This is a genomic window from Candidatus Methylobacter oryzae (genome assembly GCF_003994235.2).
Classification (GTDB): Bacteria; Pseudomonadota; Gammaproteobacteria; order Methylococcales; family Methylomonadaceae; genus Methylobacter_A; species Methylobacter_A oryzae.
Genome location: NZ_RYFG02000107.1, coordinates 1 through 80,777, shown reverse-complemented (window position 1 = coordinate 80,777; position 80,777 = coordinate 1). Strand labels below are relative to the sequence as shown.

Below are 80,777 nucleotides of genomic sequence, written 5' to 3'. Positions count from 1 at the left end.
GGTAGCGCTTGCGGTGTTTTCTTTTAGCCATTGCAAATTTTAAATTTTGCAGGTTTTGCAACTCAATGGCTACTTTTAAAACACGCACTAACAACGCCCCCAGCTTTTCTCTAGAAAACAGACAAAATACATGCATCGACTGCTATCATGAATAACCACATACCCGTCAATCTAAACGCTAAAGCTCGTCTTCTAAAATCCCGGCCATGGAATAGCTTCGCGACTTCATGGCTTTTCATGTAGAATACCTAAAGCTTAACCTTAGTAAAAAATCAATCGTGCCTATGCATAGTTCAATAAAGAAGCTTTTGATCGTCGATGACAGCAAAGTCTCCAGAATGCTAATTCGCACACATATCCTTGCTCGACGTCCTGAATGGATGATTTTTGAAACCGCCTGCGGTGAAGATGCGATTAAATTTGTTGATAACGAGCTTCCCGACTACTGCACTATGGACATTAACATGCCGGGCATTTCAGGAACCGATGCCGCAGAACGGATACTATCCAAATATCCATCGATAAAAATAGTTGTTTTTTCGGCAAATATTCAAGAAGTCCACCAAAATCGCGCCCGTTCGCTTGGTTCTATATTAGTCGCGAAACCGGTCACCGAAAAATCCATCGCTCTCGCGCTAAACTATTTTACAGACTCCGAATGAGCGATCTCAGCGAACTTCATATTGATGCTTTAACGGAAATATTTAGTATTGGCGCCGGCCGTGCGGCATTGAGTTTGAGCGAAATTGTCGGCGACGAAGTGCATATTTCCGTTCCTTCTGTGCTGGTTATTAACTCGGAAGAAATCGATTCAACAACATTAGCGCTTAATGGCGGGCGGTTTGGAGCCGTAACTCAACACTTTTGCGGTCCGTTTAATGCCGAAGCCGTACTTTTATTTACCGAAGATCAAGCATTAAAAATCGTCGGCGATATGATGGGTTCGCAAATGAGCATTGAAGAAATTGCAGAATTCGAGCACGAAGCCATGTGTGAACTGGGCAATATTATTTTAAATGCTTGTCTATCCGCTATGGCCGATATACTCCACTTCACATTGGAAAGCTCTCTACCCAACTATAGAATCGCGTCAGCCGATGAAGTACTTTGCAGACTCAAAGAAAACGCCGATCAGCCTTACGTGATGATATTGCATATTGATCTTTCGATCGAAAATCGACATACGGCAGGCAGCCTCGTCTTTCTATTGAGTTCGTCGTCTCTGGCTAATCTTGTTGTTCATATCGATCAATTCCTTGGCAGTATTTCATGAATGCAATGGATACGCGGCGTTTTGACATAGAAGATATATTCAATGCGATTAACATCGGACTAATCGTCGTTGATACCGATAGTAAAGTCCTACTCTGGAATGACTGGATTGCGAAACACAGCAACATCAAAGAAACTGACGCCCTTGATCGTCAACTTGAAGACGTATTTTCGGAACCGGTGTCGCCCCCCTTCTTGACGGCTCTCAACAATACTCTGGTGCACAGGTTACCCGTGGTTTTGTCGACAGCGCTGCACCGCTCGCCATTGCCTCTTTACAACGCGTATGAAGCGAACCAGCCAAAAACAAGGATGTATCAATCGATCACGATTACGCCCATTCAGTCGCAACTGAACGAATCGTGCTGCCTGATTCAAGTAGCGGATTCCAGTACGTCAATGAAGCGTGAAAAAATATTGCGTTCGCACTCGGAAATCCTGAAAAAAGAAGCAGTAACCGACAGCTTGACTGGTATTTGCAACCGCAGATTCTTCGACGCGCATTATGAAATAGCCGTAGCCGAAGCAAAACGGCAAAAGCATCCTTTATCGATCTTCATGATCGACATCGATTTCTTTAAACTTTACAACGATCATTACGGTCACATAGCCGGCGACAACATAATCAAGCAGATAGCGAACACGTTAAAATCACAACTGTCGCGCGCCACGGACGTCATCGCGCGTTATGGCGGAGAGGAATTCGTCCTTATAATGCCGCATTTACCGAGAGAAGCTGCCGAACAATTTGCTGAAAAGCTTAGAAGCGCTGTTTTTAACCTGGCAATACCTCATGTAAAATCCCACTCGTTCAATCAGGTGACAGTCAGCATCGGTCTTTGCTCCGGTATTCCTGAAAACGATAACAACCCATTAAACAAAGCCGACACTGCGCTCTATCAAGCCAAACAAAATGGACGCAACCAGTACATTTGTCTCCCGCTTGGCGAAAATTTTGAACAATAAGCCACAGTCGCCAGATCGACACTCAAAATCATAAACCGGACAAAATTATGATGAATAGTGAGTCACCCATAGCCCAATTAAAGCTGAGTTGAGCAGCTACGAAACTCATGCCCTTTGGCTATAAAGCTGAGTTGGGCGGCTTGCCTGCTCAAACAAAACTTATGCCCTTTGGGCATAAAACCCAGTTAAATTTTATTCCGCCTCATCGTATGAAATTAAAACCCTCTGCCGCCACATTGGCATTAAGCCTTATCCTCTTCCCTGCCCCGCAGCAGGCTGTCGAAATTAATAAAATTGAATTACCCGACATGGGCGACTCTTCCGGCGCCTTGATTACGCCAGCCGAAGAGAAAGAGTTTGGCGAAGCATTTTTCCGCAGCTTGCATTCGCAAATTTCCATCAATCAAGATGCCGAAATTCAACAATATATTCAGACCATTGGCGAAAAGCTGGTTATCAATAGCGACGCGCCGGGCAATCCGTTCCATTTTTTTGTGGTCATGGAAAAAGACATTAACGCATTCGCGGGACCTGGCGGCTACATTGGCGTGAATTCGGGATTGATCTTAATGACCGAAGCCGAAAGCGAGTTGGCTTCGGTTATGGCGCACGAAATTGCCCACGTTACCCAGCGCCACTTATACCGGGCTTACGAAGCGTCCAGCCGTTTATCGATCCCTACCGCAGCCGCGACCTTGGCGGCGATTTTATTGGGCACGCAATCGCCCGCCCTCGGACAGGCCGCGATAGTCGCTATCCAGGCCGGTAACGTGCAGTTTCAAATCGATTTTACTCGCGAAAACGAAGCCGAAGCCGATCGCGTCGGCATGCAAACTTTGGCCGGTTCTCAATTCGACCCACGCAGCATGCCTACCTTCTTCGAACGCCTGCAACAATCCAGCCGATATTACGGCCAAAATGTCCCCGAGTTCCTGAGAACGCACCCGGTTACCGCTTCACGTATCTCCGATACACGCGGACGCGCTGAAACCTATCCTTACAAGCAATATCCCGACTCGCTCGGTTATCAGCTAACCAAAGCAAAACTTCGAGTCCTAAGCACCCCTGATCAAGCCGAAGCGCTTAAATATTTTCAATCCCGGCTAACTCAAGGTACAACCGAACAACGCGTCGTTGCCCGCTACGGGCTTGGACTGTGCGCGCTTAATTCGCAAAAATTCAATGACGCGGAGTCCATTTTTCAGCAATTGACCAAAGAATATCCAAACCAGGAGCAGTATATCGCCGCACTGGCCCGCACTGCGCTGGAATCCAAAAATTACAGTACCGCACTGGCCCGATATAAGAAATTGACCGAGCAATTCCCGGATAACGAAGCTATTAAGCTTGAATATATTACGTCCTTGTTAAAAGCCGGCAACGCGGAACAGGCCCGGAAAAATCTATTCCAGCTAAAGCCTAAAACCCAACAACAGCCGATTTACTCGCAGTTGTTGGCGCAAGTTTATGGGGACTTGAATCAGCCTGCCGAATCGCATCGCTATCTTGCGGAATACTATTTTGCGACGGGACAAACCAGGGATGCAATTTTGCAGATAAAACTGGCTCAAAAGTCAAAAGGCCTTAATTTCCAACTGTCCTCTATTCTTAATGAACGGCTCAACTTCTTTGTCAACGAGGAAGAAGAAGCCAGACGCAACCGGTAGAAACCTGAATATTACCTGAATAAAATGGCAATGACTGCCCGTAATTTTGTTTATTAGCAACACCTAAAATTCCATAACAAACTGTATTTATTATATATTTTTACTGAAATTATATTTTCCCCGATAAACCCCAATTTTAAATAGACAAAGACAAGGCATTTGAATAGAATTTGCCCCGGTTTGAAGGAGTAAGCCCGGTTTAATTACCGACTAAGAGGGGGATTTAGTCTTTCTAGGCTAGCTGATAATAATAATAAAATAAGTGATACTGCTTGGGTCAAGTTGCAAACGACAACTCAATAATAACAATAATAACAGCACTCAACACGCCCGCTTTATGCGGGCTTTTTATTGCCCGAAAGAAAATCACAACACAACCTGCAGCTCCCGCTATTTTCGTCCACTGTTTCACGACAGAAAACTCCGGTGCCTTCGTATTGCCGGCGCAGAGGCAACTGCCGCTAAAACGGGCTGCAATCGAATGTAGCTTAGGCTAAAAATCCATGCCATCCGTGCTCTATTGACAATACGCTGAATAGTCTACTTATATAGTCGGCCTCCAAAATTATCTCCATCGATCCGCAAATACTAGATAGAATCGTCTATTATTGCGAAGACCAGTGACTTACAAGCTACCGGTCAATCCCAGTGCCCCTTGTTTTCATTAATCCAATAAGGAACTCGACTATGACATTCCCTACCGCCGTCAACGATCAAATTACCGATACAGTAACCCAAACTAACGTCAAGGTACTGGGCGACGCTCCCGCCGTGGCGTTGGGCTCGATATACCAATCACTGGCCAATTCCACCGGCAGCGCCCAGCAGCAGCTGGCTAATTCCGCGCAGACGGCGACCAATCAGGGTGTGAACCAGCTGCACAGCGTCGATGCCATGGCTGGCGCAGTTGCCACCGCCAAGGTAGCGCAAAGCGACGTGCCCGATACCATGCAGGCCTTGCTGACTGCACTCAAGGGCGCTAAAGACTAAGATTGGAGGTGATCGTCAGGATCACCCTATCTTTCCCGATAAGTTTTCTTAACTGAAATTAACAGAAACCGGCGGCCAGCTCCGCGGATACACCAAGATCATCCAATTTCCTGCCACTACAGAAAACGTCCTACCGGATTGCCCTGCGCCGACAGTTGTCCATTAACAAAAATTCAATCACACCGTTCCCCTGTCCTTTAGCCAAGCGAAAGTGTGATTGAATAAGTGCTAGAGGGTTTTAAAAACTATAACGCATGCCCAGCCACCAAACACGCGGAGCGCCCGGCGCATAGAACGTCGTGCCGCCCGGGGAATCCTGGTAACGGCCGTTGGCAATGCCCGCCGCGCCGAATTGCCCGCCGGTATAGTAATGATTGTCCAGAATGTTATTGACTTGACCGAACACCTGCAAACCTTTAACAAACGTCGGCGCGTAACGTACGCCATAATTGACGACTACGTAGCCGGGAATTTTGCCGTTTACTTGGTTGATGTTGTTCTCGTTACCGCGTACGAAAGATTCTGAGAACCCTATGATATTCAGGTTAGTGCCCCAGTCTTTGGTAATTTGGTAATCCACATAGGTTTTAAACGTATGCTTAGGCACTAACGGAATATGGTTGCCCGGATTGACGGTAATGGTATTGTCTTCCTCACCTGGGTTGGTTCCTGCCGAATTGTATTGGCTGTTAAGCGTTTCGGTCGACTGATACGTCGCATCCAGATAGGTATAGTTGGCGCCGATGCTCCAGTCGCTAACCCGGCGGTCCAAACTTGCCTCAATGCCTTGCCGTTGCGTTTTGCCGAAATTCTTAAAATAACCGTAACCGTTGGCTATCGTATTCGGCGCCGCGACGAATTGAATGTCGTCGTTACTGAGAATATTGAAGTAACCCAGGCTCCAATTGACCTTGCCCGGCAATAATCCTCTGAACCCCGTCTCCCAGTTTTCGGTAACGACTTGTTTCAGGCTAGGGTCGCCCGCCATCGCGTTAGGCAGTTTGCAAGGCTGTTCAGGATTGGCGCAACCCAATTCGATCGAAGTCGGCGCGCGCGTGCCTTCGCTATAGTTCGCATAGAAACCGATGGTTTCATAAGGGTTGTAAGTCAAGCCGACAGAGGGATTAAAGCGATCAAACACATGCTTGCCGCTGAGCGACGCATTAGGATTAACGCCAGCTCCAGGCGCATAGTTAGCAGTTCCCTCTTCATGATTCAGATAATGCTGGCTGTTTAATGCGTCTTCATTGCTAACCGAGGTGTAGTTATACCGTCCGGCCGCGGTAATATGGAGATCTTTAGTCGGGCTAAACGTATCCTGGGTGAAAAAGCTCCATGTCACCGTGTTGCCGCTTAGAGCTACCCTATGATCGACCTGGGCGCCGCCGTCGCCGGCATCGTTGAAATAAAGGCCGTTATTGGTGGCGGTTGCCGCGGCGCCGCTGACGGCGGTTACACTGCCGTTAGGGTTCAAGTAGCCGTATTCCGCGGATTGGTTAAAACCGATCACACTCTGATCGTAAGCGCCGCCGAACAGGAACTGGTTGTCCCTGCCGAACAATTTATCGTCGATAATAACTTGGCCTTGCGTGCCCCAGTTCTGTTGTTGAGTCGTGCCCTGGGTAATAAGACCGTTACATTTTTCCGACGGCTCGTCGCCGCCGGCGCCGGGCGTCGCGCCGGCTTGCGCGATACACCTCAAGTTGGGGAATGCGGTATTGGCGGCATTCTCGCCACCGTTGCTAAGCGAATAGTTGGGAGCAGCGGTTGAGAACAAACCGGCGTAACCGTTATTGTACAAGTAGGCCCGGTTCGCCCTGTTAGACGCGCTGGTGCTGTTGCTCAGGTAAGCCGCGCCGAAAGCGTCCTCGTTAATATCCCCGTTCATGCTGCCGGTTTTGATATTCCGGTAATAGCTATTGCCCGCCAACTTAACTTTGCTGTTGACCTGGTATTTTCCTTCCAGGTTCAAGAACAGCGACCGATTTTCGGTAACATCCGGGGACGTATAAATGCTGGTGTAATCCCGATTGAGATTGTCGACGGTTTGCAGACCGTTGCCGATCAGGCTGTTATCGTTATAGGCCGTGGTAAATTTGAGATCGGTTTTTTCGTTTTCCCAACCGACCTTGCCGAAAATCTGCCGCACAGTGGATGGCGAAGCCTGCCGCCAGCCCTGGTCGTGGTAGTAATTGCCGGTCACGAACCAGTTAAGGCCTCGTTTTTGATCGTATCCGCCGTGTTCGAATTCGTAAGCGTTACGTCCAAATTCACCGCCCAAACCTTGTACAGATGTACCGGGATTGCTTTTACCGTCTTTGGTTTCCAGCGATAAAGCGCCGCCCAATGTATTTCTGCCGAACAGCGGATTCGAACCCGGCATCATCGCCATCGATTTAATGGCGGACTTAGGAATTAAATCCCAGCTTACAACATCGCCGAAAGGTTGGTTAAGCCTGACGCCGTCCATGTACACGGAAAGTCCTTGCGGCGTACCCGACAGCGGCGACGCGGTAAAACCGCGATAATTAACGTCGGGTTGAAAACCGTTGCCTTGGGTATCGTTGACGTAAACACTGCCCAGCGAGCGGTTCATAAAATCGGTGATATTGATTGCATTGGTTTGGCTGATGTCTTCATCGGTCGCGGTTTGCACCGGGGTGGGAATTTTATCCTTACTTTGATTGAGACCATCCAGCGGAGTGACTTCTACTACATCCATGGTATCCAGCTCGAGAACTTTGGATTGCTCTTCGGCAGCCAAACACTGTTGTGTCAATATTAATGCCATCGGCACATAACGAATTATTTTCATATTTTTGTTCTTCTTAATGTTGAAACTGGGAAGCTTATCCGTCTAACAAGAGGCTCTCGGTGTCTTCGAGCCAAAAATAATTTTTCCCAAAAAATGAGCCGGCATGATAGCCAAACTACGGCTACAGCACTAGGCAACGGCCGTTAAAAGGAAATATTCCCAATCTCTCTAAAGGAAGTATCGGAGCTTATCCACAAATACAGAATGCAGCTCCAGGCGATACTCGACAAACAAACCCAAGCCATGGGGATTTGGTTATAATGTCCGGCGCATATTCCAAAACAAGCTGATGCAGGTAAATCTTATGACCATAACAATAAAGACTGTAACAAAGTTACAACGCTATTTTGAAGATCAAGTAGACGCCATAAAATCCAGCGAGAATTATCAAAAACTTCTGGCAATGCCACCGTTAAAACGTTGGGCAACAGTGGCGGGATTATTCCTGTTATCTCAGCTGTTCGTATTCGGCGCTTTATATTTAATTTTCGGCAGCATCGTTGTTATCGGTTTTTTTGCCAGCATCTTGGCCGGATTAGCCACAGGACTTGGCGCCTTACCGGCACTATTTTTCAAAGACATCTCCAAAAACCTGTTCAACAGTATGCTCGGCGCCGCCGCAGGCGTTATGCTGGCGGCAACCGCATTCTCGCTGCTGGTTCCCGGCATGGCATACGGCAACCAGATCTGGCCCGGCAAGGGCATTTATGTCGTTTCACTGGGCATGTTGATCGGCGCTTTCTTCCTGCATTACGCCGACCGCCAGCTCCCGCATGTGCATTTTGATTCAATTTCCGATACTCAACTGAACTCGCTAAAAAAAATCTGGCTGTTCATCATTGCAATCACCATTCATAACTTTCCTGAAGGCATGTCCGTCGGCGTTAGCTTTGGCTCCGGGGAAATGAAAGACGGTGTGGTCCTGGCTATTGCGATAGCGCTGCAAAATATTCCCGAAGGCTTGGCCGTCGCCCTGCCCTTGGTCGGCCTTGGCTACAACAAGTGGCGGGCGGTAGGCATTGCCACGCTAACAGGCTTGGTGGAGCCTGTAGGCGGCCTGCTCGGCATTACCATGGTCACCATTTTCGAGCCTATCCTGCCGATAGCCATGGGCTTTGCCGCCGGCGCGATGCTGTTTGTAATCAGTGAAGAAATCATTCCCGAAACCCACTCCGATGGCCGTTCCCGCTATGCCACCTTTGCATTGATGGTCGGTTTCATCATTATGATGACCTTGGACAATATGCTGGGTTAAAAACCGACACCTATCACCGCCGTTGTATGTTACAGCGGCGTATGCGGGAAAAAATCGTTTTCTGGAAATTCAATGGATCATCTTCAAAGCTATTTACAACATTTTCTAACGTCACTCAGCGCCGCACCTATTTACGAAAATCTTCTGAGCTCTTTAAAAGATTTCACATCATTTCTGAACACCGGCAACTTTGCCGAAATATCAGCTACAGCCGCGACCGGTTTTGCGTTGATTGCAGCGGCAGAGATTGGCGATAAAAGCCAGTTGGTGTGCATGACGCTGGCATCCCGGCACAGAGCGGTGCCGGTATTATTGGGCGCTATCGCCGCCTTTGCGTTTTTGAATACGTTAGCGGTTATTTTCGGCATTGCGATTGCCAGTTGGCTACCGGAATATATCGTCGCAACCATCGTTGCTTTCCTGTTTGCCGCTTTCGGCATTCATTCGTTGCGCATAGAAATGGAAGATGAAAATGAGGACGTTAAAGAAAAAAGCGGTCACGGCATTTTCTTTAGCACATTTTTATTGATAACAGTGGCTGAATTCGGCGATAAAACCCAGCTCGCCGTTGTCGCTTTAAGCAGCACAGCCGCGCCTGTTGCGGTATGGTTTGGTTCGACGGCGGCATTGACCTTTACCTCCGCGTTGGGAGTTCTGGCCGGCCGTACGATATTGCAGAAAATGCCGTTAGTGCTGCTGCACAAAATCAGCGGCACCATTTTCCTGATGTTGTCGGTTTTCGCCGCTTACCGGGCTTACATCAGTTACACCGGATTATAGACAAATAAATAAGCCGGTTCGGGCAATGGCCTGAACCGGCTTATCCGACCGCCCATACCATGCTAAGCATGGGCATTATTCCAGCTTAGCCGGATACCTTCGGCATATTTCTCAACTTCTCGACAACCTTATCGCCAAACTCTTCGGTGCTGATCATCTTAACGCCTGTGCCCGGTTTGGACAGATCGGCGGTTGAGTAACCGTCGCCAAACACGCCTTGCATCGCATCCCAGACGTTTCTGGCTTCGGCAGCCATATCGAAACTGTTTTCCAGCATCATCGCCACTGATCCGATCATTGAGTAAGGATTGGCAATATTCTTGCCGGCGATGTCCGGCGCCGAACCGTGCGACGGTTCGTAATAGGCTTTTTCCGGACCGATACAGGCCGACGGCATCAAGCCCAACGATCCCAAAATGCCGCCGCCTTGGTCGCTCAAAATGTCGCCGAACATGTTTTCCATGACCATCACGTCGAACTGGGTCGGCTTCAGGCACAGGTTGGTCGCGGCCGAATCGACCAATTGGTGATGGACTTCAACGTCGGGATATTCCTTCGCCACTTCTTCCAGGATTTCGTTCCACAACACGCTGGATTTCAACACGTTGCTCTTATGGATATTGTGCAGCAGCTTGCGGCGTTTGCTGGCCAACTTGAACGCCTGGTGCATGATACGGCGGATTTGCTCTTCGTCGTATTCCAGGGTTTCTTTGACGTACCGCAAGCCTTGTTCGTTGACACCGGCCTCCTTGCTACCGAAATACAGGCCGCCGACCAGCTCCCGAACCATAATAATATCGATTCCTTCGCCGATGATCTCGGGTTTTAGCGGCGAAAAGTGGGCCAGCGCTTTAGGCAGGAAAACCGGGCGGAAATTTGCGTATGTGTTGTAACGGCGACGCATCGGCAGCAGTGCGCCGCGTTCGGGTTGTTTATCGACCGGAATGGTTTTGGATTGTTCATGGCTCAAACCAATCGGACCTTTAAGAATTGCATCGGCTTGATCGCAAATGTCGATAGTCGACTGCGGAAAAGCATCGCCGAATTCAAAATAAGCGCAAGCACCAAAAGCGGCAGGCATTAGCTCAAAAGTAACATCATTGCGTTCTTCGATAAGCTTCAGAACTTTGATGGCTTCCCTGGTAATTTCAGGACCGATACCGTCACCGGCTAACACTGCGATTTTATAATTCTTCATTATGTACCTTTGCTGTCTGCTTGAGGAGTAAGTGGTTAAAAAACGGCTATTTTACTTCATTTTTTTCAATAACGCCGGACCTCGCTGATTTTAGTTGGCTAACAGACCCTTCCAGAACTTCGTTGGCTGGTGATAGCGTGGAACTGCCCTCAAAATAATCCATTACCCGCCTTTATTTGAAGCATTAACGGTGCAATTTTTGCCGCGTTGTTAAAAAGCCCTTCTCGACGGAACAAAAAAGCTAGATAAACATGCAAAAAGCCGGGCGTTGAACCACGAAAACAATTAAAATTTCGCCATATTAAACAAGGATATTTCCCATCTTGATTATCCTGGCGACATCAGATAATTCGCCTTAGCCCCCCTAAGCAACAAAATGACAAGAGACAGTTCATGAAGACCAATATGACGGTAACCAATGAGGAGCATATCCTCACAGAGAATGACACCCTCGTTTCCAAGACCGATCTTAAGGGAATGATCACCTATATCAACGACGATTTTCTGAGGGTAAGCGGATTCTCCAGGCACGAGCTGGTCGGCTTTCCGCACAACATCGTGCGCCATCCTGATATGCCGCCGGAAGCGTTCGCCGATATGTGGCAATGCCTGCAACAGCAGCGGCCCTGGACCGGACTGGTCAAGAACCGTTGCAAAAACGGAAACTTCTACTGGGTGCTAGCCAATGCGACCCCCTACTATGAAGGCGACCGATTGGTCGGTTACATGTCGGTCCGCAGCAAGCCCAGCCGCGAACAAGTCATCGCAGCCGATAACGCCTACCGGCTGTTTAAAGAAAACAAAGCCGGCAATCTGAAAATCCGGGACGGCAAGATCGTTTCCTCATCCCTCGTGGAAAAACTGAACCCGTTCAAGAACGCAACCATCAAAAGCCGTCTAATCAACATGATTGCCCTGTTGAGCGCATTGATGGTTATCATCGGAGGCCTGGGCTTGCTCGGCATGGACAAGGCCAATGACGGCTTACGTACCGTGTATGAAGATCGCACCGTACCTATGAACCATATCTCCACAATCAAGGAGCTCATCTTGACCAACCAGCTGAGAGTTAACGCTGCCTTGATTGCGCCTGAACTGATCCCAAACAACACCGCTGAAGTGGAACGTAACATCGCGGAAATCAGTAAAATTTGGTTAGCTTATATGGCGACTTATTTAACGCCAGAGGAAAAAATGCTGGCCGACAAGTTTGCCGCTGACAGAAAACAGTTTGTGGAAGAAGGCATAAAGCCTGCATTGGCAGCGCTGAAAGCCCATGAACTCGAAATCGCCAATAAGCTTGTCGCAAACAAGATTAACCCGCTGTTTAAACCGGTCAGCGAAGACGTTAAGCAACTGATGCAATTACAGGTCGATGTCGCCAAACAGGAATTTGACCTGGCGCAATCCCGCTACATGAACATCCGCAATATTGCCGCCGGCTTGATCGCACTGGGTTTTCTGTTGGCCTTATGGCTAGGTTTGAGCCTGATTCGAGCTATCGTACAACCGCTTAACACCGCTATCGGCCAATTTGGCCATATCGCTCAAGGCCATTACAACAACACGATCGAAGTTGAACGCCAGGATGAAATCGGCAAGGTCCTGGAAGCGCTGAAATCGATGCAGATTAAACTCGGTTTCGATATAACCGAAAACAAACGCAGTGCCGACGAAAGTTTGCGTATCAAAGTCGGCCTGGATAGTTCGACATCCGCGATCACCATATCCGACACCGATAAGCGGCTGATCCATATGACCCCGGCGGCAAGAAATCTTCTTGCTTCCATCGGCGGCCCTGAATTTGATGTCGACAGTCTTTACGGCAACAGCCTCTCCGGTTTATTCAACGATCGGGACGCAGCCGCTAAATTCGATCGTGCCGCTCAAACCGGCGAAGACGTGGACCTGTTTTTCAAAAATCATCATCTACGCTTGGCGGCCCGCCCGATCGTCGACGAAAGCGGCACATCGCTGGGCCGCGTAACGCAGTGGCTGGACCGTACCGCAGAAGTCGAGGTCGAGCAGGAAGTAGCCACGCTTGTGCATGGCGCCGTCATGGGCGATTTTACCCGGCGCGTTGAAATGCAAGGCAAAACGGGCTTTTTCAAACAACTCGGCGAAGGACTTAACGGACTGCTGGAAGTGACCGAAAGCGGTATCAACGATGTGGTACGGGTACTGGGTGCGCTGTCCCACAACGACCTGACCCAAAATATCACTAACGACTATGCCGGCAGTTTCGCTCAGCTTAAGGATGACGCCAACACAACGGTGGAAAAACTCAAGGAAATCATCAGCCAGATCCAGGAAGCCACCCACGGCATTAACACCGGCGCAAAAGAAATCGCGTCAGGCAACAACGACTTATCGCATCGCACCGAGGAGCAGGCCGCCAGTTTGGAAGAAACCGCCGCCAGCATGGAAGAATTGACGTCCACGGTGGAACATAACGCCACCAATGCCAAACAGGCCAGCCAGCTGGCCGTTGCCGCCACCGACATAGCCGGCCAAGGCGTTGAAGTGGTCAACCAAGTGGTGCAAACGATGGATGATATTAACGACTCTTCGCGAAGGATTGGCGATATTATTTCAGTCATCGACGACATCGCTTTCCAAACCAACATTCTTGCCCTCAATGCCGCTGTCGAAGCCGCGCGCGCCGGTGAAGAAGGCCGCGGCTTCGCCGTCGTGGCTGTCGAAGTGCGCAACCTTGCACAGCGTGCGGCAACAGCCGCCGGCGAGATCAAACACCTGATCGACGACTCGGTCATGAAAGTCTCCAGCGGCAGCAGACTGGTTACCCAAGCCGGCCAAACCATGGAAGAAATCGTCAAGTCCATCCGCGGCGTAACGGTCATGATGTCTGAAATCAGCGCCGCCTCAACGGAGCAGACGGCCGGTATTCAGCAAGTCAACCAGGCCATCAACCAGATGGACGACGTGACCCAGCAAAACGCGGCCTTGGTCGAACAAGCCGCCGCCGCATCGGAATCGCTGGAAGAACAGGCGCAAAGCCTATCCAATACCGTAGCGCAATTTAAAGTAGAGGCTTACTCCCGTCATACCCATCAAGCCAAGTCTTTTCATACCGCACCGCCGCAAAAAACGGCAAGAGTAGAGACAATCAGGAAACCGGCTATAACTCATAGTCAACCAATCCCTCAGCTTGCCAGTGATGAGTGGGAAGAGTTTTAGCTCCACCTCTTCCGCCTAAATTCTCTTTGCCTTTATACGATGTGCTTCATGCCGTGAAGCACATCGATATTGCCAATCGCATACAGCCCGCATAACCCTCCGCTCCAATAAAAAATACCGGCAACGGCATCGATCCGATAGGTATCCGCACTTATTGATTGAAAAAGTTGAATTCTCTATTCTAAAACCATCAATACAAATCAACCCTTTTCTAAGTTAACGTATGTGAGAAACAGATGACCTGCCATGTTCAACTTCACTAAAAAAAATATCGACGCCCTGATCGAGACGGATAATGAAAATACCGGAATCAGCGAGAAATACGAGGCTGCAATAAAAACGATCGAGCGGCTTGAAAATGAGCTATCTCAAAAAACCTATGAACTGGATCAAAGCTGTAAAGCGCAGCAGATAATGAACGAAGGCGTAAAAAAATGCGTCGAATCGCTTTACACGGTACAAAGCCAGTTACAAGCCGTCGCCGCGCATTTAGACCGTTCAAACAAGCGGATTTTCGACTTAATGCGAAAAAACAAAGCGCTTAAATTGTCGGGCGATGAATGGTTCAAACGCTCGATCAAACTTGAATTTGAAGTTTTAATCGCTAAGGACGGGCTAAAAAAAATCGAAGCGGAACGCGATTTAGCAGTACAAAGGTGCGAGCGTCTGCAAGCCGAGTTAATGCTGAACAGCCGCGATGACAAACAGGACTGAAAGCTCAGCGCGCAAAAGCCCCTTGCTGAATAAAATATAAGGCCTGCATTATGACTGCTTCGCTCCGCATAATAAACGGATGCGAAACCTGCATTACGATAAAATCCTGCATACCCGCCACTTGCGTCCTGCTGACCGCTACCTTGCCGTCGTTAACGCCGGGGATTAACCGCGATAACAAAAGATTAACGGTTTTACTGCCGGCAATGACCCCAAGCTCAAAATCCACCGCGCCCAACCGATTCGGCACGCTATTGTCGCCGGTGTCCAACTGCAAGCCTGCCGGACCGTTTAACGCGTAAAACAGCTTCCAACTGCCGAGTTTATCGACCACTTCGCTGCCTTGATTCGGCGGCGCCAGCATCACCACTCGCCCCAATTTATCGATGCTGTGATTCGACAAATAATGACGCAGCAAAATGCCGCCCATCGAATGCGTCAAAAAATGGATTTTGTTAACGCCGTACACCTCGCATTGCTTCAATGCCTGAGCGATGTATTTTTGCGCCAGCATACCGATTTCAGCGCTTCGCGAAGGATAATCGACATTGACGATTCGATAGCCGTAAACGGCCAGCAGTTTGGCGGCTTTATTCATGCTGCGGCTGGTCCTTGCCAGACCGTGCAGCAGAATAATCGCTTCCGAATCTTTAGCTATCGGTTTCAGCATGGCCGTTAAATTTTCCATAACGCAGCAAAATAGCCGGCAGCAATAACAGGTTCAGCAACGTTGAAGACGCCAAGCCGCCGATGATGATCGCGGCCATCGGCCCCATGATTTCACGCCCCGGATTATCGCTATTGAACGCAATCGGGAACATCGCCAACGCGGTGACCAACGCGGTCATCAATATCGACGGCAAGCGTTCCTGCGCGCCGAGCACGGCGGTGTCCAGGTTCCAACTTTTACGTTCGACCTCGACCAAATAGCGGTAATGCGACAGCAGCATGATACTGTTGCGCACGGTAATGCCGAACAGCGTCACAAAGCCCACGACCGAACCGACCGACAGCGTCGCGCCGGTCAGCACCACCGCAGCAACCCCGCCGATCAGCGCAAACGGCAGGTTCGCCAGCGTCAGCAACATATGCCGTATGCTGCCGATTGCGATATAAACAAAAATCAGCACCCCGGCTCCGGCCAGCAAAGAATGCAGGATCAGCTCTTTCCGCGCCTGCGCCTGCTCAATCGCCGCGCCGGTGAACTCGGGATAAATATCCGCGGAGAACGAAATCTCTTTGAATACCCGCGCTTTCAGCTCCGCGATAAAATCGTCCAAATCGCGGTCCAGCACATTGCCGGTAACGGTTTGCCGCCGTTGCGAACCTTGATGCAGGATGTTGTAGCGGCTGGCCGAATGCCGGATTTCGGCGATTTGGTCCAGCGTAATCATCGTGCCGTCCTGCGTCCTGACCGGCAGCTTGGCTATCGATTCGGGCTGCTGTCTGAGCTCCGGCGTTACGGTTACCGCGACATTGTAGATTCTATTGCCCTGGATATTTTTGCCGACCACCCTGGTCTCGTAAGCGGCCTGCAAGGTATCGACAATCTGCGCGGGCAGCACGCCCCAAAAGCTGAGCTGATCCAAATCCAGCACAATTTGCAGCAACGGCGTACCGGGCGGCGAACGTAACTGAACATCGGCAGCGCCGTCTATGTCGCGCATAATCCGGGCGACTTCCTGGGCGAGGGCATCCAGACGGTTCAGGTCGTTGCCGTAAATATTAACCACGACCGGCGAGGTGTAGCCGGAAATGGTTTCATCGACTCTTTCGGTTAAAAACGTATTGGCTTCAAACAGAATGCCGGGAAAGCCGACCAGAATCGCCCTTAGCCTGTCCTTTATCTGCTGCTGCTCCGAGCCCGACATCGGCTCCAACCTGACTTCATACTCGCTGTAATGACTGCCGTAAGTATCCGCGCCCCGCTCTGCCCTGCCCGCCCATTGCGACACCGATTGTATGCCCGGAATCGCGACGAACTGCTCGGTCAGCTTGCTGCCTATCCGGATCGATTCCTGCAACGACGTGCCGGGAATACTGGTCGTGTGGACGATATAATGGCCTTCGCGCAGTTCGGGCAGGAATTTGCTGTCCAAACTGAAAAAAGCCAGCAGACCGGACACGCAAATAACAGCGCTGGCCGTCACGACCGGCCGGAAATGCCTGGAAACCCAGCTCAACAAAGCGTTATACAGCGGCTTGATGCGGCGAATCAGCGGCGGATCTTCGTCGGTCGCGACCGCATTACCGAGCAACATAAAGCACAGTGCCGGCGTCAACGTCAGCGCGACCAGCAACGAGGTTAGAATCGCCAGGATGTACGAATAACCGAGCGGCGAAAACAAGCGCCCGGCCACGCCGTTCAACGTCAGCAACGGCACGAACACCAGCGCGACGATAAAGCTCGCGTAAACCACCGAGCTGCGCACTTCCAGCGACGCACTATAAACCACCTCGGCGACCGGCAGCGGCTTGGCCAGCAAACGATTCTCGCGCAAACGGCGAAAAATGTTTTCGGTATCGATAATCGCATCGTCGACGACCTCGCCCAACGCGATAGCCAAACCGCCCAGCACCATGATGTTCAGGTTCACGCCGCTTTCCAACAGCACGATCACCGCGCCGATCAGCGACACCGGAATCGCCAGCGCCGAAATAAACGCGGTGCGGAAATTGAACAAAAACAGGTACAGGATGATCACGACGAACAAGCCGCCGATCAGCAAATGCCCGGACAAATTGCTCAGCGAGCGTTCGATATAATCGGCCGGCCGGAACAAGTGCGAGTAAAAATTAATCGCCTGCTTTTTAAAAATCGGCTCGAACTCTTGCAGCGTCTGCTCGACCTGCCGCGACACCGACAAGGTATTGGCCCCGTACTGGCCGATCACCATCATCACGATGCCGGGCTTGCCCATGATCTGCGCCGCGCCAATCGGCGGTTCCGGCGCATATTGAATGGTAGTCACTTCGCCCAGCGTCACATTGCGGCCCTGCTCGCGCTTGACCAGGATTTTGCCGAATTGCTCCGGCGTGACCGGCTGCCCTTTCATCTGCAACGTAAAGCGCTGGTTGCTGTTTTCGATAAAACCGCCGCCCTGGATATTGCCGGCCTTTGACGCGGCCTGGATAACATCTTCCAGCGTCAGGTTAAAACGATGCAATTGCAGCGGATCGGCCTGGATTTGCAACTGCTGGATGTCGCCGCCGAACACGTTCACGTCGGCAACGCCCGGCACCGCCTTCAAGCGCGGCACAATCGTCCAATCGACCAGGCTGCGCAACGCCATTAAATCGGTCTGGTCGTCCTTGTTTAAGCCTATCGTTAGAACTGTCGCCGAAGACGAGGATAGCGGGATTGCCACCGGCGTAATGCCGAGCGGCAGCACGCCGGCCAACGTCGTCAAACGCTCGCTGATCAACTGGCGGTTGCGGTAGACGTCGGTGTTTTCGTTAAAAATGGCGGTAACGATAGACAGTCCCTGAATCGATTCCGAGCGCACCGACTTCATGCCGATCAGGCCGCTGATCGAGGTTTCGATTTGCTGGGTTACCAACACCTCAACCTGTTCGGAAGAAAGGCCCGGCGATTCGGTCTGGATGATGACCTGCTTCGGAGAGAATTCGGGAAAAATGTCGAGGCCGGCCGTGGCGAAGCGGTAGCTGCCGTAAAGCAGGATCAAAACGGCAAGCGCGATGACGATGCCGTAGAAACGGATGGAGAAGCGGACTAGAGTGGGGAGCATGGGGTAGTGGGGTTGATTGCGAATAGCCGTAACTGCACAATTCGGCGGTGAACTTTAATGTGTTTGTCGCAACAATTTATTATGCGGCGTCATGTTCGGCTTGTGTTTCAAATAGCGAATATTGAATTGGCTTTTCTTTTTTCCGCTCTATAGAAACCGCACTGAAATTTGTAACCAAAGCTTCAATCACAGGATTCCTGTTCGTTTCCTTGCCGCCGACATGATAGAAATGTTCACGGGTAAGAACGGAATGCTTTGACCATAGGGTTTTAATGTATTCGTTTTCCCGGTAATCATTATGATGCCATGTCGATAAAATAAACTTTCCGCCAAAACCGGAAAGCCTATCGAATAGCTCTCGTTCGTGAGAATCATCCCAGCCATTGTAGTAGTCAACATGCCGACCAATATAAGGCGGATCGCAATAGATAATATCCGATGGCGATGCCTCGGAAATGGTTTGATTAAAATCCTGACACTTGAATATGAATTCCTTGGTCTTGATTATTTTACAAACCCAATCCACTTGATTAGTGATTTTAGTTATATAGGCTTGCGCGAAACGTTGCGGCTTTCTGCAGAAAGGAATGTTGAATCCGCCTTTTCGATTGAAGCGGATCATGCCGTTGAATCCTGCACGATTAACAAACAAAAAATCCAGCGGCGAATGCTCGGAGTTAAATCGCTCTCTTACAAAGTAATAGTGGTCTTCACCTTTCGATAAGAGCAATTCGCCTTCGCGTGTTAGATATTCCTTAACCACTTCCGGCGTTATTTCCCCTGACGCTATTCCTACATAAAAGTTAATCAAGTGCGGGTTCGCATCGCATAAAACGGCACGCTGAGGCGCAACATTAAAAGCTACCGCGCCAGTGCCCATAAAAGGCTCAATCCATGCGCCGGTAAAATCGCTAGGAATAATGCTTTTTATCCACGGCACGAGTTTGGTTTTTATGCCTTGCGACTTGATCGGCGGCACACCGGTTTTTACGATCATTCTTCGCCATTCCTCTTATTTATAACCAACGATAAATCTCCATTTTTATACGCCACGAAGTCTCGTAACGTAGAGATTATTTTTGCTTCACCGTTTTCGTTTAGGATGGTTATTTTTTTATAGTTTATCCAATACTCATCGAACCAATGTTCGCCAAGCTTTGAAAACATGCCCTGACCACTGATTATATCGGCAATATTGTTGATGCTTCCGATATTAGCCGTATTGCCGCTACCGCCTTTATCGCTTGCGATTTTCCATTTTTCCGCCACAAAAAACTGAAAATTTCTTGCTACTGAAGTAATTGAATGCAGCTCATCAATACTACACGCTTTTGTCTCATCAATGCTTGCGCCATCGGCCCTATCGTAGATGATGCCAAGACAAAAATGCCCCGAATAGGTACTGTAAGGAAACTGAATATTTTTGCTGCTGGAGCGATGTTCAAAATATTTGCCATGCGAACCCAGCGTAAATCCATTGCATAGATGCGGCTTTTTTGGATTCCGATAGGTTGTCTTAAAATCAACGGCGAATCTGACGGATTCATCGTCGGCTTTGACAAATGATATGTCGGGATAGTAATTCTGGTGATCGGCAAGAACCACCTTGTAGCCATTAGTTTGGGCAAACTGCAGAATTTTAGGGAATAGATGGATTTCAAGGATTTTCGATACAATTTTCGTATCGGAAGAAATTGTGTATACGTTCTTGAAAACGTCAATAAAGCCCTTGACTGTCCATTGGCCGTCCTCAGTACTAATGTGCTCTTTAAACTCGGCGACGAATTCCTCAAGTTTTTCTGCAAAGATTTCTTTTTCTGTCATGTAAATATGTTATTGCTAGTTCCCAAGCTCCAGCTTGGGAATTCAGTTACGGAAGCTCTAGCTTCCCATTTCACGAAGCAGGAGTTTCGCCTTCTTGGCTCCCAATCCGGAGATTGGGAGCCAACTCAGTGTGCGAGGAAAACAACGATATTTTAACGCGACTTGTACGCTGTTCTTATCCGATATTTCCAGTCTATCAAAGCGCGATTGATTCCATTGGAACTATTTCGGCAAGCAATGTCTCAGGCGCAATATTCTGCTCATGCGGCCAAGTTACCGCTCCAAACAAAATGCCGACCTGATTGAAATAATGCACGTTCCGAAGCTCGCGAAAAACGCCGTGGTCGAGATAAGGCTTCAAATCAAAGACCCCTTTGCGTCCATCTTCTATTTCGACATAGATGCAAAAGTCCGGCAACGGCTTTACAGTTTTTACATCCCAATACATAGCGACCTCACAGTGGAGCAATTTTGTGCGGATTGCATTTGCTAAGCATCGCCCAGTTTTTTGATTATTGACTTCGCCAAATTTTCATTGATTTCATTACGGCGAGGCACAGGCTGCGATTGCTTGGACTGGGGATTGGTGTACCAATCATGCCGCCCTCCATTACGGACAAGAACACAGCCCATCTGCTCAAGTAACTTAATCAAATCACGCCTTTTCACTCAAGCAACCAGTAACTCTTCGACTTTACGAATGTAAGGCACTTGATCGGATTCAATATCAATTAATAGGTCTTTCAAGTTTTCGATAAGCTCCTCTTTGCTTGTGCCTTGAGTCTGGTAGTCTGGGTATTCATTAAGGAAACCAATAAAAAATGTGTCATCTTGCCACGATGTGAATTTGACTGTTCTCATAATAAACTCTCTATAAAAGCAATAAGTCAAGTAAGAAACGCTGTGTCTGCCTTCGGTCATTTAATGGTAGCACGGCATATCTTATGCTCACTCCAAAACTTATCTACGCTACCTTATCGATCAGGTCTTGCTCCCAGCCGCGTAATGCCGCCACCGGGGAGTAATTAAATCAGCAAAGATTTAATCAGCCATGCTCGGCCTTCAGAATATCAAGAAATTCATGCATCGCATTTGTGAAGACCTTGGCTTGAACGACTTCTTTTCGCTGATGATGCAATTCCATGATTTGATCGAATCCCAAAACATCGTCGCGCTCGATGGCGCCCATGGACCAGCCTTCGAAGATTCGCTTGTCTATTGGCGTGATGTAGATAATTTTGCAATTGATGTGTCTTTTATCCTCCAGTATCTTCAGATACATACGGAGCACTGCTTGTTCAGGCCCTTCCAAAACCTGCATGAATACGCCGCCACCGTGGATAAGAACGCCGGTCAGGCCAAGAGCCGGATTATTCCGCCGCGATGACTCCAGGATTTTCTGTACCTGGTCTTTAGTTAATGCACTTGAAGCCTGACTGAGATAGAGGAGTCGAATCATGGGGGTTGCTCTGCTTTGGACCGGGGTGAAGGCATTGTAGCACTGATCCGATTTTGTCCGGCTATGAGCAAGAATCCTTCGACAGCGTTAAATCATTGGGGCAAATAATAGATAAGCTTTGGAGTGCAGGCTTCGCCTGCTTTGCAAGCACCAAAAGTAGGCGCTTTAGGCGGAGCTTGCACTCCGATCATGGTCTTTGGCCTGACGCCTTGCTTTTCTCTACCGCATTCGCGATATTTTTAATCTTTGATTGAATTTCCGGCGACAGTGAATTCAAGAAACTCTCGGGATCGGTTTGGGCTTTCATCAGGATGGCCTGCATCGCTGCCGAATCTCCGCCCGCTTGCTGCACCAACATAGGCATGATGTCGGCGGAGATATCATATAGCTCTTGCAAGTTAGCGGCGTTGCCCCCCACTATCTCCAGGGTTTTTTGCTCGGCCGCTCTTCCCGCATCGGTTTTGGCGGCATCGCAGTTTTGGTTTCTAAGGCAGTCTTGGGTTTTCTGCAATGCTGAATTTATTTCGTCGTCCGCATAAACAGCTTGAAAAGAGATTGCTACTGCCAGTAACAGTGTAGATAAATTGACCTTGAACATGGTTGCCTCTTGTTAAAATTCTAAAAACAATCGCTCGCAAGGCAGGCTGAGCCTGCACTCCAAAATCTACATGGTGTTTCATACGCCTTTGCTGCGATTTTCCATGCGCCTTAGCAACTCGGTCATCACCAATCGATACAGCTCGTCGCCCAGGTATTTATCTTCGACGCCGCTGTCGATATTCGGGTTGTCGTTGACCTCTATCACATAACCTTTGCCGTCTTTTTCCTTAACGTCGACGCCGTACAAACCGTTGCCTATCGGCTGGGTCGCTTTTAACGCGGCATCCAGCACGGCCTTGGGCACCTCGAACGTCGGCAGCGTCGCGAAACTGCCGGTATCGATCCGGCGGCTGCCGTGGCGGTAAATCTGCCAGTGGTTTTTAACCATGTAGTAGCGGCAAGCATACAAGGCTTTGTTATTAAATATTCCGATGCGCCAATCAAAATCGGTATAAAGAAATTCCTGCGCCAACAACAATGCGGATTTTTGAAACAGTTCTTCCACTTTAAGTTCCAGCTCTTTGCGATTATGAACCTTCACGATGCCGCGAGAAAAAGAACCGTCGGGGATTTTTACCACCACCGGGAAACCGGCTTCCGCTTCGACCCTGTCCAAATGCGCGGCATTGCCCTTGTGTAGCAGCCAGGTTTTGGGCGTCGGCACTTTGTGGGTGCGGAACAGGTCGGCAAGATAAACTTTATTCGTGCAACGCAGCATCGAGGTCGGATCGTCGATGACGACCAAGCCCTCGGCTTCGGCCTTTTTGGCGAAGCGGTAAGTATGGTGATCGATGTTGGTGGTTTCGCGTATGAACAAGCCGTCGAACTCCGGCAAACGCACATAATGATGCTGGGTTATCAGTTCGATTTCTATGCCCAGTTGCCTGCCGACCTTGATGAATTTCCTCAACGCGCCGCGGTTGCTTGGCGGCAGCTGTTCTTCCGGGTTGATCAATATCGCCAGATCGAAGCGGGCCGCTTTGCGGGTGCGGCCTTTGCGCCAAACTTTGGTGCTGAATTTATCCAGCGCGTCGGCAAACACGGTTTGCTGCGCATCATCCAGATGACGGTGCGATATGGGTTTTAAGCCGACAATTTCCCACTGCTTTGAGTAGCAGCGCAATGTCACTTCCAGGATCGGACAGGAAAAGCGTTCGAACAACAATCGGGTAAGTTCCTGGAAAGATTGATCGGGCGTGGTGCCGAAATAACTCATCACGTTTATTTCACTGTTCTTGTCGGCGCTTTTAACCGCGCGTTCCAGCGTTTGCGACAAGTCGTCAAGCTGCAGGCGGTATAGCGCTTTTTTGCCCAAATCGTTCAGCACTTTAACCGAGGGAATGACATGATGGCCCCTGGCTTCGGCCAGCAGCGAACAGTAATAGCCGTCGGAAAGATAACGGTAGCTGCTGCAAAGATTGATGATGCGGACGCGCTGCTGAGCGGGATCATGCTCGGTCGCCAGGTAAGTTTCAAAAGTAATAACTTGATCGCTCGGATAATAAGGGTTCCAGTCGGAGAGATCGTCAACAACCAGAAGAGTGCGCGCCATAAAAACCTCTGTCAGTTAGAGAAGCCTTAATTCTGTAACCAGGCAGTTGATTGCACAAGGGCTTTTTACCGAGATTGAAAAATATTTCATAATTGAATGACTGGCGCTATGCTAGTAACTGATGTTACACATTCAGTCGAATTTAGCCTTAAGGCGCCGCTAACGCGACAGTTTATTTGAATCGGGGTCTCGCCCCCGAAGGCGAGTTACTTTCTTTTGCTCCGCCAAAAGAAAGTAACCAAAGAAAAAGCGGCCCGACTGCCGCTTGCTTCCTGCGCTCCTCGCTTTTGCCGAGGGTCAGCAGAAGGGGCTCCTGCCCCTCTGCCGACGTGCGGCATCCCTGCCGCACCCCTTCGGGCCATTCTCGGCAAAAGCTCCGGTGCTCGGCGCGGCAAACGGGAAAAGTACACCCTGTGTGCATAACATCAGCTAGTAAAAGAAACTCTTAGGTAACCTTTATGTCTTATTGTCTTCCCGTTGCAGCTATCGATACCGCCGTTTTCTCCGCCAGTTACGCTATTGGTCGACAGCGCTGGCTTGCACAATTAGATAGGTTGTCTTGTCCCAAGCAACATTTGTCTTATCCCTGTAACGGCAATGGCGCCGAAGGCGAACAGCTGGCTACCGACACGGTCTGGATCGGCTCGCCCGATACGCCTAACGTGCTGGTCCTGATCGGCGGAACGCACGGCATTGAAGGCTTTGCCGGCAGCGCGATACAGCTCGACCAGTTGGATTTAATCGCCAAGGGCTCCGTCAGCGTTCCAACCGATACCGCAATACTGATGATCCACGCACTGACGCCGTGGGGTTATGCCTGGCGGCGGCGTTGCGATGCGGACGGAGTTGATCTTAACCGCAATAGCGTCGATTTTTCGAAGCCCTTGCCCGACAATGAAGACTATGACCGGCTTAAAGATGCGTTTTACTTGCCGGACGCCGCACAGCGAAAAATCGCTCTCGCCGAATTTGAGCGGCAACACGGCCGCGTGTTGCTGGAAAAAGCCGTCAGCGGCGGACAATACAGCGACCCGGCCGGGCCGTTTTACGGCGGAAAGACGCCCGCGCACGGCAGGCTGGTCTGCGAAGAGCTGATGCGCCAATACAACTTGCAGGAAAAGGATTTGGCCGTCATTGACCTGCACACAGGCTTGGGCTCTTACGGTTACGGCGAAATCATTTGCGACCACAAGCCGGACAGTGCCGGAGCGCGGACTGCCGGCCGCTGGTATGGCGACTCGGTAGCGCTGCCTTTATTAGGCACCTCCAGCTCGGTACCGAAAACAGGATTGTTGGATTATGCCTGGCACGCAATCATGAATGATCATAGTTGTTACGTCACGCTGGAATTCGGCACATTCAGCACCGATCAATTATTCGAAATACTGCTGCGCGACCACCAGCTTTGGGCCCAGCCCAATAACCAAGCGGATCGATTGGCGCACAGCAAAGTCATGCTGCATCATTTTTGTCCTAACGACCGGGCATGGCAGGAAATGGTATTGTTCCGAGCCCGCCAAGTCATCGCGCAAGGCCTGCAAGGGGTGTCGTCATGAGCATCGTCATCCGCCCTGCCCTGCTCACCGATCTTAACCAGTTGGTAAAACTTGAAGAAAGCTGTTTCGACACCGACCAGTTAAGCCGGCGCAGCTTCAAACACTGGATAAGCACCGAACACCGCGCCTTGCTGGTTGCCGACATCGAAGGCGCTATTGCTGGCTATATCCTGATTATTTATCATCCCGGCACCCGGCTGGCCAGGGTCTATTCTTTGGGCGTTGTGCCTCGGCACAGAGGCAAAGGCATCGCCAAACTGTTGATGACAGCAGGCGAACAAGCCGCCAGCGATGCCGGCAGGCTATACCTACGCCTTGAAGTCAGCGTCGATAATACCGCCGCGATCAAGCTTTACGAATGGCTGGGCTACCAAAAATTCGGCATCTACCGCGATTACTACGAAGATCATAAAGACGCGCTGCGTTACCAAAAACGTATCCGCCGCTATCATGGCGACTTCCAGCACCGTCCAATGCCCTGGCTAAGACAAACGACGCCGTTTACCTGCGGCCCGGCCTCGCTAATGATGGCGATGCACGGCTTAAACAAGGCTTACCAGCCCTCGGAGGAGGAAGAAATCAGCTTGTGGCGCGAAGCGACGACTATTTTTATGACCTCGGGGCACGGCGGCTGCCACCCTATCGGTTTAGCGCTGGCCGCAAAGCGGCGTCAATTTACGGTTGAGGTCTGGGTGAACCAAAGCGGTCCGCTATTTATCGACAGCGTCCGCAGCGAAGAAAAGAAACGCGTCATCGAATTGGTCGATACCAGTTTCAAACGCGAAGCGGAGCAGCAAGACATCAAAATACATTACACCAATATCAGCCTGGGCGACCTGATCAATGCGTTCAAAGTCGGCGCGATACCGTTGATTTTAATCAGCACCTTCCAGATGGATAGAAAGAAAGCCCCGCACTGGGTCGTCATGAGCGGCTTCGACGACGACTGCCTGTACATGCACGATCCGGACCCGGAAGAAATACGCCAAAGCGTGCTCGACTGCCAATTTATACCTATCGCGTTCGAGGATTTCGAGCGGATGTCCAGTTTCGGCAAAAGCCGGCTCAAAACGGCGGTGATTATTTGGCCAAAGTAAGACGATAATAGACGGCCTTTAATTTTTTTCAAAAATTATGCCATTGCATCTTGCGTTATTAAATCAATTCAACGATAATGGCCGTCCTTTAGCCAGTACGGCTAATGTTTAATGGTGATCGTGTCGGTCCTCCCGCAACGAAACGCTGTAAACCCCGCCAGGTCCGGAAGGGAGCAACGGTAGCAGCAGATTCGTGTGCCGGGATGTGGCTGGCATGGTCGCCACCCAAAACATACTTACCTTTTTGAGCCTGCCATGAGTTACCAGGTTCTCGCCAGAAAATGGCGTCCCCATAATTTCACAGAAGTTGTCGGACAAGAGCATGTCGTCAAATCGTTAATGAACGCTTTGCAGCATGACCGGCTTCATCACGCTTATCTATTTACCGGAACGCGCGGCGTCGGCAAAACCACGATAGCCCGGATTCTAGCCAAAGCGATTAATTGCGAAAATCTACAGGATTTTAATCCGTGCGGCGAATGCAACGTATGCCGGGACCTGGACGAAGGCCGTTTTCTGGACCTGATAGAAGTCGATGCGGCATCGCGGACCAAAGTCGAAGATACCCGCGACCTGCTCGACAACGCGCAATACGCGCCCAATCAAGGCCGTTATAAAGTTTACCTGATCGACGAAGTCCACATGCTGTCGGGGCACAGTTTCAATGCCCTGCTGAAAACGCTGGAAGAACCGCCTCCGCATGTAAAATTCCTGCTGGCGACGACCGATCCGCATAAAATCCCGATTACCGTGCTGTCGCGCTGCCTGCAATTCAACCTGAAGCGTTTGCTGCCCGGCCAGATTTTTGCGCAAATGGAATTCATTCTCCAACAGGAAAACATCGAAGCCGAAGCGGCCGCATTAAAATTATTGTCGCGCGCGGCCGACGGCAGCATGCGCGACGGCTTAAGCCTGCTCGATCAAGCCATTGTTTACGGCAACGGCAAAATCGGCGCCGAAAGCGTTCAAGCGATGCTCGGCACCGTCGCACAACAACCGGTTGAGGATTTGTTAACGGCCCTGGCCGAAGGCAATGCGCCGGCGATACTCGGCAAAATCGACGAATTAGCCAATTTAACCCCGGACTTTAGCGATGTATTGAAGCAAATCCTGCAAGTCCTGCATCGCATCGCATTGCTGCAACAAATACCGGGCGCTATCGATCACGACTTTGATGCCGAAATGCTCGCGGCTTTGGCCGCCAAGCTCACGCCTGAAGACGTCCAGCTTTACTACCAAATCGGCTTGGTTGGACAACGCGATCTCGATCTGGCGCCCGATCCGCGCAGCGGTTTTGAAATGGTCATGCTGCGAATGCTGACTTTCAGGCCGACCGGCATCGAAGCAGCGCTTATCAAACCGGCTCCGGCAGCCCAACTGCCTGCCGGCAAAGCCCAACCGCCGCTTACTGTCAATCAAGCGCCGCCTGCAAGCACGCCCGCGCCAACCATCGAGCATAACAGCCCTGCCGCTGAAAAAAGCAGTCCATCGGCCTCCGCCCAGCAGCACGGCAATACTTGGTCGGAAATGATCGAAGCAATGAACCTGCCCCCGGCAACCAGGGAGCTAGCTCACAATTGCGTACTGGAAAGCATCGACGATAATGTCTGCACCTTAATTTTGGATCCGGGTCATTTACGCATCCAGCGCCGGGAAGAAAACCTGCAAAAAGCGTTGCAGGCTTATCGCAAATCATCATCTTTAAAACTGGTCATTACTACCGGAAAAGCCACGACTGCGACCCCCGCCGAGCAACTGACTAAAGCGCGCGAAGACCGGCAACAAGCGGCGGTTGACGCAATTAATGCAGACGAAAACGTCCAGGCCTTAAAAGAACACTTGGGGGCCAGAGTCATGCCCGGCACCATAGAACCCATCTAACATAAATGGAGAGAAGCAAATGAAAAACGCACTCGGCAACATCATGCAACAAGCGCAAAAAATGCAGGAAGACCTGAAAAAAGCGCAGGAAGAACTGAACTCGATGCAGGTCATGGGCGAAGCCGGCGGCGGCTTGGTGACCATCCTGATGACCGGCAAACGCGAAGCCAGAAAAGTAACCATCGATCCGTCGCTGCTCGGCGACGACAAGGATATGCTGGAAGACTTGGTCGCGGCAGCCATTAACGATGCGGTCAATAAAGTCGCGAAGATGAAAAAAGAGAAAATGGCGGACGTGACCGCGGGACTGCCGTTGCCTCCCGGATTCCAAATGCCTTTCTAACATGCACAGAAAAGGCCTACTGGGGCAGTTGATCCAGAATCTATGCTGTTTACCCGGCGTCGGCCCGAAAACGGCGCAACGGATGGCGTTCCACCTGCTCCAGCGCGACCGCCAAGGCGCAAAAACGCTCGCGCAAACGCTGCTGCAAGCGATTGATGAAATCGGCTATTGCAAACAATGCCGCACATTGACCGAAGGCGAACTTTGTGAAGTCTGCGCGGACAAGTCAAGAGACGAATCCGTTATCTGCATCGTGGAAAGCCCCGCCGACGCTTGGATTATCGATCAGGCGACCGGATTCAGAGGCCGCTATTTCGTGCTGCACGGCCGGCTGTCGCCGCTGGACGGCATAGGCCCCGACGAACTTGGCCTAGACCGGCTTGAACAACAGTTGGCGTCGGGCCATGTCAAGGAACTGATCCTTGCGACCAACTCCACGGTCGAAGGCGAAGCAACCGCCTACTTCATCGGCGAACTGGCCAGAAAACACCAAGTATCGGCCAGCCGAATCGCCCACGGCGTGCCGATGGGCGGAGAACTGGAGTTTACCGACAGCAATACATTGTCGCATGCGTTTAATGGGCGCGTGGGAATGTAAAACGTTTTTTGCGATTTTGCACGGCAAGTAGTTTGTGCTGAGGAACGAAGCCCAACACTTTGCGACACCAATACGTTGGGCTATTTTCGTTAGAATTATTTCACCCCACCCAACCTGACATTCAAGCTTTCCGTCACGAATGTTAGCCACCTTACAGAAGGCATTTTGTACATCAATGGATTTAAAATAAAAAATAGAAGAAAAATGTATGTTTTTAACTCATTATTATCAATAACTTACAAAGTTAAAAAAATAATTTCTCACTATAGAAAATCACCAATGAACTTGTTTTATAAGGCATTGATTTTTAATGGCATATAAGGAGCAAAAAATTTTTATTAGGGAGCTTTAAGATCTATAATAGGACTTCTATTCTTAGTTCACCGGAGCCATTTACGATGCAAAGCCCCTCACCATCCCTACAAGGTAGTTCAGTACGCCATAACATGCCTTCTGATGTGCAAGTTGTTAGCGTTACCAGCCCCACCTTGGCAAGACTCATTGAGGAAGTGAAAAATGACAATCAATCAACCCTCTATGCATACGACCGAGTGCATAATCGTCACAACCGCTAATCAATGAACCTTGATGGTAGAAATTGATACGATCCTGATCAAGGTAGCCAGTCAATGTAACATTAATTGCAGCTATTGCTATGTCTACAACATGGGAGATGACAGTTGGGCGGACATGCCTAACTTCATTTCTCAAGAAACAATCGAATCCATAACAAAAGAGTTAGCCGATCTTAAATCTGCGCAACAACATCCCTTTGCGATTGTTCTTCATGGCGGAGAACCATTACTGCTTGGCTCCCGTCGATTAGAGTTTCTACTTCATTCGATTAGAACAGCAATACCTGATAGCTATTGCATCAGTATACAAACCAACGGAATGCTCATATCGGGCAAGATCCTTAATCTTTGCTCAAAATATAAAACTTCAATATCAGTAAGCCTGGATGGGCCTGAATCTATCCATAATGCTAACCGCGTAGGACGTAAAGGCGAAAGAACATATAGTCGTGTAATTGAAGGCATTAATAAGCTCAAGTCCCACCCTGATGCTTCATTTTTATTTGCTGGATTGTTGGCTGTCATTGACCCTACTTCAAGTCCACATACAATCTACAATTTCTTCAAGGACCTTGGCGCTCCCAACGTAGACTTCCTTTATAGAGACGGTAATCATGATAAATTGCCTTTTGGAAAAGCTTCGTTTCAATCTACCGAATATGGAACTTGGTTAGCAGAGCTGTTGGATGTTTATCTAGCCGATCAGAACCCGATAAAAATTAGGATTCTCGATGACATCGTTCGTCTTGCCCTTGGTGGAATTGGTATAAAAGAAGGAGTTGGCGTCACGGATTTCGGGATCGCGGTCATTGATACCGATGGTAGCGTAACCAAAAACGACACCTTAAAAAGTTCGTACAAAGGTGCCGACCGCTTTCTAGCGCCTTGGAATATTCATACTCATCGCTTGATCGATATATTTTCTTCCCGCGAATTCGCAGATTCTCACAAATTGCAAAGGCCAACTTCTTTAATTTGTCAGACATGTCCTGAACTGCAAATCTGCGGTGGAGGCATGCCATTGCACAGATGGAAGTCAGGCTCTCAATATGATAATCCTTCAGTATATTGTAACGATCAGTTGCTCATTATTAATAAAGTAAAGTCGATACTCTGCGGGATACAGCAATGCACATAGCCGATAAGCAACTTTTGACACTAACGAACATCGAAGTATTTACGCAGCCTTTTCCTTATTTCGTAAGCCCGCAAGCGTTATCCCCCGAATTAAGCTTTGATCTATTAACATGGCTTGAAAGCGAAGCGCCTTGGAAACTCGTTGAAACCGACTTTTATGAACAGTACGAATTCAGTTTTTTCGATGTTCAGCTACCGGCTTGTTTGAAGTTTTTAAATACCCCTGAGTATCTTGCCAAAATCAAAAGCCGCGTCGAAAATTTATTCTCCGTCAAGCTCAATGATCGCATTGATTTTACTGCGCATAAATTAATACCCGGCCAACGTATACGCATACATAATGATTACATTCCGGGCTGTGAGACTCACAGATTATTAATTCAATTAAATAAAGGGTGGGATGATGAAAATGGCGGCATGCTCATGTTTTTTAACAGTCAAAATCCCAGTGATATACACAAGATATTTCGCCCTTCACATAACAGCTCAGTCGGCTTCGCTATTTCCGCTAATTCACACCATGCGGTTTCTACAATACATAAAGGCGAACGCTATACAATCATCTTTTCTTTTTATCAATTAGATGAATAAGCTCCATAATTTAATACTTTCGACTATACAAAACCCAGCCTCACCAACATGGTTTCCGGAATTAACCGAAGATTTGACGAATTATGGCTGGCAGCAGCTTTATAGAGAATATGGATTGCAGACAGATAACTATTCAGCGGATGCCATATTGAACAATGGCGTAGATAATAAGCCAAATAAAACTATCATTGCTTTAGAACCTTCAACAAAGGCACTTTACCCAATTAGTGTTTATCCAGTGCCGGAGAAAATAGCGTCAATGTACGCCGATTCAGGCGCAAAGCCATATTCAATAGAAATCTTGCATAATTCAACGGTTTTACAGTGTCTGCAGGAGGCTTTAGACGTTCTAGCCGAAATACCAAGTGTCTATGAAACAGTATCCAGACTCGTAAACAGTTTGCATATCCTACAACCAGAAGATGACGAATTCGATATTAGTTTTAGTTTGCCGGATATACCCTTTTCAATATTTATTTCAGTACCCAGCAAACGGATGGAAAACGATACATTGCGTGTTGCCGAAGCCATTCTGCATGAAGCAATGCACCTGCAATTAACATTGATTGAGCAGTGCGTACCTTTGATTATTGAAACTGAAGAAAGATACTTTTCGCCTTGGAAAAATGAATATAGGCATCCAAGAGGGGTTTTACATGCAATTTATGTGTTTTGTGTAATTAAGCAGTTTTTTGGTTCTCTGTTAGCGAAGAATCAATCAAGAGCATCCATTCATTATTTGGAGAATAGATGCAATATAATTGCAAAGCAACTTGATGAAATTAATAGCTTTATCGAATGCCCTTATTTTACTAATTCCGGCAAAAGTTTTGTGAGGACAATTATTGCCCTATAAACCATGCAGTTCTATGATCTCGAAATTTCCTCTATTGCTTTAAGAGCCTCCTCCTTTAATTCATCCCATGTGTCTTCATTATTTTTCAATTTTTCAAGTGCTTGTATAGCGCTTTTATCTCCAATTCGTCCTAGTGCGATGACTGCATTTATGCGAGTCTCTGGTTTTTGATCTTCCAACAACTTAATTAAATCTCTCACCGAACTTACTGCTTTTTTGCGGTAATAAGATAATGCGAGCGCTATAGCTCCTTTTACATCTGATGCGTTAATATTGGCTTCTTTTGAAAACTCTTTGTTATCTAAGTCATCATTTAAAACTAATATTAATTTTTCGATAATTAATTCTTTCTCTTCTTCAGGTATTTTAGTGATATTTATTTCACCAATTTCACTGGTCTCCCCAATCTCTCCGAGTGCGCCAATGACAGCAAGTATATCGCGATCATTCATGTTGTCTAATAATGTGAGAAGATAAGTCGATGTTTTGCCGTCGTCCCTTAATTTCCCTAATCCACTAAGCAAAATTGGTCTAAATGTTTTATCTGGATTTTTGTTTTTCAAAATATCTAAGAATGCCTTATTTATTTCACTTGATTCGGGTTTAAACCAAGGGAGAATCTCCGCAACTTTATCCCTTACATCTGAGTCATCGCTTTCTAAAAGCTCAATAAATTTGGACACTACTTGGTCTTTGGCATTTCCATCTTTATCAATTATATTAATTACACGCTTAAGAGCATCAGCTTTTAGTTCCAGCAACGGAATCTCATTATCTGTTTTTGATTTTAATTCCTCATTAAATGACTTCTGCTCATTTTTTATATCTAAAGTTTTCTGATTAAGTTCTGCAATTTCTTTTTCTTTATTTTCAATCTCTTCTTTAATCTTTGATTGAAACTGTTTTTGTTTATTTTCTAGTTCTTCACCTGTATTCTTTAATTTCTCAAATGTTTCTCTGGTATTTTTTATTTCAGTGCTAGCCTTAACTGTTTCTCCAATTAATTCTTTTCTCTGATCATCTAAACTCTTTGAACTATCCTTTAAACGATCAACATGCGGTTCTATCTTTTCATTTACCTTTTCTTTTACTGTATTCTCAATCGTTCTGCTAATAAATGCCCAAAAAGCGCCTACTAAAATTATGAATATTGGGATAATGCCTAAAAATAGTTTCCATGTTATCCAGCTTGAAATCTCTTTTTCCACATCAAACGAAAGCTTAGTAATCAGCATTTGATAATCGCTATCTGATATTCCATGACTTCCTGGTTGAGAAGATGGAGAATTCTTTATAACTATTTCATCGACATGAATATTATTTGAGCTTGTTTTTTCTACACGAGTTACGGACTCCTTTTTCTCTTGCAATGGAGTATCACTTTCCTGAGCGAAATTAGTTGCGCTGAACAGAATTCCTCCAAATAACAAGTAGAATTTAAACAATATTATCAATCGATAGTTCATATACATTTACATTTCCTTGAAAACTTTTACGAAAATTTATTAAAGCAATTAATCTTACATTTCTTCCGCAAGCATCACTAAAGCGATGCTGCCAGCCACTGGCAACTCAGCATAGATGGAGAATAATATCAGAAAAAAATTTCTTTAATTTTATTGAATGCCTGCTTCCGGCCGAACTTTGCCCTCCATGAAATAGCGATTTCGCCCATTCGCTGCCAGCCATACCCTAGCTGCATATCTCTCCGCAAGATAACCATCTCCAACACAACCCCTTCCCCTAACTAACCAACAAGGGTATATTCTAAAACCAAGCGTTCCGGCCATTCCGGCCGCCCATATAAAAAGGAGAAACGATGACTGACTGTTTATTTTGCAAAATGGTTGCCGGCGACATTAAGCCGGATACAGTGTTTGAAGACGACGACGTGCTGGCGTTCAGGGACATTAGCCCCCAAGCGCCGGTGCATATTCTGGTTATCCCGAAACGCCATATCGCTACGCTGAACGACCTGGACGACGCCGCGCTGGGCGGCAAGCTGCTGCAAACCGCGGCCGAACTGGCTAAACAGGAAGGCATCGCCGAAGCCGGTTACAGGACCCTGTTCAACTGCAATCACAACGGCGGCCAAGCGGTCTACCATTTGCACCTGCACCTGCTGGGCGGCCGGCAAATGACTTGGCCGCCGGGCTAAGTCCGATGAATTTCAAAAGCCAACTGCTAGGCTTGATTGCGCTTTGCTGCCCGCTCGCGGCATTCGCGCTGGATGAAAATCCGAACATCCAAATCACCCCGTTACTAAAGACGACCGCCAGTTGGGACGGCAAACCGATCATCTATCCCAAAGGCCCAGGCGAAGTTACGGCGCTGATCGTCGAGATTGCGCCGGAAGCCGAAACCGGCTGGCACGAACACCCGGTGCCTGTATTCGGCTACATCATGGAAGGCGAGCTGGAACTAAAACGCGCCACCGGCGAAGTTAAAATCCTTCACCCAGGCGACGTTCTACCCGAGTCGGTCAATGTTCTCCACAACGGCCGCAACATTGGCGAAGACCCGGTCAAGATTTTGGTGTTTTATATGGGCGAAGTCGGCAACAAGCTCAGCATTGCGCATCCTGAATTTACGCCTCCGCCGTTGCCTGAAGCGGAAAATTAATCCCATAAAAAAGCCCGGCCAGTTTCCACTGCCGGGCTTTTTCGCTGTCAACAACGATACGTTATTTCTTCATTTCCTTTTTGAACATCTGATCCAAGTTATGGTTGGTTTCGATGCGGAATTGCTTAGAAGCGTCAATCGGTTGCGGCTTGGGCTGTACTACCGGGAGCGCAACAACCGGCTTCGGCGCGGGAGCCTGCACAACAGGCGCATCTTCTTCGTAATCGCTATCCAAACGGAAAACCGGCCCATACGAGGTGTCCACGTCAAAATCCTCCCAAATATAAGGAGGATAAGCGATAGGCTGAGTCGGCAACGGTATCGTCACCAAATCGGCCACCCCTACGCCGATGCGTCCGCCCATATGGATCAAGCCCTTGAACAGCCCGCCCACTGCGCCGTATATGATATTGCTTTTGTTGGTCGTGTTGATGATGTTTTTAGGAATTTCCAGCGGGGCCGTGGTCAGGTTCGCAAACGCATTCAGCGCCTTAAAACCAACCTTGCTGCCGTAAGTATGATGCCGCGCAGCATACGGCGGCCGCATGATAGGCGCAATAGTCGTATTGCCGTAACCCTGTTGCTGCATGTCGGCCTGGGTTACAGGCGCATATGCCGCACACAGGCCGCTGAATAAAAGGAAAACGAAAAAACGACTGTGCTTGCGCATATCAAATCCTGTTAATAAGTTCAAAAGATTGAAACCAGTATAGCAGAGCTGCAATTATTTACCGATCCGCGCCTTGGCAAACGCGCTAGCCATTGAGCCTTGCACCGGAGCCTGCTGCTGCAGCTTGGGCTTATGCGCGGCCGGCTTTTGGCTGTTGCGTTCGGGCCGGGCATCGCCCAACTCAGGATTGCTTTTCATCGACAGCGAAATGCGTTTGCGCTCGACATCGACCTCCAGTACCGTCACTTTGACCATCTCGCCGGTTTTAACCGCATCCCGCGGGTCTTTGACAAAATTATCCGACAAATGGGAAATATGCACCAAGCCGTCCTGGTGCACGCCGATGTCGACAAACGCGCCGAAATTGGCGACGTTGGTCACGACGCCGTCCAGCTTCATGCCGACTTCAAGGTCGGTGATTTTCTCGATGCCTGCTTTGAATTCGACGCTCTTGAACTCCGGCCGAGGGTCGCGGCCCGGCTTTTCCAGCTCCTGCAAAATGTCGGTCACGGTCGGCAAACCGAAATGCTCGTCGGTGTAATTGGCCGGATTCAGGCTACGCAGGAACTGACTTTGGCCGATCAGGTCGCGGATCGACTTGCCGGTGCTGCCGATAATCGCCTCGACGACCGGATACGCTTCCGGATGCACCGCCGACGCATCCAACGGATTGTCGCCGTTCATAATGCGCAGGAATCCTGCCGCCTGCTCGTAAGCCTTGTCGCCCAGGCGCGGCACTTTTTTCAATTGCTTGCGGTTGACGAACGGGCCGTTTTCATTGCGGAACGCGACGATGTTTTCGCTGATGCTGGCGGACAGGCCGGATACTTGTTTAAGCAGAGATGCCGATGCGGTATTCACGTCGACGCCGACCGCGTTCACGCAGTCTTCAACCACGGTATCGAGCCCTTTGGCTAACTGAACTTGGTTCACGTCGTGCTGGTATTGGCCGACGCCGATCGATTTCGGATCGATCTTGACCAGCTCGGCCAGCGGGTCCTGCAAGCGCCGCGCAATCGAAACCGCGCCGCGCAACGATACGTCCAGCCCGGGAAATTCCTTGGCCGCCAGTTCCGATGCGGAATAAACCGACGCGCCGGCTTCCGACACCGTGATTTTGGTGATTTTAAGCTCGGCATGCCGCTTCATCAGGTCGGCGACCAGTTGGTCGGTTTCGCGGGAAGCGGTGCCGTTGCCGATGCTGACCAGCTCGACATTGTGCGCCTGGATCAGTTTCGCCAACTTGGCAATCGAACCGTCCCAATCGTTCTTCGGTGCGTGCGGATAAATCGTGTCGGTCGCCAACACTTTGCCGGTCGGATCGACGACGGCGACTTTAACGCCGGTGCGTATGCCGGGGTCCAAGCCCATCGTCGCTTTCGGGCCGGCCGGCGCGGCCAGCAGCAGGTCTTTCAGATTGCCGGAGAAAACGCGGATCGCTTCCAGTTCGGCGGCTTCGCGCAGCCTGAGTTTCAAATCCAGGTCGATGCGCGTATACAGCTTGATTTTCCAGGCGAAACGCGCGGTTTCGGCCAACCAGGCGTCGGCCGGTTTCGACGTGTCGGTCACTTTCAAATGACGGGCGACGAACTGCGCGCAAAGATCGTGTTCGTCTTTTTCCTCGGCACCGGGTTTAAGCGTCAGGTTCAACAGGTCTTCGTTGCGCCCTCGGAACAGCGCCAAAGCCCGGTGCGAGGGGATTTTGTTGATCGCTTCTTCGTAATCGAAATAATCCTTGAATTTAGCTGCCTCCTGCTCCTTGCCGCTGACAACGGTCGCATGCACAATGCCTTTTTGCCAGATGCGTTCGCGCAGCTCGGCCAACAGTTCGGCGTCTTCGGAAATGCGCTCCATAATGATCTGCCGTGCGCCGTCCAAAGCCGCGGCAACATCCGCAACGCCTTTGTCCGCATCGATATAAGCTGCGGCAACTTGCTCCGGAACCAAGCTGCGGTCGTCCAACAGCGCATCGGCTAGCGGCTCAAGCCCGGCCTCGCGGGCGATTTGCGCCTTCGTGCGGCGCTTGGGCTTATACGGCAGGTATAAATCTTCGAGCAGCGTCTTGGTATCGGCGCCGTTAATCGCTTGTTCCAGCTCCGGCGTCAGCTTGCCTTGCGAAGCGATACTGTCCAGGATGACCTGGCGGCGCGCGTTCAGTTCGCGCAAATACGCCAAGCGCTCTTCCAGCAATCTTAATTGCGTGTCGTCCAGGCCGCCGGTGACTTCTTTCCGGTAGCGGGAAATAAACGGGACGGTAGCGCCCTCGTCCAGCAAATCGACAGCAGCGCTGACTTGTTTGGGGTTTACGGCTAATTCTTCGGCAATACGTTGGATTACATCCATTTTTCAATTCTTGGGCAGTTAAAAAATGGGCGTATTTTAGCAGCTAGGCGGGAATATGGAGAAAAGTCTTTCCGAACAACTTGAGAAAACTTGCGGCGGTTAAACCGGTCCATCAAGTTTCATTTGGGCAATCCGGATCGCGATTGCCACTCGAACCCTGGCGTGAGGAAAAAAGCAAAGTGGGCAGACCTTCCAGGTTTTTACTGGAGCCGCTCCCGGCCGCTCCAGCACTTCCGCCATCCATGGCAGTCGAAAAACCTGGAAGGTCTAATCCAGCGTAGAAAACGCCCTATTCGCTAACAAGCCCAGCAGATTTTGCCTAGCATCCTAATGGGCCGGATTACGCTACTCTTTTTCAGCGTCCTCATCAGGATGCTTCGGCACATAAATCCGATACAAGTCATAAGGCATTGCCACCGTATCGAATACGGCCGATAACGGCAAGTCTAAAACCAGCATCGTCGTCACCATCCCTTTAGCCCAGACTGGGTCCGAACTTTTGCCGCTGAATATCACGTCCGCATCTTTTACGTCCCGCCGAATACCGGGATAAACCTGCCACTTCTCATCAGGAGTTTCAGTTCTGGCGCGTATGCTTGAACAACCCAGCATGACCAAGCTGATAAAAATAACCGTTATCCATCGTCCAATCGCAGACTTCATAGATTTTTCCCGGCAAACCAACGGAGACTTCCGATATTGACCGTGCCCGGCGGCACAGTCAATATCGGAAGATACGTATCACGGCGCTCACCGGCCGGAGTGGCCAATTTTTAGCCGTTTTAACAAAAACGCCTGTTGAGATAAGTAGTTATACCTACAAGCCATAGGTCAACCACAAGTTTATCCACAGATTTTGTGGATAAACTGCATCACATTAAAGCAGAACAGTAACTTATGTTGACAACGTGGAGCACAAACAATGGCTTAGCGTGGGGTAATCTGTTTAATTTAACCTTGCGCGGCAAGATTGACGCCCGCTGTACTACATTTGCGGTAACTCTGTACCTGGAGGAAAAAATGAGCATTTCCATCCGCATCGACGATGCGCTCTACGAAACCGCCAAGGCGCGAGCCAAAGCCGAGTGCCGCAACAAGCATCCTACTGAGCCCAAATAGGCCGTGCCGCACTGGACAATCCGGACTTGCCCATCGAGTTCGTGCACGATACTTTAATAGCCATGGAAGATGAATCGGAACCTTTCGAATTGCCTAAAGCCATCAACCGTCTATTGGAGCGGATGACGCATTTAGCGATTAATCCGTTGATTGAAGATTTAACGATACAATTTAGATATCAACACCGCGTCAAATTATCCGATGCGATAATCGCCGCCACGGCCACAGCATTAAACTATTAATGCTGGACAAAAAACTTGCAGTGAAATTGTAAGGTCAGTTTATATAGATTGGGCAAACAGTCTTATCGTTTGCCCAATAGTGGTCACGCGATAATGTTGGCAAAAAAGCGTTGCCCAACCTCCCCGGCTATCCCTGATCGCAGCCCGGCTTATCGGCACTGATTTGCAGGGCATCGAATGCCTGTTCCAACACCTCCATAAAGCCTTGACGTCTCCCGTTCCAAGCAATGGCCGGGGCGATAAAGACATCGACGAAAAAAGGTACCAGCACAAACTCGCCCTTGGGTAAACACTTGCCCAGACCGCTAAAAAATACCGGGGTAATGGGAACGTCCGGACGCTTGCTTAACAGGTGAGCGACGCCGCTTTTGAATTTGCCGCGCCGTTCCGGTTGGCCGCGGGTGCCTTCCGGAAACAGGATCAGAATTTTTCCCTGATCCAGCGCGGTTAACAGCGGCGCCAGCGTATCGCCGTCCCGAGCCGAGGGCCGGCGGTCTATCGGTATGATACCGACGATGTTTAATGCAAACGCTTTCAACCAGCGATTGCGGCAGAAATAGTCCGCCGCAGCGACCGGATGCACCTGGGGGATCAGCGCTTGCGGAAATAGAGACATCAACACCAAAGTGTCCAGGTGGCTATTGTGATTGGCAACCACGATGGCCGGCCCGGAGTTTGGCAAATGTTCCCGGCCGCGCACGTTCAGGCCAATCAGGAACAATACCAAAGGTTTGACCAGCAGCAGATAAAATAGGCGGCGCAGCATTTGAACCTTCAATAATGCAGGAAATAGACGTAGTGGAAAAACAGCGGAGCGGTGTAGGTCAGGCTATCCAGACGATCGAGGATACCGCCATGGCCGGGCAGTAGGCTACCGCTGTTCTTAACGCCGAGGTCACGTTTCAAGGCCGAAATTGTTACGTCGCCGACGAAGCCGGCCACCCCGATCAATAGGCCGGCGCCCAAGGCTTCGATGCGAGTCAGCGGCGTCAGCCACGGCGCCAGCAGCACCGCCAGGACCGCCGTGCTCAATACCCCGCCCCAAAAACCGGCGAAGGTTTTGTTGGGGCTGACTTTCGGCACGATTTTGCGCTTACCCAGGCTTTTGCCCCACAGGTATTGGGCGACATCGTTGATCTCGGTTAAAAAGATCAGGTAAATCAATATACCCATCGAACCGCCGCCCGGATTGTTCTCCGCCGGCAAGACCAGCATGAAGGCCATGTGGCTGAGGCTGAACACGCAAATCATCAAGCCCCAATGCAAGGTGCCGATGGCGCGCAGAAAACCTTGGGTTTCGCCGATCAATATCATGCGCATCGGTAGCCATAAAAAGACATAAATTGGAATAAAGATGATGAACAGGCCGTACCAGCCCGCCCATACCCAATAATATTGCACGGGAATTGCCAAATAAGCCCAAAACAACACCCGGTGATCGGCGCGCCGGGTCGGAATCAGGGATAAATATTCCTTGAACGCCAAAAAGCTGATCAGGCCCAGTACGATCACCGAGGTGGCGCGATTAATCAGCACGGCCACTGCAAACACAGCAACGATGATCCACCAAGTCCTGACACGCTGGCGTAACTCGCTGTAGTCGCATTCGGGCCTGCGGTGTTGCAGCGTAATCGACAGGCAGCTGGCGATACACAACATCAAGGCGATGCCGGCAAAAGCGATTTGCACACTGAGCGGCAGATTGATCGATGTCATGCGTTTACCTCCCGCAGGGCTTTAAGGCATCGGTTGACAATAGTGACGCCGATCAACAGCAAAATGACGGCGAACAGCGCGTTGACCCAAGCGCCATGCCAGCCCAACCCGACGCACAATGCCAACGCGCCGAACACGAAGGCACGGTCGCTTTTGCCCATGGGGCCGTCGTAACGCCTGGATGCGCCGATTTGCACCGCAACCACGCCGGCCATTTCGCTGATCACCGCGGCAATGACGATGCCGACCACCAACCATGGCTTAGCTCCCGGCAAAAGCGCAAAAGGCAGGTACAAGGCGGTGTCGGCAAATACATCGCACAGCTCGTTCAATATACCGCCCAGAGCCGACTGCATGTTGTGTTCGCGGGCCAGCATGCCGTCGATCGCATTCAAGGCCATGCGCACCAGCATCACCAGCGGAATCGACCAATAAATGCCGGGATACCAGCTTGGGTAGAGCAAAGCCGCACCGACCAGCAGCGATAACGCCATCGCGGCTAAGGTAACTTGATTGGCAGTCACGCCCCGCGCCGCTAGCCACCGCACGCTGGGCCGCAACAGGTTTTGAAATGCCGGTTTGATGTCGTAGATGGAAGCCATAAGAACCTTTAGGTCGTGTCGTAAGCGATGGTGTTGCGGAAAAATCGAAATGTGGGCTAACGTAATAGCTTAGTTCATTTTGAAGAGATTCATAGTCGGGGCTGCTTATTCTTTGGCTTCCGGGCCCGGCTCGGGCGATGGCTGTAACATTTTCTTCACTCAAAACAGGTTGGACACTTCGCGGGATATGGGATTATGGAAAGGACACAAACACATAAGTCGATTTCACATCCAATACCAGCCGTTGGTTAACAATATTTTCAACTACCTGAATGTCGTAAAATGGCCGAGCCAAGACGATCAGCCGTATTTAACAAATGTAAGCCGAGCTTGAAGCTTATTCCTGAAATGCCAGATTGGATTTATATTTCTACATTATTTTTCATACACTTATTATTATGACGACTGCTATTGAATTGATCCTCGCATCGAGTTCGCCGTACCGGCGCGAATTATTGAAAAAACTTGGCCTTACGTTTGATACGGCTAGCGCGGATATCGATGAGACGCCGCTGCCCGATGAAGAACCGATGCAGACCGCCATGCGTTTATCGCTGCAAAAGGCCGCAGCGCTGGCGCCTATATTTCCGCAACACCTGATTATCGGCTCGGATCAAGTGGCAATGCTGAAAGGCAAACCGCTAACCAAACCCGGCTCCCGCGAAAACACAATTGCGCAATTGGCGGCCGCCTCGGGTAAAACGGCGAACTTTTATACCGGCATCTGCGTTTACGACAGCCGTAACGGGCAACATCGCGTCGACTGCGATCATTGCGCGGTAACGTTTAGAGCGTTATCGCGACAGCAAATCGAACACTATGTCGATCGTGACGAGCCTTTTAACTGCGCGGGCGGATTTAAAGCGGAAAGTTTGGGCATTGCCTTGTTTGAGCGCATCAAGGGCGACGATCCGAATGCATTGATCGGTTTACCGTTGATCAAGCTGATCAGGTTGTTGGAAGTCTTTGGAGTCAGGGTGATTTAACTTCGACTCCGGTTCCTTACACGGCAGGAACACCCGGCTCGACCATTACCCGCTAAGCTGTAACCCACCAACCTCGGCTTACAAATAACTCAACCACCTTTTTTCCGGATGGTTTTGTTTGTAGCTTGAAAATACATTGCACAACGGAAATAACAAGCAAACGACCAGCATCCAGAAAAAATAAACCGTACTCAAGTTATAGCCGTATTCAGGTACGGGCACTTCGGGAAAAGGTTTTGCGAGGGAGCCTGTAAACAGCCAGTCATTGGGCAGTCCCCTGATTTGAAGTATCAAAGCCATGGCGCCGTGTATCAGCGGGATATGCAGCACATAAAAAAACAGCGGCGTTTTACCGAAGATCAACAATGGCTTACTAAACCATGGGACCTTAGTCCATTCAAACAACAGCAGCAGCAAAAACATAACGGACAAGGTAACCAGCAGGTACAGCAAGGACGGCGGATATTTGCTGACGTTTATAAATGAAAAAAACGTGATCAAGCTGTCCTTTTGCGTGGTCCATAGGGAAGCGTCGCCGTAAAGATTAAATAAACGCAGAATAACAAATAGTGCCAGCATTGCACCGACCAAACCCAGTACAACCGACAGCCTGAATTTTGGCGTTTCCAGAAACAAAGGCCCAAAGCAATAACCCGCCGCCATGACCCCAAGCCAAGGAATCAAAGGATACAAAACCGATAATGCGTAGCCGGGCCAATATTCAACATTGCCGGAGACATGCAGGACTGTCCAAATCCAGGCCCAATTCCCGAAAGCGCTGGGTTGCACAGCATCTAACATGTTATGCCCAAAGATGTTCAGCACGGCGAACAGGGCGATTGCCCAACGTGGTAAAAATACTAAAACGCTCAATACCAGCATGGACCAGCCCAGAGCCCAGATTACCTGGATGATCGCGTAATGAAAGTCCAAATTAAACGTCCAGCCGAAGCGGACGACCGTAAGCTCCAGAATAACCAGCCATAAGCCGCGCTTAGCCAAATAAGCCGACAGTTCAAGCTTGCTCATGGCATGGCGCACGGTCGATAAGTAGGCGCTGACGCCGGCCAGGAAAACAAAAGTCGGCGCACAGATATGCGTGATCCAACGCGTTAGAAAATAGGCAGCGTTCGTATGCTCAAGATCGAGCGGGGAAAATTGCGCACCCGAAAAATAGTCGCGGGTATGATCCAGAGCCATCAATAAAATGACTAGGCCGCGTACACAGTCAATTGAATTTAAGCGTTGTAAGCTGGGTTTCATAGACTTCTGGCCGTGCTGAAATTGGAAACTTGATTCTACCATATCCCGGCACCGGCTCCGCTTCTTCCGAAGGGAGTTGGCGCATTATCCGGGATAAAATAAATACATCCAGTAAAACATCGGCATTGGCTTTAACCTTGCCGGTAGAAGAGATTTATCATCGCGTGCAAAACGAGGACATGGTTGAGTTTTTGATTAGTAAAGCTGAGCAATAGCTGGGATCATATTGGCTGAAAGATAAACTCGGTAGGGGGCATCGCGCCCCGGATAAAAACACTAAAAGCGCTTTAAAAGCATTTCAACAGACAATTCATTTCAAGAATCAAAATGTTCCAGTACGCTTGGGTTCCCAAATGGAGCGCGAGGCGCCCCTACCGAGCTGGACGTAACCTAATGGTTGCAGTGGTGTCTTGCCTGCCGGCCGTGCTGTTAAAAACGCAACTTTCGCGATTGATGGGTTCGTACCTCACAGCCCTCCGCCAGACCTTCCAGGTTTTAAAAACCTGGAAGGTCTACTCCGGTACGAAAAAATTTCCTCCGCCCGCCTGATCCGTTAGACTTGGCGCCTCTAAACCGGAGCGCGTCCATGTCGCAACCACCCTCTGCATTCGCCATCAGCCTGTAAACAACGGTCTTTACCCAATCCGCCTGACGCTAAAACGTCCCGGACAACCGGATATGGAAGCCGAAGCCAATATCGACTTTGCGCTGACCGACCAACAGCAACAAGACTTGCGCTGGCACATGGAAGACTATTTGTCGCAAGCCGAAACCGTCGAAGCCGTGCAAATCGAACAAATCGAAGCAATGATGAAAGAGCGCGGCGAATAGCTTTACCGGCAAGTGCTGGCCGCCAATGACAATACCCAGGCGCTATGGTTTTCGATCCGCAACCTCGATGCCGCCGAAGCCGCCTATCAACGCAGCTTGGATTTGCATGCCGCCGACGATGCACTGGGGCGTTCCCGGCGCTTGCACCAAATCGGCAACGTGGAGCATCAACGGTTTAAAGAGGCGCGGCGACGCTCCGAGCCGCCGGAAACTTTGCTCCAATACGTCCAACTGGCCGAAACCCGGTATCTTGAAGCCTTGCGGCTTTGCCCTAAACACGCGATTACCGATCTGGGGCCGATGCGCAACAGCAACGCGACCTGCTCCACAGCGCCCTTGCTTACACCGAAGCCGCTCCCGACAGTCTCGGCCGCCATCCATGGCAGTCGTCTTACCTGGAAGGTCTAGACACCATTCCCGGCATGATCGGCTATCGAGAAGGAGCGCGATGCGCTCTACCCGGCTATGCACGGCCCCGTTCGCCGATCAATCATCGTCCTCGTATTCGCCTTCCCAATCCGGATACTGCTCAGGCGGCGTCCCGCGTTTTTCTATCACCGTCAGTTCGGAATAATCCGGCTCTGTCGGCGGTACGGCTTCAACCCGGATTTTAAATCGCCAGTCGTCGCCGAAATCAAAATGGAAAATGAAGGTCTTGCCTTTATATAAAGGCAAGTAGCCGACCGGGCAATCGTCGGTGCAATATTCGTGGTCACGTTCCACGTAAGGATGCGCGATGCTTTCCTCTATGCCGTATTCGTTTTTATAAATAAATTCATACAAATGATCGCTGTCAAAATCGAAAGCCTCCAAGATGCCGTATGCCAATTCATCGAGACTGATGTTGGCGGGAACGGCGATTTTGCAACGTGCTTCGCCGAGCGACACGTTGAAAATATAAGCCCCTTCTTCCGTTATGCTACGCTCGACTTGAAGCAAGCTTTTTTCCCAGGCTGGAATATATTTTTTGAATTCGGTTTCCCAGATGCCCGATCCGGCCTGGCCGGGCTCATCGTCTTCAAGAAACGACATGACTAAATTATTTTGCGCAAAATAACTGAATATAGCCCGTCCCCAAGCGGTGGGCTTAATGACAGACAACGGCCATGTTTCGTTCTCATCGGCGACGGTACATTCAATGTCAATAAAACCGAATAATTCCATCACCGCCAGATTGTGCAAGCCGGGGCTAAAGCGCAGACGATCCATGTTGTCGCGATTGCTCTTAACATCGAGCCTGTCCCCCAGATATTTCTGAAAAAATAACAAGCAATCGTAAAAGTATGTCGGACTAAGAAAACCATGTCTTTCTCCCAGCATTGCCGCGTCCGCACGGTAATAAAACGCTTGCAGCAAAGAAAAGTAGCGCTCCGCCGGATTCAGTTTGTTCCAGTCGTCAAGAACATCCTCGTAGAGCATTAATTTGCTTTTTTTCCCATCGATCGCCGCGTAACTGAGGCCCGAGCTGCGCAACAACAGGTACAACCCGTTAATATAAGGAAAGGATTTTTGCAGCGGACGTTTTAATTTAACGTCCAAAGGATGCGTTAATCGCCGGTTTATATCCGCCAGCGTATTCAGGGCAAATAACTGAGTTTTTTCGGAAACGGCAATGCCTGTTTTCCCGATAAATTCCAACAGACTGTTAAAGTCTTTTAACAGCGTTCCCGGTTCTGTATCGCTAAACCGTTGCTTTTTCAGTATCTCGATTTGTTCAGGCGTGCAGGACGTTAGCTTGGCGGTCATGATTTTTTCCTTTTCTTTCAACAATCAACTGTTTCAACGATGCTTTGCCGGCAGCCACTCCCTTTTCGGCATAGTTGTTTAAATCGGGTCCTATTTGTCACGATACAGCGGTACCAGCCGGTCAATACTCACAACAAGGCTTAGATTGAGCTAACTCAAGGAAGCTCAATCTACGCACTCATAAGCGGTAAAATCACAAACCATCGGGCAACGGAAAAAAACCGTTGCCCGACCGACTCAATTAAGGCTGCACCTTAAACGTCTCGGTATAAACATCGCCTTTCGTACAAACATCCCTTTTAGTCGGCAATTCACAAGACGTGTCGGCCACTTCGGCTTTCAACTCCCCTGCTTTGTCCGGCACGAAGTAGAACCTGAAATTCGGGTCGGCGCTGATCGCGATGTCGGTTTTCGCGGTAAACACCGGTTTGCCGTTGAACGTGACTTTCACGTCTTTAACGAAATGCGATCTTTTAATGAAACGCGTGATTTGGTCCATTTGCATGCCGGTGATGTTCGGGTGGCTGATCATCAGTTGCACTTGGTTAGGTTCGCCGGTTTTGACTTGGTCTTCCAGCCTGAATTTCATTTTACCCAGTCTGGCCATCGCTTCGTCCAGGTTGGCGCCGATTGGAGCGGAACAGCCGCCGCTGGCTTTGACGAATTTTTTCGTCATCACCAGTTTGCCGTCGTTCATTTCGGCAATCGCGCGGATATTACTGTTGGAGTTGACCCGTATCCGCATCGCCACGTCGGCTTTGCCGCTGTCCGGCGTAAAACCGAAATCGCCGACGAACGGGAACGGGTTGTTGTCGACCAGCACCAAGATGCGCTTGATGTAGTTGTCCTTGCTTTGCTTGATTTTGCTGGTGATCTTGAACGGCACCAAGGCCGGATCTTCGGCGCGTATCGGCGCGTCCAATTCGATCACGTCGTCGGATTCCTGGATCGCTTGCTGGGCGAAGTATTCGGGCTTCAAGACGTTGTTCCAGATTTTTTCATCCTCGGCAGCGGCCGTGTTTCCAACCGGCAATAAAGCCGTCAACAAGATGGCGGGTAATATTTTTTTCATGGCATTTTCCTGTTTGGTGATGGATTTATTCCCATTCTAATTCGGCAAAAGCGGTGGTCACATTTTTGCGGTGATAGTCGTCGAACAAGGCCCAGTTGTTTTTCTCGGAATAGCCGATCGTTTGCACGGCGTCTTCCAGATGCTGGCCTTTTTTAATCGCGGCGCGGATTTCGGTTTGCAGCAAGGTCAGGTAATGTTTTTCCGGCTGGAGGCTTTGCGGCCAATCGCTGACGACATCGCCGTGGCCCGGTATTACGTAACGGAACGACTGTTTTTCCAGTTTGTCGATTTCGGCCAGCCAGCCTTTCAGGCTGCCGTCCAAGGTCGGCACATGCTCGGTAAACAACAAGTCCGACAGCCACATCGTACTGCTTTCCCGGTCGTAGACGCTCAGATCGTTGTCGGTATGCGCGGCGGGATGGGCTGTTAGAACTAAGGTACGGCCGCCCAGGTCCAGTTTCATGCTGTCTTTAACTTCAATATCCGGCGGAATCAAGTCGGTAGCACTCATTTTGACGCCTAGTTGTTCGGCGGCCCTGTCCAAATAATACGAACCGCGCGCGGCCATCGCCCGAGCCAGTTTATGGTGGCCTACGAATTTAACGCCGGGCGCTTTGAACGCGCTGTTGCCGTTGATATGGTCGGGATGGACATGGGTGTTGATCACGTAACAAATCGGCGTTTTGGTGGTATCGCTGACGGCTTGCTTCAACGCCGCGCCCTGCTCCGGATTGCCGCCGCTATCGACGACCGCGACGCATTTTTGCCCGACGATAAAACCCAGGTTGGCGATTTCGCCGTGGTTGTGGCTGTCGGGGAATAGGTGCTTGCCGAAGTGGACGTAAATGCCGGGCGTCACTTCCTTGACCGACAACGCGGTAGCGGCCGTCGCGGGCACGGCTGCCGCCAGTAATAGACACAGTAATGGAACTTTCATTAGTTTTCCTTTTATGAATATTTTTTAATTTACAGTCCGTTTGCGCCAGAGTGTTTTAACTCGTCAGTAGCGCCCGTTGCGGCGGACTTTTTAACTTTGATCGATTTGAAACTTTAAGACTAAGTGCGCCATAGATGAGACTGTTTTCATCACCGGCATTGCCTTGGGCAATGCATTTAAATAACAATCCCATATAATTTACATAGACTTCTATTTCAATTAAACAGGTGAATAAGCTGCTGTTGTAGAACATGTTTTCGCTCATCCGCTGTCAATCGGCATGCAATACCTTACTGTACAATAGAAACTATGGTCAATTTTGAGCAATCGATGAGTATAATATTGCGATAATGCTTATTTACTAAACTTTAAGTTATGTCTTTTTTTCCACATCCTGATCGTCATGCGCTGGCTTATGCATTCAGTTTGGCGATGTTCTGTTTCACGCCACAGCTATATGCCGACCCAACCCAGTCATGGCTGGATGCCGTTACGGTTTCAGGATATGCAAAACTGACGGCCAGCGCACCTAATCGCGCACCGACTGCCGTTGAACTCGATGATTTAAGTTTATTTGTTTCAGGCAAATTTAACCGCTGGCTCAATCCTTTCATGGAGGCCGAAGCTTATAAAATGCCGCTGTGGGAAGAAAGTAAAGGTCTGCAATTCAATAGCGCGCAACTGGTCATTGAACGGCTGTATAACGATATTCATATTACCGAAGACGACACTTTTCGCGCCGGTAAGTTCCTGGCGCCAATCAACCATTGGAATATCGTCCATGCCGCGCCACTGGTATGGACGACCACCCGCCCTGTCACATCGAACTATTCCCGCGCCAATTACGTTACCGGTTTCAACATCCGTCACGATTTTGACGCGTTGTCCGGCCATGCGCTTGAAGTTTATTGGCAACCGGCCGCAGAATTTAATCCTAAACCGTTAACCGAACATGAGCGCCATTATCAAACCGTGGCAGGCGCCCGCTGGATCGCCCATGAAGATTTGGACTATTATCTGGGCGTGTCTTTTCAACATGCGGATGTTGACAAGAGCAATGAAACTCGCAATTCGATTAGCGTAGACGGCAATTGGCAACATAAATGGTTTGAATTGGAAAGTGAATTGCTGTTCACCCAAGTCGACACCGATCAACTGCATTATCGCCACCACGATTGGGGCGGCTACGTGCAAATGGCCGTACCGTTGGTTGACCATTTCAACCTGATTGCACGCTATGAACATTTCGAATTCGCCAATAAACTCGCGCCGACCGATACCGCGCTCGGCGGCATCGTCTATCGCCCGGTACCGCGCTTGTCGTTCAAGCTTGAATGGCAGCAGACCGAAGGCAGCGTTTATCAAAATCAAACCGGCCTTTACAGCTCGATTGCGGTGTTATTCTGATGAAACGATTACTTGTTTTAACACTGACTTTCGCATTGATGCCGTTTTCAAGCGCATCGGCCGATTTATATATTATTGCCAATAAGAGCTTGCCTATCGCACAGCTGGCTAAGGACGATATTGCGGCGATTTATTTGCTTAAGAAGAAACATTGGGAAAACGGCGATGACATCATGCCGATTAATTTACCCGCACAAGCCGATGCCCGTAACCGTTTTACGGCTGAAATCTTTGACAGCACGCCGGAAAAATTAGGCAGTTATTGGGACAAAATGCTGTTTAAAGGAGAAACCCCGCCGGTCACTCAAAATTCCGAGCAAGCCGTTGTTTTGTTTGTGGAACGAATCAAAGGCGCGATCGGTTACGTAGAAACAAAACCGCAAAGTTCACAAATTAAAATCCTGCAACAATTTTCAAATAAATAAACGACGGATCATTTTATGCCACGCTTTTCTCTTTCCGTCCGTTTAACGCTGTTTTTCAGTTTTATCGTGCTGTTAGTAACCACGACGCTGAGCGCTGTGGTGTTTTATCAATTCGGCGAAAAAATCAATCAACAGATTGAACGCAACCTGACCGGCATTGCCGATCATAAAGCTGCCGAGATCAGCAATGCATTGCTGTTCGAGCGCACTAACCTACTGTCCTGGCGCGCCTCGTCGGTGATGCTGGACGTGGTGGTCGATGATTTGGACAAGCGCATCAATACCGAGCTGGTCAATTTGAAACACTATTATCAGTTGCCGGGCGATTTATATGTGTTCAATGCGGCGGGCGTACTGATCGCTTCCACGCAGCAGAATGTATTAAAAACCCAATTACCGGCAGCCTGGCAAACGCAACAAGACTACTCACTGATCTTTAAACATGAGGTGCCTTTTATTAACGGCAGCGTCATTGCTCATGTCACTGAATTAAAACCGCCGCAATTAAAAACGCAGGGCTATTTAGTCATGACTCATCCTTGGGATGATATTAGCCGGCTGCTTGCGCCGAATGAGAGCAGTTTTGCGCTGCATAAAGCCCATGAAGGCAATCAGGGCAGCGCCGACCTTTTTACGGCCAACGGTATCCAAACAATCGAGATAAACGACAATTTTCCGGAACACCCTTCGTGGGTTTTTGACGATATTCGCTATTTGGGTTCGATTTCAAAATCGGTATCGGTCGGCGATTTCAGCTTTCAAATTGCCGCGTTCATGCCCGAAAAGCTCGCCCATCAACCGCTGCTTGAATTAACCCAAAATTTGTTGCTTGCCGCCGCCTGTGTCGGCGTACCGATGCTGATACTGGTCGGCGTGCTCAGCAGGCTGTTGGTGACGCCGATTAAGAAACTGACCGCCACTATCCGCACGATTGAGGATTCCGATGATTTGTCGATCAAAGTGCCGGTTTCAGGTCATGACGAAGTCGCGGATTTAGGCGATGCGTTTAACCGCATGACGACGCGCTTGGGCGAGTTGTTTAATAAATTCCTGGTCGTGGAAAAAGAATTGGAGAACCTAAACCTCAACTTGGAACGCCAAGTTGCCGACCGCACCGCGCAATTGCAGGACACGCTGATAAAGCTACAATCCGCGCAAACCCAACTGGTCCAATCCGAAAAAATGGCGTCGTTAGGACAATTGGTTGCCGGCATCGCCCATGAGATCAACAACCCCATTGGCGCCATTTACGCCAACCTGCCGCCGTTGGAAGAATACATCGACGATATTAAAAGCACCGTAGCGTTTGCGCAAAGCTGCGCCGATGAAGCCGGAGCGCAAAAATTGAACGCGCACATGGAACAAATTGACTACACGTTTGTCACCGAAGACTTGGAAAAACTGCTGAGCAGCCAAAAGCAGGCGGCAAATCGCATTCGCAACATTGTCCTGGCTTTACGTAATTTCTCCCGTCTCGATCAAGGTGAAGTGAAAACGGTACGGATCGAGGAAGGCCTGGATTCGACCTTGCAAATGCTGCATCATAATTATAAAGACCGCATTAATGTCGAGACCGATTATGCGCTCAATGAAATGGTCGAATGCTATGCCGGCGAATTGAACCAAGTCTTCATGAACATTTTGGCCAATGCGATTCAAGCCATTCCCGATAAAGGCAGCATTTTCATCACTACGGCTAGGATCAACGATCAGGCCATCATCAGCATCGCCGACACCGGCACCGGCATGCCTGAAGAAATCAAAAAGAAAATCTTCGATCCGTTTTTTACGACTAAAGAGGTCGGCGAAGGCACCGGTCTCGGCTTATCGATTTCTTACGGCATTATTGAAAAACACCAAGGCACACTGACGGTTGAATCCGAATTAAATCGCGGTACGCGCTTTATCATCGCTATTCCACTTCGCTTGATTAAGGATGCTTAGAAATGCATACGTTGTTATTGATTGATGATGATCCCGATGTATTGGCGACGTTAACGCGCAGTTTTCGCAAAGGCTATAAAACCTTATCGGCCAATGGCGGCGAGGCCGGAATTGCGTTTTTAAACGAACAGCCGGTCGATTTGGTTATTTGCGATCAACGCATGCCCAACATCAGCGGCGACCAAGTTCTCGGCCATGCCTTGCAAGTCCAGCCCGATGCGATCCGTATCTTACTGACCGGTTATGCCGATGTTGAATCGCTGCTGACCTGCGTCAACGAAGCGCATATTTATAAATACGTGACCAAGCCTTGGGACCCGGCCGAACTGAATTTAACGGTGGTGCGGGCGTTGGAAGCGTTGGTTTTAAAACGAAACCTGGATACCGCGCGTGAACAATTGGAAATCGCCTATAAAGACGCGGTAATGATGTTATGTTTGGCGGCAGAAGGCAAAGATCAGGATACCTCCAGCCACTTACAGCGTGTGCAGTATTACACCGAAGCATTGGCTATCGCGATGGGCGTCGATAGCAAAGCCGCGGCGCACATGGGCTTAATGAGCATGTTGCACGATATTGGCAAATTAGCCACGCCCGATGCGATTTTGAAAAAGCCCGATAAATTGAGTCCTGAAGAATGGGATGTCATGAAAGAGCACTCGCTCAGCGGGGTACGTATTTTAGGCAATAACCCGTTTTACGAAACTGCACGGGAAATTTCAGCGGGTCATCATGAAAATTATGACGGCAGCGGTTATCCGCACGGTTTAAGCGGCGACGATATTCCACTGTCCGCGCGTATTGTAAAAATCGTCGATGTGTTCGATGCGCTGACAACGCAACGCCCCTATAAACAGCCGTGGCCGATGGAAACGGCGATGGCGCATATTGAATCGCATGCCGGTATGATGTTTGATCCTGAGGTAGTGGAAAAGCTAAAAACATTATTTGCCGACGGAACGCTAACCCGTATCAAATCTGTATTTTAAACATCTCAGTGCTGAACAAGGCTCCATCAATACGGGAAATATTAGTTCTGGGCGACTCGCACGCCCCTGTTTTCAATCATCCGTTGTTTAAAGAAAAATTTCCGGACCGGTTGTTCAATGTACAGACCGTCATTGGCGCAACCGCATCGGGACTGGAAAACCCCAATTCAAAAACCCAGGCATACCCTATCTTCCGTGAAACCGTCAAACAAACCACCGCAAAACAGGTTATCGTAATGTTGGGCGAAGTCGATACCGGCTTTGTGATTTGGTATCGGGCGCAAAAATACCAAGAATCCATTCCCGTAATGCTGTATAAAGCCATTGCCAGTTATTCCAAGTTTCTGGCTGAATTAGCCGTGTGTTTCGAGGTTATCTGCATCAGCACCCCTCTACCGACCATTCAGGACGGCAACGACTGGGGCGACATCGCTAATGCCAGGCGGGAAGTAACGGCTTCGCAATTCGAAAGAACCGCGCTAACCCTGGACTTTAACAGGACCATGCAGGAATTCTGTATGCGGAACGGCATCCGTTATGTCATGTTGGATGATGTATCTTTGGGTGATAACGGTATCGTCAAGGCGGAACTGCTTAACAGCGACAGTAGTAACCATCATTATGATCAAGATCGCTATGCTTGTTTGTTGATTGAGGGGTTAACGGGGGTGGTTTGAGTCAGATAATAATTAAACGTTAAATGCCACATTCACTCGCTGACAAGATTAATTAGCTGATCTCTGCCAGTTCTCGAAGCTTTCCCAAGAAATAGTTAAAACTCGGAGATGTATTATTATCCAAATCCATATGAGGAGTAATATTCTCAGCCCATGCCGATTTTTCAGCACCTACAACATGCCATCCCAGACTTGAAAGATGCTGCGAACCACCTTTGTAGACCGCATCGGCAAGTCGCTCCCATGTTCCGCAAACTGAATCGCTGACATAAGTATTCAACACAGTATCTTTAGCTTTGGGATAAGCTTTTTTATTGCAGAAATATCGCCGAGAAGCCAGGCTTCGCCTTCTTCGATAGCAATACAAAAACGAGTTTCAGGGCCTGGATCACAGGCATTCAACAGATTGATGAGTTCATTCCGAAAGCTTTTCAGGCATTTATCATCAAGATCGCAAACTACAATAACTACCGCAGGGTATCCCTGCCATGATTTTCCGTAACCCGCTAACAATCTTGGTAGGTTAGCCAATAAGATACGCTTGCTTGCATCGACGCTGTAACTCATTTTTTCGGGGATTCGTCCGACTCCCTTGTAAGATTTAACATCGAATGTATGGTTCTTACCAATAATTTTGGGTATAAGAATATCTAATGCGATTTTTCCTGACTGGTCTTCAACGAGTATTTCGAAATGCATGAATTCACCTTGCATCCAGATAATCGCTGTACCAAAGTCCACCTAGAGGCAGACCTTCGGCGACCATGTTCTTCACCAGCTCGTCATCGCTGGCTCGCCGAATAGTCGAAAAGCCGTCTGCGCCTTTATCTAAAATCCAAACTTCATTCGGTTCAAGTGCATCGACAAAATAGGGTTGATGCGTGGTGATAAAAAGTTGAGTACCGCCTTTGCGACCAGTTGCATGAATTCGGAACTCGGCGGCTAATGCTTCCAGCAGCTTGTGGTACAGACCGTTTTCAGGTTCTTCGATACAGATAAAGGGGGGAGGTGTAGGATCTTCTAGCAGCAATAAATAAGCGAATACTTTTAACGTGCCATCAGACATTTGCTGAGCATAAAACGGGTCTTGAAAACCTTTGTCATTGAAACGCAACAACAAACGCCCATCCGAAGTCTTTTCGGTATCGATCTTGTCGATGCCGGGGATTTTTTCCGCAATGCGGTCCAAAATGCTTTGAAATTTATCCCTGTATTCGCGCTCCATGTACTGCACCACATTAGCAAGGTTGTCGCCTTTGCTGTTGAGGTGTTGCAGTGCTCCTGTCAGGGGGAAACTTCTCGCTGCGTCGGGGGTGAAATAGCTGAGGTACCAGCCTTCTATAAATTCTCGAAAAGCGGAGATTTTGGGGTGTTGTTTAAGTGCGCCTAGCGTGGCAATGCCGAGTTTTCTATTATCGGAAAGCTCTACTACTTCTGCTCCCGGCTCCATCGCCATTTTTTTAAACATTTGCTGAAGACTTGAATCTTCGAGAAGAAAATTTAATACACGAAATCCCTCCTCATCTTCCGCAATCTCCTTACCTTCTCCTTTCCAAACAGTACCTTGTCCATTACTTAGTATCAAGAAAGCATTATCTCGTCCATAAATCTGCTGTTTTGGATGTTGGAAAAGGTATTCTGTCTCTACAACAGGTCGCCCGGAATCATCAAGATTAATAACTATAATGTAGGTAATAGGATAGGCATTCTCATTCTCCCGATAATAAATTTCGAACATTATCGGTTCAACAGCTCCTTGAGAACGTATTTTTTGAAAGCCGCCTCGACCGTGTAAATCACAAGCCTCCTCTACACCAAATTTAAGTGCATCCGCCAGAAAACCAAAGACATCAAATAAGGTGCTTTTACCTACACCATTTTTTCCGATAACAACGGTCATATCGGTCAGTGGCTCTGAATCAGAACCATACGCCAACTTTCCGAGAGTGACATTTTTTAAACCGCGAAAATTCTGTATCCTGATGCCTTCAATTTTAGCCATTTTTTATCTTCCGCTTCTGTAGCTGTAACCAAAACACCAGACATAATATAGATGGTGCATTCCAAAGCTAACAAGCAGCGATCAATCGTGTAGCACAGCCAACGCACTCTCATAATCCGGCTCATTAACAAGCTCATCAACCAATTGCGTATAAATTACTTTGTCATGCTCATCGATAATGACAACGGCACGGGCAGTCAAACCGCGCAGGAAAGTGTCGGTGATGGTCACTCCGTAATCGTCGGAAAAACTGGAGCGGAAAGTTGACAGCGGGATGATGTGAGTCAAATCTTCCGATTCGCAAAAACGGCTTTGCGCAAAAGGCAGGTCGGCGGAAACCGCTAGCACGACGGTATTATCCATATGCGAGGCTTTCTGGTTGAATTTGCGCGTTGAGGCGGCGCAGGTTGGCGTGTCCAGGCTGGGCACGATGTTCAGGACTTTTCTTTTACCGGTGTAGGTTGCCAAAGTCACATCCACTAACTGGCGGCTGGTCAGCGAAAACGGAGGAGCATCGCTGCCGACTGTGGGTAGTTCTCCGGAAGTGTTTAAAGGTTTGCCTTGAAATGTGATTGTTGCCATGAGATTGACTCCTGTAATGTGGATTTAATATGACTAATCGGTAAAAATAGGCCGGAATAAGACCGTTTGAGCGGTAGCGAAAACCGCCGTTTCCGGCAAACCTCACTGTAATCAGCCGGAAACGCCACCTCGCGCTACGCTTGGGCAGCCTTAGGCCTACGCCTCTACCTACATCCATGTAGGCATCCCTCCGGACGACTGCAAGGATGCAGGAGGTAGTGCAATGCAGGAGCAATTGCCGAGAGGGCTTTATACGGCTTAAGCCAAGTTAGGGGCGACTTCCACCTTTCGCCTTTTACCTTGCCCCTTACTAATCCCTCTGCTTGCTCTTCACCCGCTTCATCAAGCGTTCTTTCTTTTTCACTTGCCATTCAGTCAGCTTATTCTTTTGTCCATGAAACGGATTAACCGGCGACTTGAACACTAAGCGTATCGGCGTTCCGACCAGCCCCATTTTATCCCGGTAATAGTTCATCAAGTAGCGTTTATACGACTCGGGCAATGCGTCGGTTTGTACGCCGTGGACCACCACGATCGGCGGGTTCCGGCCGCCCTGATGCGCATATTTCAGCTTGATGCGGCGGCTGTTCACGATCGGCGGTTGATGCGCGGTGATGGCTTCTTTCAAGATTCGGGTCAACACCGGCGTGGACATGTCGAGCATCGCCGATTGATACAATTGCTGTACGACATCGAACATTTTGCCGACGCCGCTGCCGTGCAGTGCGGAAATCGGGTGTTTTTCGGCAAACTCAAGAAAAGACAATTTGACGTCGAGTTGCCGATGAATGGTGTTCTTTTGGTCGGGCGTGATGCCGTCCCATTTGTTCAGGCCGATAATCAACGCTCTTCCGGCTTCCAATACCAAGCCTAATAAATGCGCATCCTGATCGGTGACGCCTTCCCGCGCATCGATCAAATAAATAACGACATTGGCTTTCTCAATGGCTTGCAGCGATTTAATAACGCTGAATTTTTCGATGGTTTCGGCAATTCTGGAGCGTCTGCGCATGCCGGCTGTATCGATCAGCGTAAACTTTTTGCCATTGCGTTCAAATGGGATATAGATACTGTCGCGCGTGGTGCCCGGCTCGTCGAACACGATAACCCGCTCTTCGCCCAACAAACGGTTTACCAAGGTCGATTTGCCTACGTTGGGCCGTCCGACCACGGCGATTCCGATTCCGCCCGGTGCTTCTTCAACTTCGCCTTTATCCGGCGGCAATAGTTCATTCACTTTTTCCAGTAGCTCAGGAATTCCTCTGCCATGGGAGGCGGATATCCGCATCGGTTCTCCCAACGCCAGCGAATAGAAATCCGCTGTCGCCACAGTGGCGTCAATGCCGTCCGTCTTATTGGTGACCAATATGACAGGCTTGTTTAGTTTTCTCAGGATATCGGCAATAACCTTGTCGGAAGCGCTCAATCCTTCCCGCGCGTCAACCATGAAGAAAACGACATCCGCCTCTTCCAACGCGACCTGCACCTGTTTTCTGGCGAAAGTCTCAATACCTTCGGCATCATCGGCTATACCGCCGGTATCGACGACCAGGCAGGGGCGCTCACCCAACCTCACCCGGCCATATTGCCGGTCGCGCGTTAGGCCGGAAAAATCCGCAACCAAAGCATCGCGGCTGCGCGTTAAATAATTGAATAATGTGGACTTGCCCACATTGGGCCGCCCGACTAGGGCTATTACAGGTAACATATTGACTCGGAATTAGAGATATAGAACACGGATGACACGGACCGAACAGATTTACACGAATATAGTAAAGAAATTAGACACAAGGAGAAAGGCAAAGAACGAAAGATGTTTGTTTCGCATTTCGCCCTTCGTCTCTGTTATCCGTTTAACCTCGTCAAATCCGTGTTCTATTATAAGGTCAGTATTACTGACAGTTAATTTTATTGGACTTTTATCGCGGCGAGAGTACCGTCTTTTGCATAAACATAAACGGTGTTATCCGCCACGATAGGCTTGGCGTCGATTGCAGCATCGGTAATTTGCACTCGCCCCATTTGTCTGCCGTCGGTGTTGGATAACCAATGCACATAACCTTCAAGATCGCCGACCACGGCATAATTTTCATAAACGGCAGGAGCGGTTAATCTTCTTTGATGTAAATCTTTTTGCCTCCATAGGCCCGCGCCGCTACGCTGATCTAACTGCATGACATGACTTTCGGAGTTTGTCAGGTATAAATACCGATAGTCGTTACTTAAACCGGAATGCGACGAAATGTTTTCATTGCGCCACAATATATCGCCGTCCGATTCGGAAATCGCGGCAACGCCTCCCTGATAACTGGCAATATAAATCACCCCGTTAATAACGATAGGATCGACATCCAAATCAACCAAGCGTTCAATTTCAGAGCGCCCTTTTGGAATCGCAATACTAGTTTCCCATACATATTTGCCGTCATTCAAGCGCAAAGCCATTAATTTGCCGTTATCGTAACCGCCAATCACCTTACCCTCGTCGATCAATGGCGACCCGGTTCCGCGTAAACTTAAGGCCGGAACCGTACGCTCATAATTCCAACGCTTGCCGCCGGTTTTTTCGTCAAGCGCGACGACGGCACCATCGGTAGTACGAACGATAACAATGCCATTGGCAATAACCGGCACGGAAAGCACTTCACTGGAGACCGCAGTTTTCCACAATACCGCACCGGTTTCAATATCCAACGCAAGCACGTCGGCATTGCTGGAGCCCAAAATCACGGTTCCTGAACCTAGCCCCGGCCCACCGGAAAAATGCACGTCGGTTTCTGTTTCCCAGACTAAGTTGCCGGTCGTCGGGCTTCTGGCCTGGACCAACCCTTCCCTGTCCGCAGCTATGATTTTGCCGCTGCCGATGACTGGAACCAGTCTTAAGGATTGCTGATCGGCACCGACACCGACCGATTCTTTCCAGACGACTTCCAGCTTGACTTCAGGCGCATACTCGACCAACAAACTGGGCGGATCGGCATTGTCTTCGCCGCCGAGAAAGTAATCCTTAATTCCGGAAATAGATTCGCCGACGGTATCGACGGCCGCGCACCCCGTTAACAAGGTGACGGCAAAAAAAGCGCAAGGCAAAAGGCTTAAGACTAGAGATCTTTTCGCCTTTCGCCTTTCATCTTTCGCCTGAGAGATATAGCTTGAATAGTTAGTCATTATTTTTGGGGTTCTAACTTTTCTTGAGCGGTTAAATCATCGATTTTGAACTGCAATAACGGCGACGGCTGCCCATTTCTTAGAGCGTTTTGATACGATGTCCGCGCTTCGTCCAAACGATCCAGCGCTACGTATAAATCGCCGACTAATTCATCATAGCTGGCTGAGTAGCCCGACGCTTCTTTTGCATCGACGTCGTTAATGACCTGCAAACCTTGCTCATATTCACCGGTAGCCAGCATTAAGCGCACCAATCTTATCTTGGCGATATTGCTCAACGCTTTATCCGGCGTTGCCGCAATAGTTTTCAGAATCTGCTTTGCCGCCGCCAGATCGCCTTGCTGAGATTTTATCTTGGCCTCGAATAAACCGCTGAATGCCGCGTACTCACTGCCTTTAAACTGCTCCTGCAAGCGTCCGGCCAATTTATCTACGGATTCTTTTTTATCTTCGTCCAATGCTTTCAATAATTGATCGTAGGTTGCAGAAGCTTGCGCCGCTTGTGTTTTTTTATGTTCCTGCCAGTAATTCCAGCCCAGAATGATGACGATACCCATAACCAACCCGACGATGGTCGAGGTTGAGTTTTCTTTCCACCATCTTTTTAAGGCTTCAACCTGTTCTTCTTCTGTTTGGTAAATTTCCACTTGTTTTTCTCTTGTCTAATAATTTAAAAATCGGTAACTAATCAACAGTCATCCGTGTCCCATTAAAATATTAAGTAGCACCTGTTGCCTAGTTATTAAACGCTACAGTTGCGTCTGTAAAAACTTAATCACCTGCTGCTGTGACATATTCTGCTGCTGTTGCTCATTATCGCGTAGCGGTTTGACGCTGACCTCGCCGCGGCTGACTTCGTCGTCGCCCAGAATAATTGCAAACTCGGCACCGCTTTTATCGGCTTTTTTGAACTGGCTTTTAAAACTGCCGCCGCCGCAATTCACCTGCAATTTCAGGCCGGGAATTTCGTTCCTGATCGTTTCGGCAAAGCGCATGCCTTCTTGCTCCGCTGTTTCGCCGACCCTGATCATGTAGACGTCAACGGGTCTTGCAACGTCTACATTCTCCAACGTTTCCATCAACGCCAACAAGCGTTCCATGCCCATCGCAAAACCGACGGCATGATTGGCTTTGCCGCCTAACTGTTCTATCAAGCCGTCATAACGTCCGCCTGCGCAGACCGTACCTTGCGACCCCAGTTCGTCGGTGACCCATTCAAATACAGTCTTGCTGTAATAATCCAGGCCGCGCACCAACCGCGAATTGAGTTCGTAACCAATGCCCAAGTCATCCAGTATCTTGGTGATCGCATTAAAATGTTCACGACTTTCATCGTTCAGGTAATCGGACAATTCCGGTGCATTGGCAACAACTTCCCGCATTGCCGGATTTTTGGTATCCAATATCCGCAGCGGATTAGTCTTTAGCCGGCGCAGACTGTCTTCATCCAATTGATCCAGATGACCTTCAAAATAGCGGACCAGGCTTTCCCGGTAAACAATACGTTCGGCAATTGTACCTAAGGAATTAAGCTGTAAACGAACCTTGTCGCGAATACCCAGCTTTTTCCATAAACGATCCATAATCAGGATCAATTCCGCATCAATGTCGGGCCCGGCCATGCCGTAAGTTTCAACTCCCAGTTGAATAAACTGGCGATAACGGCCCTTTTGCGGACGCTCGTGCCTGTACATCGGTCCGTAGTACCATAAGCGGTGCACTTGATTATGCAGTAACCCGTGCTCCAAACAAGCTCTAAGACAACCCGCGGTACCTTCGGGACGTAGCGTTAGCGAATCGCCGTTCCTATCCTCGAACGTATACATTTCTTTTTCGACAATATCCGTCACCTCGCCGATCGAGCGTTTGAAAAGCTCGGTTTTTTCGACGACCGGTAAGCGAATCTCACTGTAGCCGTAGGCGCCGAGTACGTCTCGAATGCTCTGTTCCGCAGCTTGCCAAAGCGGCGTCTGCTCGGGAAGAACATCGTGCATCCCGCGAATTGCTTGAATATTATTTGCCATATTTAAAAGGGATTCTATCGAGGGTTAAAAATTACTAACCGCTGAGATTTTTTTTGCTTCGTTTGAAAGCGGAAATTTTTCTAACAATAAATTTTTATATTCTGTAGCGAGCTCGCGATTGCCTAACGCCCGCTCGGTTAGCATAGCAAACCATAAGGTTTCAGGCGTATGCGCCGCAGCGCCCAGATAGCGTTGCAAGAAACCTTTTGCCGCCCAAAAATCGCCTTTTTCATAAGCGATTTTTTGCATTTCCGCCAATGCCGGCACGTAGGTGCCGTTAAGCTGCAGCGCTTGCCTGAAATAGGTCTCGGCTTGCTGTTTCTGGCCCATGCCCAACTTGCATCGTCCGGCGTTCGTTAAGGCCAGCCATTGTCTATCGTTTAGCGGGTTTGAACTTGATTCAGTCAATAAATCGAGGCCTTCTTCAAATTCTTTGTGCTCACAAAGAAAACGGCCGAAATTATTTTTTACGCCCAAATCATCGGGGGCTAAATCCAGCGCTGTCTCGTAATGATCTTTAGCATTGTCCGGCTGATTTAATTTTTCATACAAAAAAGCCAACGCGTTATGCGCCTGTGCATTATCCGAATTCTTTTTTATTGCTTCCAGCAGGTTCTCACGGGCCAACTCCAGCTTATTCATATTTAAATAGCGCACGCCCAGCTGCAAATGCACATCTTCCGGGTTATCGCTTTTAATGTTACTCGTTGAACCGCAAGCAGCCAAAACCGCAACCAGCAGGACTGGTGCAAAGCGCTTGATCTTGTTTGCGCTTTTAAGCGGCACGTTCGGAACCCGCCGGATGGATTTTCAAATGCCTACGGCTTTTATCCTTAACTTGACCGACTAACTGACCGCAAGCGGCATCAATATCTTCGCCGCGTGTTTTTCGGACCGTAGTCACAATGCCTGCATCGTTTAACAGCGTTTTAAAACGATTAATCGCTTCTTTACTGGAACAGCGATAGGGCGAATTAGGGAACGGGTTAAACGGTATTAAATTGATTTTCGACGGCACCGTTTTTAACAGCTTAATCAACGCCCTTGCATCCTGTAACGAATCGTTAACGCCGTCGAGCATCACATATTCAAAAGTAACCGTGCGCCGCGGCGCTATCTTTGCGTTATCCCGGCAGGCTTCCATTAATTCCTTCAATGGATATTTTTTATTGATCGGGACCAATTCATCCCTTAACTCGTCGGTTACCGCATGTAACGACACCGCAAGACTGACGTCGCAAACCTCGGTTAAGCGGTACATGGCCGGCACTACGCCCGAAGTGCTGACGGTCACGCGGCGTTTGGACAACCCGAAAGTGAAATCGTCCATCATCAGGTTCATCGCCGCGACGGCATTATCGAAATTAAGCAGCGGCTCGCCCATGCCCATCATGACAACGTTGGTGATTTTGTTGTCCGGACCCAAGCGCTTTTGCGCAACAAATAACTGGCCGATAATCTCGGACGTACTTAAGTTACGGTTAAAGCCTTGTTGGGCCGTAGAACAAAACGAACACGCCAATGCACAGCCGATTTGCGATGAAACGCATAACGTCCCCCTTCCCTCTTCGGGAATAAAGACCGTTTCTATCCGGTTGCCGCAATGGGTTTGCATGACCCATTTACAGGTACCGTCGCTTGCAACTTTTTCAAGCACAATTTCCGGCGTTGCTATATAGCAGTGTTCAGATAAATAAGCGCGCAGTGACTTGCTGAAATTGGTCATCAGGTCGAAGTCTTCGACGCCTTCCTGATAGATCCATTTGAGCAGTTGTGTCGCCCGAAAAGGCTTTTCGCCTAACTCGACAAAAAAGGCCGCGAGGCCTTTCCTGTCGAAATCGAGCAAATTGATAGTTTTGGTATTAACGGGTTCTTGCACAGATTTCATTGTCTGAGAAAAAGTAAGCAATTTCCCTTTTAGCAGTTTCGATTGCATCCGAACCGTGTACGGCATTTTCATCGATGCTGTTAGCAAAGTCGGCGCGGATAGTGCCGGCAGCCGCTTCTTTCGGGTTGGTAGCGCCCATGATTTCGCGATGTTTCAGAACCGCGTTTTCGCCTTCCAGCACTTGCATGATCACAGGACCTGAAATCATAAACGCGACTAAGTCGTTGAAGAAACCGCGCTCTTTATGCTCAGCGTAAAAACCTTCGGCTTGCTCTTTGGTCAAATGCAGCATTTTTGCCGCAACGATTTTTAAATCGTTTTTTTCAAAACGGCTGTAAATTTCGCCGATGACATTTTTTGCTACAGCGTCGGGTTTGATGATTGAAAAAGTGCGTTCGATTGCCATTGTTTAGGAAACTCCAGATTGAAAAATTTAAAGATTGCAGATTATAGCCGATTGGCGGCCGTTCTTGTATCCGCTTAGCCGTAAAACGCTAAGGCAAATTGTCGATTTCGGCATTTTCTTTTCTTACCGACATCAAGTCTTCCCTCGATACACCCAGCCACAGCACGATAGGACTTGCGACCAGCACCGACGAGTAAATGCCGAAAATGATGCCGATCGTCAACGCCAGCGCGAAATTATGCAGCGCTTCGCCGCCGAAGAAGAACATCGCCAACACCATCATTTGCGTCATAAAGTGGGTGATAACGGTACGGGACATCGTCGTCGTGATCGCGTTATCGATCATGTCCGGAACGCTGACATTGCGCATCTTGTGGAAATTCTCCCGCACCCGGTCGAATACCACGACCGATTCGTTGACCGAATAGCCTAATATCGCCAGTACGCCGGCCAGCACCGACAGCGTGAACTCCCACTGGAAAAACGCGAACATGCCGAGAATAATCACGATGTCGTGCATATTGGCGATAATCGCCGCCAACGCGAAACGCCACTCGAAGCGGGCCGCCAAATAAGCCATGATTCCCGCTACAACCAGCAGCATCGCCAAACCGCCGCTTTCGAACAATTCCTTGCCGACTTGCGGCCCGACAAACTCAACGCTACGCAGTACGACACTGGGATCTTGTTCTCTGAGCTTTGCCAATATCACTTCGCTCAACTTGACATCGTTGGTTTCAGCCTTCATCGGTACGCGGATTAATACTTCCTTGACGCTGCCGAAATTCTGCACCGAAAAATCGGGAATTTTTTGCTCTTCCAAAACTTTTCGAACCGCTTCGACGTTAGCCGGCTGGTTATAGCCGACTTCGACTTGCAGACCGCCGGTAAAGTCCAAGCCAAAATTAAGCCCTTTGAAAGATAAGGCCAGTATCGCCAAAATAAAAGTCACCAACGAAATGGTCGTGGTAACCCGACCATAGCGCATAAACGGAATATCGTGTTTAATTTTAAAAAGTTCCATTGAATCCTCGAATGCTATCTTCAGATAGCCAATTTATCCAACTGACGCTGTCCGCCATAGGCGAGATTGACCAACGCTCTCGATACAACAACCGCACTGAACATCGAAGTTAAAATCCCGATACACAGCACCAGCGCAAAACCGCGGATAGGTCCGGAACCCAGTGTGAATAACGCGATGCCGGCAATCAAGGTGGTGATATTGGAATCCAGAATAGTCGCGAAAGCCCGCTCATAACCGGCATAAATGGCGGCGCCGGGAGACATGCCGATCCTGAGCTCCTCGCGTATCCGCTCGTTGATCAACACGTTGGCGTCGATGGCCATACCCACGGTCAGCGCGATACCGGCCATGCCCGGCAATGTTAACGTGGCTTGCAGCAGCGACAGCACCGCAACCAACATCAACACGTTCATGCTCAACGCGACGATAGAAAAAAGACCGAACAGGCGGTAGTAGGCGATCATGAAAAACGCGACCGCTATGAAGCCATAGACGTTGGAATTAACGCCTTTGCCGATATTTTCTTGTCCCAAGCTTGGACCGACCGTGCGTTCTTCGACAATGTCGATCGGCGCCACCAACGCCCCTGCTCTCAATAATAACGACAAATTACGCGCTTCCTGCGGACTGTCTAAACCGGTAGTCTGGAATCGATGGCTGAAAACACCCTGAATAGTCGCTACATTAATGACTTTTTCAACTTTCTCTTTATGACGGACTTTTTGGCCGTTCACAGTTTTAGTTTCAACTTTATATTCGATGAACACCACCGCCATCGGCTTGCCGATATTAGCCTGGGTCAATTTACCCATTTTGGCCGCACCGACGCCGTTTAGGGAAATATTAACCGAAGGCCTGCCGTCCTGATCAACACCGGAAGAAGAATCAACGATTTGATCTCCGGTGACGATAACCCGGCGATCCAATAGAATCGGATTGCCGTTGCGCTCGTAATACAAGCGGCTGCCGACCGGCACGTGACCTTCAACGGCTTGCTGTACGTCATGTTCGACGTCAACCAACCGGTATTCCAATGTCGCCGTTGTTCCCAAAATTTCCTTGGCGCGGGTTGTATCTTGCACGCCCGGCAATTGCACGACGATATGTTTTTCACCTTGCTGTTGAATCACCGGCTCGGCAACGCCCAGCTCGTTAACTCGGTTACGCAACGTGGTCATGTTTTGCGCAACGGCGAATTTTTTCGTTTCGCGCACGTCTTTTTCGGAAAGTTTCAACCAGACTTGATCCTGCTCACTCGGCTCGGTGACTTCCAAGGCCCGGAAATCCTTACCCAGCAGCTTTAGCAACGCCGGCTTGTCATCGGCCGAGCTCAGTTTGACTTTAATAAAACCGCTGTCTTTAGCGACCGACTGGTAACGGATTTTTTCGTTTCTTAATGCCAGACGCACGTCGTCGGTATAGCGGTCTTCAGCCTGTTTAACGGCGGCATCCATGTCCACTTCCATCAGGAAATGCACCCCGCCGCGCAAGTCAAGCCCCAAATACATCGCTTTGGCTCCCAAAGCTCTCAGCCATGGGGGGGTTGTGGGCGCCAGGTTTAGCGCGACGTTATACTCGTCGGACAATTGATCCCTGAGCAAGTCGGCTGCTTTGAGTTGATCGTCGGTGCTGTTAAACCGGGCTAAAACTTGACCGTTATTAAATTCAAACTGTTTGATATTAAGTCCGGAAGCTTTAAGGTCGGATTCGATTTTATTGGCTTGCTCTTGTGCCAATTTGGTGGAGCGTGTCGATGCCACCTGAACGGAAGGATCGTCGCCGTATAAATTCGGCAACGCGTAAATAGTCGAGACTGCAAAAACAATCAGGACCAATAGATTTTTCCAAAGCGGATAATGGTTTTGCATGTGTTATTCCAACAATTCAACTATGTCCTAGAGACATTGCGGACGCAAGTAACTGTGCGCCCACAACCATAGCATTAAACTTTAGCGACTTTTTTAGTAATCGCTTTGTAAGTTCCTTTCGGCATCATGCTTTCGATACTATGACGCTGTACTTGAATGAAAGTGTTGTCGCAGATTTCAAGCTTGACGAAGTTTTCATCCAAATCAACAACTTTACCCAAGATTCCGCCTGAAGTGACCACCTCGGAACCTTTAGTCATTGCGGCAATCATTTCTTTTTTCTCTTTGGCGCGCTTGGATTGCGGACGCAGGAATAAAAAGTAAAAAAACACCAAGATGCCCAGTGGGAATATCATGCCTTCAATGCCGGGTTGTTGGGCGGCTGGGGCTGCTGCGGCCATAGCGTCAGAAATTAAAAAACTCATAGTTATCCTCAGTTCGGTTCTTATTGTAATTTAAAAAAAGTTCGCCATTATGCCACAGTCGGCACGGCTTTTCCTCGTTGTTGATAAAATTGCTTGACAAAAATGTCCAGCTCTTGCTTTTCAATCGCATCGCGCAAGCCCTGCATCAGGCTTAAGTAATAATAGAGATTGTGGATAGTGTTGAGCCTTGAACCCAGCATTTCCTTGCATTTATCCAAGTGCCGCAAGTAAGCTCTCGAATAATTCCGGCAGGTATAACAGCCGCAGGATTCATCCAACGGGCCGGTATCGAACTCATATTGGCTGTTCCTGATCTTCACGACGCCAAACGTAGTAAAAAGATGTCCGTTACGAGCGTTGCGGGTCGGCATCACGCAGTCGAACATATCGATACCGCGCCTGACCGCCTCGACCAAATCTTCCGGCGTACCAACGCCCATTAAATAGCGCGGCTTATCGATAGGCATCTTGCTATGCACGACATCCAGCGTTGCCATCATTTCTTCTTTTGGTTCGCCGACCGACAAGCCGCCGATTGCGTAGCCGTCAAAACCAATATCGACCAATCCGGCTATCGACTCCTGGCGCAGATGCTCATACATGCCGCCCTGCACAATGCCGAACAAAGCCGATTCATTACCCTCGTGAGCCGCTTTACTGCGCGCCGCCCAGCGCAACGACAGGCGCATTGACTCGGCGGCCTCATGAACTGTGGCCGGGTATGGCGTGCATTCATCGAAAATCATCACGATATCCGAACCCAAGTCACGCTGGACCTGCATTGATTCTTCCGGTCCCATAAAAATAGCGCTGCCGTTGATAGGCGACTTGAACGTCACGCCTTTTTCGGTGATTTTTCGTAACGCGCCCAGGCTGAACACCTGAAAACCGCCGGAATCGGTCAAGATGGGTTTATCCCATTGCATAAAACCATGCAAATCGCCGTGCGACTTGACTACGCCCATACCGGGACGCAGCATTAAATGAAAAGTGTTGCCCAGGATAATCTGTGCACCGATACCGGTCAGTTCGTCAGGCGTTAGCGACTTAACTGTTCCATAAGTGCCTACCGGCATAAAAATAGGCGTTTCCACCACGCCACGAGCAAACTTGAGCCGGCCGCGCCGCGCATGGCCGTCGGTATTGATTAATTTGAAGTCCATAGAAATTTATGAGTACATTGAAGGCTGGGAATTATCCAGACTTTTTAAATTAATGTACATGTGAACCGTAAAAACTTTTAATGTCGTTAAAGACAAAAAATTCAGTCTTGATCATGTAGCGCCCTGCCAAAAATAACAATTACTTAATACCGAGTCTAAAATGCTAATCGTCATATTTTATAAAGACTTAAGTAGGCGAAGAAGCCATGCCTAACACTCAGGACAGACAATCAATCTATACAGAGAGCGTTTCAGGAATTAGAATCATGACAAGACCTTCACAACCCAAGACCGGCAAATAATAATAATTTCATTCAAAATCAACCGTGTATAATAATAAACAGTTCGGCTTAATTACACTTCAGTTAAATTTTAGTGCAGTCCGGCTCTACTGATAATCACGTCTTCACCGATGAAAATACGTCCGTTTTCAGTGCTTACAGCACTCTTATATATGCAATCCCACCTGCCAGCGGCCCATGCGGAAGAATCGCTGTCTTTGTCATCCTTGAAAGAGATGTCGCTGGAAGACGTACTGCAAGTAGAAATCGTCTCTAAAAAAGCCGAGAATAAAAATTCCGCCGCCGGCATTGTCAGCGTGGTTACCCATGACGACATTAAACGTTATGGAGCGAACACTTTGGCTGATGTGTTAAACCGCGTCACCAGTATTTATATGTTAAGCACCTATATCTGGTCTGACAGCACCGCTGCGATGCGCGGGGATGCGTTAACGCACGTTAACAACCATACCTTGGTGCTTATCAACGGCAGGCCGTTTCGTGACAGTGCTTACGGCGGTTTGAACGAAACCATGTTTCGGGATTTTCCGATCCATCATATCGAACAAATCGAAGTTATACGCGGCTCGGGTTCAGTGTTATACGGCAGCAATGCCTTTACCGGCGTCATTAATGTTGTTACTAAAAAACACCAGGATAATGCACTGACTTTACGCGGACGTTATGGCAGCTTTAATACAGGACAAGTGGAAAGTGAATTTGCCTGGAAAAATGACGAAGCCGCGATTACCGGCGCAGTGCGGCACCGCGCCAGCGACGGTTGGTTATTTTCAGCCATCGATGAAAGAAAACAACCGGCCAATTTTCGCAACAACGATGACGACACCAGCGCCAGTTTGTGGGGAGAATGGAAGGATTTCAATTTCAACCTGTTTGTAGTGAATAACCAACGCAACCATTGGGGGTCGGTACCCATCGGCTCGGGCCAGCCCATTGAGAATGACCGGTTATTTTTTGATGTCGGTTACAAGCACCAAATTAATCAGCATTGGTCATCGACCTGGAATATAACCTTTAACAAATTTTCCCAAAACTATAATTTGCCCGTTCAAGGCACTCTTTATCTAACCGATCTATACGAAAACAATGTCCTGTTTGAACAAACTCATTTTTTAAATTTCTTTGAAGACAAACTAAACTTCGTTGCCGGCGGTCTGGTCGAATGGCGCGAAGGTGGCGTGACGCAAGTATCGCAACCGAATACCCTAAATCCCTATACAAGTTTAAAATCCAGTATTTACGGCGAAGCCAGTTATAGCTTACTCGATAATTTAAAGGTTAGTGTCGGCGGCCAATGGCATCGTTTCGATAATTTAAAAGCTGCGCCGCAAGGCGTAATCGACAATGGCGAAGCGACTGAAGGCCTGGTCGGACGCACCGGATTAGTATACGAACTGACCTCCAGCCTGGGCGCGAAATTACTCTACAACCAGGCGTACCGTTCTCCGAGCGCGGGTGAATTAGGTGCCAACTCCTCACTGGTTCAGGGCAACAGGAATATTCAACCCGAATTGATTGAAAGCAGCGATGCGCAAATTTTTTACCATGCCCAAGATTACCAAATCTCTCTGACGGCTTTTAGAAGCCGGGTTTCCAACCTGATTGTCCGAGTGCCGGTTGCCGATACCAATCCTGTCCGTTTGCAGTATAGCAATGCCGGCAATGCGGAATTTGAAGGGCTTGAACTGGAATCCGAAGCGAAACTATTTGAAGGCTTATCATGGAAAGGCGCTTATACTTTTCAGACCAATCGCGATGAACACAATCAAAACAATAAAACCCAGATGCCCAACCACATGGCCAAAATAGGCTTAAGCTACGATGCCACAACGGATTTACAAATTAGCGCTTTCGATACCTATTTCAGCGCAGCGAAAATCGTTCCAACCTCGCTCGAGGTTAACCCGGCCGCAAACAGCTATCATAGCTTGAGCGTCAATACCAATTACCGCCTGGATAACTTGCTAGGCTTTGCTCATACCAAACACATTACCTTTTCATTTTATTTGGACAATTTACTCGACGAAAAATTTTATTATCCGGAGTTCAACCGCAAAATCATAAATACCATTCCCGCCTCACCGGGAAGATCGCTATTTGGAGAAATAGCCATTGAGTTTTAAAAGCATTTTTATACCCAAAGGGCATAAGTTTCGTTTGAGCGGACAAGCTGCTCAACTCAGCTTTATACCCAAAGGGCATAAGTTTCGTTTGAGCAGGCAAGCTGCTCAACTCAGCTTTAAACTTAGCGTATTAACCTCTATTGTGATTATGCGTGCATCCATTAAATCTACGCTAGCAGCGGCCATAATCTGCTTTACCGCTAATAATGCCGAAGCGCTCGAAAACAGCGAGCTTATTCGTGCGTCTATCATCGAAAAGGTTTCCCGTTTTATCGAATGGCCGACCTGGACGAATGAGCGCTTTACTATCTGCGTTACCGACAAATCCCCATTACTCCCGGCCTTGCAAACTTATTACGCCAATATGTCTCTTGCGGACAAGCCGGTCAGCTTGTTGATTTTTCATGAATTGAAAGATATTAAAGTGTGCCAAGTGATCTATTTAAATGACGACGACCGGAGCGATGATCTAGTCCCTGTTCTGCAACTGGCCGGCAGCCAACCTATCCTGATCGTTACCGGAAAACAAAATGACGTTAGCCAAGGCGCCCATGTGGATTTTTTCGTTAAAGACACCCGGCTGCATTTGGAAGTTAATAGAACAGCACTGATGAATAGCGGTTTAAAAGCCAGCTACCATTTACTAAAGGTGGCTCGCATTGTTGAATAAACTTAAACAATGGGTAGTTTGCCAGCCTTTCAAACGGAAGTTGCAATGGGTCATCATGACGGTTGTATTGACAACGGTGGCTAGCACCTTAGGTTTTTTATACTGGCAAAAAAACGATCAACAGCGCAACGATTTCGTCCGTACCAATTTGGCGCTCGCGAAACTGGTAGCCGAATTCACCGTTCTGCCGGTAGTATTTGACGATAGTAAAGGCGCTGAAGACCAGTTAAGCAAGCTGTGGAAAACCCCGAACGTCGCCTACGTGCTGCTGGAAAAAACCGGCGGGCAAATATTGACGAACCATGATCCATCGAATATTGCAGCGGCCGCGCCCACACTAGCGGACAACCAGGAATGGCTTTGGCAGGATCATTATCTGTATTTTGCAGTGCCGATTAGTCATGAACATGAAAAATTAGGGATATTAAAAGGCGCTTACCGTATTGATGAATTAAAACAGGCGCAATACCGGGAACTGCATTTTATGTTGCTGGTTATGTTAATTGCGGCGCTATGCAGTTATGGTCTGGCGTTCCTATTACGAAGCTTTGCGATGGCTCCGATTACGCAGCTTGATCGACATGCCCGACGCATCGCGGAACAACCCGACATGAGCGAACCGATCATATATTCAGCGCATCGAGCCGATGAAATCAGTCATTTATATGATGCTTTCAATCTACTGATGTCACGTATCCAACAGCGCGAAACGGAAATTCTCCAGCTTAATCGCGATCTTGAAATTAAGATCAGGCAACGCACCCAGGATTTGGAAGAATCGCGGCATATTTTGGCGTTGAGTCTGCAAGCGTCAAACCAGTGGTTGTGGGACTGGAATATAGCCGACAATATTCTAAAACTCGATGCCGAATTAGTGAGCCTCTGCACGACACTGCCGCCTGCAACAATCACCATCGACTGGTTTAACGAGCAAATCCATCCCGACGATCAATTACGCATTAGACAGGCGCAAGCGAATTTGCTTTGTGACCGGCAACCTAATTGTAGCTCGGAGTTTCGCTTGCGCACCGTTAATGGCGATTACCGCTGGATACATTCTCAGGGCCAAATTATCGAACGCAGCCCACAAGGCAACCCGGTACGCATGATTGGCACCCAAACCGATATCACTGACCGCAAACAAGCGGAAATCGAACTCCGAATTGCTGCCGTCGCGTTTGAATCGCAAGAAGGCATCATGGTCACCGATGCCAACAATGACATTCTCCGGGTTAACCAAGCCTTCACCAAAATTACCGGTTACACAACGGAGGAAGCCGTCAACCAAAACCCCAGACTACTTAAATCCGGTCTGCAAGATCAGAGTTTTTATGAGGAGATGTGGCGTAGCATTGAACTCACCGGAAATTGGGAAGGCCAAATCTGGAACCGGCGGAAGAACAGCGATATTTATCCGGAACTTATCACCATTACCGCTGTGAAAGGTCCGGACAACGTCGTCACCAACTATGTTGCCGTATTCAATGATATTACCTTAACTCAAGCAGCTACTGCCGAAATCGAACGCCTGGCTTTCTATGATCCGCTTACCGCCCTGCCTAACCGCCGTTTGTTGATGGACCGCCTGCAACACAGCATTAACATGGATAGGCGCGACGGCAAACAGCTTGCATTATTGATGCTGGACCTGGACCGTTTCAAAGCCGTCAACGACAGTTTAGGGCACCTGGCAGGAGACGACTTGTTGCAGCAAGTCGCTGCGCGCATCAGCTCAAGATTGCGTGACGTTGATATGGTGGCGCGCTTAGGCGGCGATGAATTTGTGATCTTACTGGAAGATATTACACTGCCCGAAGATGCCGCGCAGGTGGCGGAAGAAATCATCGCCGAGTTAAGCAAGCAATTCTGCCTGTCCCAACATGACAATGTGCTGATTGGCGCCAGCATCGGCATAAGCCTGTATCCGCAACACGGCGACAGTCCGGAGATACTGATGGATCACGCCGATGCGGCGCTGTACCAGGCTAAAGACGCCGGCCGCGGCTGCTTTGCCTATTTTTCCGAAGAGCTGACGCTGGCAGCCCGAGAGCGGATAGCGCTGGAAGCGCGGCTTCGTCATGCCATTGAACAGCAGGAATTACGCGTTTTTTACCAAGCGCAAGTGGATATTGCCACCGGCCTCATCATTGGGGCAGAGGCGCTGGTACGTTGGCAAGATCCGGCCGAGGGATTGATTCCTCCGCAACGTTTCATCCCTATTGCCGAAGAGTCCGGCCTGATTGTAGACATTGGCAGCTGGGTGCTGCATGAAACCTGCCGGCAAGGCCGGCAATGGCTGGATACGGGCTTGCCGGCTGTCACGTTAGCAGTCAACGTCTCCGCCCACCAGTTCCAGCGTAGCGATATTTGTGCGTTAGTTGCCCAAGTGCTAAGCGACACCGGTTTTCCGCCCGAACACCTGGAATTGGAAATCACCGAAAGCGGCTTGATGGGCAACCAGAGTAACGCGACAACTATTCTTAACAATCTTCGCGCCCAAGGCGTGCATCTGGCCATTGACGATTTCGGCACCGGCTATTCATCCTTGGCTTATCTAAAACACTTTCCGTTGGATGTATTAAAAATCGACAAAAGTTTTATCGACGAAATTCCTTTTCAACAAGACGACATGGAAATCACTGCCACCATTGTTGCAATGGCGCATACTTTAGGTTTTAAAGTACTGGCCGAGGGCGTTGAAACACCGGAGCAACATGACTTCTTACGCAAAAAAGGCTGCGATATGTATCAGGGCTATATCAAAAGCCCGCCTATACCTGCCGAAGAGTTTGCCAAATTATTGCGGAGCCAGAACCGGACAATGAGTGTCGTTTAAAATGTTCGAGTCAATCCGCATGCATAATTACCGTTCATTGGCTGGCTGAAACTGAAACCGTCGACAATTCAACTTTCGAAATTTTAGCGAAAGGCTTTATCCACTAGACACAAACAGCAATAGATACGAGAATGTCGAACAACTCCAAACAATAATAATCCTTCAGATAGCGGACAAAACCGTTCGGTTAACAAAGCACCGGTCGGCTTTGCCAAGCGGGAGTAAGCTAATGGGCATGCCAATTGAGACACTTTTCGCCAATACCTCGAAACCGGTTTTGTCGTTCCTCCGCGGATCGCGGCTGACTAAGCGTGTAAGGCCGAAACACACTTCAATCCGGATCTTTTCAATCCCGCATTTCGATGCCGATAGTGAACGCCTTTTCCGACAGGAACGTCAAAGCGAAACATTGAAAGCCTTGAAAATAGTGCTGCTACTGAGCTCAATCTGTCTGTTGGCATTCATTGCTTTAAATATATTTAATGAAAAGTTATCCAACAGCGAAATCACCAGCAGCTTACTGACAGGTCTAACGCTAGCAGCCTTGTTTGCAAACCTGCATCAACCGCCTCGGAGTAAAATTAACTCAATCGCCAAACTCAGCGCCGTACTGGCCGTTATCGATCTATGCTGCATTTTACTGATAGAGGGCAACCCTGCTTTCTATACAGACATTTGGGTCGGGTTGTTGCCGATTTATTTCTTCGCTTACGGGCAAACATTCATGACAATTACCGAAACCTTGAAATTCGGCCTGCTGGCAATGACGGCCCTGCCGCTCTGCGGTCATTTGATCGGCATTGAAACCGTGGCGCTGATACCGTCGATTATCATATTGCTGATCGTCAACGCCTGCGGTTTCTGTAGCCGTTATCAACAGGAAATCCATGCGCGCAACCTGTTCCGGGAACGCCGCAAAGCCGAATGCAAATCGGAAGACAAAACCCGGTTTTTAATGCAACTCAGCCACAACCTATGTCAGCCGCTCCAGGCTTTGAGCTGTTATTCTTCCGCGCTGGATAGCGCTATCGTAGACAAACCCGACGACTCGTTACAACAAATGGTCGGCAAGCTGGGCTTAGCTATCGACGAACTCAACAATACTTTCAAACACATGCTCGACATCGCCAACCTGGAAACCGGCAAGCAAAGCCTGCGGCTGGCGGCAGTCGATATAAACATCCTGCTGGCATCCTTGGAAAACCAATTTGCTCCGCAGGCCGCCAAGCGAGGCCTGAAACTAATCGTCCGCCTGCGCTCAAGCCCCCCGTACACCGTGCATAGCGATGCCTGCATTTTAAGCCAGATCATAAGCAACCTGATCGATAACGCGATCAAATACACCGCCAGCGGTTGGATTCTAATCACAGCGGTTAAAGTCGACAGCAAACGGCTCAAACTGCACGTGCGCGACAGCGGCATCGGTATCGCCGATGAATTGCGCGGCGAGATATTCAAAGAATTTTTCCGCGGTCACAGGCGACAGGCCGATTTGCAAACTCACGGTCTGGGTATCGGCCTGGCTTACGTATTAAAAGCCACGGAACGCTTGCCGGATCACAACATGCAAGTCTATTCGCGGCAACATCAAGGCAGCGACTTCCAACTCAGTATGCCGGCGATCGCCGTACCGAATCCCATCAACACACCGGCACGACAAGCCAATCTCGCCGGTAGCTTCATATTCATTGTCGATACCGACCGTGAGATCCTGCATGCCATGAACGAGCAACTATCCGCTTGGGGCTGTCTCGTGCAAACAGCCTCCTCCAAAGCCGAAACTCATGCAGCTCTTGCTGAAAACCTTAGAGCGCCGGACCTACTGATCACCGATTTCTACCTGGACGGCAACGAAACCGCTCACGACATCATCGCCGCTATCCAAGCCGACTGCGGCGCGGTACCGACACTCATTCTTTCCTCCCATGCTATCTCAGCCGAAGACCAGGCCAAATGGCCGCAGAACACACTGCTTCTACGTAAACCGGCCAGCGGGACGGTTTTGATGGAAATGATGGCAAAGGCTATCGGCAACGGCTGAATTGCCGCTTTCTGTTCAATCTAAAAGATTGTATGGAAGCCGTTCGTGCTGAGCTCGTCGAAGCATAAACAGCTTCCACACAATCTGGGCGGACGGATTTTGAAATGCTCAATAAGTGATTTCCCAAAGTCAATTCCCCACCTCCGGCCGCCCGAATACAATCCCCATCTCGAACACTTTCACCAGTAATTCCGTCCGCCTCACCACGGCAAATTTCTGGAAAATCGGCCGCAGATGATTCTTAACCGTTTGCTCTTCTATGCCCAGTTTGCGGGCAATTTCCTTATTGCATAGGCCCTGCACCAGCCATCCCAACACCTCAAACTCGCGCGGCGTCAACCCCAAACTGGCCGGATCGGTTACCGGCTTAATTCCGGCAGTTGTTGGAGTCGCTTCCAGCACCGGCTGCGGCCCGACCACCGAGGCTGGCAAATACACCCGTCCTGACAACACATCCCGCAACGCCTCAACAAACGCCTGCCGCGACACCGACTTGGCAATAAAACCCATCGCGCCCAAACGCAATGACTCAAACATCAGTTCCCTGTCGTCCAAGCCGGAAAACATTGCCACGCATAAATTCGGGAACTCTTGGCGTAGCTCAACCAATCCCACCAATCCGTCCTTGCCGGGCAATTGAATGTCCAGCAATATCAGATTCAACTGCGTTGTGCGGGCAATCGCTAAGCCTTCATCGAAGTTTTCCGCTTCGAAGACTTGTAAACCGGGGAATATCTGTTTCAGCAAACAAGCGACGCTTTCGCGGGCGCAGAAGTGGTCGTCAATTAGGAGGATTTTCATGGGGGTTAAAAACTCAGAATTACTGCTAGATGGATATTGTACTGGAGATTGCAGAACCCCGGTACTTTAGTACTGATACGAAAGGTGCGTAGAAACTTAAAGCAAATCCAGAAACAATAAATTCAAGATTACAAAAATACCTCATATATCAAGAACCGAGTGTTTGATGCTATGAAATTAGAAAAAGATGAACAAATAGAAGTCGTTGTTAATCCTGCCGAACGTTACCAGGTTACCAATTTAGAAGTATGTGTTGGCGAACAATATCATTTTGAAGCCCATGGTAAGTGGAAAGATGCCTCCCATATTTGCGGACCGGAAGGATGGCAAAATTGGTGGTCATCCAATTTTCTACGGTTTAGCCGGTTACCCAATAACGATCTGTTCTTCCTAGGCGGAAATATTGGCCGCGATGAAAAAACAAATTTTCCTATTGGCTCATCCGGCACAAGAAATATAGAGGCAACCGGATGCTTATATTTGTTTGCGAATGACCTTTGGTATTTCTATTTCAATAACTATAACTTGCCGCCGGATCAAGGCGGCCCTATGACTGTGGCAATTCGTAGAGTTGTATAAAAATTTCGATTAACTCGGAACGATGTTCAGCGCGTCATACCAGATTATCCTCACAGCTAATTTACGATTTCCAATCAGATAGGAGAAAGCCATGTCAGACATATCAAAACAGAATCTAACAAAGATCACACGCTTACTTCACCCAATTATCTATGTTCGCGGATATGCCATGACTGAAAATGAGAGGGATGAAACCACGGCCGATCCCTTTAACGGCTTTAATTTGGGATCGACAGTCTATCGCGCTTCGTATGATAAAAAGGAAAAAGCAAACAAATTTATATTTGAATCGCCATTAGTGCGGTTGATGTCGGATTTTGGATATTCTGATGTTTATGAAGATGGGCTCGATATTATGGATAAAGGCTGGAGGGGAAAAATTCCCTATCGCTCAGTTATAGTGTACCGCTACTATGATGAAGGCTCGACTTTTTTTGGCGATGGCAGCTCTTCTTCAATCGAGCATTATGCGAAAGGATTAAGTGAGTTAATATCCAAAGTTCGTGATCTTGCTGTCGATGAAGCAGGCCACGGCATTGCTGATTTCAAATGTTACCTCGTCGCCCATTCGATGGGAGGATTGATCTGTCGCGCTTTTCTCCAGAATCCTAATCTCGGCGACGCCACAGTTCGAAACTGGGTAGATAAGGTTTACACCTATGCTACACCGCACAATGGAATAGAAATGGGGGGCATCAACATCCCTTCTTGGTTTAGTAAGAATGACATGAATAACTTCAACCGCGATCGGATGGCTAATTATTTGGCGTTAGAGAATGATCCAGAATATATTGGACAGAAAGACACAGAAGGCCGAGTTGATTTCCTGCGTCATTTCGATCCTAACCGCTTCTTCTGTATGATCGGGACCAACCGAGACGACTACAATGTTGCAGCTGGGCTTTCGCGCACTTTTGCTGGCCATGGAAGTGATGGCTTAGTAAAAATCGAAAACGCCGCCTTATGTGGGAAAGATGCAAATAACATAACCATCCTTTGCCCTCGAGCCTATACATACCGCTCACATTCCGGTTTTTTTGGCATAGTCAATTCCGAGGAGGCTTTTCAAAACCTTACTCGCTTCTTTTTCGGAGACTTGCGCGTGGACGTTTGGTTTGACGTCGATGCCGTTATTTTGCCAAGCAGCCTTCAAGATAAGTCAGATGTACAAGCCGCTTACCATTTTGAAATCCTCGCGGCTCCGAGAGGAAAGCGCTGGCAACTAACGCGCAGAATAGCCGTTGAGGATTCTGTCGCGGTACGCACGCATGACGATATCATTCATTCCAAAAACAAAAATATTTATCTTTCCACAGCTTTCCTATCACGCTGGGCGAAAGTCGACGAGACAGACGATAAGCTCTCGTATTCGGTGACATTAAATATAGGGGTTCAAGAATATCTGGTGAAAGGAGTTCTGTTCGACTCTCATTACGAAGGAGTCAAGCTATTTAGTGACACGCTAATTGTTTCCATAACTCCAGGTTTACAGATGGATTGGCATTGGGGGCAAGACTCTGCGACAGGAACATACTCTTTTTCTGTTAAAGAGCAGAAAGATCTACAAGCCGAAAAATCTATTTCGCGATCTATTACAATTCCAGTAGTAGCAGGAAAATCACCCAGCATTACAGGAAGTTTACGGTTCGTGGCTACTCATTGGAATATATAGAACTGCAAAATAAATTTAGTCGGCCTTAACTTTAAGAACTCATAGATCAATAGGTCGAGCAGCAGCTTTTCGTTGCTCAACGCTTTTGCATTAAACGATGAAATGGATGATTAAACCTCGAAATCCATCATAACCATATCAAATTATGGAGATATTTTATGCTTAACTATAAAGAATTTAGTCTAGTAATTACCGGAGGAGCTATTGGAGGTCTTGTTTCTGTCTCTGAAGCATGGACAGAGCCATCAGTTTTTCCTATTTCTTTGGCTAAAATTTTTACTCTTATTGTAATTCCTTCTATCAAAGGAGGTCTAGCCGCCGGAATTGGTGTTTATGTCTTAACAAGTTTAGACCAAAATAATTTAGCTAAAGCTTTCTTTTTTTCCGTAACTTGCGGGCTTACTTTCCCTAGCGTACTATCCAATGGTCAGACCATAGCCCAAAACGTAACATCAAAAGCTGCGCAGCTAACTATTGCAGAAAAGGCTTCCGCAATTAATGAGTCAGCCTCAAATACTTCGGATTCCAATAAATTGGATGTTTCTCAATTAAAGGCAGCTTCAATTGATATTCTTACAGCAGCAAATAAAGCCCCAGAAGATGAAAAAGGAAACGTTAACTCTGCTTTACAGCAAGCAATAACAGAACTAAGCAAAAAAGCAAAAGCAGGAGATGAAAGCGCTATTCATGCCATAACTGATATAGGCTCCTTATCAGCCTCTAAAAACATTCCAGGCCCTACGGAAACAGCAATAAGAGAGTTTAAAGAACTGCAATCGACACCCTCTCTCTCAAACGAACTTCGCACAAAAGTTGACTCAGCAGCTAGTAGCCTTTCAATGCAGATAGAAGTTACGCATTGACCGCTGGTTAATATTGTGGATTGAGCTGGTCTTTGCCCGGCATAAAGCCGGTGATGAACGTGGCGATAACCTC

At 48.9% G+C, this 80,777-nt stretch carries 77 protein-coding genes and 1 other RNA gene; 38 read left to right on the top strand and 40 right to left on the bottom strand.

What is annotated here, in order from left to right; all coding sequences use genetic code 11:
- The first annotated feature begins 308 nt into the window (after positions 1-308).
- From EKO24_RS15020 to EKO24_RS15000, 5 genes are all read left to right on the top strand, one after another.
- The gene (locus EKO24_RS15020; RefSeq protein WP_241674568.1) at positions 309-662 is read left to right on the top strand and encodes a response regulator transcription factor; all 354 of its coding nucleotides are present in this window, start codon (positions 309-311) and stop codon (positions 660-662) included.
- Positions 659-1,273, top strand: a complete 615-nt coding sequence (locus tag EKO24_RS15015) for a chemotaxis protein CheC (RefSeq protein WP_127028524.1) — start codon at positions 659-661, stop codon at positions 1,271-1,273. The genes EKO24_RS15020 and EKO24_RS15015 overlap by 4 nt, the downstream gene beginning before the upstream one ends.
- The gene (locus tag EKO24_RS15010) at positions 1,270-2,238 is read left to right on the top strand and encodes a GGDEF domain-containing protein (RefSeq protein ID WP_127028523.1); all 969 of its coding nucleotides are present in this window, start codon (positions 1,270-1,272) and stop codon (positions 2,236-2,238) included. Before EKO24_RS15015 ends, EKO24_RS15010 begins: the two co-directional genes overlap by 4 nt.
- 209 nt (positions 2,239-2,447) lie before the next feature.
- The gene (locus EKO24_RS15005) at positions 2,448-3,905 is read left to right on the top strand and encodes a beta-barrel assembly-enhancing protease (protein ID WP_127028527.1); all 1,458 of its coding nucleotides are present in this window, start codon (positions 2,448-2,450) and stop codon (positions 3,903-3,905) included.
- A 687-nt stretch (positions 3,906-4,592) separates the two neighbouring features.
- Positions 4,593-4,895, top strand: a complete 303-nt coding sequence (locus EKO24_RS15000) for a RebB family R body protein (RefSeq protein ID WP_127028522.1) — start codon at positions 4,593-4,595, stop codon at positions 4,893-4,895.
- A 238-nt stretch (positions 4,896-5,133) separates the two neighbouring features.
- On the opposite strand, the gene EKO24_RS14995 is transcribed toward EKO24_RS15000, so the two are convergent.
- Positions 5,134-7,710, bottom strand: a complete 2,577-nt coding sequence (locus EKO24_RS14995; protein ID WP_127028521.1) for a TonB-dependent receptor — start codon at positions 7,708-7,710, stop codon at positions 5,134-5,136.
- Positions 7,711-8,014: 304 nt separating this feature from the next.
- On the opposite strand from EKO24_RS14995, the gene EKO24_RS14990 reads away from it, so the two are divergent.
- Positions 8,015-8,965, top strand: a complete 951-nt coding sequence (locus EKO24_RS14990) for a ZIP family metal transporter (protein ID WP_127028520.1) — start codon at positions 8,015-8,017, stop codon at positions 8,963-8,965.
- Positions 8,966-9,037: 72 nt separating this feature from the next.
- Entirely contained in the window at positions 9,038-9,745 is a 708-nt protein-coding gene (locus tag EKO24_RS14985; protein WP_127028519.1) for a TMEM165/GDT1 family protein, read from the top strand.
- A gap of 85 nt (positions 9,746-9,830) precedes the next feature.
- On the opposite strand, the gene leuB is transcribed toward EKO24_RS14985, so the two are convergent.
- Positions 9,831-10,943 carry a 3-isopropylmalate dehydrogenase gene (gene leuB, locus EKO24_RS14980; RefSeq protein ID WP_127028518.1) on the bottom strand — a complete coding sequence of 371 codons (1,113 nt, stop codon included), beginning with the start codon at positions 10,941-10,943 and terminating at the stop codon, positions 9,831-9,833.
- 393 nt (positions 10,944-11,336) lie between these two features.
- On the opposite strand from leuB, the gene EKO24_RS23415 reads away from it, so the two are divergent.
- Both EKO24_RS23415 and EKO24_RS14970 read left to right on the top strand, forming a co-directional pair.
- Entirely contained in the window at positions 11,337-14,141 is a 2,805-nt protein-coding gene (locus EKO24_RS23415; RefSeq protein ID WP_127028517.1) for a methyl-accepting chemotaxis protein, read from the top strand.
- A gap of 246 nt (positions 14,142-14,387) precedes the next feature.
- Positions 14,388-14,855, top strand: a complete 468-nt coding sequence (locus EKO24_RS14970) for a hypothetical protein (protein WP_127028516.1) — start codon at positions 14,388-14,390, stop codon at positions 14,853-14,855.
- Positions 14,856-14,859: 4 nt separating this feature from the next.
- On the opposite strand, the gene EKO24_RS14965 is transcribed toward EKO24_RS14970, so the two are convergent.
- The 10 genes from EKO24_RS14965 to EKO24_RS14920 form a co-directional block, all read right to left on the bottom strand.
- A complete protein-coding gene (locus EKO24_RS14965; RefSeq protein WP_241674567.1) occupies positions 14,860-15,525 on the bottom strand; it encodes an esterase/lipase family protein in 666 nt (221 codons plus the stop codon).
- Positions 15,506-18,604 (bottom strand): efflux RND transporter permease subunit, encoded by a 3,099-nt coding sequence (locus EKO24_RS14960; RefSeq protein WP_127028514.1) that lies wholly within the window; start codon positions 18,602-18,604, stop codon positions 15,506-15,508. The genes EKO24_RS14965 and EKO24_RS14960 overlap by 20 nt, the downstream gene beginning before the upstream one ends.
- A 79-nt stretch (positions 18,605-18,683) precedes the next feature.
- Complete coding sequence (locus EKO24_RS14955) at positions 18,684-19,601, bottom strand: DNA adenine methylase (RefSeq protein WP_127028513.1); 918 nt, start codon at positions 19,599-19,601, stop codon at positions 18,684-18,686.
- Complete coding sequence (locus EKO24_RS14950; RefSeq protein ID WP_127028512.1) at positions 19,598-20,428, bottom strand: type II restriction endonuclease; 831 nt, start codon at positions 20,426-20,428, stop codon at positions 19,598-19,600. Before EKO24_RS14950 ends, EKO24_RS14955 begins: the two co-directional genes overlap by 4 nt.
- Positions 20,429-20,624: 196 nt before the next feature.
- The gene (locus tag EKO24_RS14945; RefSeq protein ID WP_127028511.1) at positions 20,625-20,876 is read right to left on the bottom strand and encodes a DUF2442 domain-containing protein; all 252 of its coding nucleotides are present in this window, start codon (positions 20,874-20,876) and stop codon (positions 20,625-20,627) included.
- 41 nt (positions 20,877-20,917) lie between these two features.
- The gene (locus EKO24_RS14940) at positions 20,918-21,082 is read right to left on the bottom strand and encodes a type II toxin-antitoxin system HicA family toxin (RefSeq protein ID WP_241674565.1); all 165 of its coding nucleotides are present in this window, start codon (positions 21,080-21,082) and stop codon (positions 20,918-20,920) included.
- A 15-nt stretch (positions 21,083-21,097) separates the two neighbouring features.
- A complete protein-coding gene (locus tag EKO24_RS14935) occupies positions 21,098-21,289 on the bottom strand; it encodes a type II toxin-antitoxin system HicB family antitoxin (protein ID WP_127028509.1) in 192 nt (63 codons plus the stop codon).
- A gap of 184 nt (positions 21,290-21,473) precedes the next feature.
- Entirely contained in the window at positions 21,474-21,887 is a 414-nt protein-coding gene (locus EKO24_RS14930) for a BLUF domain-containing protein (RefSeq protein ID WP_127028508.1), read from the bottom strand.
- 187 nt (positions 21,888-22,074) lie between these two features.
- On the bottom strand, positions 22,075-22,485 hold the full coding sequence (locus EKO24_RS14925) for a hypothetical protein (protein ID WP_127028507.1): 411 nt from the start codon (positions 22,483-22,485) through the stop codon (positions 22,075-22,077).
- Between the two features lie 78 nt (positions 22,486-22,563).
- Positions 22,564-24,039: a RimK family protein gene (locus EKO24_RS14920; RefSeq protein WP_127028506.1), complete on the bottom strand. Its 1,476-nt coding sequence runs from the start codon at positions 24,037-24,039 to the stop codon at positions 22,564-22,566.
- A gap of 458 nt (positions 24,040-24,497) precedes the next feature.
- Between EKO24_RS14920 and EKO24_RS14910 the strand changes: the two genes are divergently transcribed.
- The 10 genes from EKO24_RS14910 (at position 24,498) to EKO24_RS14870 (ending at position 32,673) form a co-directional block, all read left to right on the top strand.
- Positions 24,498-25,595 carry a DUF2817 domain-containing protein gene (locus EKO24_RS14910; RefSeq protein WP_127028505.1) on the top strand — a complete coding sequence of 366 codons (1,098 nt, stop codon included), beginning with the start codon at positions 24,498-24,500 and terminating at the stop codon, positions 25,593-25,595.
- Entirely contained in the window at positions 25,592-26,692 is a 1,101-nt protein-coding gene (locus EKO24_RS14905) for a GNAT family N-acetyltransferase/peptidase C39 family protein (RefSeq protein WP_127028504.1), read from the top strand. The genes EKO24_RS14910 and EKO24_RS14905 overlap by 4 nt, the downstream gene beginning before the upstream one ends.
- Positions 26,693-26,813: 121 nt before the next feature.
- Positions 26,814-26,910: signal recognition particle sRNA small type (gene ffs, locus EKO24_RS14900), an RNA gene on the top strand.
- A gap of 37 nt (positions 26,911-26,947) precedes the next feature.
- Entirely contained in the window at positions 26,948-28,573 is a 1,626-nt protein-coding gene (gene dnaX, locus EKO24_RS14895; RefSeq protein ID WP_143733239.1) for a DNA polymerase III subunit gamma/tau, read from the top strand.
- A 19-nt stretch (positions 28,574-28,592) separates the two neighbouring features.
- Positions 28,593-28,916, top strand: a complete 324-nt coding sequence (locus EKO24_RS14890; protein WP_127028502.1) for a YbaB/EbfC family nucleoid-associated protein — start codon at positions 28,593-28,595, stop codon at positions 28,914-28,916.
- A 1-nt stretch (position 28,917) separates the two neighbouring features.
- Positions 28,918-29,514: a recombination mediator RecR gene (gene recR / locus EKO24_RS14885; protein ID WP_127028501.1), complete on the top strand. Its 597-nt coding sequence runs from the start codon at positions 28,918-28,920 to the stop codon at positions 29,512-29,514.
- A 398-nt stretch (positions 29,515-29,912) separates the two neighbouring features.
- Positions 29,913-30,089, top strand: a complete 177-nt coding sequence (gene yhhA, locus EKO24_RS23655; protein ID WP_421743940.1) for a YhhA family cyclophane-containing RiPP — start codon at positions 29,913-29,915, stop codon at positions 30,087-30,089.
- A gap of 13 nt (positions 30,090-30,102) precedes the next feature.
- Entirely contained in the window at positions 30,103-31,227 is a 1,125-nt protein-coding gene (gene yhhB / locus EKO24_RS14880; protein WP_143733238.1) for a cyclophane-forming radical SAM/SPASM peptide maturase YhhB, read from the top strand.
- Complete coding sequence (gene yhhC, locus EKO24_RS14875) at positions 31,218-31,817, top strand: cyclophane-containing peptide 2OG-Fe(II) oxygenase YhhC (protein ID WP_127028499.1); 600 nt, start codon at positions 31,218-31,220, stop codon at positions 31,815-31,817. The genes yhhB and yhhC overlap by 10 nt, the downstream gene beginning before the upstream one ends.
- Entirely contained in the window at positions 31,810-32,673 is an 864-nt protein-coding gene (locus tag EKO24_RS14870; protein WP_127028498.1) for an aKG-HExxH-type peptide beta-hydroxylase, read from the top strand. Before yhhC ends, EKO24_RS14870 begins: the two co-directional genes overlap by 8 nt.
- An 11-nt stretch (positions 32,674-32,684) precedes the next feature.
- Here EKO24_RS14870 and EKO24_RS14865 read toward each other — a convergent pair whose 3' ends face one another.
- Positions 32,685-34,145 carry a HEAT repeat domain-containing protein gene (locus EKO24_RS14865; protein ID WP_127028497.1) on the bottom strand — a complete coding sequence of 487 codons (1,461 nt, stop codon included), beginning with the start codon at positions 34,143-34,145 and terminating at the stop codon, positions 32,685-32,687.
- A 347-nt stretch (positions 34,146-34,492) separates the two neighbouring features.
- On the opposite strand from EKO24_RS14865, the gene EKO24_RS14860 reads away from it, so the two are divergent.
- Together EKO24_RS14860 and EKO24_RS14855 are read left to right on the top strand one after the other, a co-directional pair.
- Positions 34,493-34,831, top strand: a complete 339-nt coding sequence (locus EKO24_RS14860) for a histidine triad nucleotide-binding protein (protein WP_127028496.1) — start codon at positions 34,493-34,495, stop codon at positions 34,829-34,831.
- A gap of 5 nt (positions 34,832-34,836) precedes the next feature.
- A complete protein-coding gene (locus tag EKO24_RS14855) occupies positions 34,837-35,295 on the top strand; it encodes a cupin domain-containing protein (protein WP_127028495.1) in 459 nt (152 codons plus the stop codon).
- A 61-nt stretch (positions 35,296-35,356) separates the two neighbouring features.
- On the opposite strand, the gene EKO24_RS14850 is transcribed toward EKO24_RS14855, so the two are convergent.
- The 3 genes from EKO24_RS14850 to EKO24_RS14840 form a co-directional block, all read right to left on the bottom strand.
- On the bottom strand, positions 35,357-35,965 hold the full coding sequence (locus EKO24_RS14850) for an exosortase system-associated protein, TIGR04073 family (protein ID WP_127028494.1): 609 nt from the start codon (positions 35,963-35,965) through the stop codon (positions 35,357-35,359).
- A gap of 54 nt (positions 35,966-36,019) precedes the next feature.
- Positions 36,020-38,308 (bottom strand): Tex family protein, encoded by a 2,289-nt coding sequence (locus EKO24_RS14845; protein WP_127028493.1) that lies wholly within the window; start codon positions 38,306-38,308, stop codon positions 36,020-36,022.
- 345 nt (positions 38,309-38,653) lie between these two features.
- On the bottom strand, positions 38,654-38,971 hold the full coding sequence (locus EKO24_RS14840) for a YceK/YidQ family lipoprotein (protein WP_127028492.1): 318 nt from the start codon (positions 38,969-38,971) through the stop codon (positions 38,654-38,656).
- Between the two features lie 518 nt (positions 38,972-39,489).
- On the opposite strand from EKO24_RS14840, the gene EKO24_RS22590 reads away from it, so the two are divergent.
- A complete protein-coding gene (locus EKO24_RS22590; protein ID WP_206667286.1) occupies positions 39,490-39,669 on the top strand; it encodes a hypothetical protein in 180 nt (59 codons plus the stop codon).
- A 127-nt stretch (positions 39,670-39,796) separates the two neighbouring features.
- Here the strand turns inward: EKO24_RS22590 and EKO24_RS14835 are convergent, their stop codons facing one another.
- From EKO24_RS14835 to EKO24_RS14825, 3 genes are read right to left on the bottom strand one after another with little or no spacing between them, the layout of a single operon-like run.
- The gene (locus EKO24_RS14835; protein ID WP_127028491.1) at positions 39,797-40,435 is read right to left on the bottom strand and encodes a lysophospholipid acyltransferase family protein; all 639 of its coding nucleotides are present in this window, start codon (positions 40,433-40,435) and stop codon (positions 39,797-39,799) included.
- Positions 40,436-40,443: 8 nt separating this feature from the next.
- The gene (locus EKO24_RS14830) at positions 40,444-41,385 is read right to left on the bottom strand and encodes a phosphatidate cytidylyltransferase (RefSeq protein WP_127028490.1); all 942 of its coding nucleotides are present in this window, start codon (positions 41,383-41,385) and stop codon (positions 40,444-40,446) included.
- A complete protein-coding gene (locus EKO24_RS14825) occupies positions 41,382-41,987 on the bottom strand; it encodes a CDP-alcohol phosphatidyltransferase family protein (RefSeq protein ID WP_127028489.1) in 606 nt (201 codons plus the stop codon). Before EKO24_RS14825 ends, EKO24_RS14830 begins: the two co-directional genes overlap by 4 nt.
- A gap of 398 nt (positions 41,988-42,385) precedes the next feature.
- On the opposite strand from EKO24_RS14825, the gene EKO24_RS14820 reads away from it, so the two are divergent.
- A complete protein-coding gene (locus EKO24_RS14820; RefSeq protein WP_127028488.1) occupies positions 42,386-42,973 on the top strand; it encodes a Maf family protein in 588 nt (195 codons plus the stop codon).
- Between the two features lie 78 nt (positions 42,974-43,051).
- On the opposite strand, the gene EKO24_RS14815 is transcribed toward EKO24_RS14820, so the two are convergent.
- Positions 43,052-44,236, bottom strand: coding sequence for an acetyltransferase domain-containing protein (locus EKO24_RS14815; RefSeq protein ID WP_127028487.1), 1,185 nt, complete (start codon positions 44,234-44,236; stop codon positions 43,052-43,054).
- Positions 44,237-44,265: 29 nt separating this feature from the next.
- On the opposite strand from EKO24_RS14815, the gene EKO24_RS14810 reads away from it, so the two are divergent.
- From EKO24_RS14810 to EKO24_RS14805, 3 genes are all read left to right on the top strand, one after another.
- Positions 44,266-44,451, top strand: a complete 186-nt coding sequence (locus tag EKO24_RS14810; protein WP_127028486.1) for a hypothetical protein — start codon at positions 44,266-44,268, stop codon at positions 44,449-44,451.
- A 463-nt stretch (positions 44,452-44,914) separates the two neighbouring features.
- Entirely contained in the window at positions 44,915-45,067 is a 153-nt protein-coding gene (locus EKO24_RS22415) for a hypothetical protein (RefSeq protein WP_154671598.1), read from the top strand.
- 12 nt (positions 45,068-45,079) lie between these two features.
- Entirely contained in the window at positions 45,080-45,475 is a 396-nt protein-coding gene (locus EKO24_RS14805; RefSeq protein WP_127028485.1) for a hypothetical protein, read from the top strand.
- 78 nt (positions 45,476-45,553) lie between these two features.
- Here EKO24_RS14805 and EKO24_RS14800 read toward each other — a convergent pair whose 3' ends face one another.
- From EKO24_RS14800 to EKO24_RS22905, 4 genes are all read right to left on the bottom strand, one after another.
- Complete coding sequence (locus tag EKO24_RS14800) at positions 45,554-46,813, bottom strand: IS1096 element passenger TnpR family protein (protein WP_127028484.1); 1,260 nt, start codon at positions 46,811-46,813, stop codon at positions 45,554-45,556.
- Positions 46,814-47,054: 241 nt separating this feature from the next.
- Positions 47,055-47,885: a quinoprotein dehydrogenase-associated SoxYZ-like carrier gene (locus EKO24_RS14795; protein WP_127028483.1), complete on the bottom strand. Its 831-nt coding sequence runs from the start codon at positions 47,883-47,885 to the stop codon at positions 47,055-47,057.
- A gap of 25 nt (positions 47,886-47,910) precedes the next feature.
- Entirely contained in the window at positions 47,911-48,822 is a 912-nt protein-coding gene (locus EKO24_RS14790) for a quinoprotein relay system zinc metallohydrolase 2 (protein WP_127028482.1), read from the bottom strand.
- A gap of 55 nt (positions 48,823-48,877) precedes the next feature.
- The gene (locus EKO24_RS22905) at positions 48,878-49,075 is read right to left on the bottom strand and encodes a hypothetical protein (protein ID WP_143733237.1); all 198 of its coding nucleotides are present in this window, start codon (positions 49,073-49,075) and stop codon (positions 48,878-48,880) included.
- Between the two features lie 122 nt (positions 49,076-49,197).
- Here EKO24_RS22905 and EKO24_RS14780 point away from each other — a divergent pair, with 122 nt between their 5' ends.
- Genes EKO24_RS14780 through EKO24_RS14760 form a run of 5 tightly spaced genes read left to right on the top strand, consistent with a single transcriptional unit; the run spans position 49,198 to position 54,264 of the window.
- A complete protein-coding gene (locus EKO24_RS14780) occupies positions 49,198-50,229 on the top strand; it encodes a hypothetical protein (protein ID WP_127028480.1) in 1,032 nt (343 codons plus the stop codon).
- Positions 50,229-50,654, top strand: coding sequence for a type 2 periplasmic-binding domain-containing protein (locus tag EKO24_RS14775; protein ID WP_127028479.1), 426 nt, complete (start codon positions 50,229-50,231; stop codon positions 50,652-50,654). Before EKO24_RS14780 ends, EKO24_RS14775 begins: the two co-directional genes overlap by 1 nt.
- A 15-nt stretch (positions 50,655-50,669) precedes the next feature.
- Positions 50,670-52,598: an ATP-binding protein gene (locus EKO24_RS14770; RefSeq protein WP_127028478.1), complete on the top strand. Its 1,929-nt coding sequence runs from the start codon at positions 50,670-50,672 to the stop codon at positions 52,596-52,598.
- A 2-nt stretch (positions 52,599-52,600) separates the two neighbouring features.
- Positions 52,601-53,587 carry an HD domain-containing phosphohydrolase gene (locus EKO24_RS14765; protein WP_127028477.1) on the top strand — a complete coding sequence of 329 codons (987 nt, stop codon included), beginning with the start codon at positions 52,601-52,603 and terminating at the stop codon, positions 53,585-53,587.
- 8 nt (positions 53,588-53,595) lie between these two features.
- Positions 53,596-54,264 (top strand): SGNH/GDSL hydrolase family protein, encoded by a 669-nt coding sequence (locus tag EKO24_RS14760; protein ID WP_241674564.1) that lies wholly within the window; start codon positions 53,596-53,598, stop codon positions 54,262-54,264.
- 52 nt (positions 54,265-54,316) lie between these two features.
- On the opposite strand, the gene EKO24_RS22900 is transcribed toward EKO24_RS14760, so the two are convergent.
- The 15 genes from EKO24_RS22900 to tgt form a co-directional block, all read right to left on the bottom strand.
- Positions 54,317-54,544 carry a hypothetical protein gene (locus tag EKO24_RS22900; RefSeq protein ID WP_206667285.1) on the bottom strand — a complete coding sequence of 76 codons (228 nt, stop codon included), beginning with the start codon at positions 54,542-54,544 and terminating at the stop codon, positions 54,317-54,319.
- Positions 54,541-54,963: a hypothetical protein gene (locus tag EKO24_RS14755; RefSeq protein WP_206667284.1), complete on the bottom strand. Its 423-nt coding sequence runs from the start codon at positions 54,961-54,963 to the stop codon at positions 54,541-54,543. The genes EKO24_RS22900 and EKO24_RS14755 overlap by 4 nt, the downstream gene beginning before the upstream one ends.
- Positions 54,964-54,967: 4 nt before the next feature.
- A complete protein-coding gene (locus EKO24_RS14750; RefSeq protein ID WP_127028476.1) occupies positions 54,968-56,266 on the bottom strand; it encodes an AAA family ATPase in 1,299 nt (432 codons plus the stop codon).
- 81 nt (positions 56,267-56,347) lie between these two features.
- Positions 56,348-56,848: a thiol peroxidase gene (gene tpx, locus EKO24_RS14745; RefSeq protein WP_127028475.1), complete on the bottom strand. Its 501-nt coding sequence runs from the start codon at positions 56,846-56,848 to the stop codon at positions 56,348-56,350.
- Positions 56,849-57,158: 310 nt separating this feature from the next.
- On the bottom strand, positions 57,159-58,556 hold the full coding sequence (der, locus tag EKO24_RS14740) for a ribosome biogenesis GTPase Der (protein WP_127028474.1): 1,398 nt from the start codon (positions 58,554-58,556) through the stop codon (positions 57,159-57,161).
- A gap of 200 nt (positions 58,557-58,756) precedes the next feature.
- Entirely contained in the window at positions 58,757-60,016 is a 1,260-nt protein-coding gene (bamB, locus tag EKO24_RS14735; RefSeq protein ID WP_127028473.1) for an outer membrane protein assembly factor BamB, read from the bottom strand.
- A complete protein-coding gene (locus EKO24_RS14730; protein WP_162853362.1) occupies positions 60,016-60,663 on the bottom strand; it encodes a YfgM family protein in 648 nt (215 codons plus the stop codon). Before EKO24_RS14730 ends, bamB begins: the two co-directional genes overlap by 1 nt.
- A 102-nt stretch (positions 60,664-60,765) precedes the next feature.
- Complete coding sequence (hisS, locus tag EKO24_RS14725) at positions 60,766-62,040, bottom strand: histidine--tRNA ligase (RefSeq protein WP_127028472.1); 1,275 nt, start codon at positions 62,038-62,040, stop codon at positions 60,766-60,768.
- Positions 62,041-62,064: 24 nt separating this feature from the next.
- Positions 62,065-62,826 carry a type IV pilus biogenesis/stability protein PilW gene (gene pilW, locus EKO24_RS14720; RefSeq protein ID WP_127028471.1) on the bottom strand — a complete coding sequence of 254 codons (762 nt, stop codon included), beginning with the start codon at positions 62,824-62,826 and terminating at the stop codon, positions 62,065-62,067.
- Positions 62,816-63,928 carry a dual-specificity RNA methyltransferase RlmN gene (rlmN, locus tag EKO24_RS14715; protein WP_127028470.1) on the bottom strand — a complete coding sequence of 371 codons (1,113 nt, stop codon included), beginning with the start codon at positions 63,926-63,928 and terminating at the stop codon, positions 62,816-62,818. The genes pilW and rlmN overlap by 11 nt, the downstream gene beginning before the upstream one ends.
- The gene (ndk, locus tag EKO24_RS14710; RefSeq protein ID WP_127028469.1) at positions 63,903-64,334 is read right to left on the bottom strand and encodes a nucleoside-diphosphate kinase; all 432 of its coding nucleotides are present in this window, start codon (positions 64,332-64,334) and stop codon (positions 63,903-63,905) included. The genes rlmN and ndk overlap by 26 nt, the downstream gene beginning before the upstream one ends.
- A gap of 88 nt (positions 64,335-64,422) precedes the next feature.
- Positions 64,423-65,358, bottom strand: a complete 936-nt coding sequence (gene secF / locus EKO24_RS14705) for a protein translocase subunit SecF (RefSeq protein WP_127028468.1) — start codon at positions 65,356-65,358, stop codon at positions 64,423-64,425.
- A gap of 20 nt (positions 65,359-65,378) precedes the next feature.
- Entirely contained in the window at positions 65,379-67,229 is a 1,851-nt protein-coding gene (secD, locus tag EKO24_RS14700; RefSeq protein WP_127028467.1) for a protein translocase subunit SecD, read from the bottom strand.
- Between the two features lie 74 nt (positions 67,230-67,303).
- Complete coding sequence (yajC, locus tag EKO24_RS14695) at positions 67,304-67,654, bottom strand: preprotein translocase subunit YajC (RefSeq protein ID WP_127028466.1); 351 nt, start codon at positions 67,652-67,654, stop codon at positions 67,304-67,306.
- A 47-nt stretch (positions 67,655-67,701) separates the two neighbouring features.
- Entirely contained in the window at positions 67,702-68,817 is a 1,116-nt protein-coding gene (tgt, locus tag EKO24_RS14690; protein ID WP_127028465.1) for a tRNA guanosine(34) transglycosylase Tgt, read from the bottom strand.
- Between the two features lie 454 nt (positions 68,818-69,271).
- Between tgt and EKO24_RS14685 the strand changes: the two genes are divergently transcribed.
- From EKO24_RS14685 to EKO24_RS14670, 4 genes are all read left to right on the top strand, one after another.
- Complete coding sequence (locus EKO24_RS14685) at positions 69,272-71,242, top strand: TonB-dependent receptor plug domain-containing protein (RefSeq protein ID WP_161990607.1); 1,971 nt, start codon at positions 69,272-69,274, stop codon at positions 71,240-71,242.
- On the top strand, positions 71,232-71,912 hold the full coding sequence (locus EKO24_RS14680; protein WP_127028463.1) for a YfiR family protein: 681 nt from the start codon (positions 71,232-71,234) through the stop codon (positions 71,910-71,912). Before EKO24_RS14685 ends, EKO24_RS14680 begins: the two co-directional genes overlap by 11 nt.
- Positions 71,905-74,748 (top strand): bifunctional diguanylate cyclase/phosphodiesterase, encoded by a 2,844-nt coding sequence (locus tag EKO24_RS14675; RefSeq protein ID WP_136949094.1) that lies wholly within the window; start codon positions 71,905-71,907, stop codon positions 74,746-74,748. Before EKO24_RS14680 ends, EKO24_RS14675 begins: the two co-directional genes overlap by 8 nt.
- A gap of 229 nt (positions 74,749-74,977) precedes the next feature.
- On the top strand, positions 74,978-76,789 hold the full coding sequence (locus EKO24_RS14670) for a hybrid sensor histidine kinase/response regulator (RefSeq protein WP_127028461.1): 1,812 nt from the start codon (positions 74,978-74,980) through the stop codon (positions 76,787-76,789).
- Positions 76,790-76,918: 129 nt separating this feature from the next.
- Here the strand turns inward: EKO24_RS14670 and EKO24_RS14665 are convergent, their stop codons facing one another.
- A complete protein-coding gene (locus EKO24_RS14665; RefSeq protein ID WP_127028460.1) occupies positions 76,919-77,590 on the bottom strand; it encodes a response regulator in 672 nt (223 codons plus the stop codon).
- A 171-nt stretch (positions 77,591-77,761) separates the two neighbouring features.
- Between EKO24_RS14665 and EKO24_RS14660 the strand changes: the two genes are divergently transcribed.
- The 3 genes from EKO24_RS14660 to EKO24_RS14650 all read left to right on the top strand — a co-directional run bounded on the left by EKO24_RS14660 (position 77,762) and on the right by EKO24_RS14650 (position 80,704).
- The gene (locus EKO24_RS14660) at positions 77,762-78,169 is read left to right on the top strand and encodes a hypothetical protein (protein WP_127028459.1); all 408 of its coding nucleotides are present in this window, start codon (positions 77,762-77,764) and stop codon (positions 78,167-78,169) included.
- A 91-nt stretch (positions 78,170-78,260) separates the two neighbouring features.
- Complete coding sequence (locus EKO24_RS14655; protein ID WP_127028458.1) at positions 78,261-79,841, top strand: esterase/lipase family protein; 1,581 nt, start codon at positions 78,261-78,263, stop codon at positions 79,839-79,841.
- Positions 79,842-79,999: 158 nt separating this feature from the next.
- Positions 80,000-80,704: a hypothetical protein gene (locus EKO24_RS14650; protein ID WP_127028457.1), complete on the top strand. Its 705-nt coding sequence runs from the start codon at positions 80,000-80,002 to the stop codon at positions 80,702-80,704.
- Positions 80,705-80,777: the final 73 nt, after the last annotated feature.

Bases quoted from the DNA above. Each gene is read 5' to 3' on its own strand.
- EKO24_RS15015 (WP_127028524.1), top strand. From the start codon at position 659: ATGAGCGATCTCAGCGAACTTCATATTGATGCTTTAACGGAAATATTT.
- EKO24_RS15010 (WP_127028523.1), top strand. From the start codon at position 1,270: ATGAATGCAATGGATACGCGGCGTTTTGACATAGAAGATATATTCAAT.
- EKO24_RS15005 (WP_127028527.1), top strand. From the start codon at position 2,448: ATGAAATTAAAACCCTCTGCCGCCACATTGGCATTAAGCCTTATCCTC.
- EKO24_RS15000 (WP_127028522.1), top strand. From the start codon at position 4,593: ATGACATTCCCTACCGCCGTCAACGATCAAATTACCGATACAGTAACC.
- EKO24_RS14995 (WP_127028521.1), bottom strand. From the start codon at position 7,710: ATGAAAATAATTCGTTATGTGCCGATGGCATTAATATTGACACAACAG.
- EKO24_RS14990 (WP_127028520.1), top strand. From the start codon at position 8,015: ATGACCATAACAATAAAGACTGTAACAAAGTTACAACGCTATTTTGAA.
- EKO24_RS14985 (WP_127028519.1), top strand. From the start codon at position 9,038: ATGGATCATCTTCAAAGCTATTTACAACATTTTCTAACGTCACTCAGC.
- leuB (WP_127028518.1), bottom strand. From the start codon at position 10,943: ATGAAGAATTATAAAATCGCAGTGTTAGCCGGTGACGGTATCGGTCCT.
- EKO24_RS23415 (WP_127028517.1), top strand. From the start codon at position 11,337: ATGAAGACCAATATGACGGTAACCAATGAGGAGCATATCCTCACAGAG.
- EKO24_RS14970 (WP_127028516.1), top strand. From the start codon at position 14,388: ATGTTCAACTTCACTAAAAAAAATATCGACGCCCTGATCGAGACGGAT.
- EKO24_RS14965 (WP_241674567.1), bottom strand. From the start codon at position 15,525: ATGCTGAAACCGATAGCTAAAGATTCGGAAGCGATTATTCTGCTGCAC.
- EKO24_RS14960 (WP_127028514.1), bottom strand. From the start codon at position 18,604: ATGCTCCCCACTCTAGTCCGCTTCTCCATCCGTTTCTACGGCATCGTC.
- EKO24_RS14955 (WP_127028513.1), bottom strand. From the start codon at position 19,601: ATGATCGTAAAAACCGGTGTGCCGCCGATCAAGTCGCAAGGCATAAAA.
- EKO24_RS14950 (WP_127028512.1), bottom strand. From the start codon at position 20,428: ATGACAGAAAAAGAAATCTTTGCAGAAAAACTTGAGGAATTCGTCGCC.
- EKO24_RS14945 (WP_127028511.1), bottom strand. From the start codon at position 20,876: ATGTATTGGGATGTAAAAACTGTAAAGCCGTTGCCGGACTTTTGCATC.
- EKO24_RS14935 (WP_127028509.1), bottom strand. From the start codon at position 21,289: ATGAGAACAGTCAAATTCACATCGTGGCAAGATGACACATTTTTTATT.
- EKO24_RS14930 (WP_127028508.1), bottom strand. From the start codon at position 21,887: ATGATTCGACTCCTCTATCTCAGTCAGGCTTCAAGTGCATTAACTAAA.
- EKO24_RS14925 (WP_127028507.1), bottom strand. From the start codon at position 22,485: ATGTTCAAGGTCAATTTATCTACACTGTTACTGGCAGTAGCAATCTCT.
- EKO24_RS14920 (WP_127028506.1), bottom strand. From the start codon at position 24,039: ATGGCGCGCACTCTTCTGGTTGTTGACGATCTCTCCGACTGGAACCCT.
- EKO24_RS14910 (WP_127028505.1), top strand. From the start codon at position 24,498: ATGTCTTATTGTCTTCCCGTTGCAGCTATCGATACCGCCGTTTTCTCC.
- EKO24_RS14905 (WP_127028504.1), top strand. From the start codon at position 25,592: ATGAGCATCGTCATCCGCCCTGCCCTGCTCACCGATCTTAACCAGTTG.
- dnaX (WP_143733239.1), top strand. From the start codon at position 26,948: ATGAGTTACCAGGTTCTCGCCAGAAAATGGCGTCCCCATAATTTCACA.
- EKO24_RS14890 (WP_127028502.1), top strand. From the start codon at position 28,593: ATGAAAAACGCACTCGGCAACATCATGCAACAAGCGCAAAAAATGCAG.
- recR (WP_127028501.1), top strand. From the start codon at position 28,918: ATGCACAGAAAAGGCCTACTGGGGCAGTTGATCCAGAATCTATGCTGT.
- yhhA (WP_421743940.1), top strand. From the start codon at position 29,913: ATGCAAAGCCCCTCACCATCCCTACAAGGTAGTTCAGTACGCCATAAC.
- yhhB (WP_143733238.1), top strand. From the start codon at position 30,103: ATGGTAGAAATTGATACGATCCTGATCAAGGTAGCCAGTCAATGTAAC.
- yhhC (WP_127028499.1), top strand. From the start codon at position 31,218: ATGCACATAGCCGATAAGCAACTTTTGACACTAACGAACATCGAAGTA.
- EKO24_RS14870 (WP_127028498.1), top strand. From the start codon at position 31,810: ATGAATAAGCTCCATAATTTAATACTTTCGACTATACAAAACCCAGCC.
- EKO24_RS14865 (WP_127028497.1), bottom strand. From the start codon at position 34,145: ATGTATATGAACTATCGATTGATAATATTGTTTAAATTCTACTTGTTA.
- EKO24_RS14860 (WP_127028496.1), top strand. From the start codon at position 34,493: ATGACTGACTGTTTATTTTGCAAAATGGTTGCCGGCGACATTAAGCCG.
- EKO24_RS14855 (WP_127028495.1), top strand. From the start codon at position 34,837: ATGAATTTCAAAAGCCAACTGCTAGGCTTGATTGCGCTTTGCTGCCCG.
- EKO24_RS14850 (WP_127028494.1), bottom strand. From the start codon at position 35,965: ATGCGCAAGCACAGTCGTTTTTTCGTTTTCCTTTTATTCAGCGGCCTG.
- EKO24_RS14845 (WP_127028493.1), bottom strand. From the start codon at position 38,308: ATGGATGTAATCCAACGTATTGCCGAAGAATTAGCCGTAAACCCCAAA.
- EKO24_RS14840 (WP_127028492.1), bottom strand. From the start codon at position 38,971: ATGAAGTCTGCGATTGGACGATGGATAACGGTTATTTTTATCAGCTTG.
- EKO24_RS22590 (WP_206667286.1), top strand. From the start codon at position 39,490: ATGGAAGATGAATCGGAACCTTTCGAATTGCCTAAAGCCATCAACCGT.
- EKO24_RS14835 (WP_127028491.1), bottom strand. From the start codon at position 40,435: ATGCTGCGCCGCCTATTTTATCTGCTGCTGGTCAAACCTTTGGTATTG.
- EKO24_RS14830 (WP_127028490.1), bottom strand. From the start codon at position 41,385: ATGACATCGATCAATCTGCCGCTCAGTGTGCAAATCGCTTTTGCCGGC.
- EKO24_RS14825 (WP_127028489.1), bottom strand. From the start codon at position 41,987: ATGGCTTCCATCTACGACATCAAACCGGCATTTCAAAACCTGTTGCGG.
- EKO24_RS14820 (WP_127028488.1), top strand. From the start codon at position 42,386: ATGACGACTGCTATTGAATTGATCCTCGCATCGAGTTCGCCGTACCGG.
- EKO24_RS14815 (WP_127028487.1), bottom strand. From the start codon at position 44,236: ATGAAACCCAGCTTACAACGCTTAAATTCAATTGACTGTGTACGCGGC.
- EKO24_RS22415 (WP_154671598.1), top strand. From the start codon at position 44,915: ATGGAAGCCGAAGCCAATATCGACTTTGCGCTGACCGACCAACAGCAA.
- EKO24_RS14800 (WP_127028484.1), bottom strand. From the start codon at position 46,813: ATGACCGCCAAGCTAACGTCCTGCACGCCTGAACAAATCGAGATACTG.
- EKO24_RS14795 (WP_127028483.1), bottom strand. From the start codon at position 47,885: ATGAAAAAAATATTACCCGCCATCTTGTTGACGGCTTTATTGCCGGTT.
- EKO24_RS14790 (WP_127028482.1), bottom strand. From the start codon at position 48,822: ATGAAAGTTCCATTACTGTGTCTATTACTGGCGGCAGCCGTGCCCGCG.
- EKO24_RS22905 (WP_143733237.1), bottom strand. From the start codon at position 49,075: ATGTTCTACAACAGCAGCTTATTCACCTGTTTAATTGAAATAGAAGTC.
- EKO24_RS14780 (WP_127028480.1), top strand. From the start codon at position 49,198: ATGTCTTTTTTTCCACATCCTGATCGTCATGCGCTGGCTTATGCATTC.
- EKO24_RS14775 (WP_127028479.1), top strand. From the start codon at position 50,229: ATGAAACGATTACTTGTTTTAACACTGACTTTCGCATTGATGCCGTTT.
- EKO24_RS14770 (WP_127028478.1), top strand. From the start codon at position 50,670: ATGCCACGCTTTTCTCTTTCCGTCCGTTTAACGCTGTTTTTCAGTTTT.
- EKO24_RS14765 (WP_127028477.1), top strand. From the start codon at position 52,601: ATGCATACGTTGTTATTGATTGATGATGATCCCGATGTATTGGCGACG.
- EKO24_RS14755 (WP_206667284.1), bottom strand. From the start codon at position 54,963: ATGCATTTCGAAATACTCGTTGAAGACCAGTCAGGAAAAATCGCATTA.
- EKO24_RS14750 (WP_127028476.1), bottom strand. From the start codon at position 56,266: ATGGCTAAAATTGAAGGCATCAGGATACAGAATTTTCGCGGTTTAAAA.
- tpx (WP_127028475.1), bottom strand. From the start codon at position 56,848: ATGGCAACAATCACATTTCAAGGCAAACCTTTAAACACTTCCGGAGAA.
- der (WP_127028474.1), bottom strand. From the start codon at position 58,556: ATGTTACCTGTAATAGCCCTAGTCGGGCGGCCCAATGTGGGCAAGTCC.
- bamB (WP_127028473.1), bottom strand. From the start codon at position 60,016: ATGACTAACTATTCAAGCTATATCTCTCAGGCGAAAGATGAAAGGCGA.
- hisS (WP_127028472.1), bottom strand. From the start codon at position 62,040: ATGGCAAATAATATTCAAGCAATTCGCGGGATGCACGATGTTCTTCCC.
- rlmN (WP_127028470.1), bottom strand. From the start codon at position 63,928: ATGAAATCTGTGCAAGAACCCGTTAATACCAAAACTATCAATTTGCTC.
- ndk (WP_127028469.1), bottom strand. From the start codon at position 64,334: ATGGCAATCGAACGCACTTTTTCAATCATCAAACCCGACGCTGTAGCA.
- secF (WP_127028468.1), bottom strand. From the start codon at position 65,358: ATGGAACTTTTTAAAATTAAACACGATATTCCGTTTATGCGCTATGGT.
- secD (WP_127028467.1), bottom strand. From the start codon at position 67,229: ATGCAAAACCATTATCCGCTTTGGAAAAATCTATTGGTCCTGATTGTT.
- yajC (WP_127028466.1), bottom strand. From the start codon at position 67,654: ATGAGTTTTTTAATTTCTGACGCTATGGCCGCAGCAGCCCCAGCCGCC.
- tgt (WP_127028465.1), bottom strand. From the start codon at position 68,817: ATGGACTTCAAATTAATCAATACCGACGGCCATGCGCGGCGCGGCCGG.
- EKO24_RS14685 (WP_161990607.1), top strand. From the start codon at position 69,272: ATGCAATCCCACCTGCCAGCGGCCCATGCGGAAGAATCGCTGTCTTTG.
- EKO24_RS14670 (WP_127028461.1), top strand. From the start codon at position 74,978: ATGGGCATGCCAATTGAGACACTTTTCGCCAATACCTCGAAACCGGTT.
- EKO24_RS14665 (WP_127028460.1), bottom strand. From the start codon at position 77,590: ATGAAAATCCTCCTAATTGACGACCACTTCTGCGCCCGCGAAAGCGTC.
- EKO24_RS14660 (WP_127028459.1), top strand. From the start codon at position 77,762: ATGAAATTAGAAAAAGATGAACAAATAGAAGTCGTTGTTAATCCTGCC.
- EKO24_RS14655 (WP_127028458.1), top strand. From the start codon at position 78,261: ATGTCAGACATATCAAAACAGAATCTAACAAAGATCACACGCTTACTT.
- EKO24_RS14650 (WP_127028457.1), top strand. From the start codon at position 80,000: ATGCTTAACTATAAAGAATTTAGTCTAGTAATTACCGGAGGAGCTATT.